Annotated in this window: 86 protein-coding genes and 2 pseudogenes (2 of these 88 running past the window's edge); 17 read left to right on the top strand and 71 right to left on the bottom strand. The window is 45.3% G+C overall.

From position 1 onward, the window contains the following. From ACETMN_RS32700 to ACETMN_RS32710, 3 genes are all read right to left on the bottom strand, one after another. A protein-coding gene (locus ACETMN_RS32700) for a rhamnogalacturonan lyase B N-terminal domain-containing protein (RefSeq protein WP_411735595.1) crosses the window boundary here: on the bottom strand, positions 1–235 show its start. Its footprint begins 1391 nt before the window's first position; 235 of the gene's 1626 nt are visible here — the first part of the coding sequence; the start codon lies at positions 233–235; the stop codon falls past the left edge of the window. 352 nt (positions 236–587) lie between these two features. After that, positions 588–1460 (bottom strand): AraC family transcriptional regulator, encoded by an 873-nt coding sequence (locus ACETMN_RS32705; protein WP_091012307.1) that lies wholly within the window; start codon positions 1458–1460, stop codon positions 588–590. 168 nt (positions 1461–1628) lie between these two features. Beyond that, positions 1629–3737 carry a TerD family protein gene (locus ACETMN_RS32710; protein WP_091012305.1) on the bottom strand — a complete coding sequence of 703 codons (2109 nt, stop codon included), beginning with the start codon at positions 3735–3737 and terminating at the stop codon, positions 1629–1631. Between the two features lie 401 nt (positions 3738–4138). Here ACETMN_RS32710 and ACETMN_RS32715 point away from each other — a divergent pair, with 401 nt between their 5' ends. Beyond that, positions 4139–5224, top strand: coding sequence for a hypothetical protein (locus ACETMN_RS32715; protein WP_411735596.1), 1086 nt, complete (start codon positions 4139–4141; stop codon positions 5222–5224). 83 nt (positions 5225–5307) lie between these two features. Here the strand turns inward: ACETMN_RS32715 and ACETMN_RS32720 are convergent, their stop codons facing one another. The 3 genes from ACETMN_RS32720 to ACETMN_RS32730 all read right to left on the bottom strand — a co-directional run bounded on the left by ACETMN_RS32720 (position 5308) and on the right by ACETMN_RS32730 (position 14931). Further along, a complete protein-coding gene (locus ACETMN_RS32720) occupies positions 5308–9468 on the bottom strand; it encodes an S-layer homology domain-containing protein (RefSeq protein ID WP_143786449.1) in 4161 nt (1386 codons plus the stop codon). 353 nt (positions 9469–9821) lie between these two features. Beyond that, entirely contained in the window at positions 9822–13616 is a 3795-nt protein-coding gene (locus ACETMN_RS32725) for an S-layer homology domain-containing protein (RefSeq protein WP_411735597.1), read from the bottom strand. Between the two features lie 178 nt (positions 13617–13794). Further along, positions 13795–14931, bottom strand: coding sequence for a response regulator (locus ACETMN_RS32730; RefSeq protein ID WP_411735598.1), 1137 nt, complete (start codon positions 14929–14931; stop codon positions 13795–13797). 177 nt (positions 14932–15108) lie between these two features. Here ACETMN_RS32730 and ACETMN_RS32735 point away from each other — a divergent pair, with 177 nt between their 5' ends. Beyond that, positions 15109–18198 carry an ATP-binding protein gene (locus ACETMN_RS32735; RefSeq protein WP_411735599.1) on the top strand — a complete coding sequence of 1030 codons (3090 nt, stop codon included), beginning with the start codon at positions 15109–15111 and terminating at the stop codon, positions 18196–18198. Between the two features lie 235 nt (positions 18199–18433). On the opposite strand, the gene ACETMN_RS32740 is transcribed toward ACETMN_RS32735, so the two are convergent. The 6 genes from ACETMN_RS32740 to nikA form a co-directional block, all read right to left on the bottom strand. Beyond that, positions 18434–19939 (bottom strand): malate:quinone oxidoreductase, encoded by a 1506-nt coding sequence (locus ACETMN_RS32740; protein WP_091012294.1) that lies wholly within the window; start codon positions 19937–19939, stop codon positions 18434–18436. Positions 19940–20349: 410 nt separating this feature from the next. Further along, positions 20350–21363 (bottom strand): ABC transporter ATP-binding protein, encoded by a 1014-nt coding sequence (locus ACETMN_RS32745; RefSeq protein ID WP_411735600.1) that lies wholly within the window; start codon positions 21361–21363, stop codon positions 20350–20352. Beyond that, positions 21360–22160 carry an ABC transporter ATP-binding protein gene (locus tag ACETMN_RS32750; RefSeq protein WP_411735601.1) on the bottom strand — a complete coding sequence of 267 codons (801 nt, stop codon included), beginning with the start codon at positions 22158–22160 and terminating at the stop codon, positions 21360–21362. The genes ACETMN_RS32745 and ACETMN_RS32750 overlap by 4 nt, the downstream gene beginning before the upstream one ends. Beyond that, the gene (nikC, locus tag ACETMN_RS32755; protein WP_411735602.1) at positions 22157–23011 is read right to left on the bottom strand and encodes a nickel transporter permease; all 855 of its coding nucleotides are present in this window, start codon (positions 23009–23011) and stop codon (positions 22157–22159) included. Before nikC ends, ACETMN_RS32750 begins: the two co-directional genes overlap by 4 nt. Beyond that, entirely contained in the window at positions 23008–23955 is a 948-nt protein-coding gene (gene nikB, locus ACETMN_RS32760) for a nickel ABC transporter permease (RefSeq protein ID WP_062836581.1), read from the bottom strand. Before nikB ends, nikC begins: the two co-directional genes overlap by 4 nt. Further along, positions 23955–25505, bottom strand: coding sequence for a nickel ABC transporter substrate-binding protein (nikA, locus tag ACETMN_RS32765; protein WP_411735603.1), 1551 nt, complete (start codon positions 25503–25505; stop codon positions 23955–23957). The genes nikB and nikA overlap by 1 nt, the downstream gene beginning before the upstream one ends. Positions 25506–25880: 375 nt before the next feature. Here nikA and ACETMN_RS32770 point away from each other — a divergent pair, with 375 nt between their 5' ends. Further along, positions 25881–26096 carry a hypothetical protein gene (locus tag ACETMN_RS32770; RefSeq protein ID WP_411735604.1) on the top strand — a complete coding sequence of 72 codons (216 nt, stop codon included), beginning with the start codon at positions 25881–25883 and terminating at the stop codon, positions 26094–26096. Continuing rightward, a complete protein-coding gene (locus tag ACETMN_RS32775) occupies positions 26090–26305 on the top strand; it encodes a hypothetical protein (RefSeq protein ID WP_411735605.1) in 216 nt (71 codons plus the stop codon). Before ACETMN_RS32770 ends, ACETMN_RS32775 begins: the two co-directional genes overlap by 7 nt. Positions 26306–26361: 56 nt before the next feature. Here the strand turns inward: ACETMN_RS32775 and ACETMN_RS32780 are convergent, their stop codons facing one another. The 4 genes from ACETMN_RS32780 to ACETMN_RS32795 form a co-directional block, all read right to left on the bottom strand. Next, the gene (locus ACETMN_RS32780) at positions 26362–26766 is read right to left on the bottom strand and encodes an Imm7 family immunity protein (RefSeq protein WP_411735606.1); all 405 of its coding nucleotides are present in this window, start codon (positions 26764–26766) and stop codon (positions 26362–26364) included. A gap of 62 nt (positions 26767–26828) precedes the next feature. Continuing rightward, positions 26829–27245, bottom strand: a complete 417-nt coding sequence (locus ACETMN_RS32785; RefSeq protein WP_411735607.1) for a hypothetical protein — start codon at positions 27243–27245, stop codon at positions 26829–26831. Between the two features lie 2 nt (positions 27246–27247). Beyond that, complete coding sequence (locus ACETMN_RS32790; RefSeq protein WP_411735608.1) at positions 27248–28450, bottom strand: WXG100 family type VII secretion target; 1203 nt, start codon at positions 28448–28450, stop codon at positions 27248–27250. A 186-nt stretch (positions 28451–28636) separates the two neighbouring features. Then, positions 28637–29440, bottom strand: coding sequence for a DNA-binding protein (locus tag ACETMN_RS32795; protein WP_411735609.1), 804 nt, complete (start codon positions 29438–29440; stop codon positions 28637–28639). Positions 29441–29594: 154 nt separating this feature from the next. Between ACETMN_RS32795 and ACETMN_RS32800 the strand changes: the two genes are divergently transcribed. Together ACETMN_RS32800 and ACETMN_RS32805 are read left to right on the top strand one after the other, a co-directional pair. Continuing rightward, entirely contained in the window at positions 29595–29942 is a 348-nt protein-coding gene (locus ACETMN_RS32800; RefSeq protein ID WP_411735610.1) for a helix-turn-helix domain-containing protein, read from the top strand. A 173-nt stretch (positions 29943–30115) separates the two neighbouring features. Continuing rightward, positions 30116–31273, top strand: a complete 1158-nt coding sequence (locus ACETMN_RS32805) for a hypothetical protein (protein ID WP_411735611.1) — start codon at positions 30116–30118, stop codon at positions 31271–31273. Positions 31274–31391: 118 nt separating this feature from the next. Here ACETMN_RS32805 and ACETMN_RS32810 read toward each other — a convergent pair whose 3' ends face one another. The 7 genes from ACETMN_RS32810 to ACETMN_RS32840 form a co-directional block, all read right to left on the bottom strand. Further along, complete coding sequence (locus tag ACETMN_RS32810) at positions 31392–32480, bottom strand: DUF262 domain-containing protein (protein ID WP_411735612.1); 1089 nt, start codon at positions 32478–32480, stop codon at positions 31392–31394. Next, positions 32477–33073 (bottom strand): hypothetical protein, encoded by a 597-nt coding sequence (locus tag ACETMN_RS32815; RefSeq protein WP_411735613.1) that lies wholly within the window; start codon positions 33071–33073, stop codon positions 32477–32479. The genes ACETMN_RS32810 and ACETMN_RS32815 overlap by 4 nt, the downstream gene beginning before the upstream one ends. A 61-nt stretch (positions 33074–33134) precedes the next feature. Further along, a complete protein-coding gene (locus tag ACETMN_RS32820; RefSeq protein ID WP_411735614.1) occupies positions 33135–34829 on the bottom strand; it encodes a diguanylate cyclase in 1695 nt (564 codons plus the stop codon). 401 nt (positions 34830–35230) lie between these two features. After that, positions 35231–36112 (bottom strand): AAC(3) family N-acetyltransferase, encoded by an 882-nt coding sequence (locus ACETMN_RS32825; protein WP_411735615.1) that lies wholly within the window; start codon positions 36110–36112, stop codon positions 35231–35233. Between the two features lie 166 nt (positions 36113–36278). After that, positions 36279–37703 carry an L-arabinose isomerase gene (araA, locus tag ACETMN_RS32830; RefSeq protein WP_411735616.1) on the bottom strand — a complete coding sequence of 475 codons (1425 nt, stop codon included), beginning with the start codon at positions 37701–37703 and terminating at the stop codon, positions 36279–36281. A 445-nt stretch (positions 37704–38148) separates the two neighbouring features. Further along, the gene (locus tag ACETMN_RS32835; protein ID WP_047840995.1) at positions 38149–38844 is read right to left on the bottom strand and encodes an L-ribulose-5-phosphate 4-epimerase; all 696 of its coding nucleotides are present in this window, start codon (positions 38842–38844) and stop codon (positions 38149–38151) included. Between the two features lie 175 nt (positions 38845–39019). Next, positions 39020–40645, bottom strand: a complete 1626-nt coding sequence (locus ACETMN_RS32840; protein ID WP_411735617.1) for a xylulokinase — start codon at positions 40643–40645, stop codon at positions 39020–39022. A 438-nt stretch (positions 40646–41083) separates the two neighbouring features. Between ACETMN_RS32840 and ACETMN_RS32845 the strand changes: the two genes are divergently transcribed. Continuing rightward, entirely contained in the window at positions 41084–42175 is a 1092-nt protein-coding gene (locus ACETMN_RS32845; RefSeq protein ID WP_411735618.1) for a GntR family transcriptional regulator, read from the top strand. Positions 42176–42349: 174 nt separating this feature from the next. On the opposite strand, the gene ACETMN_RS32850 is transcribed toward ACETMN_RS32845, so the two are convergent. The 5 genes from ACETMN_RS32850 to ACETMN_RS32870 all read right to left on the bottom strand — a co-directional run bounded on the left by ACETMN_RS32850 (position 42350) and on the right by ACETMN_RS32870 (position 48827). After that, the gene (locus ACETMN_RS32850; protein WP_411735619.1) at positions 42350–42919 is read right to left on the bottom strand and encodes a leucine-rich repeat domain-containing protein; all 570 of its coding nucleotides are present in this window, start codon (positions 42917–42919) and stop codon (positions 42350–42352) included. A gap of 295 nt (positions 42920–43214) precedes the next feature. After that, complete coding sequence (locus tag ACETMN_RS32855) at positions 43215–45068, bottom strand: hypothetical protein (protein ID WP_411735620.1); 1854 nt, start codon at positions 45066–45068, stop codon at positions 43215–43217. Positions 45069–45079: 11 nt separating this feature from the next. Continuing rightward, entirely contained in the window at positions 45080–47371 is a 2292-nt protein-coding gene (locus ACETMN_RS32860; RefSeq protein WP_179198383.1) for a glycosyltransferase family 2 protein, read from the bottom strand. Next, positions 47371–48465 carry a bifunctional glycosyltransferase family 2/GtrA family protein gene (locus ACETMN_RS32865; protein ID WP_091012257.1) on the bottom strand — a complete coding sequence of 365 codons (1095 nt, stop codon included), beginning with the start codon at positions 48463–48465 and terminating at the stop codon, positions 47371–47373. Before ACETMN_RS32865 ends, ACETMN_RS32860 begins: the two co-directional genes overlap by 1 nt. Positions 48466–48632: 167 nt before the next feature. Then, the gene (locus ACETMN_RS32870) at positions 48633–48827 is read right to left on the bottom strand and encodes a hypothetical protein (protein WP_091012255.1); all 195 of its coding nucleotides are present in this window, start codon (positions 48825–48827) and stop codon (positions 48633–48635) included. A 94-nt stretch (positions 48828–48921) separates the two neighbouring features. Between ACETMN_RS32870 and ACETMN_RS32875 the strand changes: the two genes are divergently transcribed. After that, entirely contained in the window at positions 48922–49644 is a 723-nt protein-coding gene (locus tag ACETMN_RS32875; protein WP_091012253.1) for a YheC/YheD family protein, read from the top strand. An 84-nt stretch (positions 49645–49728) separates the two neighbouring features. Here the strand turns inward: ACETMN_RS32875 and ACETMN_RS32880 are convergent, their stop codons facing one another. The 5 genes from ACETMN_RS32880 to srtB all read right to left on the bottom strand — a co-directional run bounded on the left by ACETMN_RS32880 (position 49729) and on the right by srtB (position 53926). After that, the gene (locus tag ACETMN_RS32880; protein WP_047841001.1) at positions 49729–50070 is read right to left on the bottom strand and encodes a hypothetical protein; all 342 of its coding nucleotides are present in this window, start codon (positions 50068–50070) and stop codon (positions 49729–49731) included. 241 nt (positions 50071–50311) lie between these two features. Further along, the gene (locus ACETMN_RS32885; protein WP_223200025.1) at positions 50312–50863 is read right to left on the bottom strand and encodes a DUF4303 domain-containing protein; all 552 of its coding nucleotides are present in this window, start codon (positions 50861–50863) and stop codon (positions 50312–50314) included. Between the two features lie 328 nt (positions 50864–51191). After that, positions 51192–51809 (bottom strand): hypothetical protein, encoded by a 618-nt coding sequence (locus tag ACETMN_RS32890; RefSeq protein WP_091012248.1) that lies wholly within the window; start codon positions 51807–51809, stop codon positions 51192–51194. 337 nt (positions 51810–52146) lie between these two features. Then, on the bottom strand, positions 52147–52692 hold the full coding sequence (locus tag ACETMN_RS32895; RefSeq protein WP_091012247.1) for a 50S ribosomal protein L25: 546 nt from the start codon (positions 52690–52692) through the stop codon (positions 52147–52149). 457 nt (positions 52693–53149) lie between these two features. Then, complete coding sequence (gene srtB, locus ACETMN_RS32900) at positions 53150–53926, bottom strand: class B sortase (protein WP_091012245.1); 777 nt, start codon at positions 53924–53926, stop codon at positions 53150–53152. A gap of 206 nt (positions 53927–54132) precedes the next feature. Here srtB and ACETMN_RS32905 point away from each other — a divergent pair, with 206 nt between their 5' ends. Then, entirely contained in the window at positions 54133–54573 is a 441-nt protein-coding gene (locus tag ACETMN_RS32905; RefSeq protein WP_411736454.1) for a hypothetical protein, read from the top strand. A 599-nt stretch (positions 54574–55172) separates the two neighbouring features. Here the strand turns inward: ACETMN_RS32905 and ACETMN_RS32910 are convergent. From ACETMN_RS32910 to ACETMN_RS32920, 3 genes and pseudogenes are all read right to left on the bottom strand, one after another. Then, positions 55173–60056: pseudogene (locus ACETMN_RS32910) on the bottom strand (carboxypeptidase regulatory-like domain-containing protein); the annotation flags it as partial. A gap of 314 nt (positions 60057–60370) precedes the next feature. After that, complete coding sequence (locus tag ACETMN_RS32915) at positions 60371–62494, bottom strand: 5'-nucleotidase C-terminal domain-containing protein (protein WP_091012241.1); 2124 nt, start codon at positions 62492–62494, stop codon at positions 60371–60373. Positions 62495–62763: 269 nt separating this feature from the next. Then, positions 62764–65454: an Ig-like domain-containing protein gene (locus ACETMN_RS32920; protein ID WP_091012240.1), complete on the bottom strand. Its 2691-nt coding sequence runs from the start codon at positions 65452–65454 to the stop codon at positions 62764–62766. A 501-nt stretch (positions 65455–65955) separates the two neighbouring features. On the opposite strand from ACETMN_RS32920, the gene ACETMN_RS32925 reads away from it, so the two are divergent. Beyond that, the gene (locus ACETMN_RS32925; protein ID WP_091012238.1) at positions 65956–66582 is read left to right on the top strand and encodes a hypothetical protein; all 627 of its coding nucleotides are present in this window, start codon (positions 65956–65958) and stop codon (positions 66580–66582) included. Between the two features lie 208 nt (positions 66583–66790). Here ACETMN_RS32925 and ACETMN_RS32930 read toward each other — a convergent pair whose 3' ends face one another. Continuing rightward, positions 66791–68155, bottom strand: a complete 1365-nt coding sequence (locus ACETMN_RS32930; protein ID WP_091012237.1) for an ABC transporter substrate-binding protein — start codon at positions 68153–68155, stop codon at positions 66791–66793. A gap of 205 nt (positions 68156–68360) precedes the next feature. On the opposite strand from ACETMN_RS32930, the pseudogene ACETMN_RS32935 reads away from it, so the two are divergent. The 4 genes and pseudogenes from ACETMN_RS32935 (at position 68361) to ACETMN_RS32950 (ending at position 72791) form a co-directional block, all read left to right on the top strand. Then, positions 68361–69073 (top strand): annotated as a pseudogene (locus ACETMN_RS32935) (response regulator transcription factor). After that, positions 69066–71021 carry an ATP-binding protein gene (locus ACETMN_RS32940; protein WP_411735621.1) on the top strand — a complete coding sequence of 652 codons (1956 nt, stop codon included), beginning with the start codon at positions 69066–69068 and terminating at the stop codon, positions 71019–71021. The pseudogene ACETMN_RS32935 and the gene ACETMN_RS32940 overlap by 8 nt, the downstream one beginning before the upstream one ends. A gap of 260 nt (positions 71022–71281) precedes the next feature. Beyond that, a complete protein-coding gene (locus tag ACETMN_RS32945; RefSeq protein WP_091012236.1) occupies positions 71282–72247 on the top strand; it encodes a YndJ family transporter in 966 nt (321 codons plus the stop codon). A 91-nt stretch (positions 72248–72338) separates the two neighbouring features. Continuing rightward, positions 72339–72791, top strand: coding sequence for a HEAT repeat domain-containing protein (locus ACETMN_RS32950; protein WP_091012234.1), 453 nt, complete (start codon positions 72339–72341; stop codon positions 72789–72791). A 253-nt stretch (positions 72792–73044) separates the two neighbouring features. On the opposite strand, the gene ACETMN_RS32955 is transcribed toward ACETMN_RS32950, so the two are convergent. Both ACETMN_RS32955 and ACETMN_RS32960 read right to left on the bottom strand, forming a co-directional pair. Next, positions 73045–74535 carry an aldehyde dehydrogenase family protein gene (locus ACETMN_RS32955; protein WP_091012232.1) on the bottom strand — a complete coding sequence of 497 codons (1491 nt, stop codon included), beginning with the start codon at positions 74533–74535 and terminating at the stop codon, positions 73045–73047. A gap of 28 nt (positions 74536–74563) precedes the next feature. Then, the gene (locus ACETMN_RS32960) at positions 74564–75649 is read right to left on the bottom strand and encodes a 5-methyltetrahydropteroyltriglutamate--homocysteine S-methyltransferase (protein ID WP_091012230.1); all 1086 of its coding nucleotides are present in this window, start codon (positions 75647–75649) and stop codon (positions 74564–74566) included. A 276-nt stretch (positions 75650–75925) separates the two neighbouring features. Here ACETMN_RS32960 and ACETMN_RS32965 point away from each other — a divergent pair, with 276 nt between their 5' ends. Further along, a complete protein-coding gene (locus tag ACETMN_RS32965; RefSeq protein WP_091012229.1) occupies positions 75926–77950 on the top strand; it encodes a right-handed parallel beta-helix repeat-containing protein in 2025 nt (674 codons plus the stop codon). 132 nt (positions 77951–78082) lie between these two features. On the opposite strand, the gene ACETMN_RS32970 is transcribed toward ACETMN_RS32965, so the two are convergent. From ACETMN_RS32970 to ACETMN_RS32980, 3 genes are all read right to left on the bottom strand, one after another. Then, complete coding sequence (locus ACETMN_RS32970) at positions 78083–79057, bottom strand: phosphotransferase enzyme family protein (RefSeq protein WP_091012228.1); 975 nt, start codon at positions 79055–79057, stop codon at positions 78083–78085. 323 nt (positions 79058–79380) lie between these two features. Then, complete coding sequence (locus tag ACETMN_RS32975) at positions 79381–79968, bottom strand: YdeI/OmpD-associated family protein (protein WP_256974885.1); 588 nt, start codon at positions 79966–79968, stop codon at positions 79381–79383. After that, positions 79944–80885, bottom strand: coding sequence for an alpha/beta fold hydrolase (locus ACETMN_RS32980; RefSeq protein WP_411735622.1), 942 nt, complete (start codon positions 80883–80885; stop codon positions 79944–79946). The genes ACETMN_RS32975 and ACETMN_RS32980 overlap by 25 nt, the downstream gene beginning before the upstream one ends. Positions 80886–80984: 99 nt before the next feature. Between ACETMN_RS32980 and ACETMN_RS32985 the strand changes: the two genes are divergently transcribed. Next, positions 80985–81896 (top strand): helix-turn-helix transcriptional regulator, encoded by a 912-nt coding sequence (locus tag ACETMN_RS32985; protein WP_091012225.1) that lies wholly within the window; start codon positions 80985–80987, stop codon positions 81894–81896. 44 nt (positions 81897–81940) lie between these two features. Here ACETMN_RS32985 and rlmH read toward each other — a convergent pair whose 3' ends face one another. From rlmH to ACETMN_RS33005, 4 genes are all read right to left on the bottom strand, one after another. Beyond that, positions 81941–82420, bottom strand: a complete 480-nt coding sequence (gene rlmH / locus ACETMN_RS32990; protein WP_091012223.1) for a 23S rRNA (pseudouridine(1915)-N(3))-methyltransferase RlmH — start codon at positions 82418–82420, stop codon at positions 81941–81943. A gap of 675 nt (positions 82421–83095) precedes the next feature. After that, the gene (locus ACETMN_RS32995; protein ID WP_017691462.1) at positions 83096–83263 is read right to left on the bottom strand and encodes a CxxH/CxxC protein; all 168 of its coding nucleotides are present in this window, start codon (positions 83261–83263) and stop codon (positions 83096–83098) included. Between the two features lie 335 nt (positions 83264–83598). Then, positions 83599–84123 carry a hypothetical protein gene (locus ACETMN_RS33000; RefSeq protein WP_256974880.1) on the bottom strand — a complete coding sequence of 175 codons (525 nt, stop codon included), beginning with the start codon at positions 84121–84123 and terminating at the stop codon, positions 83599–83601. Between the two features lie 297 nt (positions 84124–84420). Then, positions 84421–85698, bottom strand: a complete 1278-nt coding sequence (locus ACETMN_RS33005) for a S1C family serine protease (RefSeq protein WP_091012220.1) — start codon at positions 85696–85698, stop codon at positions 84421–84423. A gap of 717 nt (positions 85699–86415) precedes the next feature. Here ACETMN_RS33005 and ACETMN_RS33010 point away from each other — a divergent pair. Then, positions 86416–86628 (top strand): hypothetical protein, encoded by a 213-nt coding sequence (locus ACETMN_RS33010; RefSeq protein ID WP_036611899.1) that lies wholly within the window; start codon positions 86416–86418, stop codon positions 86626–86628. Here ACETMN_RS33010 and ACETMN_RS33015 read toward each other — a convergent pair. From ACETMN_RS33015 to ssb, 25 genes are all read right to left on the bottom strand, one after another. After that, positions 86597–87403, bottom strand: coding sequence for an MBL fold metallo-hydrolase (locus ACETMN_RS33015; protein ID WP_036671861.1), 807 nt, complete (start codon positions 87401–87403; stop codon positions 86597–86599). The two genes, ACETMN_RS33010 and ACETMN_RS33015, sit on opposite strands and share 32 nt — an antisense overlap. Positions 87404–87409: 6 nt before the next feature. Then, entirely contained in the window at positions 87410–88153 is a 744-nt protein-coding gene (gene yycI / locus ACETMN_RS33020) for a two-component system regulatory protein YycI (RefSeq protein WP_091013189.1), read from the bottom strand. Between the two features lie 235 nt (positions 88154–88388). Continuing rightward, positions 88389–89669 carry a YycH family regulatory protein gene (locus ACETMN_RS33025; RefSeq protein ID WP_091012218.1) on the bottom strand — a complete coding sequence of 427 codons (1281 nt, stop codon included), beginning with the start codon at positions 89667–89669 and terminating at the stop codon, positions 88389–88391. After that, positions 89653–91503, bottom strand: a complete 1851-nt coding sequence (gene walK, locus ACETMN_RS33030; RefSeq protein WP_091012216.1) for a cell wall metabolism sensor histidine kinase WalK — start codon at positions 91501–91503, stop codon at positions 89653–89655. The genes ACETMN_RS33025 and walK overlap by 17 nt, the downstream gene beginning before the upstream one ends. Next, the gene (yycF, locus tag ACETMN_RS33035; protein WP_074092884.1) at positions 91503–92225 is read right to left on the bottom strand and encodes a response regulator YycF; all 723 of its coding nucleotides are present in this window, start codon (positions 92223–92225) and stop codon (positions 91503–91505) included. Before yycF ends, walK begins: the two co-directional genes overlap by 1 nt. 246 nt (positions 92226–92471) lie before the next feature. Continuing rightward, a complete protein-coding gene (locus ACETMN_RS33040; protein WP_091012214.1) occupies positions 92472–94004 on the bottom strand; it encodes a peptidoglycan DD-metalloendopeptidase family protein in 1533 nt (510 codons plus the stop codon). A gap of 480 nt (positions 94005–94484) precedes the next feature. Next, positions 94485–95213 (bottom strand): hypothetical protein, encoded by a 729-nt coding sequence (locus ACETMN_RS33045; protein WP_091012212.1) that lies wholly within the window; start codon positions 95211–95213, stop codon positions 94485–94487. 221 nt (positions 95214–95434) lie between these two features. Beyond that, positions 95435–96721, bottom strand: coding sequence for an adenylosuccinate synthase (locus ACETMN_RS33050; RefSeq protein WP_091012210.1), 1287 nt, complete (start codon positions 96719–96721; stop codon positions 95435–95437). A gap of 445 nt (positions 96722–97166) precedes the next feature. Then, positions 97167–98528: a replicative DNA helicase gene (gene dnaB, locus ACETMN_RS33055; protein WP_036611922.1), complete on the bottom strand. Its 1362-nt coding sequence runs from the start codon at positions 98526–98528 to the stop codon at positions 97167–97169. A 1-nt stretch (position 98529) separates the two neighbouring features. Next, positions 98530–98973, bottom strand: coding sequence for a 50S ribosomal protein L9 (gene rplI, locus ACETMN_RS33060; RefSeq protein ID WP_036611925.1), 444 nt, complete (start codon positions 98971–98973; stop codon positions 98530–98532). Next, on the bottom strand, positions 98970–100961 hold the full coding sequence (locus tag ACETMN_RS33065; RefSeq protein WP_036611927.1) for a DHH family phosphoesterase: 1992 nt from the start codon (positions 100959–100961) through the stop codon (positions 98970–98972). Before ACETMN_RS33065 ends, rplI begins: the two co-directional genes overlap by 4 nt. Before the next feature lie 11 nt (positions 100962–100972). After that, on the bottom strand, positions 100973–101884 hold the full coding sequence (locus ACETMN_RS33070) for a DUF2232 domain-containing protein (protein ID WP_091013184.1): 912 nt from the start codon (positions 101882–101884) through the stop codon (positions 100973–100975). A gap of 5 nt (positions 101885–101889) precedes the next feature. Then, positions 101890–102192, bottom strand: coding sequence for a MazG-like family protein (locus ACETMN_RS33075; RefSeq protein ID WP_017691445.1), 303 nt, complete (start codon positions 102190–102192; stop codon positions 101890–101892). Between the two features lie 265 nt (positions 102193–102457). Next, positions 102458–102883 (bottom strand): CBS domain-containing protein, encoded by a 426-nt coding sequence (locus tag ACETMN_RS33080; RefSeq protein WP_017691444.1) that lies wholly within the window; start codon positions 102881–102883, stop codon positions 102458–102460. A 184-nt stretch (positions 102884–103067) separates the two neighbouring features. Further along, entirely contained in the window at positions 103068–104099 is a 1032-nt protein-coding gene (locus ACETMN_RS33085) for an LCP family protein (RefSeq protein WP_091012208.1), read from the bottom strand. Positions 104100–104571: 472 nt separating this feature from the next. Further along, a complete protein-coding gene (locus tag ACETMN_RS33090; RefSeq protein ID WP_091012207.1) occupies positions 104572–106161 on the bottom strand; it encodes an MFS transporter in 1590 nt (529 codons plus the stop codon). A 337-nt stretch (positions 106162–106498) separates the two neighbouring features. Further along, positions 106499–107389, bottom strand: coding sequence for a D-alanyl-D-alanine carboxypeptidase family protein (locus tag ACETMN_RS33095; protein ID WP_074092891.1), 891 nt, complete (start codon positions 107387–107389; stop codon positions 106499–106501). A 253-nt stretch (positions 107390–107642) separates the two neighbouring features. Beyond that, positions 107643–109469, bottom strand: coding sequence for an oligopeptide ABC transporter substrate-binding protein (locus ACETMN_RS33100; RefSeq protein WP_091012205.1), 1827 nt, complete (start codon positions 109467–109469; stop codon positions 107643–107645). Between the two features lie 19 nt (positions 109470–109488). Then, complete coding sequence (locus tag ACETMN_RS33105) at positions 109489–110394, bottom strand: ABC transporter permease (protein ID WP_091012204.1); 906 nt, start codon at positions 110392–110394, stop codon at positions 109489–109491. Positions 110395–110423: 29 nt separating this feature from the next. Next, entirely contained in the window at positions 110424–111386 is a 963-nt protein-coding gene (opp4B, locus tag ACETMN_RS33110) for an oligopeptide ABC transporter permease (RefSeq protein WP_036611942.1), read from the bottom strand. Between the two features lie 7 nt (positions 111387–111393). Beyond that, positions 111394–112326 (bottom strand): ABC transporter ATP-binding protein, encoded by a 933-nt coding sequence (locus ACETMN_RS33115; RefSeq protein ID WP_017691436.1) that lies wholly within the window; start codon positions 112324–112326, stop codon positions 111394–111396. Positions 112327–112340: 14 nt separating this feature from the next. Beyond that, positions 112341–113330 (bottom strand): ABC transporter ATP-binding protein, encoded by a 990-nt coding sequence (locus tag ACETMN_RS33120; protein WP_091013183.1) that lies wholly within the window; start codon positions 113328–113330, stop codon positions 112341–112343. Between the two features lie 729 nt (positions 113331–114059). Continuing rightward, positions 114060–114647, bottom strand: a complete 588-nt coding sequence (locus ACETMN_RS33125; protein WP_091012202.1) for a M15 family metallopeptidase — start codon at positions 114645–114647, stop codon at positions 114060–114062. A 227-nt stretch (positions 114648–114874) separates the two neighbouring features. Next, entirely contained in the window at positions 114875–115147 is a 273-nt protein-coding gene (rpsR, locus tag ACETMN_RS33130) for a 30S ribosomal protein S18 (protein ID WP_017691433.1), read from the bottom strand. Between the two features lie 56 nt (positions 115148–115203). Then, on the bottom strand, positions 115204–115343 hold the 3' portion of the coding sequence (ssb, locus tag ACETMN_RS33135; protein WP_017691432.1) for a single-stranded DNA-binding protein. It continues 346 nt past the right edge of the window; only the last 140 of its 486 coding nucleotides appear in the window; its start codon lies off the right edge, out of view — the gene reads right to left on this strand; it ends in the stop codon at positions 115204–115206.

The following is a 115343-nucleotide window of genomic DNA, read 5'->3' on the forward strand; positions in this document are numbered from 1 at the left end:
ACCCTCTGTTGCTGTTCAGCTCCGTACCGTTCATTTTGGCCGATATAATATCGCCATTGGTTTTATTCACCACATAGACTAATCCTGATCCGGTGTTTACTTCGATTCTTGTGCCGTTATCGGTCACATTTATGGTTGCCGCGTGTCCGGTAGATGCAGGGTATACAGCAGCTGTTGCAATCATGACGACAATTAAAAACAAACCAAGCGCCTTTCTCACTATACTTTTGGTCATGAGTAAATCCCTCCTTGGAACTCATTTAATAAAGCGCTTACATTACAATGTATAATAACTGACACTTCCGTCTCATATCTCTATGTCTGCTATGTGAGCCTGTCCATGATCAATGGAATGTTATGTCTACGTGCGTATAGAATAGAGTCATCACTTCATGTAAACCTGATCTCGCCACCCCCTTTTTTAAATCACTCTTCTACATAAAAGTATTCTTACAATTCCAATAAAATAATACCATTATATTACATATGTTCGCAATGAAAACGGCCCGTATATCTGATAGCAAATTCTGCATACAAAAAACGCAGCTTCAAAAAGCTGCGCCCGCAGTTATCAAACTAGAGACGTATCATCTCTTCCGAATAGGTATCCATATCTCACTTCTATATTGCTCTACAGTAACATTCTTGTGCTCATTCCATAGCATTTCCGGACCCTCACTCAGCTCATAGTCCGATGAAGGAAACCATTCCGCGTAGATCCGGCCCCACACCTCCTGAAGCGTACCAGGAAACGGACCCACGACAGTAAATACTGCCCACGTTGAAGCAGGAACCTCAAGCTGTGCCAAGCCCTCAGGTGCTTCTTTTGTCGTAGCTGCGCCAATGTAATGATCCAGTTCTCCCTGTTCTGCCATCCGCCTCTCACTGAAATGGGCCGAAGCACTGATTAAGCCCAGAGGCTGGACGTTCGATGCCCCCTTGATCGTATCAATCAATTCCGGTGTAAGACTCTGGTACATCGCAGCGATCTCCGGATTAACCCCGTTGAATACGATTGGCACCCTTTTACGAATACCCACGATTCGAAACGCCTCTTTATCTTCAATGCGGTAGTTCATTTCGCTTCCTCCTTGAATGGTCAGTTGAAATGTCATTCGTGGGAAGGCTTTAAGGGATGGACCATGGTTTCGTGCTTCGGAGGGCGTAGTGCCATGCATGCTTTGAAAAGCACGCGAGAAAGAATCCGGCGATGTATACCCGTATTTTAGTGCAATATCAATGATTTTGCTGTCACTGTGGCTTAACTCCATAGCTGCAAGTGTCAACCGGCGACGTCGAATATATTCCGAGAGCGTTACACCACTAAGAAAAGAGAACATGCGTGTAAAATGATATTCCGAGCAGCAGGCAATCCGGGAAATCTCCTTTATGTCCATGACATCCATCAGATGCTCCTCAATATAATTCAAGGCTTCATTTAACCGCCTCAGCGTATCCATATCATCCCTCCCACGTTAATTTAAGCTTAGCAAAGTCATTCTCTTTGCATCCGACATTACCTGCACCATTCTGTAGGCTCTTTGCATCTAAACAGAAAAAAAGAGCAGCATCAGCTGCTCTTTTCCAACCTTGATACTCACATAACGCCAGTATTTAAGTCAAACAGGTCAAACCAGATACTCCGCCATAATTTGCTCGATATCGTACGGTGTAACGCCTTGATCCACCGAATAGATTGTATCCGCCTGATCTATTGTATCCACCAGTTCTCCTCTAGCTTTGGCATGGAGCATGAACAAGTCATGCAGATCGGGTTTGCGTAAAGTCGTTAGTGCTTTACCCATCAGCACGATACCTTTCTGATTCCCCTCTACGTTATTGTGGTAGTCCGGATATCTGGTCAGTGCCAGGTCTGTCCAGATGACGGTGCGTTCGACCAGATCCATAATGACAGGGATCGCAATCTGCGTATCCGCTGTAATATCGATTTTGTTCGCTACGGTAGACGGTTCGAAAATCTCGCCAGACCCCGGCTTCTTCCTCATCATCCACCCTACAAAACATTCCGGCAGATCACAATACGGATGGCTGGTGAAGGAATGTAGTGTCGTCACCACATAACGTCCACCATAATTCACGATGGATGGAATATGCAGATCAATAAACTCACTTGCTCCGTTAGGTGCAGTCACGATATCTCCGCTATGGACAGCCTTATAGTTAGAGGATCGCAGATTCGTATAGGAAATATGCTCCACATAGTTCCAATCCTTATCATACATCACCGCAGACAAGTCAATGTCCACGCGCCCTGTAGACTTTCCATCCACGTTCCCCTCTTTCCACCAGTTGAAGAAACGAATGGTATCACCCTCTGCCATCGGCAAACGGCTTCCACGAACGATGGTATGCAGAGCCTTGCTCGCCGATCTCTGGGAAAAGGGTACCAGATAATCATGAAGCTGTGGATCGACATAAGTCTTCCCAAGCGTGGGAAGGGTTGCGAAGCGCTCTACTAGTGCCCGCTCGCACAATTGCACGACATCACGACACGTGGCTTCATCGATGTCTGGCAGCTCATTCGGAACAGCAAAAGCTTTGGCTACATTGCCTTTCGGGAAGAAGACACGCAGATCCTGCCGTTCATTACGCTGCGCAAAATGCTGTCTCACCTGTAATAACACCGGTGTGGATACCTGTGCAGTCACTTCACCAAAGGCCAGCAGGACATACGCTTCATCTTCGGTCATACGCAACATGTGATCCAGTCTTCTCGCGAATTCACCTGGACGCTGTGACAACAGATCGATCAGACTCCAGACATTCCGATATTGGAAGGCAAGCTCCACACTTCCGTTGAAGGTCGAATACGGTTTATTATTACGCAAAATATCAAAAGCCTCTTCGCATCGTGGATACCGAAGCTTATATTCCGAAGGATGCAGAATTTCGCCGAGACGAATCCAGCGATCTTTATAACGCAGCATATCCTCCGTGATGGAGCCACATTGCTCCAATAATCCGAGCAAAAGGCGTCTCTCACGGCGTTTGAATTTTCGGAAGGGAGAAGCCGCAGCGAGGCTGACATCACCATTCGACCAGGCAACAGCCAGACGCAGGACATCACTTGCCGTTTTGAAATACGAACCAATTCGGTCGATGTTCGCCTTTTCATGCTTCAACAGCGAGGCAACCACAAAGCCTACATTTTCTTTGAACGGAATCTCAGCGGGTAATAGCGCATCCACGTCTTCCGGGTCTGCGTGCTCCAATACCGTGTCGATATCCGCCTTGTCCGTTTCCGAGATGGAACCTTTTGCTTCAATGATCTGACGGATGAGCGTCTGGAATGCTTGTTTGTTTCCCAAACCAATGACTTTCAAGTACGTCTTCTCCAGCAAAGGCATTCTCTCCACAGATGGTTGATCCGGGTAGACCACAGTCAGGTTGGTCAGATAATGAATAATCGCATTGAGATATAACTCCGCCTCATCCGCTTGCATCACCTGCATCGGGAATCCTGCGTACATCGGTGTGTACTTCACATGTGCGCCGACCATAACTCTCAGATCAGCCACAAGTTGATGATATACTGCTTCAAACTGTTCCATGGACAGCTGCCTCATCGCCTGCATTAACTCACCCGAGAAGGTATATCCGAGTGCTTCAATATTTTTGAGGGCAGTCGCCAGATAAGTCTTCGGCAACTGTTGCTTCCCTTCATTAGGTTCAATGATAAGTTTGTTCGCTCTGCGCAAATAGATCGTATTGTTCATGATAAAAGAGTCCAGGAAAGCCACATCCCTATATAACATGAAAGGTTAGGGTTAGAAGGAAGGAATGTGATAGCCTGGACGCCTCCTCTCTGATAATGAAATCTTCAGGAGAGCTGCGACCCTATGATATCTCCAATGATTGTAGAAGGAAGGATCGCAATAGCCTGAAGGCCAGCCATTCGAAGTTTCTCACCCGAATCTCTGGTGAACCCATCATCTCAGATTCCACGATCTGCCAACAGGGCGAAAGTATTACGACACCCCATTGGAATTCTTTTTTATATCCACCAAAAGATATATGTGGTTTATGATCTTTACCAAATCCAGGGGGAGTGCTCAAAATTGTGTCGAATATAACGAAGAAGAACCCTAGAGAATGATGCAGAAACGAGGTTAGGACGATGGAACTTCAAAAATTATATTCTGATTGTATACGGCTCAAATTCAATTGTGGAGTTAAGCCTGAGCCTTCGTGCACAGATTATATGGAGTATGGCTTGTATGAGGATAATAGTGCCGAACTGTTTATGGTATCCCACCCAGATGAGACATTTACAAGTTGGATGTCGAGACTGCGTCCGAAAGATCCCTATTATGGATCAAGGCCAGACTGGAAGCCGACTCTCTCAGAACCATTTGAACAGCTCGATGTTTATGACGAAATGATTATGTATTATCTGTTATTTACCATCAACACCACGCTGTCGATCAACACGTATAACACCTACAGTGCCATGAATGAATTTATGAAAGGCTATAGCTTCTTCCAATTGTCTCAGCTAAGCGAAATTCCCCAATTCAGCGAGGAACAAAAGCATCTGTTACGTGACTTTTTCTTCTTTTTTTACCTCTATGCACACCCGGTTAATGAAGATACATTATATGCCTGCTCATTCAGCGAACAACACCTTGTACATACGAAGACCGACATTTCATTGGAGGATTATTTTTCGGCATACCATGATCACTACACCTTACTTCGAAATGAATACTGGGAACAAATCGTAATCACTGCTGAAGAGATCCAAGCCTGCAAACGCCTGACGCTGGAACTGCTATATACCATTGAAGGCCGATCTCCCAAGTTAAACATGCCTTCAGAGGAAGGTTTGGAACCAATCCTCATGTTAATCAACAACGTGAGTCAGATGTTACAGTTGTATACAGAGGAACCGGAGGCATTATTCCAGATCATGCGGGATTTCCTTATTCAAGCTGAAGGTCACTCCAGTACATACGCTAACCACTGTTTCAAGACACTGCTTCAGAACTATGCTTCATATATCCTGTTTTTCCGATTTGATGAGGTTCAATTGCTGGTAGATGCTTTCAGGCATACCCCGGCTTGGTGCGAAATAATTGTTAGTAAACTGTTCAACGACTCCATCTTCCTTGAAAAGATCATGAGACTACAGCAGGTCAATCTTGACGCTTATCCAGACGTCACTATGTTCTTTAATGAAGAGGCACGAAAGATGATTTTGTAGCAACGATCTGGCCCTACAAAAAAATGCCTAAAAAAGCCTTTGCCGACCCCCAATGTCAGCAAAGGCTTTTCGTTTTAAATTGTTTATTGATCAATCAAGTTGGTTACTTTCAACATTCTTGCAATCAATGCAGTGACCTCAGCACGGGTCATCGTAGTCTTCGGACTCAGAACCTCTGGTCCATTACCTTGGATGATTCCGGCTGCAATCAACTGGGCTACATCTTCTTTCGCCCAATTCGATACATCCGCTGCATCACTGTAACGTTCCAGTTCAGCGTTCATCTGATCCGGGCTAATTGCCGCTTCCGGTTCAATCAGACGATACGCACGAGCAACCATGGCAAATCCTTGCTCACGTGTGATCTCCTGATTACCGTAGAAGTTCCCATTATCGTAACCGCGAACGATACCGAATTCATTCGCAAGGGCTACCGCGGAGCGGAACCATGCGGAATCGTTAACGTCAGGGAATAGATTCTGTGGTGCATCCTGACGCATTAAGCCTAGTCCAAGCACAACAATTTCGGCAAACTCGGAACGAGTAACCTGACGGTTCGGTGAGAAGGTGTTATCTCCGTTACCTTGCAGATCTAATCTCGCAGCGATGTTGTTCACATCCGTTTTGCCCCAGTGGGATCTGGCATCTTCAAAATCCTGCGGATTCCAGATGACCGAGTAACTTCCGCTGCTGCGCAAGTCATTAATGAGTGCATAGTAACGACTATCGATCTTCGTGACAACCGTTGGTACATGGAAGATGCTACCGTCCGGGTTAATGATCACGCCTGTGGTAATCCGGTTCGGATTGATACCTTCTGGAAGTGCAATATACTTCGGTGCATAGCCGTTCAACTGGCCGGATCTAACTGTCTGTCCATCTTTCGTAAATGTCAGATCCAGATCAACCGGATTCACCAGAAGCTCATACCCTTCGGTTGCAGCCTTGTTTTTCGCGCTGCTGATCAAGGCATCCGAAGAACGTGCAATGTCGACATGTACAGCAATATCTTTCATTGCAACGTTGCCCAGTTGCTTGGACACACCGTTCAGGTCCATTTTGCCACCAGGTACCGGATAGATCGCCAACGGATTGCTAATGTTCAATTTGGAACCTTGATCTACTAATTGTTTCAGTGTTTCGAGGGTTAAACCATCCACCTTCATATCACCATCATTCGGCGAATGAATGGCGAACTGCTGACCTGTGCCTTGTGACATGGCAACATTCAACTTGGCTGGATCAACTTGAACCAATGTTTCTTTGTTGTCAGATGGTTTGGATGTAGCAAATGGTTGATGGCTACCATCCCGAGTTGTTTCCAAATTATCCTTCACGGGTGCCGTTGGTGTTGGTACTGGCGCAGGGGCAGGTGTGTTTCCACCGTTACCTCCCGTATTTCCACCGCCATTGTTCCCGCCGCCGTTGTTGCCTCCACCATTGTTACCATTGTCACTGGACGCTCTGGTGATAACCGTAGTGTACTCCGTCTGCAAACCATTCGTATCTGTAACTCTAATGACAATTGTGTTTGAACCTACCTTAAGTGCAAGATCATCACTACTACTGCCGCTCTCCACTTCCTTCCAGATTCCATCATGCAAAATCTCAATTTTGTCTGCAGAATCAGGAGCAGTTGGGTAAATACGTAGATTGTACACATCATTGGTTACCGTTGCTGCGTAGTTGAATTGGTTTGGATCAAATGCTTGGTTCAACGCAATATTTTTCCCAAATGAATCGGTCAGACTCAGCTGTGTCAGTGCTTCTTTTACAATAGTAAATGTTTTCGTTTTCGTAACGGAACGTCCTCCATCCACTGCTGTTACCTCAACGGTATAAGTGCCGGGTGCCAGATCTTCATCCAGATGATAGGACCAGTTTGGATCCCCAGCATTCCAGATCAAACTTCCTGCAACATCAACTACATTTCCATCCGCATCTTTCAACACTGCACTCAGCGTATCTGTATCCGTATGGACCGTACCCGAAACCGTTGGCTTCTTATCTGAAGTACTCCCTGCTGGTTCAGTAATCTTCAGCGCGCTCGCGAATGGGTCTTCCAAATCGAATTGGAAATCATGAACCAATGTCCCTTCTGCTCCCTCGCCTTTTAGATAGCCAGATGTTCCATTGTAAGCAACGTTAACCTTCTCATCACTTGATAATTTAACCGATTCGGGCAAGGTCAAAATCAATTTTGTAGGATCAGATCCGTCGATGACAGCTCCGACAACTTCTACGGTTTGCCCACCTACCGTAACTGTAAATGCACTACTTAGATCCACTTCAGAAACTACTTCGATACTTTTATCAAAATGAATGGATATCGTGCTTTCGCCCTCGATGAAGCTGCCGCTGTCCGCTTTGGGTTGATTCTTGATCAATCCATCGATTGCGTTATCCAATACACTTAACAGGTCATTTACCTGAGTCTGTGTTACCAAAGGATTGCTCAAAAGTGTCTGTGCCTCTTGGACTTTGGTTTGCAATTCATTCCATGAATCTGTCGTGTAATCACCATTCGATAAAGCTAAGGCTTCTTTCACTTTTTTCGCTAATGACATTGTATTGACTGCGTGAAGAGCCTGATCGAATTCATCAACCTTGAGTCCGGTTAACGCGTCTCTCAACGTGCCACTACCGTCATAGTTAATTGTAATTTCTTCTCCCGATTCAAGCTGAGCTTCCGTCAGAGGGATGGAAATCGTAGATCCATTAGCTATAAATTGACTAAGATTATCATACACGGTACCTCCAACTGTGACGGTGAAACCCTTCAAATCATCCGATTTCACGTCACGATTGAAGGTAAGATTTAGAATTCCATCGTCGTTTACTTGCGATGTTTGCAAATGGGCACCCTTAGGTTCCGGATATGCAGCTGCAAACGTGAAGTAAGAACCGTCCGCAAAGTTGGAACTGTTTAATGTAACCTTTCCATCCGTTACTGGATAAAAGGTATCATTATTGTCAAAAGAGTCATCTTGGCTAAGAATGATGTAGCTTGGTGTTACACCTTCAGCATCATCCACTTGAAGTGTGATATCTTGATCATTCCAGTTCGTTTTGTCCACCTGATATGAACGATCCATGATCTTTACACGAAAGCCATCTTTCACGATGGATGCACTTACATAAGATACGGTATCGTTCGCGCTCTTGTCTGCAAACATAAAGAAGGAGTTGTTATCCATCGTATTCTCATTGTCGGCATTATCTGAATGAATCGTATCTCCAAGAGCAATGGCTACATTTGAGCCGACTCCTTGCGACTTGGATTGTTTCTGGTCCTGGGCACCCAAGTCATCGCGTCCGATCCCGGTAATGCGATTCTTGTAATCTGCCTGGTTCGACGAATTCCAGAAAACCGTACCTTCTTCTCCGTTCCAATCACTGGCAACATAGTTGTCTGCCAGAGTGATTCCGTATTTTAACCCCAAGTAACTGTACACTTTAGTTCTTTCAACGTCCTGTAACTCGCGATTATATAATATCGTTTCCGATATTAGTCCATTAAACCTTCGATTATGCCCTGCTCCGAAGTAGTAACCCGTAGCACTCGTGGCACTATTAAAGTTCGCTGTTCCTGCAGTTGTTTTATCGATTAACTTCGTATTATTTAAATACATCCCAAAATAATTCTCAGTGCGAAGTACATTGAAAATATCTGCTTGCCCTAACTGATACGGGTTACCTGCATTATTTCGAATCAATTCGTCGTTCCCTGCATTGCCAAATGAAGATCTGATTACGCTTGTACTGTACGTGTCGGTACTTCCTTGGCCGCCAAAATGCCAAGGGAAACCGCTCGCAGCAGCTCCTTGAATGGAAAATGCCTCACGAGCGACATCCGTTGTATGGAAAGGCTCCCTGACATAGTATCCTTTGTTACCATCAATTAATATACCGCTGTTAAAGTTAATGGCACCTGTAACTAAGGTATTAGGATTTACGATACTCCACACATTATCATGTTCTACATTGGGGTCCAGATCTACCAGATCGGTCAAAGAAGTGATTTTACTGCCGTCAGCTGCCAGATTCATACTTTGCTCAACATCAATCCATGATATGAGTCCGTTGCTTACACCACCCGGATATCCCCCTGCGGTAATCGCGGTACTGTTGGATACAGGATTTTCAGTATCTGCATGAGCTTCTATGGCTGGAAACAAAATTGGTGTAGGCAATATACTCGCAACCATCACCAAAGAAAGCACCCTTGACCATACTCTTGTCATTTTGCTGTTGTGCAAATTCTTATTGTTCTTCAAACACTTGTCACACCTTTCGACTAATATCTAATTTTAGCTAAATCATTCTTCTCATAATCCCTTTCAGGATGCTGATTTACTAGATTGTGTTAATTTTGAAATACTTCATTGCTTATTCTACACTGAGCCTCTTACCAAACTCTTACCAAGCTATACGATAATGAATACAAACGATAGCAAGGAGGATATGAGGGTGGATAACCTTTTATCATATCCTCTAGCAGGAGACACATAGAGTTCAGCGGCTCCAACGTCAGTTCAAAAAAGAAAAAGCCTTTGCCGACCCCCAATGTCAGCAAAGGCTTTTCATTTTAAATTGTTTATTGATCAATCAAGTTGGTTACTTTCAACATTCTTGCAATCAATGCAGTGACCTCAGCACGGGTCATCGTAGTCTTCGGACTCAGAACCTCTGGTCCATTACCTTGGATGATTCCGGCTGCAATCAACTGGGCTACATCTTCTTTCGCCCAATTCGATACATCCGCTGCATCACTGTAACGTTCCAGTTCAGCGTTCATCTGATCCGGGCTAATTGCCGCTTCCGGTTCAATCAGACGATACGCACGAGCAACCATGGCAAATCCTTGCTCACGTGTGATCTCCTGATTACCGTAGAAGTTCCCATTATCGTAACCGCGAACGATACCGAATTCATTCGCAAGGGCTACCGCGGAGCGGAACCATGCGGAATCGTTAACGTCAGGGAATAGATTCTGTGGTGCATCCTGACGCATTAAGCCTAGTCCAAGCACAACAATTTCGGCAAACTCGGAACGAGTAACCTGACGGTTCGGTGAGAAGGTGTTATCTCCGTTACCTTGCAGATCTAATCTCGCAGCGATGTTGTTCACATCCGTTTTGCCCCAGTGGGATCTGGCATCTTCAAAATCCTGCGGATTCCAGATGACCGAGTAACTTCCGCTGCTGCGCAAGTCATTAATGAGTGCATAGTAACGACTATCGATCTTCGTGACAACCGTTGGTACATGGAAGATGCTACCGTCCGGGTTAATGATCACGCCTGTGGTAATCCGGTTCGGATCGATACCTTCTGGAAGTGCAATATACTTCGGTGCATAGCCGTTCAACTGGCCAGATCTAACTGTCTGTCCATCTTTCGTAAATGTCAGATCCAGATCAACCGGTGTGACAAGTAGCTCGTATCCTTGGGATGCGGCTCTTGTCTCGGCGCTGTCAATCAAAGCATCCGAGGAACGTGCGATATCAACATGGACATCAATATCATTCAACGCTGCATTACCAAGCTGTCTGGACACACCATTCACGTCCATTTTACCGCCAGGTACCGGATAGATTGCCAGCGGATTGCTAATGTTTAGTTTGGAACCTTGATCTACTAATTGTTTGAGTGCTTCCAGGGTTAAACCGTCCACCTTCATATCCCCATCATTCGGTGAATGAATGGCGAACTGCTGGCCTGTGCCTTGTGACATGGCAACATTCAGCTTGGCTGGATCAACTTGAACCAACGTTTCTTTGTTGTCAGATGATTTGGATGTAGCAAATGGTTGATGGCTACCATCCCGTGTTGTTTCCACATTATCCTTCACGGGTGTCGGCGTTGGTACTGGCACAGGTGTAGGTGCTGGTGTACTTCCACTGTTACCTCCTGTATTCCCGCCACCATTGTTGCCTCCACCATTGTTACCATTGTCACTGGATGCTCTAGACACGTTAATTTTATACTCCGTAACATGGCCAAGTGAATCCGTTACTCTAACAACGATCTTATTTCCACCAACTTGGAGCGGTAGATTCTCACTTACAGTACCACTTGAAACCTCGTTCCATTCTCCATCTCCGACAGCTATTTCAATCTTCGCAAGTGGATCAAGTGCCGTTGGCGTGAGCTGGAATTGATATACGCTATTTGGCACAGAGATGGTGTAGATATCTTTAGCCGGATCAAAGGCCGGAGACAAGCCTCCCACGGAAGGGACCAGTGTTTGCAAGGTAGATGTATCCGTACCAATTACTTTGGTAAGTCCCGTTCTTGCATCAGTCAGATCCTGAAGTGCCTTATCTACCTGCGCTTGAGTTGCTGTCAGATCATTAAGCACTCGATTTGCTTCATTCATCGCATTATCCAGTGCTGTCCAGCTTGCTGGTGTGTAGGCTGACTCTTCCAGGCTTTCACCTGTAATTTCAGTTACTTTCGCTTGCAAAGCTGATTTATCTACAACGGGTACAGATGTTGTAGGGATTAGGCCCGTTCTTGCTTCTGTCAGATCCTGAAGTGCCTTGTCTACCTGCGCTTGAGTTGCTGTCGGATCATTCAACACTCGCTCTGCTTCGTTCATCGCATTATCCAGTGCTGTCCAGCTCGCTGGTGTATACTCCTCTTCGTCCAGCTCGCCTGTTTCGATCTTATCTTTAATATCATCGAATTTGGCTTTCAACTTCGCCTTATCAATAGCAACAACATAATTTTTCGAATTCGACTCTTCTGAATCTGAATAGGCTGGATTGTTCGTCTTCGCTGTTACTGTCACTTTGTAGGTGCCAACTTCTAGCGACGGTACTAATTGCGACAGGTTAAGCGCCGTTCCGGTTACTTCCTCCGTCCGCTTCGTGCCGTCTCCCAGTTCAATCGTTACTTCATATTTATCTGCATGTGCAACTGCTTCCCATGTCAACTCATCGTCGGTCAGTGTGACGTCCGGTACCGTCAAAGGAGTAGCAGCAGTTGCAATGGTAAAGTACGAGTTCGGACCAAAACTTGAGGTACTCAGGGTTACTTGGCCGTTCTCAATCAAATGTAATGAGTTTGGATTACCAAATTGAGTATTATCGCTGATCACAACATACCGAGGCAACGCCGGGTTACCTCCCGTTTCGTCTACCTGAAGTGTAATCTGTGATTCAGTCCAGTTTGTTTTCTGTACCTTGTAGATACGCTCCATCCCAAGCAGTTTTTTCTCATCTTTCGTAATTGGTGTTTTGAATTCAGTACTTGCTCCATTGTCACCAAACGTAAAGAAAGAAGAATCCTTTGAGAATTCATTTTTATTTGCAGAATTGGTATCCTCGACACTGTTGCCCAATGCAATCGTCAACGTAGATCCCTGTTCCTGCGCCTTGGCTTGTTTCTGCATCAATCCACTCTGATCATCTCGACCGATGCTTGTAACGCGGTGGGTATAGACTGCGTTGGCAACTGAGTCCCAGATCGTATCATTATTTGAAATAATATATGAATTGGCTACTGTCTGATCAAGCGTATAGCCGTATTTGATCGCCAAATATGTGCTGACTTTTTGGCGTTCTGCGTCCGTCAGAGCATGGTCAAATACGATGATTTCTTCAATCGTACCCTCCCAATGCCCACTATTGGCCGCAGTTGCCGGAATTAGCTTACCAACTACGGCTCCGTCCGAGTTACCAGTATTCCATGCCTTAGCATTATCTTTTCCCCAACCACCCAGTTCCTGTACCTGCTTCATTTTACTGTACAATCTAGCTTTATTCGTTCCAGTGTCCCCACCTGTCCAAGTAACAAATAGCTCGGTCGGGAACGTCGTTCCCATAAACTTGTCGGGAGTGTATAAAGTCTGATTACTGTCACTGTTAAATGTCGTCAAGCCGCCCCTTGCGTCAACTTGAAGCATCCCCATACCCGTATAACCACCCGTTTGTACTCCCCATGAAATAATATAATTGAGGCCTCCAGTTTTATTGGTTCTACTAACGGTAATGATCGATCTGGGGCTCTTCCCTTGAGGAAGCTTACTTACATCCAGATTCATAAAACTACTCGTGCCGTTATATTCCAATACCGGATTGAAATTGATATTATGATTTTTATCATCCCAATAGGTCGGTTGGTTAGCTTCCGTACTTTGGGTTGCATTGTTTATTTTACTGCCTTGATCTTCCCAAGTACTCACCTTTTGGCCACTGGCAACTCCCATCCCCAGATCTGATCGTAGCCACAGTGCAGAGGCACCAATTCCACCTGGACCAACAGGAGTCTCGTTAGTCGCCTCCGCTTGAACCAAACTCATGGGCAACGTTCCAATCACCAGAATAAAGGAAAGAACCAGCATGGACATTCTTTGCCATGGTTTCTTCCGGATTTCTGCTGTGTACATAATTTCCTCCTACTTAATATGTTATTTTTGGACTGCTTACTGACTCAAAACATCATATCTACCCTCATCTTGCTTATTCTACACATGGCCTCTTACCAAACTCTTACCAAACCTTTCACTAGCAAATACGACAAAAAAAACAGCCTCGCAAACGAAGCTGCAAGGCTGTGTATTTCAATCAAATATTCGAATTTTTCCATTGTTGGTACCATAACTCAACTTCCAGGCCAGGACGTATACCTGCCTCTTGTTCTAACGTAGTGACCAACTGATTATATTGAGCGATCACAGGATCTTTATTACCTAATCGATCATAGGTCTTCATTAAGGCCAATCCGACTTCCTCCAATGATGGCTCGAATTGCTGTACCCGGTGATATAGCGTGAGTGCTTCCGTATTCTGTCCCAGCTCGATGTAATATTGTGCGAGTTCCATGGCGTGGTTACGCCAGAGTGCATGCAATCGCTGGCGCTCCAACTCAGCCCAGACATAATCGTCCTCTCCATAATATTTGCCTTCATATTGATCTGAGGTCTGCCGATGTTCAGCTATTGTAGACGAAGATAATAGAGGCAATCGGTTAAGACGGCTCTCCCATTCTTCCACGTCAATCCTGAATTCACCCGTCTCCAATAGATAACCAAACTGTTGATAACGAATGACCATCTTGTCCTCACCCATGAACTCGTTCATCATGCTGCGTAAGCGATGGATGCCACTGTGCAGATTGGATATACCTCTCCGCTCATCCAACTCTGGCCACAACAGTTCAAGTAGCTTATCCCGCTTAATCGGTTTGTTCCGATGGTGGAGCAAATAGGCAAATAACTCTCTAATCTTGGTTGTTCTGAACTTCATATGTTTTGGCATCTCATTTGGGTGCACTTGGACTTGGAGCATCCCCAGACACCGGATCAACATGGATGGCCCTTCTGCTATATTCAGACTTGCTGACACCGTTCGGCGTTGATACATCTTCATCGTTTTTTCCAAACGGTCACGCGTTACAGGCTTCATAATATAGTCCAGCACTTCAAGCCCATAGGCCGTCAGTGCATGTTCGTTATATGCGGTTGTGAAAATAACTTCTGTTCCAGGAGAAACCTCATGGATACGTTCGGTTGCCTCGATCCCGTTCATCCCCGGCATTTGAACGTCCATGAAGACGATTTCCGGCAGATGAAGTTTGATCTGATCTATGGCTTCCTGTGCCGTCAGAAAAGAGCCGATAACTTCGCAATCCTCTCTCTCTTGCAACAGTTTGTTCAACCTGCTCAGAGCGAGATATTCATCATCTACCAAAATCACTCTCATATGCACAACTCCTCTGGCTCACTGATCACCCTTTAATCTATAATTTTACCATAAATCCTGACGTGGGACCGCTATCATTTATATATAGAATCTATGTTCCGGTATTCAAAAAAATGTTCATCTTTGGAAGAGGACATGCAGGAATTTGAAATAAACTGTCGAAAACTAAAGTCTGCCATGAAACCTATAACCTATAAAAAGATACCCCGATATGTATTGCTGTCGATTCTATTCCTGACTATTTTGCTTGGCTTTCGCTGGATATGGTCCGAGACTTTCACTATACCCGCACATCCTGAACCCATTGAAGGCTTGTTAGACCTTCGAGGCTGGGACCTCGCCAACACTTCACCCATATCCCTGGATGGAGAATGGGAGTTTTATCCTCAGGCGTTAATCTCTACTCGTGACGCAAAAATTACGGATAACCCATCCTCATGGATTCAAGTTCCTGGTGACTGGCGTAATGCATTACCACAATCCTCATCATCGTTCGGATATGGGACGTACCGTCTTCGCATACTTTTAGATCCATCTGTGGAGGAAGTCTCTCTCTGGGCTCAGAAAATCCAGACATCATCGATCATCGAGATGAACGGGACCATTGTTGCCGAATTCGGCCAACCTGCCACTCATGCCGAAGCCTATCGACCAGAAAGGACTGCATTTACAACTTCCTATGTGCTTGACGGTTCTACCGAACTCAATCTTTTGGTGCAGACAGCCAATTTTGACGATCCTTATAGCGGAGGGATCACACGCTCTCTCTATTTTGGTTCTCCAGAAGCCATTGGAAGTGAACGAGGACTATCCATTGACTTGCAAAAGATTACATTCGCCATACTGATTTTGCACAGCCTATACGCTTTTGTCATGTTTCTGTTTATCCGAAAGGAACGAGCTCTGCTGACGTTCTCGATGCTAACACTGGTAGCTGCCCTAACGGTCGCCTCCGACCATGACAATCTGTTATTGAGTTGGATTCCACTCAACTTCACTTGGATCGTTAAGGCCAAAGCGTTGTCCTATCCGTTGTTCGCATTCTTTCTTTTACAGATGGCTAAGAGCTTCTCCCATAATCTACAATGGCGTAAACTGTTCCGTATGTATGCCAGCGTGCTTGGCGTTTACTGTTTATTTTTGCTCGTCGCACCAGTGACCCTAATCTATCATGTACTTGAGATTGGGCTTTCTGATTTCCTCTATCTGTTTGCTATCGGCTGGTCTGTGTACCTGTTCTTCCGAATGGCAGCAGAGAAACGAAGCGATGCAAGCTTTTTGCTCTTTGCGGCTACGAGCAGCCTATCAAGCGTGTTATGGGGAATTGTGAACTCACATAGCGAAATTACCAACGTGTATTATCCGATCGATGTGATTGCGGCCATGTTTGGCTTCTCCGCCTATTGGTTCAGAAAATACTTCCGCAATTCAAGTGAGATCGAGAAGTTGTACGAACAACTCAAAGAGGAGGATCGCCAGAAGGATCAGTTTCTTGTGAATACGGCTCATGAATTGCGTACACCGCTGCACGGGATCATCAATATCGCCGAGAGCATCGCGGTCCGTGAGCGTCGTAAATCAGGTGGGCAACAGGCAGAAGACATGAAGCTGTTAGTTACCATCGGCCGACGCATGTCCCAACTGGTTGATGACCTCCTTGATGTCATTCGTTTGAAGGAAAAACGTATTACGCTTCAGAAGAAACCTTTATCTCTTGCCTCTGTCATTCCAGGCGTGATCGGTATGTTCCGATTCATGGCGGAGGGCAAGCCCATCCATATGCAGGTGGATGTTCCAGAATCACTGCCGTTGATTCAGGCCGATGAGAGAAGACTTGTTCAGGTGCTCTACAACCTGTTGCATAATGCGCTCAAATTTACCGATGAGGGTACAATTACCGTGTCCGTTCGGGAACATGGAGAGTACGTCTTGATTCAAGTTTCAGATACAGGTGTTGGTATGAGTGAGGAGATACAACAGCGAATATTCGAGGCCTATGAACAGGGGACCCCAGAGGCTCGTTTAAGCGGAGGAATCGGCCTCGGTCTCAATATCAGCAAGCAGCTCACGGAACTCCATGGTGGCCAACTCACTGTGCAATCCGTACCTGGGCAAGGATCGACCTTCCAGATCTCGCTTCCACGGGAAGACACCGCATCGCTATCGGACCAGACTGAGCAGCAATGGGACGCTCACAGCTTCGATGAAATTGCGATTGCAGAGCCGCAACAGCAGACCGTCTCTCAAGATAAGACTGCCGCAAGAATTCTTGCCGTCGATGATGATCCTGTTAACCTGCGAGTACTGATCTCCATGCTTGCGAATGAACCTTACCATATTCAACCTGCAGCCTCGGCGCTTGAGGCACTTGAATTGTTGGATAAGGAGCCGTGGGACTTACTGATTGCCGATGTCATGATGCCCCATATATCCGGTTATGAATTGACCGAGAACGTACGCAAGCGTTATTCGGTATCCGAGCTTCCCATCCTGTTGCTGACGGCCCGTAACGAACCAGCGGATGTATACGCTGGATTCATGGCCGGTGCTACGGACTATGTCACCAAGCCCGTGGATGCCGTTGAATTAAGGCATCGCATCGGGTCTCTAATTGTACTGAAACAATCCATTGATGAGCGACTGCGCATGGAGGCTGCTTACTTACAAGCACAGATTCAGCCCCATTTTCTTTTTAATACGCTCAATTCAATCATGGTTCTTAGTGAGATGGACACAGAGCGAATGCAGAAACTGGGCGATGCTTTTATCGAGTACCTTCAGACCAGCTTTCATTTTGTTAATTCGGAGAAGATGGTTGAGGTCACTCATGAGTTGGATCTCTCCCGCGCCTATCTCTACATTGAGAAAGAACGATTCATGCATCGGTTGAACGTCATCTGGGATATTCCCGATGATCTCGATCTATCCCTGCCGCCACTCACCATTCAACCGCTCATTGAGAATGCTGTTCGACATGGTATTCTCAGCAAAGTTGAGGGTGGAACCGTGCATATCCGAATTATCAACCAAACAGCGTCCACCTTGATTGAGATCGAGGATGACGGTGTGGGGATGCAGCCCGAGCAGATCGAACGGGCACTGGCGTGGCCCAAGAAAGGTCCCGGCGGAACCGGAGGCATTGGATTAACCAATACACATCGCCGGTTGACCCAGATGTACGGACAAGGTTTGACCATCGTCAGCTCGCCGGGCCAAGGTACGAAAGTTTCCTTTGTCATCCCTTTGGACCGCAGCATAAAAGCCTGAGCGATAAGATCGTTCTATGACTCTATAACGGCATACTGTACGATCGGTATCTGAATGCTTTGTGTAAAAGTTCTAAGGGGAACGCGATGATAGCGGACATGTTCAAGTTCAATTCCAAGCTCAAGTTCAGATTCTGACATACCAAATAAACCAAAAGAGAGCTAAGCCGGGACGAAACCCGTGCTTAGCTCTCTTTTCTATGGCTTCATTATGATCTAACACGATAAGCTAAACGTTATCCGTGCAGGACTTGTTTTTCATCCGATAATCCCAGCGCCTTGGCTGTTGAAGAATGAACCTCTTTGAGGAGATCCAGATTCTCCACAAGGGATATGCCGTAGGAAGGAATCATTTCCTTGATCTTTGGCTCCCATGCCTCCATATGCTGCGGGAAGCACCGCTGAAGAATCTCAAGCATGACCTGAACCGCGGTGGATGCACCCGGTGATGCACCTAACAAAGCCGCAATCGTTCCATCTGCAGACGTGACCACTTCTGTACCGAATTGGAGCGTCCCCTTGCCACCTTGAACGGTATCCTTGATCACCTGCACACGCTGACCTGCCAGAACCATATCCCAATCCTCGCTCTTCGCACCCGGAACAAAATCACGCAATTCTGCCATACGTTGTTCTTTGGATAACATCAGTTGTTGGATCAGATATTTGGTCAAAGAAATTTCTTTGACACCTGCTGCAAGCATCGTAAGCAGATTATGCATCTTAACCGACGTGATTAAGTCAGCATTGGAACCCGTCTTCAGGAACTTCGGCGAGAACCCGGCAAACGGTCCGAATAACAGCGACTTCTTATTGTCGATAAACCGGGTATCCAGATGTGGAACGGACATAGGCGGAGCCCCTACCGAAGCCTTACCATATACCTTGGCATGATGCTGTTCCACGACTTTTTGATTTTTGCACACCATAAAGATGCCACTGACCGGGAATCCGCCGATGTGTTTACCTTCCGGAATGCCCGTCTTCTGGAGCAAATGCAGACTTCCGCCACCTGCGCCGATAAAGACGAATTTTGCCTTATGGCGTTCGACTGCACCGCTCTTCAGGTTTTTCACGGACAGTTCCCATTGTCCATCGCTGGTGCGTTTCATATTCTTCACGCTATGTTGGTAGTGGATGCCCACGTGTTGTTCCTTCAAATGTTTGATTAGCATACGCGTTAAAGCACCAAAGTTAACGTCCGTACCGGAGTCAATTTTGGTCGCTGCAACAGGTTCATTACTTGTACGATCTTTCATCATTAGCGGCATCCATTTCGCCAGCTCTTTCTTGTCATCCGAGAATTCCATGCCTGCGAACAACGGGTGATTCGACAAGGAGTCATAACGTCTTTTCAAAAACTGGACATTGCTCTCTCCATGTACATAACTCAAATGAGGAATCGGCATAATGAAGTCCCGCGGATTACGAATCAGACGGCTATTGACGAGATAGGACCAAAATTGCTTTGAGATCTGAAATTGTTCATTCACTTTAATCGCTTTGCTAATATCTACGGTTCCGTCTGGTCGTTCAACGGTATAGTTAAGTTCGCACAATGCAGCATGCCCGGTTCCGGCATTATTCCATTCGTTGGAGCTTTCCTCTCCTGCAGTGGCTAGCTTTTCGAAAACCTTAATATTCCAGTCTGGTGCCAATTCTTTTAGCAAAGTTCCCAAAGTTGCACTCATAATTCCGGCACCAATCAAGATAACATCTGTACTCGTTTGTCCCTGGCTCATGTCTACCGTCCTTATATCCTATATTTGCCAAAAGGATGTAAGCGTTATCGATTTGGCATTTGCAGCAAGCCCATTCTTGAACGGGATCGCACCTTCTCTGAATGATTATAACCTTGATCTAGTGTATCAATAATATAGAGCAATTTAAATATGCAATTTCAAGATATTTGCTATTCCATCAGTATACGCTAGTTTACATCGGAACGTTAGCCCGGTTATAGGCCTGAAAGATTTATTTGTTCAAAACAAAGAAAGGAGCCCGGTTTTAGGGGGACTTGGCACATGAAAAGTTGTATAGCCTTATTTAGTCGTGAAAATGGATGCACGAAGAGCCGCTCTCGAATGTTTCGCTAAGCGGCTCTTTATTGATTTGAAATGACTATCACAGCCAACGGCGTTTCGGGGAGTACTCAGAAAATCGAAATCAGTTCCTTTGTATACGGATGGCGTTCTTCAGCGAACAACGCATCTGCGCCAAAGCGATCAACAATCTGACCTTCCCGCATGACGATGATGCGCTGACTCATGCGATGTACCGCAGCCAGATCATGCGAGATGAACAGGTATGACAGACCAAGTGATATTCGCAGATCGGTGAGTAACTGCAGAACGGCACCTTGCGAGATCACATCCAGGCTGGCGGTCGGTTCATCCAGAACGACAACGTCCGGTTCAATGCCAATGGCACGCGCGATCGTGACCCGTTGACGCTGTCCACCACTTAGCTCGTGCGGATAACGTCCAGCTATATCGCTAGGAAGCTCGACCGCTTCAAGCAGCTTTTGCACGTAAGCATCCTTTGACGTGTAGGTAAAGTGGGACAGTTCTGCGTCCCGTCCAAGTTGTTCGTACGGATCGATTAGCGAGTCGGCAATCTTGAGCTTTGGATTCAGTGCAGCCATTGGGTTCTGAAATACAATCTGAATCTTTCGCCGATGAGGTCGCAACCGTCGGCCGCTCAGCCGCGCGATATCCTGTCCGCCCAGTGTAATTGAGCCTGTATCTGCATCTTCAATCCGCAACAGACAGCGGGCGAGCGTACTCTTGCCGCACCCGCTCTCGCCAACTAGGCCAAGGCACTCGCCGCGGTTCAGGGTAAAGGAGATATCATTCACAGCGGGTCGGTCTGCACCTGCATAGGTTCGGCTGAGATGTTCCACGCGAAGCACGGGATAATTCAGGATGCTGGGCGAGGAAGCAGTCTTTGCAATGGCGGTATCTATAACGGTATCTGTATGTGCATGATCTGTATCTGTAGCATTTATGACTGCCTGATCTGTATCTATAGCATCTATGACCACATTGTCTGTAACTGCATTGTCTATCTCTGTATGGTTTGCGCCTTTAGCACGGTCATGAACTCGCACATTGGATTCGTCAGACTGCACAAATCCTTGGCGTTCTTCATTTGAAGTCGTCTTCATTCTGTTCCCGCCTCCTTCAATCCCGACTTCAGTGAGCGGCTCAGAACGGGAGCAGCCTCGATCAGCTGACGCGTATATTCATGCTGGGGATGGTCAAGAATGCGATGCTTGCCGCCCGATTCGACGATCTGCCCTTCCTTCATAACAGCCAAACGACTGGCATAGCGACGTACATGGCGCCAGTCGTGCGTGATAAACAGAATCGCACAGCCCGTCTCCGCTTGTTTGCGTGCCAGCAGTTCCAATACGCGATGCCCGGATACACTGTCTAGCGCCGTTGTTGCCTCATCAGCAATCAGCAGACGAGGGGAGAGCATCAGCGATGTGGCAATAGAAGCCCGCTGAAGCTGTCCACCGCTCAACTGGAACGGATAGCGACGCAGCAATTCAGCGCCAAGGCCAACCGATTCCAATGCTTCCTCCGCCCGTTTCTTACGGATGGCAGAAGACTTCTCCCCATGAACCTTCTGGTATTCATCAAAGTGTCCACCAATGCTGCGAAATGGCGTAAACGCTCCCTGATAGTCTTGAAAAATATATGAGATGCGGCTTCCCCGCAGGGCTCGCATCTCCTTAGGCTTCCGTTCGAGCAGGTTGCTGCCCTCGAACATGACTCGCCCCGATGCATGCAGGTTGGGCGGCAGCAGACGACCAATGGCTTGCGAGAGCAAGCTTTTGCCACTACCGCTCTGTCCAACGAGTGCCATGAATTCACCTTCGCGAACAGCCAGAGAGACTCGATCTACAATGGTGCGATCCCGGCTGGAGATGCTCAGTTCCTCCATGGAGAGAATCATGGCTGCACCTCCTTCTTCACATCAAAGCGGTCTCGCAGATAGTCGCCCAGCATGTTGGCGAGCAGGACTACCGAGACAATAGCGAGACCAGGATAGATCATCAGCTCTGGCCGAGATTGGAAGTAAGGCCGTGAGTCATTCAGCATCGCACCCCACTCAGGTGTTGGCGGCTGTGCGCCAAGGCCGATGTAGGATAATGATGAGATGAGCAGGATAATTTTGCCCAGATCGAGACTGGCCAGCACGAGCACATGGCCTGCGATATGTGGAAGCAGATGTTTTCTCATGATACGACCGTCCGAAAGTCCATTGGTGCGGGCGATGCGAATGTAATCCTTTTGGGACTCCGATAAAACCGTACTTCGAACGAGACGCGCATAACTAACCCACTTCACGATCACGATCGCCAACACCAGATTGCCGATTCCCGCCCCCAGCAGGCCACTGAGCACAATCGCCACGATGGTATCGGGAAAGGCAAGAAAGGCATCCGCGATCCGCATGAACAGCTTATCGACCCAGCCGCGTTTGTATCCTGCGATCAAGCCAAACGGAATGCCAATCAGCAGGGCAGCACCGAGTGCCAGCAAGCTATAACCCAGCGTTTGGCCGCCGCCAAGCAGCAGACGTGTCATAACATCGCGTCCCAGATGGTCAGTACCGAACGGATGGAGAGCACTTGCACCCTGCAATCTTCCACGCAGATCGGTTAAGGTGTGGTCATGTTTTAAGTATAAAAAGGCATATAAGGAGGCCACGATGACCAGCAGTGCAAACAGCAGACCAATGATCGCCTGCCAGCTATGTTTTTTAGATTTTGTAGGTGGAATGGGCAGGGGTATGGTTTTCATCGGTGGGCCTCCTTTTCCTTGAGTTTCATTTCAGGATTCAAATAACGATAAGATAGGTCAACCGCCGTATTCACGAGGAATACCACGATGGCCATGATCAGGATGTAACCCTGAATCAGTGGATAATCACGCTGGCGGATGGCGTCAACGACGAGCTTGCCGATCCCCGGATAAGCGAACAACACTTCAATCACGACAACTCCACCAATCAGGCTGCCAAGACTGACGCCAAATACCGTAATCACAGGAGGCAGACTGTGCCGAAACGCGTGAAGCATGAAGATCCGGCCTTCGGATAACCCTCTTGCCCGGGCGGACCGAACGAACTCCTGACTAAGAGAATCTAGTAGGCTGGAACGCAAAAGACGCACATAAACGCTGGAGATGGCAAGTCCCAGCGTCAGAGATGGCAGAATAAGCGAGGTGAATCCATCCCGCCCCATAGTCGGCAGATTGCCAAAGCGTACGCCGAACATGTCGATCAGGATCAGACCCAGCCAGAAGCTTGGCACCGCCGCACCCACAATGGACAACATCCGGCTGCCCCGGTCAATCCAACTGCCGCGATGGAGCGCTGACAGCGAGCCGAGCGGGATCGCTATCACGAGCATAACCAGCAGAGCGCCTATCGTCAGCTCAGCCGTGGCTGGCAGTGCACGCATCAGGGTCTGCATGACGGGCTGACCTGTCGAATACGATACGCCGAAGTCGAGTCGAACGAAATCGAGCAACCAGTTGCCAAATTGGACAGGAAGCGAATCGTTGAAGCCCATCTCCTCGCGTACAGCTTCGACCTGCTCCTGACTAACAGACAGTTCGTCCACGTTCAGGATCGTCAGTACCGGGTCACCGGGAGCCAGACGAATGAACAGGAAACTCACAAACATAATGAACAACAGAAAGATAAATACCTCAAGGAACTTCCGAAGCAAAATGCGAAACATTACATCACATCCAGCTTATTGGTAATCATGTAATATTCACTGCGAGTGGTAACCCAGTTCTTGATCTTCTTGCCGTTATAGGCAACGATTGTACCCGGATGCAGCACGAAGGAATTCAGCACGTTGTCATGCACGTAATTGGCTGCCTTTTCGGCAAGCACTGCGCGCTTCTCCGGTGCAACTGTGAGATTCAATTCGTCGATGATTTTGGTTAGTTCCGGATCTTCCGATCCACTGAAGTTAAGGGCACCCTTCGGATGGTACGTTGCATTCAGATAATAACCAGCATCCCCACGAGGAGCGGTCAAATTACTGTAAGTCGCAATATCCCAGTCGCGGTTGGAAGCCATATAATCTTCCGGCGTGTCGATCTGGCGAATCTGGACGTTAATACCGATCTTCTTCGCATCAGATTGGAACACCTGGGCGATCAATGGCAGATCAGCACGAGCTGAATACGTTAACAACGTCAATTCCAGCGGCTTGCCATCTTTCGTCATCACGCCATTTTGCAGCTCGTATCCAGCTTCCTTAAGATAGTTCACTGCGGCATCAGGCCCGGATTGCTTAGCAGTCTCTGCATAAGTCGGCGCGAATGGTAGCGATGGCAGGAACGGTCCGATGGCTGCTTCCCCGTATCCGAGCAGGATCGTGTCCACGATACCCTGACGGTCGATCAACGCATCCACCGCACGACGGACATTGAGGTCCTTCATACTCTCCCGCTGCATATTCGTCGTCATCTGATGCACGCGGAACGTCGATGTAGACTCCACCTTCATGCCGTCTATCGCTTTGAGCGATTCGAGACTCTCGACCTCCGGACGGTATACGATATCTACCTGCCCAGATTTGAGCGCTAGTGTGCGAGCGTTGGCATCTTCATTGAATGAGAACGTGATGGAATCCAGAGGCGATGCTCCGTCCCAATATTCATCATAGCGATCCAGATCCAGCTTGCTGCCTGGGGTAAAAGAGGTCAGCTTGAACGGGCCCGTGCCAATGGGCTTGTTCACAACGTCCGGCTCACTCACGTCGATAATCGCCGTGTTGGGATTCACCAGTTCCGAAGCGAACTCCGGGAACGGCTGAGTTGTGGTGATCTCCAGCTTGTCACCCTCGGCTTCAATCGTATCAATCTTCAGAGCGTTCTGGATGGCTACATTCTCTTCCAGTGCCCGCTCAAGGGATGCCTTAACGGATTCGCCCGTCATCGGCTTACCATTCTGGAAGGTCACATCGTCTCGCAGGTCGATTGTCCAATGCTGACCATCTTCGCTCTCCCAGCTCTCGGCAAGCCATGGAGCAACCGTCAGGTTCTCTTCATCGAGACGAACCAGCGTTTCCGTAATGCCCGCACGCAGCGGCACATAGCTTGAATCAACATGTGGATCTAGCGAGCTGGTGGAGAAGTTATATAGGAAGTGAACATTTTTATTATCGGTGGATGGCTGCGCAGCGGGACTGGACTCAGATGATCCGCAGGCGCTCAACAGTCCAGCGCTCAAGGCCAAGGAGACCAGCGCTAACAGTGGCGTCTTTTTATTCAAGGTAATGCCCCTCTCTCTTAATCGTAATTATTATTATTTAAACACAATGAGTATTATCTTATCGTAATGATTACGTTTTGACAAGAGTTATATTGGTGGTGTAACGAGAAAAAATCCGACTCTCGGATGAGAGCGGATTCTTCATGTTTTTTGTTACATATGAGGGCTTGATTAGTTGGCATTTCCTTTACGATCCGGGATTGTTTACAGGTAGAACCATGCAAGATTACTCGAAGAGTTATAGCCCTGTTTCGTAGTCTTCCAGAAAATGTGACCAGTAACCTTTGATTTTTCTTTTAGAAGTTAAACCAGATGAAGTTTATGCGGAACATTTCAAACACCAATTGCGTTTGAGGACTAGAGGGGGGGAGTATGATGAGAAGATATTCACTTATCGCCTTAATGTTTGCTACAGTTATGGTCCTGATTCTTAGCGGCTGCCAAAGTTCTATTGAGCCCAATCAAGTCAGAGTAAGTAAAATACCGAAGGAGCTACACACCTTCTCTCCTGGCGATATTACACAGGTTGATTCTATTGAAATGATGAGTGGTGGTGATGGTACTAAAAAACAACTACAGATCAAGTGCTGATTCAGGAATGGATTGAAAAGGTACGCGATTTAGAAATTGTAATTGATCCAGATCAAGAAGGTGCTACAGGGGTATTGTTCCATGTCACAATGTTTGAGCAGGGAAAAGAAGTGCTGTACATGACACCTACCGATATGAATCATCAGCGAATGCAGCCGCAGTTGGAATTGGCTGACCGAATGTCGGAACTTTATGATGCCATAGAATAAGAGTGTTATCATAGCCTGTATTCAAAGTGACTACATGCTGAAAAGTTCGATATGAATTATCCATCGTAATCATCTTCTAGTTTAGGTATGAATGGGGAGAGAAAGGGATCATTATTCTCCATTACTTTACCTCGGATTAAAGTGTAGACCTTAAACTGATTGAAGGATTCCGTATCATCACTATCTCTTACATAAAGAATTCCATAGGAACCCGGAGCTATTTCACCTACCTTTTTCAACACTTCGGCGGGATCATATTTTGATACAGGTTTGTGATTATCTAGGCCCGCTATCCATAGTTGAAAGTCACCATTAACTGCTCTCAAGTCCAAAACACCTGTAGGCCAATTTAGCTCCTCTACATATTCCCGCAGATGTTGAATAACTAAACCATATTGATACTCATCTTCTTCAAACGACGCACACTCTCTAATGGTTGCCCAGCCATGATATTCGTACATAATCTCTTCACAACCCCTCATCCGTATCTATGTGGGCTAGTTGACTATAAAGGTCATTATTTTTAATTTGTTCTTTCAATAATCGCTTTAAAGGGAGCATGTCCTGTTTCAACATTTCTCAGCAAAGTAGGCTTTCTAAACCTTAGACTACACTGTAATTTAAAGATCGCTGTTGCTTCATCTAGACCTATAAAGATTACATTAATCCATATAGGCACCATTGGCTCTAGACCGCAAAGAACATTCACCGTATTGATTAACGGTAACTGCTTTCCTCCTATATTATCCTCACTCAAAATATTCAATCGCATCATATCATCTGCACTATTCAATGGCTTATCCTTTTCCCTCACAGGCTCGATAATGAATCTATATTCACTAGATGTTAACCCAATTTCATTTGAGATTTCTTGAATTGTCTTTAATAAATTTTCTTTGAATATTTCTTTATTCATCTGTTTTATCTGTTCCAAAGTCATTCCTACTTCCCTGAAATTTTCGTACTTGAGACTTTAACAAGTTCATTGGTATTAACATATCCTGAAGGAGTTGTATCTATAGAGAATATTTCTAACCATGCATTTTTGGTTCTTACCCCAGCCTGTTCCAGAATTTGTGGAAATGCTCTTGTTTGTTCAACTGAGGGAGTGTAATGTCCAGATAAGTTAGTGATTCTTCTAACCTGTCCATCCGCATTTATCTTTAGCTTCCCTGCTGCTTGAACAGACTCACCATTTGCTAGGAAAGAATGACCTCTTCCTATATGAAGTTTGTTTTTCATGTCTATAACAAAATCCATCTCATTAAGTCCATTTACATCTTTCAGTCTTCCGCTCTCTATACTAAAGGTGAACTCTTTCCCAGCTTGAGCATCATCAGGAAACCTATTATTGATTTTTTGTGATGATACTATATTTCCCGGGCTCTTACTACCTGTACTTGCAGCCTCAATATTCTGCTTAATCTTCGCCACAGCAGGATTAGAAGCAGGCAATCGGTAAGGCCCTTTACTGCCCGGCATACTCCCGCGAACCATCTGAATCGCCATGAATATCTGACTAAACTTCAGAGAGGTCACCATCATCTGAGCATACTTATCGGATACAGGCTCTCCTGTCGTAGGATGAATCCCCATCTCAAACGCCTTGATCTGTAACGCAAAAATATCTTCCCCAGGCGGTTCAACGTTTACAGCTTGCATGCGATTAAAATCCAGATTTCCCTGATCCCTCTGATAAGCCTGAAGAGCAGCCTGATCCGCAACACCATTCTCGTTGACAGGCATCCATACCAATTTACCGAACATATTGATTTGCGCCATCCGATAGCCCTTGTCACCCGAACCTGAATCACCTGATGATTTGGTCATCATAGCTGCGGCACCGACCGCTCCAATTGCACTACCCAGACTTACCTTCTGAGCATCTGCATCTTGGAAACGCGTGGCGATATCCTTCAATTCCTTCGATGTATTCACCATACTCTCCAGCGCTTTATCCAGTATAGGTCGTGACTGCTCGAACTCATAGTAAAATCGCTCCTGCGTCGCGCCCATCCACATCATCTGAACGAACATGATCTGTCTCGTCAGATCACTTCGTATACTCTCCAACTGTTGTCTGGCCTGATCCACCTGATTCGATACGTGATGTAGTTGTTCAGGGGTAACTTTGATTGTACTCATAACGTTTCTCCGCTCATTCGAAATAGGATTATCCTATGTTAGCAGAAGTGTAATATGTAAACTATCCGGCTAACATCCTGATTTCACCCTGGTAAAAACACAAGCTGTGCTACTCATCAGTGCTATGGTCCTATATGCATATACCCACTTCAAGGCATATCCTACCAGTTTCAGTAAATACCTTTCCTACTTCATTTCCTCCAACATCACTCGATACCGTCCAATCTGCTCCGCTGTCGCCTCTTCCCGCAATGATTCCAACAATGCCGTGCACCTTATAAAATACCGATCCACCCCAAGCTTATCCGCTAAACGAATCGCCTTCAAAATGAACTCCACGGCCTTCTGTGGCCTTCCCATCCACTGTTCATACAAAGCCCGCTGATAACAGTAATGGTACATATCATCGTTGTTTGAAGAATCTATTTTCCTACCATCGCCCTGCATCTGATCCTCGAACACCTGTAAAACCCGATCAATCTGCCATCTATGCCGCACTGCTGCCTCCGTAATCACCTTCAGACCTGCCAACCATTCCTCCGGATGCTCAAGCAAAAAGTTTACAAACTCTTCCAGAAGCTCCACCTGCCCGGCTTCAATCTCAAGAGCATACCGATTCACCTGTGCCTTATGCTTGAATTCCTGCACCACCTGCATACCTACCTCATCCAGATCCTCCATCCACCCCAGTTCTGCATATTGATCGATACATGCCCGCGCCTGATCTACCTGTCCCATCTTCTGGTGAGCCATACCCCGCATTAGGTGACTGAACCCGTAATAGTAGACCAAGGGCCGCTCGATGTGTATGTGTGGTGCAGGCACTCCCTTTGACTGATACTCCTGCCGCTCTTCATGGATCGACTGCACACATAGATATAACATGTCCGCCCTCTCCATCACCTTGTTCCAATTTTCAAAAGCCACAGCCATATCCAACATTTCAACAATGATGTCCGGTTTGAGTGATTTTAGGATAGCAGTTCGCAAAAGAAGATCCTCCTTTGATAGAATATTACTCCTGTGAAGTGATGATACCCTTTTATTATACTACTTAAAATGCGTAAATTGTACCATTATTGCTATATATTTTAACCTGACTTTTATGACCCATCTTATCTAAGCTTAATATGAGGTGATTCATATGTCAGGGTTACGCCAATTAATAGGCACACGAATTAGAGCAATGCGAAACACTAAAGGGCTTACGCAACAAAAGCTGGCTGATATTGCTGGTTTAGATTATAGATATATCGGAGCATTAGAAAGAGGCGAAAGAAACTTTTCCATAGATACGTTGGAGAAGGTTCTACTCGCCTTAGATATTTCTATGAGTGAATTAATGTATTTAGATAAAACTATTGAAGGTGAAGAAAATACAATTGTACGGATAAGAGCCATTGATGAATTCATTGTTGCTACAGGAAACCTAAACAAAAAGCAGATAGAAACAATTCTAGAAATTAACGAAAGAATCTTTAAGCTACTCTAATTTCAAAAACAACAGTCCAATTTCATAGCAGCAATCCTATCTAAGGTTTCATAATCTAAGCATCCATTCTATCTACAACAAAAGGGACTAGTGAGGTAGGTTTGTTCTTCATCCTGGGTCACCATTTTTTGAAAATCACAATCGTGATATACTATCTATGAGGTGATCGTATTATGTCGAATGATTTGGTTAATAAACAATCTATTCATGCAAAATTACAACATCTTTCTATTGATGAATTAAATGATCTTATATACAGATACTACAACGGGGATAAAACAGCAGAGTTAATTATCGAATATAGTGTAAATGTAAGCCCTTCTGGTCTATATAAGTTGTTTCCTCCAATTGTTGAAGATACTAGATGTCTCTACTGTGAAAATTCACTACTAATTCGCCCAAGACAGTCAAGGTCTTCATACTATAAAAATAGTATACCAACCTGCCCTGCTTGCGGACATCAAGATTCCAAAAATTGCTCCTGCTCTTCTTGCTTCACATTAAGAAAAGAAACAGAATACAAAAATAAAAAAATTCAACAGGAAAAGATATTCTCTACATATCAATTGAACAAATTAACTAAAGTGAAATTTGAAGATCTAAATCTTCGTGATAAATTATATTTGGCTACTTTACTAAGAGCTGGGTTAGATGAGAGTTTGGGATATATAGAACCCGTAAATAAATATCTCCAAATACTCACACCTAGTAATTCAATGACCGAAGAATTAGTTAAATCATTATTTCATAAGAGAATAATAGCTGTTCATCCTTCTTCTTCAGCGAATGCCTTCAAGGATGAAATTGAGGACTTTCCAAATACATTCTACACCTACAAAGTTTTGTATCATGTGAATGTAGATGAACCCGTAGATAGAATGCTTAATCCAGATAGGAGCTCTTTTTTAGAAGATGTAGACTTTTGTTATTCTCTTTGGCAAGAAATTGCTCTTGAAGAATGTAAACAGTATTTAACCTATAGCCTTGAAAAGGTCGGGTTTGAATTTTCAATTGGAGAAAAAACTGTAGCTTTGTTAAAAGACTTGTTGTTGAACTTTTCCACATCTCAGATTTATGCAATTATATACAGAAGTATCGCTAACGCTACAAAGTATTATCAAGAATCAAAAATCCCTAAAAAACAAGCTGCTAATTCTGTAATCACTAATTGTCAAAGGATGGGGGAGAGGGCTCTAGCTGAAAATTGGATTATCACAAAATATAAAAGAAATTACGATTTACCCGCAACTTTTATCAGTGAAATATTTTTCAATAGAATACTTGGTATTGGTAATCGAGGGTTTGATGAACCTCCCTCATTGAATTTTTGAATCAATGTTCATTAACTCAAAAATAAAATACCTATGTATATTTAATAATCCAAATTCGAAATATAGCACACGAATTTGGATTATCAACTTTCTAAGAGTAGGCTGTAATTATACAAAACTAAAAATTATCACCATTTATAATTTTCATCATATACTCATTTCTTAACAATCTTTCTTGCTTATTATTGACTCCCTCTTTAGCCGCTAATGCATAATCTGCTGGTATATTTTGTTCAAATGACTCAAGTCTCTCTTTCAATTCTTCAACTGATATATCTAAATTTTCTATTTTCTCATATAAGCTAGTTATAAGAGTAAATGCATTAGCCTTATTATACCAGTATGACTTAGTATCAAGATCCATCGACATTATTAGCTTTGCTACATTGTTTAACTTGATCATGACTGAATCTTTATCAGGATATTCTTCTGAATATCGGATAAGTGCATCCTTACTTATATTTCTTGCAAAAATACCCATTTTTATTGTGCCCAGAATATTTAATGCCAACATTAACGGAACTTGTCTGGATTTTTCGTATCCAGTAAATATAGGGGAGTCTATTAATAAACTCTTTATTTCTTCAATATTTTGATTTTTTGACCATTCCAGGAATTGTATTGGAAAGTTTGGCTTGTAAATTGTTGTAGGATCAGATTCATCATTATCATCATCTTCTTCCACTTCTCGTACAATGTCTCCGATAAGAAGCTTAGCAATCAGCATGATTTCAGTCGGACCGTATTCCGATGACATCTTCTCTATGTTGGATAATGAATAGTAAGTTCTATTCAATCTTTTAAATATTTCTAATACTTGAGGATCATCATGTCTTATGTCTAATTCAATCACTGCCATTTCATATTTCAGAAATGCCTCTTTCTCTTCGTTTGAAAGTGTAGCCCATTTTTTTCCATCAACTTCCAGATTCCCTTCTATAAATCCTATTATACTGTTAAGTCGTTGCTGTCCATCAACAATAAAAGATGTTGTTACCATGGCCACCACATCTAGGTCACCTTTCGCAACAAAAATCTCTGGAAAAGGGAGTCCCATCATTATTGTTTTAATAAAGTCGATTCTGTGTATTTCTCGCCAAACAAAGTTTCTTTGAAAATATGGCGATAGAATAATTCGATTCGATTTAATTTCATTAACTATATCCAATAACTGTCTTGTACGCACACTATATTTGACATTCATCATAAACTTATTCCTCCTAATTTCTCCATGTACTTTTTTAGAGCTTCTATTTGTTTAAATTCAAAAAAATATTGAGTTGCGTAAATACCAGCATTTATATTTTTAAATAAACCATGATGTTGATTTGATAATTTATTAAAAAAGTTCCACCATTCTTGTTTTTCATTACATTGAGGCATTAAGTCAGGTCTAAATATACCCTTAGATAAGTAATCTCTGAACTGTTCAGTTACAGGTCTTCTACTACGAGGATCTATTTTGAAAACACTTTGATCACTATATCCTTTTGTAACAATGTAACTCAACTCCATGTAACTCATAAATAATTCTGGGCTTATGATAGCAATATCAAGATCTGATTTACCCTCTACAAATTCAGTCGATTTAAAGTAACTTGTTCCTGTCTTTGCCGAGCCAACAACATGAACTGCGCTAAAAGGAACTTTAAAAAAATTACTTATCTCATTGAATATGTGAAACCCAATCTCTTCTCTTCCTTCAAATGCTTTTGTAGGGTAACAAATATATAACTTCCTTACTATTTCTTCCTTTGATACTTCAGTATTCCAGTCTCGTTTTAGAGTTTCTGTGTGCATTTATAACACCTCTACTTTATTATACTAAGGATTCACAGGAAATACATTTTATAAAATTACTTCAAACAACTCCCCGCTCAAACTCCGCAAACTCCACTCTGTTCCGCCCATTCTGCTTCGCCTGATACAAGGCCTTATCCACCGCAGCAAACAGCTGGGTCAAATATCCCTCCGGATTGTCTGGCACATGCTCCACTTCAAAGTCCTCAAAGGACAGAATCCCAATACTAATCGTAATCGACACCTGCATAATCTCGTGATCCACCATGATGCGGTTGGACTCCACAGCTGTTCTCACGCGCTCCGCGATCTGGTTCGCCAAATCATGCTCCGTGTGCGGAAGGTAGATCATGAACTCTTCCCCGCCATAGCGCGTCAGAATATCGGTACTGCGAATCGATTGTTTGACCGCCTCCGCCGTGCGGACGAGCACTTCATCCCCGATGACATGTCCGTAGCGATCATTGATCGCTTTGAAGTAGTCAATATCGAGCAACAGGAGTGAAAATGGTGTTTTGTATTGAATATTGGTAATCACCTCATGATTCAGGTGTTGGGTCAGATATCGACGGTTGTAACAGTTGGTTAAACTGTCTGTCAGTGCGAGTTCCTCCAGTTTGCGATTGGCCTCAGATAACTCCTGACGGATCAGGTCCAGCGCCTGGTTTCGCTCCTGAAGCGTTACGTTCTGGCGATTCATCTCTTTCACATAGAAACGCTCCTGTGAGACATCCTGGAACGTAAGGATATGACCAATCGGTACAAGAGCCGAATCCACAATCGGAGAAGATTGCAGGATATAGTGCCGAATGTTGTTGTCCCGCTCCACGATCACTTCAATGTGAGATAGGGTATTTTCTTTTTTCTTATAATGATTCACGAACTCCCGACAGCTGCCCACGACTTGAACAGACTCCAGAAAGGCTTCCATATCAAAAGAATCCCCCACATGCAGATCCATAAAGGATCGCGAGGCTTTGTTCGCTTCAACAATGACTTCATTCTCATCCAGTACCAGGATGCCATATGGAATCGTATTGATCACGTCCTCATGCGCGATGGAGACCAGATCGAACACATTGTATCTTTTGATCACATAGACGAAGAACAGGTCCGACAGAAAGATCCCCAGCGATGTCATGCCAGGAATGATCGGCAACCAGCGGGCTAGAACGACATTCAGAATCGCATCGATTGTTGCAAAAACAGCCAACACCAAGATACCCCATAGGGTGATCCGTACCTGTTTTTTGATCATGGCAGACGTCTGCGATGAATACACCGCCCGGAACAGAACGACGAGGGAAGCCAAGAAATAGCTCACCAGAATAACCATCACAACCCAGAACCAAGGGCCGTAAGCCCGCTCGATGTACCCGCCCTCCAGGGGAATGACGAACTCGTTCCATGGATTTGCGACTACACCTATAGCCCCGATCACCGCAGGGACAAATAGCAGGAAGGTTCCTTTTGCACTCAACCGCTCCGCGTAACCGGTAATAAAGATCGTCAGTAGAAGCCACCCGCTCCCAAGCAGAGAGACCGCAACGAAAGACAACATGACATAGAACAACTGCAGACCAGAATCATCCGTGAGTGTACTGGCAAATTGACAGAAAGGCCAGAGCATCATCAACCCGTGAAACAAAAAGTACACCTTATGTAAGTTCGTAATTCTAACCGTAGCAAACACATATACACCTACACCGAACAATAGGACGAATAAAAAGAGATCATACCATACTAATGGGTTCACGAATCTTCTCCTTCTTAGATGCTACAATGACAACGTGATTGCTCATAATTCTATGGGATACCTATATAAAACTTCAATAAACACCTATACAATACCGCTACGTCAAACATTGGTTAATTTAACCATATCTTATCACACCACCATAAGGGTGAGTAGCCCATACACTGGAAGTCTGACCAACCTCTGATCGAAATCCTGATCTATTTTGCGTTTTTGTGAAGGAATCTGACTGTTCCACAAAAAAAACCGCCCATATCCAACGGAGCGGCCAGCCAGCAATTGGTTTGATTCAAATAACCCATATCATTCGCGGAGTTTATCTCTCCGGCAGTAGTACTTAACCTTCTGATCGGGGACATCTACTCTTCCCGTACTTTGGCTATGATTTGCTCATGACCAAGTCAACGTTCGCCTTCAACGACCTGCTTCTCAGCGATCAACAGCTCCAATTGTTGCTTATAACGTGTCTCGTTTCTGAGATATGCTTCATGACTCATCCCGACCAGATCAGATTCATATTTAGGGGAATAAAAGGGTTCGTTGTCTGAGAATAAGTCTGGGTTATCCTTCAGCAACTCCGTGATTACCTCTGACGTCTTAGCCGCATCGCACACTCTAACAACGGCATCACCGAGCTGTCCTTTACGCATTGCACCTTCGCGAACCAATACCTCGTCTACTTTCCAGAAATGCTCCGACCACGGCAACCCACTATGTCTGCGGGACGGTACTGAAATCTGGCTTCCATCCGGTAAAACCGAATAAAGCATCTCATGCTCGTCCGTCATTCTGCCTGGAATGTCCACCCACTCTTCGACGCCATGGATAAATGTGTTCCGCTTCAAGTCAACGCCTACTAACAAGATCGTCGCTTTCCGATCCAGCAGTTTCCCCCATACTGAACCTCTCGCACACGGTGTATCAAAGAGATGATCGTCCTTCGTAAATGCCTCTGCATCCCTCCCGAGTGCCGCTACCGAGTGTGTAGGATGCCACGAACGAACCACGCCCGGACGTTTACGGAAAAGCTCAGGTAGAATACCCACGCAGCATACAGAATTTTCCACGTGAAACATTGGGTTATCCGCATTAATGGTAGACCACGTATGAGTGGGAAGCACCAACAATCCGTCTTTCATATAATCGCTGCAGGCATCAAGCACCGTATTTGCTCCACCTTCAACCTCGCCCAAACTCTTCATTGAAGAGTGCATAAGCAACGTACCTTGGCGATCCAAACCGAGCTGCTCCAGTTGCTGCATCAAGCTTTCTTTTGTGTACATATCCTTTCCTTACCTCCTACATTTCTTATCTCTTTTCGATGGAAAAGCAAATTCTTGCTCAGCTTCACATCATGCTTCTCAGCATAACAAACAAAGGGCCGAGGGTTAACCCCCGGCCACAGAGAAAAAAATTGGTTGAGTTCAGGCAGTAGCTGCCAATCCACTTTTACTTAATAATAACGTACTCCAGATTCACCAGCTTCGCATATGTCACGATCTGATCTGTCGTCAGGTTCAAGGATACAACCGTATGGTGACCGCCACCATTTTCGATCCATGCTCTAACGCCATCCTGGAAGTTCGGCTTCACGCTCCACAATACACGTGCTACCGGCAGGTTAGGTGCTGGAACGGTAGGCTCGAATGCAGATACTTCATTGATCAGCAATTTGTAATGTGTACCGAAGTCTGCCATGGAAACCACGACACCTTCGCCTGCCTTGCCATCGAATACAAGACGCGCCGGATCTTCACGATCGCCAATGCCCAGTGGGGACACGATGATTCTTGGTTTTGTGCTAGCCAGTGTAGGATCTACTTCAAGCATATGGGATTGCAGGATCGCTTCCTGTCCAGCAGCCATCTCGTAGGTATAATCTTCCATGAAGCCCGTGTTCTCGTTATGGGCCATGATTTTCAGCAAACGATCCAGTGCAGCTGTTTTCCAGTCACCCTCACCGGCAAATCCGTACCCTTGCGCCATCAGGCGTTGCACTGCCAGGCCCGGAAGCTGTTTCATGCCATGCAGATCTTCGAAGTTTGTCGTGAAGGCACTGTACCCACCATCGTCCAGGAAACGTTTGATCGCAATCTCATAGCTTGCTTGCACACGTACGCTGGCTTCCCAAGCTTCCTTGCTGTTCGTGCCATAATCGAATTCGTACAGGTCTTTATACTGAGCAATCAGATCATCGATTTCCTGCTCTGTTACGGCGTTCACGTATTGCACGAGGTCGCCAATGCCGAAGTAATCAACCGTCCATCCGAATTGGATCTGCGCTTCCACTTTATCCCCTTCGGTCACGCCAACGTTGCGCATGTTATCTCCGAAGCGAGCAACTTTGAGGTTGAAACCTTCGTTAAAGGCAACCGCTACGTCCATCCAGTCTGCAACCTGTTGCTGCACTTCCGGGCGCTCCCAGTAGCCAACAACGATTTTATTTTGTTTTTTCAAACGAGCATTAATGAAGCCATATTCGCGGTCACCATGTGCCGCTTGGTTCAGGTTCATGAAGTCCATATCGATGGTTGCCCACGGAATGCTTTCGTTGAATTGAGTCGCCAAGTGCAGCAAAGGTTTTTGCAGCAATTTTGTACCACGGATCCACATTTTCGCCGGGGAGAATGTATGCATCCATGTGATGACACCTGCTACTTCGTCGCGATAATTGACTTCTTTCATGATGCTCGTGATTTTATCTGCGGTTACCGCCAGATCCTGCAATACGAGCGGGTATGGCAGAACACCGCTGGCATTAAGGGCATCCGTGATTTTCTGTGCGTTAGCTTTTACTTCACCCAGTGCTTCTTCACCGTACAAGTGCTGTGAACCGACCACAAACCAGAACTCTTTTGCTGCTGTTGCTGACATATAATCATCCTCATTTCATTATTTTATAGTTGGACAAATGGGTTTACACTAGTCACTCCGATTGCAGTACCATCTTCTGATCGCTGGTTATCCCCGGATTTCTTTGATCAATTTTAATAAGGATGATATCCGGTTATAAAGGCGAGCGCTTCGCTTCTTCAGATTGGTTCTGCACTCTCCGTTATCGTGTAAAAAGTATGGTTAAACAAATGGGTTACACTGGACCACTGCGAAGCCAGAATAATCTTCCGATCACTGTTATCCCCAGATTTTTTTGATTCCCTTTTCTAAAGGGAAAATCCGGGGATAAAGGTGAACGCTCCGCTTCTCCAGCTTTCTTCTGTCTTCTCCGTTATCGTGTAAAAGTTTTATACAACTTCGTTGGCAGTAGTAGCACAAGACCTTTTCGATTGGATTAGTGTCATCCGATCGATACGCAAACTAATCACTTTTGTCCGTAATACGCGTCTTTTCCGTGTTTACGCAGATAGTGTTTATCCAGGATGCCTTGTGGTAGTTCTTTTGCGAAGTTATTTAACTGCCGCGCGTACAGGTTCATTTTGCATACTTCCTCCAGCACGACACTGTTCACCACTGCTGACTTGGCATCTTTCCCCCATGTAAATGGTGCGTGACCATGAAGCAGTACTGCCGGAACCGCCATCACATCAATTCCACGCTGTTCAAACGTTTCAATAATGACACGTCCTGTCTCCGCTTCGTATCCACGATCCACCTCGTCCTGGTTCAGGAAACGTGCACAAGGCACCGCCCCATAGAACGTATCCGCATGTGTGGTTCCCATTACAGGAACATCCAGTCCGGCTTGCGCCCAGATGGTTGCCCACGTGGAGTGTGTATGCACAATGCCACCAATCTCCGAGTAATGCTTATATAGTACGGCATGTGTTGCGGTGTCCGAGGAAGGTCTCATCTCACCCTCCACCACGTTACCGTCCAGATCAACCACAACCATATCGCTTGCTTTCATCACATCGTAGCTTACGCCACTTGGTTTAATGACGAACAGACCGCTTTCCCGATCGATTGCGCTGACGTTACCCCAAGTGAATTTTACAAGTCCATGCTTGGGCAGTTCCAGATTCGCCTGGAATACCTCTTCTTTCAGTTGTTCTAACATGTTATTCCCTCCCGTTCTCTAATAGTGCGTGTTCAAAAAGTCGGTTTTCAGTACCGAGAAGATGGGATGAAGCTAGAAATGGAGTAGCGGAGCGTAGATAGAGCTACGTGAGCAACGGACATTTCGGCTGAATTCTATATTCGATGTTGATGATGCCACTAGGCATCCTTCGTAATCAAAAGCGGTCTTTTTGAACGTTCTCTACCAGATGGTTTACAGCTGCATGCTCAATCGCAAGTCCACTCCGGTAGCGTTCGATAAATGCTTCAAATCCCTTCACATCCGATGCATCTGGCGCCACTTCGACTCCCTCAACATCGTTGAAGACTTTCTGCTCCAGGAACACATCCAGGCTCTCCTCTTGATCCTTGTTGATCATGTACGAAGCCAGAAGCGCCATGCCCCATGCGCCACCTTCACCAGCGGTAGACATTACCGACACCGGTACGTTCATTGCAGCAGCTACAATTCGTTGTCCGACGACAGGGGTCTTGAACAGACCACCGTGAGCCAAAATGCTATCAATGGCTACATTCTCTTCCTCCGTCAAAATGTCCATACCCAGCTTGAGTGCACCGAATGCACTGAACAGATGTGTCCGCATGAAGTTCGCCAGATTGAAGTTGCTTTCCGGGGAGCGGACGAACAATGGACGGCCTTTTTCAAGGCCTGTAATGTTCTCGCCGGAGTAGTAACCGTAGCTAAGCAAGCCACCACCATCAGGGTCTGCCTCCAAAGCCTTGTTAAACAGCACGCTGAACAACTTGCCGTTATCCACTTCATATCCCATCGCTTGAGAAAACTCACGGAACAGTCCCACCCAGGCGTTGATATCACTGGAACAGTTGTTGGCATGCACCATCCCTACTGGGCTACCATCCGGTGTGGTGACCATATCGATCTCCGGATACACTTTGGATAGTTCCTTCTCCAGTACGATCATGGCAAATACCGAGGTGCCGACCGAGATGTTCCCCGTGCGTTTCTTCACGCTATTCGTTGCCACCATACCCGTTCCGGCATCGCCCTCTGGCGGGCAGAGCGGAATGCCTGCTTGCAGATCTTGCGAAGGGTCAAGCAACTTGGCCCCCTCTTCTGTCAATGCACCTGCGTTCTCACCAGCGAGATATACCTTCGGAAGCAGGTCCTCGACCTTCCACGGATAACCTTTGCCTGCGATCCGTTCATCGAACTGTTGGATCATGGATGGGTGGTAATTATGTGTAGCCTCGTCAATTGGGAAAATGCCTGAAGCATCGCCGATGCCAATCGCCTTATTGCCTGTCAGTAACCAGTGGATATATCCTGCCAAAGTAGTCAGATGATCGATCTGAGGTACGTGTACCTCTTCGTTTAAGATGGCTTGGTACAAGTGGGCAATGCTCCAGCGTTCAGGAATATTGAATTGCAGAAGTTCCGTCAGCTCCCTAGCAGCTGCTCCCGTCGTCGCGTTACGCCAGGTGCGGAAAGGCACCAGCAGTTCGCCAGCGCTATCCAATGCCACATATCCGTGCATCATGGCCGAAAATCCGATCGAACCCACCGTTCGCAGCGTAATTCCGTATTTTTGTTCCACATCTTGCTTCATCTCACGATAAGCCGTTTGCAGACCTGTGATGATATCCTCCTGGTTGTACGTCCAATATCCGTCTTTCAGAAGGTTCTCCCATTCATAACTGCCTGACGCGATGGTCTCAAAACGCTCGTCAATCAACACCGCCTTAATCCGCGTTGATCCAAATTCAATTCCGAGCGAAGTAGCGCCATTAGTGATGGCTTCTTTCAAGTCCAATTGACTCATAATCACGTGTATCCCCTCTCCGGTTGTCATTCCACATCCCTAAGGATGCATATATAAGGTGAAGCTTCTACTTATGCAGTAACTACTCATGAATTTTGTATAAGAGGTTGTTCAAAAATCTGTGTTTTCAAAGAATGCGCTTTCCTTTTCTGACAGCCTTAGTATATTTTTTGTACGTACATTTGTCAATCATATATAATAGTTATACTTACAAAGGACACATATTGTACTCTAATTGAGCATTCAAAGGTCATATACGGCTATAAAATGGCTATGCTGTAAGGTACACCTCTCTGCTAAAAGGTAGGATATGTACGGTTTATTTCGAAAAATGTGCTGTTTTATATGCATTCAAACTGAATCATGCTAAAATATGTACGTACAACTATTGAACAACAAGGTTGATATAGATGAGTAACGATGAAAGAAGTGGACTACGTGAAGCCAAAATACCAGATCATCATTGATGATATAAAGAGTCATATCCTCTCGGGGGCATATAGCATAGGCGAACAGATTCCAACCGAGTTGGCATTACAGGAAAGCTACAATGTAAGTCGCCAGACGGTGCGAAAGGCTATTTTGGAGTTATCAAACGAAGGATTTTTACGAAGCGAAAAGGGTTCAGGAACTTATGTTAGCAATCAGTATCGATCCCGATCAGGCGGCAATACGTCAAAAAAAACCATTGGCGTGATTACAACATACATCTCGGATTACATCTTTCCTTCCATTATCCGCGGTATTGAGAGTCGTCTGAATGAGGACAACTACTCGTTACTGCTCGCCAGCACCAATAACGATGTGGCACAGGAGAAAAAAGCACTCGAAATGATGCTCTCCTACGGTGTGGATGGCCTGATTGTGGAACCGACCAAAAGTAATCTGTATAATCCCAATATTGCATACTACCTGTCATTCAAGGAGCAGGATGTACCGTTTACGATGATTAATGCCTTTTATGAAGAGCTGGAGGTTCCTTTCTTCTGTCTGGATGACGTGCAATCCAGTTATCTCGCCACACGTGAATTGATCGCCAAAGGCCATACCCAGATCGGCATTATTGCGAAAATGGATGATTTGCAGGGTAAGTACAGGATGAAAGGGTACATCAAAGCACTTGGTGAAGCGAAGTTACGGTTCCATCCTGATCAAGTGCTTTCCTTTGATACCGCATCGAAACCGGAGTTATCCTCTAATGTAGCAGCGTATCTGGACGAAAACAGAGATTCGCTGACCGCACTCGTTTGTTACAACGATGAAGTAGGTCTTGAAGTCGTGCACGCCTGTAGGCAACTGGGTATCTCGATCCCGGATGAGTTATCCATCATTGGACAGGACAATTCATACATCGCCAAGAACGCCAACATCCGGCTCACCACACTAACTCATCCGCAAGAGCAGATGGGCCGTGATGCTGCCGATTGGGTAATCAAGAATCTGCAAGGCAAAAAGGATCTGCCAACGAACACCTACTATCAGCCGGTGCTGGTTGAGGGGGAGACGGTGAAGGAGATCGAAGTGGAGTAATATTGGTGCGGAAACGGAAAAGCGAGAAAGTTGTTACCGAGCGTTCCTGTCCAACACACTTAAAGAAGGCCGTCAGAATCATCTGCGGCCTTCTTTGTTCTTGTTCCATATAATGAGGGATTAACCTTTTCCGATATAAATAATTTAATCTGCTTTAGCCGAAACAGACACCACTTACTGCGCCTGATCCGCTTCTTCGCTTACCAAGCTTACAACGACGCCTTTTTTCTTCAGGTTCTCTACTACCTGCTCAGCACGATCATTCAAAGGATTGTTCGCCAGATATACCTCTGTCAGATGTGGGATGGTTTCGAGCACTGCAATATCCTTAATGAGGTTATCTTCTACATATAGATACCCCAAGGTCGGATGATTTTTTAAAGGTGTCAGATCCTGAATTGTATTATCATTCATAATGAGCCATTCCAGCTTTAACTTCTGAAGAGGACTTAGATCAGTCACCTGATTCCCACTGGCGAGCAGACTGGTCAGCTTACGCATATTTTTTAATGGAGCCAAGCTTTTGATTTTGTTATCATCCATAACCAGATTTTGCAGATTAGCCAGACCTGATAATGGCGAGATATCTGTAATCTGATTGCCCTCAACCGCTAAGAACGTCAATTTCTTTAACTTGTTGAGTGGTTTAATATTTTTTATATTTTGGCCAGGCAAGAATAAATCCGTCATATTAACGGCATGTTCAAGACCTTGCAAGTTGGAAATCTTACTTTTCGTTTCCATAGCATATATGGATTTTAGTTTTTTTAAATCGCCGGCCTTTATTTCCTTCTTAGCAGGCAGCTTCAAATCTGCTCGAATAACTTTGGCCAGGACTGGGTCCTTAATAAGCGACGACGCAGCCATTACACTCGTTGTTGGTAATAGAACTAACACCAAACATATAACAATCAAATTTTTGATGAATGGATTACGCATACAGAGTCTCCCTACATTTTATACTGGCAATACACCGTTATCTGGAATGAAATGCATGGATATTGCCTTTATCACGGGCAGGATTCCAACACCTGGGATCTCAAGTACGTGTAAGAACGATCTGATCCCCGGAACGGGTGATTTTGTAGATACCTTCCTGCATGTCGATGCCATAATGTTTTTTCAGCAACCACTTGGCATTGAAATCCGTCTCGACGACCACCAGATAATCGTAGCCGCTCAGAAGGTTGTCCATATTATCCTCATAGAACAACACGATCCCGTCCACATGTGGAGCATATAAGAAATACTTCCCTACATATTGCATGTAATAGTTCGTGACCTGCTGGTCCCTGTCTGAGGCGTAGAAGAGATATCTATTATTATCCTCCTGCCCACCTGGGTACCACCGATCACCGGTAACCGCATGAATCTTGTAAGGGAGCGTTGTATCGTAGGTCTTGGCAATCGAGACGATCCCGTTGTATTCCGATAAAAGGATGGTCGCCGCAACCGCCATACAGCCGATAATCCCTTTTTGATAATGACCCTTCGTCTTGACCGTCTTAAAGGCTTGATAATCAGGCACTTCACCGATCCGGTAGTGGAATGAACGCTCCAGATCAATCGCAGCGCACAACACCAATCCACCGGCAAACAGCACCACGATACTTGATGCATAACGCTCAAATCCTGCCAGGACAATGGCCTCGTCGAGAGGCATGGAGAAGAGATATAACGCCAGGATACCTGCATAGTACAGTAACACTACAACGTCCAGCGCAATTAATGCTTTCCATAAGTTCCACTTCTTCTTGAGTACAACAACGGCAAATATCGAAGCACCGATCGCGACAAGCTGGAAAAGTACAATGCCGAGCACAGGCCTGGACGTGATATCCATGCTTGATTTCAGGAAGAGCATCAGAATCTCCCATTTCTGTTCCCCCGTCTTGCCCGCTTTGATCACCGAGGCTGTGCCCTCGAACTTGTTATCAATCCCTTGGAATACCGTCGCCATTCGCCAGCTCCAGCCGAAATACGGAAGTAATGAACCACCAATGGCACCCAGCACAGCCAGTCCGACTTTCCAGTTCGAACGCTGCCCATTTCTCAACCATGTATACACCAGGAAGATTAGGCCGATCGCGGCGAAAATAATCCCTGTGCTTTTGATAATGGTTAGCAATCCGGCAAGCGGAAGAACAACAATACATGCCTTTTTGATCTCATGACGATATTGGTAAATAACCGCCAGGATCGCGAGCGCGTAGATCGGAAGCAAGAAATCCACGAGTAAATTGGTAATCCGAATCGTAAGATTGAAAAAAGAAAGCGTCGATAAACCGAGTCCGAGAAAAGCGTACAAAAGAAAGCGTTTCTTCTCCGAAACGATGCCGAACATGGCATAAAAACAGGAAAAGATCAGCAGACCTTGTGCCAAAAGCATCACGGACTGGGAATGCCCCATGAAGCGACAGACATAATAAATAAATGACGAAGTCCCAAGCGGATAGTTTTTAAAATCAATCAGGTTGGAGTCTGGCGTCGGAAAGGCATTTGTACTCAACATCTGCTTCAAAACGATAGCCCAGTGCGAGAAATTATCGTAGTGTGTCAGTTCATTTTGGAACAGAATCAGCAAAAAGATGAACGTTCCGCCCAGAAAAGAAAACTGAAATAACGAGAACAATACATTTGGCTTGGTCCCTTGTAGGACAGCTCGAACCAGCGTACCTCTAACAAACACCAAACCTAGTATCAACACAATGATACTTCCTATAAAGAGCTGACCTGCCAAGCCAGCGAAATATACGATGCAGGCAATCGAGGAAAACACAAATACAGGGATAAACTCCCACCGTAGTGCAAGTGTCTTCCGAACAAACTGCATATAACCAACAAAGGAGATTATCAATAAAACTCCCATCACAAAATGAAGCACAATGAGCATCTTGGTCTCTCCTAACCCTCTCTGGTGGAACGATCGGAATGTGGCTGAATCAAATCAGTCAGCAATTGGTCGATCAGGCCCTTCTCTACAATATCATCGATATTCTCCACCGAGAGAAGTACTTCGCGCTCACGGGCTGTCGTTTTTCCCGTATGTTGCAGAATGACTTCAATATTACTCTTCGTATAAAAAGTAACCACCGCTCCCGAAGCAATATCCCCATGGAAACCCGTCGCGGAAAAGAAACGATAATTGAAGCTTCGCAGTGTACAGCTAGAATCATTGGTGAAATGAACTGGAAGCTGAAGGGAAAGCCGCGGCATTTTTCGCTGATCCGATCTGGGTTGAACAATACGTTTTTTCACATTACGTAACATATCGTCATAAGCCGTATCCCACAGATTCATCTGCTCTGGCAAGGAGTGTTTACGGTCGTAGATGATTTGCATATATTGGCGGTTATCATGCTCATCGACTGGCTGAACCGTTGCGGAGTAACGCCAGCCCTCTCCATCCTGTTTCACATAAACGATGACTGCATCGAGGTTGGCCTCATATCGCTCGGTTTTGACGACCAGAGAGATGATCTTCTGCTCAGCCAAATAAATGGGATAAGGGACATAGAAGGCAATCCCTTGTTCAGATACATCCACCGTTTTGGCCTGATACCGCAGATTGTTGGCTTGATCGTGGATCATGACATCTTCCTGCGCCCGAATCCGTTCTGTCTCCCGATACGCACGACGGCCAATCATGAAGAACAGGGCGTAACATAGCGCGATCATGTTATGAACCAGCCAGAAAATAATGATACTGCTGAAGAACAGCGCGATCCCGTACTTGCCGTTGACATACCGAATCACGGCCGCAATGGAAAGCAACAGCAGGAAAATATGCGGAAGTGCATATAACAGAGCAGACATCCATTGTCGACCGTTCGCTCTGCTTTTGTTGGTAACTTTGAACTTTTTCTCACGAATGCCCACCGTCTCCAGGAGAACCGGCCAGATCAGATAAGGCATAAATATCGTATCGATAACCTGACTCCATCGCTGATTCCGAATATTGCTGGACAGATATCGCATGGATAGACTATAGAAGAAATAGGATGGAAGCCAGAATATTAAGATTTGCCAGAAGGTTGTATTTACAATCTGGAAGTCGAATAACGCAAACAAAATAGGCGCCAAAATGAATATCAAGCGGTTAAAGAAGGACCACCAGTATAAGAAACTGCTCAAGTAGGTTACTCTCGTCCAGAAAGGAAGCTTCCCCGATATAGGTGCACGCGTATTCTGCAGGCTCTGAATGATACCCCTTGCCCAGCGAATCCGTTGCTTAATCATGCTCTTAACTGTGGTTGTCGTCTGCCCGGCAGCTTGAACTTCCTGAGTAGCATAGGTAATATAACCTTCCTGCTGCAAGCGGATGCTTGTCTCAAAGTCCTCGGTGATCGTATTAAGCGGAAAACCTCCGATGTCTTCCATGCCCTGCCGGGAAATGATCGTATTACTTCCTGTATAGGCTACCGCATTGGAGGCATTACGCAGGATGTTCACTTCTCTGGAGAAGAAATCCTGTTCATTCGGAATACCTTGCTCTGCATACAGGTTAAACTGGAATAGATCCGGATTGTAGAAGCTTTGCGGGGTCTGTACCAGACCAAGCTTGAACTTAGGGTCCATCTCGTCCTCTCGGCGAGGACGCCATACCTCATTCTCCTTAATAAACGTGGAGAGCATGAAATAGGGTACCGTTTTCATCAAAAAGGTGTGCTGTGGAATCATATCCGCATCAAACGTTGCAATGAGCGGCGAAGAGCTTTTGCTCAGTGCATTGTTCAGATTACCAGACTTGGCATCCTTGTTTCCGGGGAACCCCAGATATCCCACGCCAAACTGTCTGGCAAGCTCCTCCACCTCTGGTCTCGCTCCATCGTCACAGAGATAGATATGAACCTTCTGCTTGTCCGGGTAATCCATGAACGTACAGGCATTAACCGTTTTATATAACAGATCAACAGGCTCATTATGCGTAGCAATAAATACATCCACATCCGGATAATATTCCGGTGGCACAATTGGAAAGTCGAGCTGTGTACGTTCTTTTTGCATCTTTTGAAAGAATAATTCAAAGGTTGTCAGTACGGTGACCGTTTCAGCGACAATCAACAGCATACCAAAAATGACGTTCAGAACGCCTTCACCCCATGGCAACGTAAAGAACGTACGCCATACCAAATAAATCGACATCAGGATCATCGTGATGACAAAAAAGATATTCTGCCTTTTTTCGTTTTGCACTACAACTGCTTCCTCCTTGCTGCAAATACCCATCTTCGCTGCAATTGGAAACTGAGCAGGAACAGCAAGGCATCACAGACGAATTTCGCCAATTTCTCATCTACGAAGAGAACGGTATGGAATATATATACACCGGTACTGGAAAGCAAAATCACTACTCCACATAACGTTAGATAGCGCCATAAACTTCCCTGGCTATCCTCCTTGCGGAATACAAAATGTCTGTTCAGTACATAGTTGACTACAATGGAAATAACTCTCGCAATCACGGTTGCAAGCAGAATTCTTAAATAGTGCTGCTCACCCAACACGGGCCGCAACGCGTCTATTAAAAACCAGGCAATGCCCAAATCCACAACAGAACTAGCCACCGATGATGAGATGAACCGCAGGAAATTGGAGAACAACACCCCCATGACCCGAGCACTATCCTGGATCGCTTTAAAATGAGTGCCCGCATTGCCATTCTCATAGATGACTTGGATTGGCATGGTATGAATCGGTATCCCAGACTGAATGCACGAGATAAGCATCTGCAGCTCATATTCAAATCGAGTGCCGCGAACATCCTGCATAAACGCAAGTAACCCTGGACCGAAGGCACGAAGCCCAGTCTGGGTATCTGACAGTTTTTTACCATAGAGCATGGCAAAAATAAAGGAGGTCATCCGATTGCCTAACAGGGACTTTGGGGGGATATTCCCCTCGCTGAAGTTCCTTACCCCGAGCACCAACGAATCCGGATGAAGCCTTGTTTCTTGGGCTATGCGGTATACATCCTCAGCTGCGTGTTGTCCGTCTGAATCTGCGGTTACGACGAAAGAAGATGCGTCGAATTGCTTCCCAATATACTCAAATCCGGTCTTGAGTGCAGCACCTTTGCCCTGATTTTCCGCATGTGTCAGCAGAGCACAACCGTTCTCACGAAGCTCCTCGAAAATCGACTGGTAGGCCTCACCAGATCCGTCGTCCACAATAACAATATTAGTAAATCCATACTCTCGCAATTGCCGTACATAGGCTGGAAGTCTCTCATCCGGTTCAAGCGATGGAATGAGGATGATCGTTTCGCCGTTTTGTCTATCTATAATCATCCCGATAAGCCTCAATTCGACATATTTTCACAAATTCTTTTTTGAATATTGTGAGTATAACATCGAAAAGGCATACAGTAAACGAATAACTTGTATATATATTGGTAAAAAAGTTGCACCCTTTTATAAGCTAGTTTATAGGCGGAAAATACTAGTTGAGGGTTGGTCTAGCACCACTCGAACAATTGCACATTTGGCTCTCGTTTCAGCACATGTACAAGCATAGCATGCAGTTGTCCACGGTGGTGATAGAAGTGCGCCTGCGTATCCAGAAGCCACTCGAAGCGTGAATGAACGCCTCCCCAGAATACAGTCTTTTCTCGTAATAGTTCATCTTCTGTCTCCATCGACCAATTGGACATGCTTCGACTTACAAATCTAGACGGATGGCCACTTATGCGGATCACGAATTTGAATTAGAATGACCGTAGACGATTGAAAAAGGCTGTGATTCCAATGTTATTCGATAGAGACAAATGGTTGCAGTATGGCATTCTGCGCGATGAGCCTTCTCTCGCTGAACGATTGCCAGAAACACAGTTGCTTGAGAAGGAAACGCTAACGAAGATGTTTCTTCAATATCCCAGCGTTGTACTGAAGCCTCGCAATGGGAGTTACGGAAGGGATATCCTGTTCATTAGACGAGACGGCGCAAATGCTTATCGTATTCAAAATGAAAATAACACGGTCACCATGAGAGACAACGAGCAGTTACTCGAATGGCTCGAACAAACAAACAAAACTGATGAATATATTGTCCAAAAGCGTCTGCAGCTTGCTCAAATTAAACACAGGCCGTTCGACATTCGGATCATGGTTCAGCGCAAAAAAAGCCCCTCGTCCACTTGGAACGTGACAGGTTCCTATGCTAAAGTTGCAGCACAAGGATATCAAGTCACCAATGTGAATAACCGCCCCATTCCAGTGCTTAAGGCACTGAAATTAGCTCGAATTGGGGATCGGCGCTTGCTTGTTAGAGCGGAACAAGTTGCACGATTAGCCGCTAATCGATTGGGAGAGCATTACCCCATGCTTAGACAAGTCGGGTTCGATATAGCCGTCGACAAGAAACGGCGAATTTGGATCATCGAAGGAAATTATCAACCGGATTTGCGCCCTTTCCGACGTATGAAAGACTCCTCGATGTACCGCAGAATATTATGGTACAAGAAACATTAAAACGAAAAAAGGCGACCTGCCTGCTAGCCCGGGCAAGTCGTCTCTTCATATTTCGTACCTAATCTCAATACTAACCCTCTTCGGTTATTTCCGGCATTTTCTAATCGCACTTGTAACACGTGTCACTCGGAACTGATTTACCCCTACCTGTATAATGGCGAACTGGCTGTACGACGTACCTGAAGAGGTATATGGCTCGGCTTCAATATTTCCACTCGGTGTTCTAACCGTCGCGGTGATTCTAGTTACCAGGCACACACCACGGTCGGAAGATCTCCAAGTCTCGTCACGCTGAACACTATATCTATCGTTGCTACAAAAGATGGATGCATACTCCACTACCCCACTTGCATTAAACGAAGTAGAGTTATAGATCTGAACAGGGTCATAACCACCTCTAGGTGCTCCAGGTCTTCTATTTCCCATTCTCAAAACCTCCTTTTTTATTGATAGTCTATTAAATGCAATTGAATGGTTTTGGTAAGGTATAAATGTGGACAAGGTAGAAAAAGTGTGTTTGTACAGTGGTCGCAAACACGAAAAAAGCCACCCTTTACTGTACAAAGGTGGTTCGCGAATTATAGAACACTGCCACTATCATCTTATTGGCCAATTGAGTCGAAATGGTACATCATAGACGGTCAAAACTCCCCACATGCAGATACTTCTATTCTGCCGCCTCCACCAACCATGCTTGCATAGCCGGAGATTCCGCCCGATTTAAACGTAAGGCGATTTCAGTATTGATCTCATCTGGCGGCATGACTTCAACAAGGACACATACGGACTCTCGCGTTTGATTTAAGGCAAATATGCCTTCATCATCGAGCATTTTCATCGCCAGCTCCATGGCGTTCAGCCTCACATCCAATTCACGATTCCAATCATCATTCTCCAGTTCCGCAATGAAAGGACGCTCGTTATATCGTTGTTTGACACCGTCAAAGTGATCATCCCCAAAACAACAATAGGGCGAATCCGCATACGACCATTTGATGAGATCCGCAATCGTGGATACCGGCGTATCACTTTCCTCTGCTTGCCTAGCCGATTCCAACGCCAAAGCTTCCCACGACCAAGCGGAGATGCTTGGGGCATGTCCCTCGCCAGTAGTGTACAACGTACAATAATAGTAACGTTCACCATTTTCAAAAAGGGTGCAAAATGACGTTCTGGCGGCAGCGGCGATCTCTATGGCCAGTGTCTCTATTTCTTGCATCGGCTTCACAATTAGAGTTCCCCTTTCCATTCGTTGTTCATTTGCCCCTTCGATATGAATTGGCTATTTGGACTAGATACCAGACACCTGCACCCACAAGGGCAGCAAACACCAAATTAATGCAGCCGAACACGATGAGTGACTTTGCTTGGCCTGGACCCATCCGGAAAGCGGTAACAAGCTGGAAGACAGCAGGTAGCAAAAATGCCAACCAGGAGACGGTTATAAGCTTTTCTGTCCTGAAGCTCCACCATACTGCTGAACATGAGGCAACTAGCAGTACCCAGGTACAGATAAGCTTTAGGGCGAACATCATTCCGTCCCCCTCCTATTTGCCATGAACCACAAGTCCATATTTACCGAATATCCACGATTGGCTCAAGCCGTGGACTGCATCATGGCTTATACGAACAGAGGGCTTTTGCTCCTTCATCGCATCTGCATCAAGGGCTGAGAAGCGAAGGGGTTTAGTTATTTTTTTGATAGAGTCTCTTATTTCATCGAAAAACGCATAAGTTGCCGGTTTATGTTCCCGGATATCCTCATATATATAGTACTTTCCTTTTTCATCTTCCAAATTAACTCGGAATCCTTTCGGAAATGAAAGTAAGATACACGGCAGTTCATCCTCTGCCCATTGTTCATGATATGGAAAAGAAACCCCTTCATTTCTCACAAAAAATCCTGAACTTTCTTGATCCGATGCAATAGAAATAGAGTAAACAAAGAAGGGATGGATGTCATCTCTCTTTTCTCCTGCCACAAAATACTGATAGAACGTCTGATACTCCTCGTACACCTGATTATAATCATGCTCTGTTCGGGCAGCATTGGTACGATAGAATTGCGCTTGCCGATGCTCCAAAAGCTGCAAAAGGCTTTTAAACTCTTCAGGAGTGATGAAGAATCTCAGTTTATAGAATCCGCTATGCTTTAATTTGTCCATTTCTTTTCGCTCACCGCCCTGTTTAGAAATGTTATGCCAATGACCTTAGCGGTTCAGGTTCAACTATATATGTATCTTATTTCCATTATAGTGATTACCTTTCTTGAGTCTACCTACTTTACACCTGAATTTTGCGAGTGAACTTTGAAAGGGTAACGAAATATCAGGATCATTTGCGCCTGTACGCGAGCAAAAGACATACGTGACGTGAATTCCAGACTACCCACCTTGTGAGGATGGAAGCACGCGACACCTCGTAATCAACACAAATTAGCCGTACGGATTATCACCCGTACGGCTAATTTTGAATTTATTCAGCTTTGAAAATTTGGAATTGTTAAGGTTTAACTACAGAGAGTAGAGACTCATTCCCCTCAGAGATCACCGTCACATCTGGTGCAAACGTAGCATCACTTACATGTAGCGTTTCTCCAACTTCCATAGCACTAATGTCAAATTCAATCGACGTTGGCAAGTGTCTCGGCAATGCCTCCACTTCAATAGAAGATAATTGAACTTGCACGACTCCGCCTTGCTTTGTGCCAATCGGTGTGCCATTGAACTTGACAGGAATTTTTGTCCGCATGATCTCATTGGTCTGCACCTGTTGAAAATCCACATGAATCAAATTTCGTGTAACCGAATCCCGTTGAAGGTCTTCCAATAATACGGTCAATGAGCCTTTATCTTCAAACTGCAATTCAATAAAACCAGACGCTCCATGCTTCAACCATTTTTGAAATTCTATTGTTGGAATATGAATCATCTCATTCTCCGTATTTTTGCCAAACACAATACCTGGCAAGCGCCCGGATTTACGTAGATCCTTAAGTCGAGAAGAATTTAATGGAATGCGGGTCTCCGCCTGAAAACTAGTAGTCATGCTATGTTCGCTCCTCTTTATTAAATGATATTTTCACATTTTTCATACTCATCCAACCATCCCCTGTTGGGGCTAAAGAGAGAAACATAGCATCACCACCTCCATATACGATCCAATTGATTTTAAAATACATTTAATGTAAGCACCCATAATATACATGAAGGCACTCTACTCCGAAGAGTAGAATGCCTATGGGATGCTTCAACCCTATCATAGAAACATCGATTTGTCGATTTAACCCGCCATATCCCATTTTGACGACTGGAACAGGCCTTCATGTCCTCATCTCAAATGTATACATCCTCGATACTCGTTGGATTCGTCAGAATTTATCGACCTGCGTAATTCCTCAAGCCACATGTCCATGAGCACCTTATTTCGGGGACAATAAAAATCGCGTCCTCTAAGGAGAGAACGCGAAATAAAGCAGATTGATTTTGTGTTTCAGCATCGTCAATTAACGCTTTCGGGCCACCACCGCTAGCCTACCGTTTTCGGTCGAATACTCGCATGTGGACAGTACAATAAGCTTGTCACCATACTGTGCTGTTACGCCTGTGTCATAAAGAGAGAGTTGTTTGATATTCTGAACATATGAATCGAACTCGGCGGGCGTATTTACATTCTCAATCTGGTAGTATTTAAACACGTCGTCCGATTTGCGATAAACTTTTGACAGAATAACGGCAACAATCTCATACTCTTCCTTTTCGTAAAGCGTGCTGAACTGGAACGTCGCATGCTCTTGATAAAAGCTTTCACCCTTGTACTTCATTAAATCTTTAAACATCCAACCACTTTTCATGTGGTGACCATGAATCAGCAAAATGTCTGAATTGTTGGTCGTACTAGACTCGTCCAAAAAAGGAAGGCCGCCTTGATTTTCATTTTTATCAAAATCATGATTGAGATAGTACTCCGAATCCTGTGGGCTCTGCATGACTGGGTACTCAATTCGGGTACCATCAATCTTCAGCCAGCCGACGATGTCTGAGTTCCTCTCGTAAAGATCTCGAAATTCGGGAAGCATAACCGGCTCATTGCCTTTATTGAACAAGGTGGTGGGGATTGCATCCCCTCCACCTTGTTCTGATCCTTCTTTCCAAACCTTTGTTAACTCTTCGATTTTCTGCTTCTCTGCATAGTCTCGCAAGAAAGTCCTCGCAAGACTAACAAGTGAAAATACCAACACAAGCAAGGAAACAGCGATAAGAATTTTTTTAGTTTTGCTCATTTTCTTACCGCCTTCCCTTCCATTACTGGATGTGCTTTTTTTTCTTGTGCCCGAGCAGACAGAACCCGATCGTCATTAAGGACATTAGCGACAAAACCATATACAAGAATGGCGATACGCTGTTATCTCCAGTTTTCGGAGCATCGTCCAACGCGTTGCTATCGTTCTTAAGCTGATCGTTACCATTGTCCGGATCTGGCGTTACGATGCCTGGTTCAGGCGTTACCGTGCCTGGTTCAGGCGTTACCGTGCCTGGTTCAGGCGTTACCGTGCCTGGTTCAGGCGTTACCGTGCCTGGATCTGGCGTTACGGTGCCTGGATCTGGCGTTACCGTGCCCGGATCTGGCGTTACGGTGCCCGGATCTGGCATTACGGTGCCTGGATCTGGCGTTACGGTGCCCGGATCTGGCGTTACGGTGCCCGGATCTGGCGTTACGGTGCCTGGATCTGGCGTTACGGTGCCTGGATCTGGCGTTACGGTGCCTGGACCAGGCGTTACGGTGCCGCCTCCGTTGTTACCATTGCCGCCAGTGCCACCACCAGAACGAATTGGCTTCATTGGCACATCGTACCTGACAATGTCAAAATCGACTGAAATCGTACCACTTGTATGCGTTTCGTATCCGTCCTTCGTTACGATCAGATAGTAATCCGCTTCAGGAAACACCATGTACGCATAGAAGCCATTTGCATCACTATTCTGCTCCGGGCTCTCGTTGTCGTACGGCGGGAAATTTGGAACCTTTGGAAGCGTTACTTTCGTGCCCGGAGTGCGGCCGTTATCTCTATTCCGCTGCGTATCCGCATAATACAGTGTAACTTTGGCTCCATCAATTTTCTTGCCAGTGACGGCATCTCCTGTCGTTTCATCATAGACCGTACCGTAAGGGTCGACTAACTCCTCTGAAATATTCAGCTCTCCGTTAGCTTCAACGTCAAGTTGCGCTACTTTGAGGAGCAATTCCTCGCCTGTCTCAGCTTGATAGCGAACTTCCATTGTGTACTTCTGCTCGCTTAGCCCTTCCACAGAGAAAGTTCCATTCGAAGCCATAGGAAATGCTTTAGGTTGGCCGTTTTCCTTAACATAAATGCCATCCTTGTCTTTCAAATAGATATGCATCTGACTAGTCAACAAATCGTTGAATAGCACTGTTGTTCCATCCAGTTGTTTGAACAGAATGATCCCCACGGCCGTAATGTCCGCTGGAACAGTCTCGTCCGTTACACTGCTGTTCACATTTGCTTTTTGCGTAAACTCAACAGGTACATCCTTACCGCCTACCCGATACATCTTCGTATATCTGATCGTATAATCGGTATCCGCTACGGCTGGAATTGAATATTCACCCTTCTCATTCGTCTTCGTCTGAATCTCTTCGCCTGTCTTCAGATCGGTTACCGTAATCGGTGCATTCGGAATGACTTCTCCTGTGTTATTGTTACGCAGCACGCCTTCCAGATACGGTCGGGTATTGGCAAAATGTGCTTCAGACAACTTTTTCTCTGGAATAGTGCCAATGTGAATGAGACTCTCTGGATCAGTCACATAGCCATCTTGCGTATAATCATCTTGGGTCACTTTGTACTGAAGATTGGTTGGAAGCCCTTGGACAATGAGCGTCTGGCCATCTGTAAGCTCAAAGCTCTGACCGCTCTTGATCATGCCCTTGCTGCCGTCTGACTTCTCATAGACGTAGGATTCGTCCGATCCCTCGCCAGTGAAGGCAACCGTGTACTTAAACAGCTTCTTCTTGTCTTCATCTTTGCCTTTAACTGTGTTGCTGATTAATAGGCCGCCCTTCAAGACTCGCACGTTCGTGAATGGGGTATCTTCATCAATGCCTTTCATGACTCCGGTATAATACCGTTCCTCAGGAGTAGTCATGTATTCATCGGTTGTGTAATCTTGTTGGGTAACGGTGTATTTCAGATTCTTAGGCAGGCCCAAAATATCCAGTGTCTCTCCATCCTTGAGGCGGAAAGTACCGCCGGACTTGATCGTACCTGTGCTGCCGTCTGTCTTCAAGTAAGAGTAGCTTGCCTCTTTGCCTGTATCCTCAAAGTTGACGGTGTACTCGAACTCCTTCGTTTTATCACCACCGTTGCCCATGACCGTATTGCTGATGGTCAGCTTGTTAACGGTCCGTTCATTGATGAAGTCCGCCTTGTGATCACCTTTATTCACGATTGAGCCAGACAGCTCTCTCGTACCCGGTATCGTCGTATAACCGTCAACGGTTGTATAATCAGCCTCGGTTACGGTATAGACCAGATCCGCAGGCAAGGCTGGGAACGTCACAGATTCCCCGTGCTTGAGGACAATCTTGTCTCCGCTCTTGATCGTGTCAAACGTATCATCCGACTTCTTATAGGTATACTCTCTGTCCTTACCTTCGCCTGTGATGGTCACGGTGTACTCGAACCCTTTGTCCGGATCACTGCCGTTACCTTCCACCTTATTGGTAATGGTCAGCTTGCCTTGGGCCGGTGTAGGCACGATCAGCGGATTATCAGAGGTTAATTTCACCCCGTCTACCCAGATGGGCTTCCCTGGCGTATTCCCTACATATACTTGGTATACTCTTGTAGTTGGCAGCCAAGTATTGGTGTCAATATAAGTTTCTTTCAGCTCATAATACCCTGGATCAGGGAATAGCAGATTAAGTTTCCCTCCGCTATCGGTTTTTCCTTTGGTGATTATAGTTCCGCCGTCTTTCTTATAGAGTGTAAACTCTACGTCTTTTAGCGGATTGCCATTGGGATCTACCTTTTTCAGAGGCAATAGGGCATTGGAACTTGAACTGCCCGCCACGTCCGAACTGTCCAGCGTGCTTTCACTTCTGGCACTGACAGATTTCAGATTGTCATCGCCCTCCAGTTTTACCTCGTTGCCCATTGTGTCTCCAGCTTTCGCTGTAGATGGATCAACTTCTGTTTGGTAAACAAACTGGTAAAGTTGATTAGGGTCGTCCATTTTAAATGTTAGAACCGTAGTGCCACCTGCGCCTGGTACAGCTTCTACTTGAACTTCAGCATTCGGGTCGCTGAGGTCCAGTGCTGCGCCCTCTCGTTCCAGAGTGCCGCTTGCGGTCAATTTGGCAGGATAGACTGCCATACTAGGTGAAGTCAGCACAAGATTTCCGTTTTCTTCATAACGCAAATTCATGCCTGCACCCAGGGTATCCTGCAAATAAACACCCTGCTTCATGTTAAATGGCGGGGTATAGTTCACCGTCCATTCCAGCACTCCTGGAACTGGCTTAGTTACCGACTTTCCAAGGGACTGAATTGGTACAATAACTTTGCGCTGTTCGGTGACAACCTTCTCCACTCCACCCCATGTCATATAAAGGTCGGCTTTGTTATACAGCACCTGTTTGTCTGTACCGTTGATGGTGTATTCCTCTAAATACTTCTGCAGAGCATCATTGGAAGGTCTTGCCTTCACCAGAATGATATAAGGACTTTCCAGCTTGGAGAAGGTGAAAGTACCCTCGTTTCCAATGTGTGAGAAATGGACTACATGAGAACTAGTACCTGGTTCAATTAGAGTTCTAGCATCGTTTCTAACACCATATTCTGTTCCTCCGCCATTGTCCGAAAATCCTTTCCAAAGCTCGAAATCCTTAGTTTCAGAGAAAGGAACGAATTCCCAGCCTTCGGGAAGTGTATCCACTAGCTTAATATTACTAATGACTCGATTACCGCCATCCTTAGCCATTTCTTCTGTGTTATATCCAGGCATATTTACCGCTAAACGGAATGTGACCGTTTTGGTTGTCCTGTCATAGGCAGAAATCGTCCATGCTTCATTGTTATCATTTCTAATGTAACTGCTAACGTTATTCGGCGTCACATTTTCAAATGTACCATCTACTTTTAATGGCCTCGAAGCAAAGAGCATATCCTTGTTCAACATACGCAGGTGCAAGTTGGCGCTGTTATTTGCTTGTTTTACGCTTTCGCCATCAATGAGCAAAGCCCGATTCGAGCTTATTTTCCCTGCGTTAATATCCTGTCTGAAGAGAATGTTTGGGTTGGTCTCAAGTGCACGGAAGCTGAAGGATGCAGCTTCTTCGGTGTATCCGGTCACCTTGATCAAATCGGCCACTACTTTACCGTCTACGGTTAAGGGAATAGCTTTCATCGTCAAACCGGTTGCATTCGACTTCAAAGTTCCCGCTTTGTACTGCTTCCAAAGCTGCGCAGAAGTGATATTTGCTTTAATTTTCGCAATTGTCTCCGCACTCACCTCGCTGGTTTCATCTACAGCGTTGTCCAAGACGTTTAAGTCACCGCCATGCACAAGGACATCGTATATTGCCGCGTTAGGTAAGGCGTACTGTGGTGTTAGATTAACGGTCCACGTGATACTACCCAAGTTATAATCCTCGGTTGATACTGCGCCTGTTTTTGTAAACGTGTGTGCGCCAATGCTGACGATTGCCTCATCCGTCACGGCAATAGGTCTTTTACCCGTCATTACATCGTTGTTCTGTATCCCCCCTGGTGTATCCAAATTCCAGTTGGCACGAGGGTCAATTTGGAAGCTGGAACCACTTATCGCCTTGCTTTTAATCAACAATTCGACTTTTCCGTTAATATCCCCGAAGGAATAAACGCCGTTCGAATCTGGTGTAATTGGCGTCTCTTCAGATACAGTGCCATCTACCCATGTCTGCCATGCAGCTGATTCAAATTCCAGCCCAGCCGGTAATACATTTGTGATAGTAAAGTCTTTTAATCCTTTTTTGTTATATTGGTTAACCGCGATCTTCCATGTAATGGTTTCATTCGCATGATCATACGAAGCACTGGCTTGAATCCAGTCGGGAGCAAAGGCAATCTCCAAACCTGACTGCACCAATATATTATTGTCTTTTCTCAGTTCCACTTTGCCATTCATATCCCGGTGGCTGCGACCGAGATTGGCTGGCGGATTCCGATACTCGTAATAATAAGCTTCCTTTGAAATCCATGTTTTATATTCAACCTTTGGATCTAGACCTGTTCCCTGTGGAAAAATGTAAGTCAGCGATCCGTCTGGACCAACGACTGGGGTTACATTTTGGTCATTTACTTTAAATGAATCCTCCATATAGGTGCCGCGGACATTTCCAGAGCTGGTATTATACGTTGAGGGATTCGTATAAAAGGTCTTTCCGTCTAGTGGCAATTTGATTGTTTTATCAAACTGATCAAACGCAGATACGGTTGACTGCCAGGTAACAGCTCCCTCAACAAATTGTGCTGGTTGAATTCCGCGATAGCTATACTGATCCCATCTGATCATTCCAGGCGAGCTTAAAGTAATGTTATACTCTGCTGTAACATCTGGGTTCTCTAGCTGATATGCACCACCAAAGATGTTGATCGGCTTTTTATCCCCATACGCCAATCCCGTTATATCTGCATTGGCAGTAGATTCAAAGCTGAAGGCAATGCCTCGTCCAACACCATTGAAAAAATAATCATCACCGTTAAATACAATCTTGATGCTATTTGGAGTAAAATGGGCGGTACCCAGCTGTTTTGTACCTGATTCCGTCTGTGCATTCAAGGTTTTAGTAGCTGTTGGCAGCATCACTTCCTTGAAGTAATCTTCTTTTTTCAGCTCGATCCAGTCACCCTTTTGGATGTATTTCTCAGGATCTGCATTAGTTGGATTTGGGTCATCACCATTCACTGGTACCTTGAGCCCTTCCGATTTGAGCGTAAAGGGCTGTCTACCCTGAATAATACCGTTTGGATTAATAACAGCATTCCCCTGTGTCACTTCCAGCGGGAAGGTTGAATTAGATTCCATAAATACCGCTGTTTTGTCCGTTGGGACTGCCGCCATCGCTACGAAATTGCTCGGTGCATCGTACATTGCCTCAGGTACCGAAAGTGGTTCGTCGGCACTCGGTGAGTCAGATTCAATGACGGCTTCCATTCCGGAATCGGTTGGCACACTCTCCGCATATGCGGCGGTGGAGTATATCACTGTCTGCAAGACGAGCAACATTGCCAGAAATAAAGACAATAACGGTTTACCTATATTGCGTTTTTGTTTCAAACGAAAATCTCCTCCACTTCTAAAATTTTTGCAGCAACCAGAAACTTTTTCCCTTTCCTTTGGCCATTCCATCCTTACAACAGAAACTGATAAAATTCATCAAGTTCATATGGCTTGCCTTACCATTTTACTTTAGAGCCCTTACCAAATTCTGAACACTAAGCGGTAACCAGAGCATAGAGCCAATTCTGACATGGATTTCTCCATAGAATCGTGGATTTTAAGCATAAAAAAACATCCTAAATTGGAATATGGCATTCTCCTGGATAAACCCTTTTCACCAATTAAAGAACTACTTGATGAGAGGATTTATCCGTAGAGGAATGCTCATTCTCCCGATAGGATGTGTTTCTCTGTTTTAATATAAAGTTTGAATAAGTTCTACATTATGAAGCTTTTGCTGCAACAGCTTTTTCAATCAATGCTTTTGCATCGTTAGTAGTCAGACCTTGTTTAGGTTGAAGTGATTTTTTATCTGTTCCAGCAAAAATACCTTTGTCAATCAGTTTTGCCATAGGTTTAATTGCATAAGCAGACACGGATTTACCATCTTCAAAACTAGCAATAATCGTAGCAGCATCTTTATCAGTCGCTTGATCTTTTACCAATTTAGCAAGAATGGTAGCAGCTTCTTCACGCGTGATATCCCGATCAGGATAGAAGTTTCCACCATAACCTTGAATGAATCCAGCATGCGTAGCTTCAGCAATCGCATCTGCATATGCAGCATTAGCGGCAACATCCTTGAATGCAGGTGCTGTAGCTACTTCGTTAAGTTTCAACATGTCGACCAGAGCACTTACAAATTCAGCACGAGAAATGACTTCTGTTGTTACGGGTGTTTCTGTTGGCTCGGTAGATGCAGCCAGGTTTGTGATACGTCCTTCATTTTTTACTACGATGCTACCGCCTTTATACGTGTCTACGATGTATTGGTAGAATACATCCAGATCGATAGGACCTGCCAGAGATGATTTAGCATCCAGCAGCACTTTATAGTTATCTCCACCTGCAGCCATAAAGTTGTTAACTACAGCCGTATATGTTTTTGCAGGATCAATCGTTGTTCCATCTTCCAGACTGAGACCAGTAACGCGTTCTGCGACCGGCTTATTGAAATCTGCAGTGTATTTTAAACCAGAGATTTGGAGTGTTTTGGTATTAGGTGTACCGTCAGCATTGGTACCCCATTGTTGCTGCAACAAGGTTTTAACCTGTTCGCCAGTCAGCTCCAGTTTTACTAGAGTATTACCAAACGGTTGGATTTTGGCAAGATCAGCAAAGGTTACATCGCCTTGTGGCAGATCCGCACGAATACCACCTGGATTCATAAATGCAAAGTCAGCAGCACTTGCCTTATCCCCAAAGTCTGCTTTACGCATTGCATCTGCAATCAGGTTGCCTAGAGGCGCTTCATTATTGTAGGCATCTGTACGCAAAACAGAACCATCTGTTGTACCCACTGGCTTCGTCAGTTCAGGGTGCTTGTCCAATGATTTCTTGATAATTGCCAATGTTTCAGAGTCTTCTTTTACACCCTCTTGGAAAGTCGTTGTAACAGTCGCTGATTTTTCGGTTACATCCCCGGTAGCAGGGTCAATCATCAGCTTGATATCTTCAAACGCCGTACCATAGGAATAAGCCTGAACGATCAGCTTTCCGTTCACTTCACCGTTAGCCAAAGCATGATTATCACCTGCAACGATCACGTCAACAGGGGAATCTGCTGGTAAAGCTTTTGCCAGATCAGCCGCTTCTCCAGTCGTTACGCCTTCTTTGGTGGTTGCTGGATCATGTGCCAACACGATGATCGTTTCTACACCTTTATCTTGTAATTCTTTTGCATATTTATTAACGGCTTCAACTTCTTCTTCTGGACTTAAGAAACGTACGCCAGCTGTCCCCGATGGAGATACTTTAGCAGGTGTGGATTTCGTCACTAGTCCGATGAATCCAATTTTGACTCCGCCTACTTCTTTGATTACATAAGGCTTGATCAGTGTTTTTCCGGTAGCGGTTTCAATGACGTTTGCATTAACGTAATCAAATTTTGCACCGGCATGCGTTACCTTACCTTCTTTTGGATCAAGGCCACCAAAGATCTGTGCCTTCAAAGCAGCAACACCTTGGTCGAATTCATGATTCCCTAAGGACCCTACATCAAAGCCCATCATATTCATCCATTCCATGGTAGGCTCGTCACGATCCAAAGATGAGGCTGGAGCAGATGCACCAACAGAGTCCCCATTATGGAAGAGTAGGGAGTGTTCATATTTGGCTTGAGCTTCTTTGAGATAGGTTGCTAGAATTGGAGCCGTTCCTGCTTTCTTATCACCCACGATTGATGTGGTATCTAACTGACCGTGGAAATCATTGATTCCAATCAAGTGTACTTCTACATCGTTACCTGCGGCAGAGACAGAACCCGCTGCGCCCAATAGTTGCGTGAGTAATAGTGCGGCAGTAGCTACACGCAGTGTGCTTTTGCCCAAAACTTTTTTCCAAAACATGAATGAAAAAACCCCTCTCCAATTATCGATCCTGAGATATTTTACCATAGTTCAATTCAGAAAAGTCATAGAAAATATCAAATGGTTGTAAAAATATTTGGGAGATTGATAGAGAATAGGTATGTTTACTAATGACTAAACTTAAAGACACCCCGCAGGGTGCCTTTATTACCTTCATATAACGGCTCATAAACTAGCTCAACACGTTCAACAACAAGAGTATCTTTCATCCAAGTTTACTTTCAACTCTATAGAGATTGAGATATTGCTCAGTTAACTACGATTCCTTTATGCTCTAACATGTTCATTAATAGAACGACGGCCTCTGCTCTGGTGGTTGGTGATTTAGGTATAAAATTGTTGTTTCCCATTCCTTCTACAAGACCAAGTTCCTTCAGAGTTTCCACAGAGGTTTTCGCCCAAACAGGAATCGATTTGTCATCTGCAAAAGACGTTGTAGCATTGTCTATATTAGATGCCTTGAGTGCATTCGCAACCATCACTACCATCTCGGCACGTGTGATATTGGCGTTCGGCCGGAACGTGTCGTCTGGATAACCGCTAAGAATGCCTTCTTGCACGGCTTGCGAGACTGCCATTTTGGCCCAAGTTCCGATCTCGGTTTTATCTGAGAATACCAATTCCACTTCTGCTTTTTGTGAATTCAACGCACCCATCAGCATGACTGAGAACTCAGCACGTGTAACGTTCTTCCCCGGATTGAACGTTCCATCGGGATATCCGGTGATTATACCGCTGCGTAACGCTTGTTGAATTCTTGCTTCAGCCCAATGTCCCGAGATGTCGCTAAAGCCCAATTCCGTCTTCGGTTCAACTGGACTATTCAAGATGGGCTTTCCACTAGTTTGATCAACAACAAGGACAGCATACTTCGTGAAGTGATTGACCTCGACTGTGATTTGATTCCCTTGAATAATACCGCCATCCACTTTCTCCCATGCCTTGTTCACTTCATCATAATAAAAAACAGCTGCCGAATGATGACGCTCAAGACCTGTTGAATCAAATGTAAATGTCAGTTTTACCGGTACGAGGAAGTTCTCCGTAAAATTCTTCAGAAGTTCAAATACCGGGCTGGCCAGAATTTCTTTATGTGTTAGCAAAGGTTCCGTATTGGAAACTTTATCAATGGATAATGTCAGCTCGCGAGATGATGCCCCTGCTGGAATTGAGATTTCAATGTCTTTGCCCAGGCTGACCAACCCTGACTTACCAATTGGCACGGTTATTTTACCCGTTGTTGATTTGATTGTATTGTCTATCGGGGCCATTGGTGCAGAAGGACTGCTCGGACTTATTGTTTGTACCGGCTGTACAGTAAAAACAGAGTACGGATTGGACTCCGTAATCCCCTGACCTGCGTTACCTGCACCATTAAACACTCCCGTATTTTGAAGGGTGATGACATTGACCGATTTGCTCACATTCGCTTGCGGGGTTAACGTTGCTGTCCACGTCACTCCCCCATCGGTTGAACGGACAGTAGTCAGTGTACCGCTTGCAATCGTCAGATCTGCGTTATCAAAACCTGACACGGCCTCAGAGAATATGATTGTTACCAAGGATGTTTTGCCAAGAGTAAGTGTTCCATCAGCTACAACAATCGTTGCCGTTGGTCGGGAGGTATAGACCGCGTAATTATTTGAAGCAGTCGTTCCCGTGCCTGTGTTGCCTGCAAAATCGCTAATACCCGAATTATCAAGCGTGATGACATTGGTTCCATCATCAATTCCTACAGTTGGTATCAATGTCGCAGTCCATGTAATCCCCTCATCAGATGTATGCACAGCACTCAGCGTGCCGTTTGCAACAGTCAGGTCCTCATTGGTAAAGCCTGTAATTGCTTCCGAAAACGTAAAGGTGACCTCTGATGTCTTGCCGGCAGTCAGGTTCATATCGGCGACGTTAATCGTTGCTGTCGGTCTGACCGTATCAATGGCGAAGTTATTGGAATCCGTTGTACCTATACCTGTTATGCCGCTTTGATTCACTACACCCGTATTATGGAGTGTAATCTTGTTCGTTCCCACAGTGATGCCGGCAGTAGGGGTAAATTTTGCTGTATACATAATATTGTCGTTCGTAGCCAGATTGTTAATGGTTCCATTCGTCACCACAAGGTCGGCAAGCGTAAAACCGGTCACTGCTTCAGAGAAGGTGAAGGTCACATCAGACGTCTTGCCAATATTCAACGTTGTATTGGCTACGACAATCGTTGCCGTTGGCTGGGCGGTATAGATCTCATAGTTATTCGAAGGCGTTTTCCCCGTGCCCATATTGCCCGCAAGATCACTAATGCCCGTATTATCAAGCGTGATAATATTGGTTGCATCGGTGATACCAAAAGCTGGCGTTAATGTCGCGGTCCATGTTATACCTCCATTGGAGGAACTAAGGCCACTCACCGTACCATTCTCAACTATTAGGTCGTCAACGCTAAAGCCGGTAACTGCTTCGGAAAATGTGATGGTGATCAGTGATGTCTCCCCAGCGGTAAGGACCGTATCGGCTACAACAATGGTTGCTGTCGGTCTTAATGTATCAATAGTATAATTACTCGAAGTGGACGTGCCCACACCTACAATACCGCCTAGATTCATCACACCTTCGTTGTTCAGGGTTATGACGTTGGTTGCATCTGTAATATCTGGTTTAGGTGTGAGAGTTGCGGTCCACGTATAACCTCCATCCGAAGAGACCGGTGCAGTCAGTGTGCCGCTTTCCGGAACAGTTAAGTCTCCATTGTCCAACCCTTGTACCGGTTCCGAGAACGTAAAGAATACCTTTGCGGTGGTGCCAATTCCCAGCAGCGCATATTCCATCGAAATTGTTGATGTTGGAGCCGCAGCATACACCTTATCTGATGCTTTGAGGCACAACAATCCTGCCATTAGGGATACCACCAGAACAATAATTCCAATCTTCTTCCTTAAATACATATGCTCCTCCTCTTAACGCTCTCTGGGCTCCTCAATAAAATCAATTCCCTTTTAAATACTTCAAATTTATTCTAAACCAATTCGACACATACGTTCGAATTCCTATACCCGCAAATAAAAATAAATCATTTCCCAAGCAGAAACTACGAACCGTAAGTCGAGATCGAAACTAGTAGCATTATTCATTGATGTCTTCCTCTATTGAACAGATAGAGTTTCGTAGAAAATAATGTATTTTATCTTTTTAGTTGCTATAATGGAATAAAAAGTAATATATCCATTTACATATAGTGCATTGAAGCAACTAATTTTGTCTATTAAAGGAGGTGAACCGGAGAGCATTGTATATCTGATTTCCCTTTAATTATCATTGGGGGATGTGTTGATTGCTCTTTCACCACTCCTGACCGAACACTGCGTCGCCATATGGCATTATCTGTGAGTGTTTATTGTATTAGGTATGAAGCCTCAACCATTCTAAGGAATATAGGAGTGTGTCCAATGAATCATTTATTTTTCCCCAAATCTTTTCGAGTTTTTTTGGCTTGCTTGTTGATTCTTGCATTTGCCGTACCAGCGACTGCTTCTGCTGGCTATCTTGGAGATAAGCTCACGATCGGCCAAAGTATGGCTAAGGGAGACTATCTCACTTCGCAAGATGGCAGATTTTCAGCCATATGGCAGAATGACGGGAATTTTGTCATCTATCAGAATGGTTCTTCTCTTTGGAGTAGCGGTACCAGTAACAGTGGGGCTCTTTCGTTCAAGTTTGAACCACAATACGGGAAACCCGTCATGTATAAATATGGAATGAAATATCAAGATGTGTACCAATATGGCTATCGCTATGGTTTCAACCCGGCTACAGGTAAATTCGAATATTACACCGGTTGGGGATGGGATAAAGTTTTGATGATTGATACTTCTGTACAGGTAGCTGCTTGGTCTCCCAATACCACCTCATGGATTCCAGGTCATCACGGGAGCAGCTTACCAGCTAACACAACGGGTGACACACTAGTCATGCAAAGTGATGGCAATTTAGTACTGTATAACACAACGCTGACCAATAGCAATTATCCGAACAGTTGGATTCCTGTCTGGGCTTCGAATACGGGCGGGCGCTAAAAGAGAAGAGAACTGGAACGGAATGAACTAAAGTACGATGGAGAGCTGCGTGATACGCGGCTCTTTTTTTGTTTTCCGAGGAAGTTGATAGACCCATCACTTAACAAAAAGAGGCCACCCAGTAAAAACGGCTGACCTCTATACATAACGTCGTATGAACTATCCCGATCTCTATATTTCGGGGAATTATAAAAGGCTAGAGATTCTATTACTTTGCCGCCTGAGCCTTTTTCAATTTATCAGCAACGGCTTGAGTGTTGGATTGGATAGCAGCAGTTGCTTTGTCCAATGTTTTCTTCCCGTTTGCTACCTGTGTCAATTCTTTCAATACAATTGACCGAAATCTCAATTCAAAATTTGGTGACTTGTTCATGAGAACATAACTTGTTATCGATGAATCCAGATTAGGTTTTAATTTGTAGAATGCATCCAACTTGTAACCGGAGTACTCTTTAATCATGCGAGATAGAGGAGCACCGATACTATTATTCGAGTTCTTGGGTTTATAGTATTCATTAGCGTATTCTTCTCCATTGAAATATTTGATGAAATCCCAAGCGGCATCAACATGAGATGCGCCTGCTGGAATCGCGAATATCTCATGAATATATACGTTGCCTGTTGATTTTCGGTCCTTAGCCGCAGGGCCGGCAGCAATACCAAGTGTGAAAGGTTTGTAATTCTTCACACTATTTTTTGCTGCTTGCAGGGACTGCAACTGACTAATAGAGGCTACTTTCATAGCAGATCGTCCCATAATGAACGAATTACTTTCCAAGTAACTTTTGCCGGACAGACTGATCAGCTCGTCAAGTACTCCGGACTTCGTTGCCTCACTCGATAGACGATAAGCATTTTTCCATGCAGTTGTATTTGCAGTAGCCTTTAGGGTGTTTGGATCCAAGTACGTTAATCCTTCTGTTCTGGCGATATCCATTACCAAATTACTGGATCCAAAGGAGCTTAGGCCCCAAATTCGGGAGTTCTTATCTCCCTTGGTTGGGAATTTCTTAGCAAGATTCAATATCTCTTCCCATGTCATCCCATCCGTTGGTGTTTTAACATTGTACTTTTTAAATAAATCAGCATTATACAGAAGAGCGTACGAATCCGCTTTTGGGCTTAACCCATAAAGTTTGCCACCGCCTTGTTCCTTCAATTCATCAAGCAAGCCGGGGTATAACGTTGTCGTGTCATACGTATCTCGTTTAATTAAAGGTTCTAAATCGACCAGTTTTTTATCTTTAGACATTTGTTGGTATTGGTAAGGGGGTAGCATCACAAGATCCGGTGAATACTTTTGGATGGCCCCGTTGTAATCCCTAATCGCTTCCATACCTCCAGGTGTAACTACTTCAATATTTACATTCGGGTACTTCTGACTAAACAGATCTCCATATGTCATTTTGAAATCATCTTCATTCCAGTACAATACTTTTAAAGTACGTGTCGAATCTGCCTCGTTGTCCGAATTTGCAAAAACTTGCTTGCCTGTGCTGAAAACGGTTGAAATACCGATTAACATAACACTTAGACTAACGAGCATGGCCTTCTGTAATACCTTATGCTTCAAAAATAAAACCTCCACTCATGTATTGTTCAAACGATTATTCGCTTGTGTTGTACTCAGTATAGAAGTGAAAGCTTATCATCTCACTACCGAACTTCTTATCATTTCCTTAAATCATCCTGACGTTATTCAATGCATAAGAAATATCGCTTATAATTATCGTGCTACTCTTCAATTTAAGGAAGATGCAGGAATCAAGGGAGGATCTATGGCGGAAAGCACAATTCTAATGGTGGATGATGAAGCGGAAATTATCCAATTAATGAGTATTTATTTCAATAACGAAGGTTACAAGCTTCTGCAAGCAGCAAATGGGATGGAGGCGTTGAAGATTCTGCAGACCAAGCAGGTTGATCTAATTGTACTGGTCTAATGATGCCCAAGATGGATGGTTTGCAGGCGTGTATGAAAATACGAGAGACGAATCCAATTCCCATCATTATGCTGTCCGCTAAAAGCCAAGATATCGATAAAATATCAGGCCTCAGCATCGGCGCAGATGACTACGTAACCAAACCATTCAACCCGCTCGAGCTGATCGCACGGATCAAGTCGCAGCTTCGAAGAATGAACCAGTTCAACTCCGTTTTGGGCAATGCGAACGAAATACATATCGAAAACGTAGTGATTAATAATGCATCCCACACGGTAACGGTCGATCAACAGGAAATCAAATTGACTCCCCGCGAGTTCGCGCTCCTTCATATGCTGGCTGTCAATAGAGGGATGGTGCTGAGTATGGATCGCATCTACGAAGAAGTCTGGAACGAGCCTTTTATGGAGTCGAAGAATAGCGTCATGGTTCATATCCGTAAGCTCCGTGAGAAGATAGAATCCAATCCACGTGAACCGCGGATCATTAAAACCGTGTGGGGGATTGGATACAAAATCGAAAGCGATTTAAAAGCAAGGGGTGAGTAGGATCCAACCACAGTGGCTGTATACGATTCGGTGGAGATTAATGCTGATCATGGTTGCAAGCCTGGTTTTAACAGGCGCAGCTATTTTTTTGGCGTATGTCATGGCGGGAGCGCTGCAAAAAATTGAATATGTGGCTGTCCCGATTAATTGGCTCATTGAGTATGCCGGGTCCGTTCGCGTGATGATCATAACCGGTATCGTTCTATTCCCCATTACTTTCTTCCTTGCCAGCCTCCGTTTGATTCGGGATTTACATGAAATTAACACCGGATTGCAGGAAATATCGGCAGGGCGGTTCGGGCAAGTTGTAAGGGTTAAGGGTAAGGATGAGTTAAGCGTCATCGCGGAGAGTATGAATCAATTGAGCAGCGAATGGGATCATTATCTTGCGGAAATCACACGCGGTCTGGGGGAGATTGCGAGCGGGCAGTTTGACCATCAAATCCCGGAAATTGCCGATCATCAACTGGGAGAGGTAGCACTCAGCATCAACCGTATGAGTATGCAGTTGAAGCACTCAATTGCAGAGGAACGCAAGGCGGAAAAGACCAAAAATGATCTGATCACCGGTGTATCTCATGACCTGCGAACTCCACTGACCTCGATTCTCGGTTTTCTCGAAGTCATTGAGAACGATCGTTATCAGGATGAGGTGGAGATGCGTTATTACGTCAACATTGCATATGAGAAATCTTTGGCGCTTCAGCGATTGATCGACGAATTATTCGAATATACACGGGTCAACAACGGCATGCCTCTGGAACTCAGCGAGCTTAATATGACCGGGTTAATTGGCCAGCTTGCCGAAGAATTCGTACCGATTACCGAGAGTGCAGGCATGGAAATTAGGCTGAACGTCCAAGAGGGAGACTTCAAAATTCAAGCGGACGGGGCATTGTTGGTACGGGCTTACGAGAATATACTCGCCAATGCCATCCAGTACGGACGGACGGGCAAATATATCGATATTGATATTGCACAAGATGGAGATATGCTAGTTGTGCGAATCCAAAACTATGGAGTCCCCATTCCCGAGCGGGATTTACCCTTTATTTTCGATCGTTTCTACCGCGTAGACAGCTCCAGGTCGAAGCAGACCGGAGGTACAGGTCTCGGTCTCGCCATAACAAAAAGTATTGTCGAGGTGCACGGAGGAGGCATCACTGCGCACAGCAGCAAAAAGGCAACCTGGTTTGAAACACGGTTATCGAGGTTCGGACCTAATCAGACGCAAGTGGCTGTTGCGGAAGAAGTTCAAAACGAAATCAATCGGTTGCCGACCGTGCTTCCGGAACAAAACCTTTTACCAAAACAAAGAATATTTCCTTGGCTTCGACACCTGTCTCTCTCCAGGATAGCTGCTGTACCCATGATCTTGCTGCTCGTCTGTGCAGTGGTACTATTCAGTATGAAGAATTCATTTACCTCTAATCTCGTGGTGAAGTTACCTTCCGTCTTCTCTGAAAATGAAGATTCAACGTTGACGTCAACAAGCGGAAATAACGAGATGGCTTTAATAACAGGCAAGACAGACAAAGGCTATACACTTCTCATTCATGATTACCTTTTCGACGGTCAGAGCCTGAGTATCCAATACTCAATGAAGCATTCTAACCAGATATCGGAGTTGCAGTGGGTGAAAAAAAAATCGGTCAAGCCAACTTTTACTTTGGATGCTTCAACGATAAAGGCGGTTCCCGGCATCGCCACGGATTCAGGTGTAGTTTTGGCCAAAAACGGAACTATCCGATTTCACTTTACTGGGAGCTCGCCACCTCCAGACCAGTTCCTGTTGAGGATCAACGTAAACCAGTTAATCCTATCCGATGGCCCGGGTCAGCAGGATCTGCTCTCCGGAGACTGGAGCTTCGAAATTCCTGTGAAGAAAAATTATGAACGAAAAGCTAATGGTCAAAGCGCACCCTTACAGGATTCAACTGATTTTTGAAATTAATATTACATTTCAGTACCACTGAATTACAATAAGAGTATCGCCGGACAGACCTAGTAAAGGAAATCAGTATCGGTATGTTTAACCCTACAATATTAAGCCAGGAAGAAATTATATTCTTATTCATTCGATACCACAGCTCCTTTTCCTTTACTAAAGCACTGTTCATAATAATCCAGCTTTCGTCTTCTTGGGAAAATCATAGTACTGAACGGCAGACAGATCTTACGATAAACGTAGGTTAGAAAGGAAACCCCATGAATAGTTCCTTAAAGCAACTCATGAAATCACCCGCATTTCCCGGTGGAATCATAACCATTCTGATATTTTATCTGGATTACTTTCAATTCGAACTTGTTGAAAAATTTCTACTGTTTGCGGCTTTCGTCATTGTGCCTCTTGTGATTTCGCTTTTGAACCATGACGAAAAGAATACACATCAACGAGTGATTTATGCTGCTATGAAATGGCTTCAATTTCCCGCTGCGCTTTTTACTCTAGCTTCGGTAATGAGTAATAAGATGTGGGGGTTAGAAAGTACGGCAATCCCAGGAACTCTATCCCTTGGGTGGCTACTGTTCACCCTACTGCTTGGCATCTATGGCTTGGCCACGATTGTGAGCTCTAAAGGAAGAGCAGCAGAAGTAGCGATTGGCGCGGGGCTCGTTTATTTTTTTATCGGGGGCATATGGTTTACCTTATATCAATATCAAATAAACCTTTTTCAGGCTAATCCTGCAACGCACGCGTTAAGCTCGGTTCACTTTCATTTCTCATCTGCTATTGTTCCCATTTTTATTGGTGCACTGGGACGCATCATGACGAAAAAAAGCTGGTATCCCTGGGTCGTTGCCATCGATATCATCGGACCAATCTTGATTGCTATTGGTATGATTTTCTCCAAACCGATTGAATACGTCGGTGTTACTTTGTTCGCCTGTAATATTGTGGTTTACACCGCTTATCTCCTTGCTTACTTAAGAAAAAACACTTTGGATATTAAGGCGGCCTTCTTCTTAGGCCTTTCTTGCCTAGCCTTTTACACGGTTGTTGTCATTTCCATCTTCTATCCGTTACTGAAAAATATGTACTCCTTAACCATACTCGACTTCATTCCCATTTACGGATCTCTGCATGCGTTTGGCTTTGTCTTATGTGGACTAATTGGTTGGGTGTTTATGGTGGACTTCATTAAGGAAAAAGCTAACCAATCGGCTTCATAGGAGTAGTTTAGTCAGGTTCGTGCTATAATAGTGATCACATAAATAACATTCATCATTCTGCCGAGATGGCGATGATTAAGGAGATTGAATTTTGACGAACAACCATGATATTGGAGCAGTTAACGAACTACCGGAGAACTTTGAAGAGCTCAAACGAGCGGCTAATCGGACGTCAAGCTGGAGAGACAGACTGAATGCGGTGAACGAATTGGGGAACTGGAATACAGAACCTACCATTAAGTTGCTGCAGCATGTTTTGAAAAATGATCAAGTGTTTCAAGTGCGCGAAGCCGCATATCTCAAGCTGAACCAGTTGGATGAAGATGTACAAATGCCTGCCAAAAACAAAGGTGAGCTGTTTAAAGGGACTAACAAAATTTTGCTGCGGATCAAAAAAAGCCTTCCTGAAGGTCACACATTTGAGGAATTTAAGGAAAAACTGCAAAAGACACGTCTGGATCTCTATGATACTTACGAGGGCGACAAAGATGCTGAGTTCGACTCCTGGCTCCATGGAATTTGGGAGACACTAGGTAGAAGATAGCCGCCGTTCACCGTGTAATAGCTGAATACAAAGCCACTCCAGAAAAATGGAGTGGCTTCTTTATTTCTTCTGTGTCATCTCCATCAGATATGGTTTTTTTCTCTGAAAAAAGTCACCACTGACAAACTGATCTGACAAAAAAACGCCCTGTCTACTGATTCTTAAAAATCAGTAAACAAAGCGCAAAGTTAGAGCATACATTCAATTTCACATACACATTCCCTGTATGATGAGAAGTTGTGTGCTATACCATTTATTCTGGTATATAAGGAAGATCCAGTGTCTTCGGAACGTTGATGACATGTTTTTCTGTATACGTGCGGATCCCTTCTGCGCCGTATTCACGGCCAATTCCCGATTGCTTGAAGCCACCGAAAGGGAACCGAACGTCGAGCCCCTGCACAGCAGCGGTATTGATCATGGTCGTTCCAGCTTCGAGTTGACGTGCGACGGAGATAGCATCCTCTTCTTTCCCCCACACAGAACTCGTCAATCCATATATGCTTTCATTGTGTAGATGAATAACCTGCTCTTCATCGTCAAATGGCAGAATCGGAACCGTAGGGCCAAACTGTTCCTCTACGACAATCGGATCATGAACATCGCAATCCAAAACAAGCGTAGGTTGTAGGTAGTAACCTTGGTCAAACAGCTTCTGATCCAGAATTTGCCCGAGAGGGATGACCTTAGCCCCGCGCTTTTGCGCATCTTCAACCAAACCAAGCACAACATTTTTCTGCTTCAGGTTATTAACCGGACCTACCGTCGTATTTGAATCGAATGGATCACCAATTCGAATCCAGCGATTCGCCGCCTCTATATATTTTTCCACAAACTCATCATAAATAGAACGGTGTACATACACACGTTTGGCGATCATACAGATCTGTCCTGTTGTTAAGAAATTAGAAATGACAATCCGTCGCATGGCTCGCTCATCATGAACATCAAAACTTTCCAAGAAGATCGCCGCATCATTGCCACCAAGCTCAAGCGTCATATCCTTAATCGTTTCCGAAGCTGCTTTGATAATATGCTTAGCGGTTGCGGTTCCACCTGTGAAGGCGATCTTCGTAACATGAGGATTGGTAGTCAGTTCAACGCCCACATCCGCATCACCATGAACGACATTGATTACACCAGCCGGGAACTCACTCGCAATAATCTCGGCCACTTTCGCTGCAGCCAGTGGCGCAAATGGACTAGGTTTAAGTACAATCGTGTTGCCCGCAAGTAAGGCAGGAGCAATCTTAATCGTAGATAAGGCAATGGGGTAGTTCCATGGACTAATCGCTGCAACCACACCCATTGGATCATAGGAAAGAATGGTTTTACCATTCTCATGCGTTTTGATCTCTTCCTGTAGAGCCGATGTAACTTCATTACAAGCAAACTCCATCCACATTAGCGAAACATAAATTTCGCCGTGTGCATCATAAAGGGGCTTGCCATGCTCTCTAGACAGCAAATGTACAATTTCATTCTCAGCTGCTCTAATCTTCTCGATCGCCTTGCGCATCATAATAATGCGTTCGTCAATCGAGGTCTGCTTCCATGTTTTAAAAGCCCCTGCCGCCGCTTCAATCGCTTCAACGGCTTGTTCTTTCGTAGTGACAGGGAAATAGCCTACGATCTCAGTTGGGTTGGCCGGATTCTCTTTTGCTACCTGCGAAAGGGATTTTACATTCTGACCATTAATGAACGCTTCAACTATAATTGTCTCTTGGTCTGCTTGAATTGTCATTTTACATCCCCTCCGTTATTTAAATGGATTAATTCCAAACTTCTTCTGCAATTTCCTTAACGTAACGAAGTTTACGCCATTGTTGTTCTTCCGTTAAAATATTGCCTTCTTCTGTAGACGAAAAACCACATTGCGGGCTCAAACATAGTTGCTCAAGTGGTACATAGGTTGCCGCCTCTGCAATCCGAGCTTTAATTTGTTCTTTATCCTCTAACTCGCCTGTTTTTGATGTGAGTAAACCAAGCACGATTTTCAAATCTGTTCGATTCACATATTGTAATGGCTCGAAGCCACCTGAGCGCTCATCATCAAATTCCAAGAATAATCCATCTACGTTTAAGCCTCCAAAGATAACTTCAGAAGCGTACTCGTAACCACCGGTTGAGAAATAGTTTGATTTATAGTTACCTCGACAAATATGCATCGTCACAACTAAATCTGCCGGTTTATGAGCCAAAGTTTCGTTAATCATTCGCTGCATCGTTTTCAACTCTTCTGCCGGTTCCAGACCTTTAGCACGTAGCTTATCGTGACCAGCTTCTGAGAATAGGTCTGCCCAAGCGGTATCATCTAATTGCAGGTATCTACATCCTGCATCATAGAAGGCTTGAATGGCTTTTTGATACGCCGCAATTGTATCCTGAAGGAATTGTTCTCGGTCCGTATAGACATTGGCGCCATTTTCCAATCGATATAGAAGCATGTTTGGACTTGGAATGGTCTGTTTCGCCACTGCGTCACCTGCATGCTTTTTCAAAAACTCAAAATCCTTAACAAAGGGATGACTCGAGAAATCAACTTTACCAACAACACGAATCCCGCCCTTGCGAGTTTGCATATTATGGAATTTTGGTCCGTCTATTTGCTCATACAACTCTACGCCATCCAACCCACCCAGAAAATCAAAATGCCACCAGCTTCTGCGGAATTCACCATCCGTAACGGCCAATACGCCATTTTCCTTTTGCTTTTCAATAATTCGAATAATCACTTTATCTTCTATAGCTCTTAATTCTTCATATGTGATGTTGCCTGATTTATATTGTTCACGTGCCTGACTTAAGTTTGCAGGGCGTAGAAAGCTACCTACATGATCATTACGAAATGGTATCATAACTATTTCTCCTTCTAACTTTTTGGTTCACTGAGTATAGCATGATTGAAAAGATAGTATGTTATATGAAAAATGCATGACTGGTCATAGCTTTTAACAATAGCTAAAAGACTTTAATAAGCAAAAAAAACACAACCTCATAGGGTAGTAGATGTGGTTTACCTTATATTAAAATCAATTTGGCCTAGCATCTGATTTCCTATCTCTCCCATTACATTTATTTTCTAGTATAATAACGGGATACAACAAACATTTTAAAATAGAAGGAGAGTTGTTATGGAATATCATGTATCCAACCATGGGAATGATCAAGGAAAAGGAACAGCGGATCAACCCCTTCGTACCATATCACGCGCTGCGGCTCATGCCATGGCTGGTGATACAGTTATTGTTCATGCGGGAGTATACAGAGAGTGGGTTAACCCGGCTAATGGAGGAACAGCGGAGCATAGAATCGTATATCGATCCGCAGGAGACGGGGAAGTAGTGATTACAGGAGCTGAGCGGATTACCAACTGGAAGTCTGAAGGAAACCATGTCTGGAGCACAGAAGTGCTCAATTCCCTCTTTTCCGTTCGTAATCCCTATGAGGTAGAGCTCAGTGGAGACTGGTTGTTTGACGGGCCCTTCCCAATTCATCTCGGCGATGTCTATTTGGATGGCAAATCATTGTATGAATGCGATAGTATTGAAAGCGTTAACAAACCTGAGGTTTGGTCCGAAGCCAAGTATCCCAAGGATTCATTGTTAAAATGGTATGCCGAGGTTGGTTCTACGACAACCAAAATCTGGGCCAACTTTGGTGGAAAAGACCCTCGTAAGGAAAATGTAGAAATTAATGTACGTCCTTATTGCTTCTGGCCTGAGAAACCGGGAATTAACTACATCACCGTAAGCGGTTTCACACTTCGCCAAGCTTCTCCTCAATGGGCACCACCTACAGACTACCAGGAAGGTTTGATTGGGCCTCACTGGAGCAAGGGCTGGATTATTGAAAACAATATCATCAGTGAATCCAAATGTGTTGGTATTAGTCTGGGTACCGAAATCGGTACAGGTCACAGCAAGTCTTTGGAGAAGCATAGTAAAGGCGGTACTCAACGTGAGCAGGAGGTTATTTTACGAGCATTACGCTCCGGTTGGCATAAAGATCGCGTCGGCAGTCACATCGTTCGGGGTAATGTAATTCATGATTGTGAACAGGCAGGTATTGTGGGCCATATGGGAGCAGCCTTCAGCCGCATATATCAGAACCGTATTTATAATATTCATCATAAACGACTCAGACACGGAGCCGAAGTTGCGGGAATTAAGCTTCATGCTTCCCTGGATACTCAGATTAGTGAAAATATAATGTATAGCTGTTACCGAGCGCTTTGGCTGGACTGGCAGGCACAGGGGACTCGCATCAGCCGCAATGTATTTTTTGACAATCTTTCGGAAGACCTTTTCGTTGAGGTGTGCCATGGTCCGTATATGGTCGATCACAACCTATTTCTCTCTCCGATGAACTTCAGAAATATGGCTCAGGGCGGAGCATTTGCTCATAATTTGTTTGCAGGCCGATTTGTCGTTCGTTCCGAAATTACTCGTATTACGCCATATCATTTCCCTCACGAGACGGCCATGGCCGGATACTCCAATATCACTGGAGGCGATGACAGGTACTACAATAATATCTTCTTGGGTGACAATGATCCTAATAAAGAGCCTGTGCCTATTACCTTCTTTGAGCATCTACCCCTTAAATCAAGGGATGAAGTTGGAGAGGACGGGAAGACGGCTATGGACGGAGTTCCTGACAATTCTATTTGTTATCTGCATACTGTGGGACTTGGCGGCTATGATCAACATCCTGATATGAAAGATAAGAAATGGTGGGAATACACCAAAGAGGAGCTTATGGAGCTTGGCGATGCCGCAAAGGATTTCTTTATAGGCAATGCCGTTCTTCCGGTAGCTATGGGTGGAAATCTATATCTTAACCATTCGGTTCCAAGTACTCATGAATCCGATGCGGAGATATATACTCAGAAGGGTATAAACGTTGAGATTGATCCTGCGCTAGGTAAGGTGCACATTCAGATCCATGAGCCCGAATTGCTTCGGGGAGCCTCTGCCCTGTTGATTACCACGGACCTGCTCGGAAAGACGTATCACGCCAATATGAGGTATGAGGAGCCGGACAGCAGTCCATATCATTTCAACTCCGATTTCTTCGGAACAAAGAGACCCGATGCAGATGTCACACCCGGTCCGTTTGAGTTAACTGAAAAGGGTAATCTTGATTTCCAAATTTAAGTTTATTATTGGGGGTCCAGTCATTTTAGGTGATTGGATCTTTTTTGTGTGTAAAGCCTCTATTCCGCTAATCGGCATGAAGCCATATTTTCATCAAAAGCCTTTCGCCCTAATTGTGGCAGAGTTCACCCGTTAACTCAAAAAGTCCATATCAATATAAGGAGTGTTATTTAATAAATTTTCATAGTAGAAGCGTCGGGCTTGCTCATACCATTCAGTCCAATCAGGAGCGTTAAAGTCTCTGCTTCTATAGAGCGCAGCTAAAACTCTAGCTTGCCTTAAATTTATAAATAGTGGAACTTTGTTTAACTGGCTTTGGCTTACAGTGTATTCCTTGCAATAGCCATTTAAGAAGTTGAAATAGTACCGTTTTGCAATCTCCTTTCTCACATCTCCAGACACAACCCAAGGGATTGGGATTTCATAAAATAATGGTGTAGCAATATCAGAAACAAACCAGCTATATTCCACCTCATCATAGTCAATAATAAAGGCTTTATCCCCATCATTAAGATAATTGCCAGGGCTGATATCCCCATGAATAAGACCATATGTATTTTTTTCCTTGGACAGGGCACTAATTTCATTAATTAAACGATCATAGTTACTGTGTAATTCTAACGGACAATACTTCTTAAAAGATTCTAATGGAGTATTACCACTCCATTCATGGCGTGAATTTTGGGACGAGTAATTAAGCGATATCTTATGTATTTTCCCGACCATTTGTCCAATGTTTTCATAAAACGTATTGCTCTCCTCGGCGATTACTGCATTTCTGCCTGGTGCTTTCTCAAAAGCTGTCACGATAAAGGACCCGTCAATGATATGAATAAGATCCCCTGATAAAGATTGAATAGGCCTTGCTACTTTCATTCCGCGATCAGCCAGAAACATGATGAAATCTAGTTCCGCTCTTGTTAATAATTCATTTCGATGGGTGACATGCGTAATTCTTAAAATGACTTCTCTATTTCCAACAACGCCGGAATAAACGAAATTTTGAAACCCATTTAATTCGATAATGGAGTTCTGAAGTATTCCAAAACATTGTGCGGACTCTTTCAATATATCTTTTGTGAATAGTAGTTTAATCTTTTTATCCATATAATTTCTCCCCCTTTACTTCTATGGTAACAAGAGGAGCCAAATGAGAAAATGCAGAATTTAATTAGAATCAAATTTTACACAAAAAGTCACATCGGAAAGCTCGATGTGACTTACAAATGAATCTAATGACTCTATTCAGCATCATTCTGCTCTTCCAGCCATCTCAAAATCGCTTAGTTTGTTTCTTCCGGCTTTTCTTGCTGGATCCAATGACCGCAATCCAGATTGACCACTTCCGCATTAGGCACGAACTTTGTCAGGTTTTTAGACCCTTATGAATGTATCCCGGTCACCATAGATCATGAGGGTCGGCTGTATCATCAAAATGAAGGGGGTTGCGATTTGAGCTGTTTCATCCCTTCTTCAGATGAAGCGATCAATATTCCAAGCCTTCTTAAGCGTGTTTCTTCTTTCTTGGCGCTCATTACCCACCAGATAGAATCTCTTTTATAGGATGGTGATAAATTAGTGAAGAATAGCCAGGCTGTTTGATTTGCCTTGATTTGTTCTTCATATTCTTTGGCAAGTTCCACGTTTCTTTGTTCAGAGGAATAGCCTTGTGCATCGGTTCTGTTGTTAAAGACGTGGATTCCTTCTGGTCTCATCTTTCCAAGCTGTATTAGTCCTTTTACCTTCTTTACGTTCACAGCACTCCATACACTATTTACTTTGCGCGGAGTAAAGCGAATCTTATAGCTTTGTTTATCAATGGTTTTTCGTATACCGTCAATCCACCCAAAACAAAGAGCGGCATCTACTGATGCAGACCAAGTAAGGCTTGCACGCCCTGTACTTATCGCAAAATAGCCCACCCAAATTTCACTAGCTTCAGCATGATGTTCTTCTAACCAATCATTAAACTCTTCTTGGTTGTTGAAAAACACTACATCTCCCATTGTTCCAGCCATTTTATAATCGCTTGGTTTGTTTCTTCCGGCTTTTCTTCCTGGATCCAATGACCGCAATCCAGATTGACCACTTCCACATTGGGCACGAACTTTGTCAGGTTTTCAGACTTCGCAACCACATCCCGGTCGCCGTAGATCATGAGGGTCGGCTGCTGGATGATTGGGTTCACTTTCGCCAATAAGCGCCAGTTGCGGTCAAGGTTCCTGTACCAATTTATGCTGCCCGTGAACCCTGATGTTTCAAAAGCGGAGACGTAAACGGCCAGCTCGCTTTCGCTCAATATGGGCTCACCGAGCGGTGTTTCTGCTCTGGCGAGATTGATCAACGCCATACCTGGCTCAGGTGCTCTGAGAGGCTCGTTCTTCCGGTACAGGTTGCGAAGGAACCTGTATGTATTGTCTTCGAATACGGCGTCCGCGACGCCTGGCTGTCGATTGAAGTGGACGAAATAGAAATCTCCGCCAAGTATTTCTTCCATGAACTCGATCCAGGGTTTTTCTCCGCGCTCTTGATAAGGCAAGCTCAGATTTATCACTTTATTGACGCGGTTTGGATGCAACAAGGTCAGTCCCCAAACGACGAATGCACCCCAGTTATGACCGACAAAGGTAGCATCCTCGTATCCATAGTGATCGAGAAGCGCGATGAGATCACCCGACAAGTGTTCAATGTCATAGTCTGTTACTTCGGTTGGACGGGATGAGTTGCCGTAACCCCTCTGGTTGGGAACGATGACATGGTAGCCTGCTGCGGCAAGTGCGTCCATCTGATGGCGCCAAGAATAGGCATGCTCTGGCCAGCCGTGGCAGAGTACAATAGGTTTTCCAGCGTTTTCTCGGCCTGCTTCAAACACTTCGAGTTCCACACTGTTGACTGAAATAAGGCTGGGCTTGGGAAAATCGGTTGGATTAAACATTGAATTAAAACCTCCTTCTTGTGATACATGTAGTATAATGGATAAAAGGTGACACCTTAGTGTCACCTTTATAAAATCATGTAAAAAAAGAGGGCAATTATGAATAAAGTGGAGAGACTCATTTCGATTATCATGATATTGCTGAGGAAAGAGATTGTTTCTACAACGGAATTCTCACAACTATTCAATGTCTCCAAAAGAACGATCCTTCGCGATATGGAAACATTGAGCTTATCGAACATCCCAATCTACTCTGTCAATGGCGTCAAAGGCGGCTACGGCATAATGGACGAATACAAGGTCGATAAACGCCTTTTAAGCAGCACCGATTTACAGAATATATTGGCTGCGCTCGGCGGATTGGAACAACTCCTCCTTACTGAAGAAGTGGAAAGAACGATAAAAAAAATAGAGGCAATGGTTAGTCCATTGTCTCTGAATCGTTCCATTCAACTGTCGTTTTATGTTTGGGAAGGTCGGTCCGAGATTCTTGAAACCTTAAAGATATGTCAAGAATCCATTTCTAAAAAAAGGCTGGTTTCGTTTGATTATACAGATAAAGACGGGGCTGTAACGAATAGAATGGTCGAGCCCTATGAGCTGCATTTCAACGAATCGAGTTGGTACTTGAAAGGATTCTGTTTACATCGACAGGGATATCGAACATTCAAGTTATCGCGGATCGATCATATTACGATGGATGAACGTACGTTTCATCCTAGAGACGATTGGTCAGAGCAAGGTCGCGTTGCAAGTTATCTACCGCAATTCGTCACGATTAAGGCATGGATATCGCCTAGCATAAAAGATCAAATCATCGAAAGGTATGGTCGAAGAAGTATTGAAGACCATAATGGTGGATCTTTATTAGCAACTATTTATGTCCCACAAAATCATATGGGATTTCAATTGTTAGCAAGCTTCGGCACTCATCTAAAAATTGTAGAGCCCAAGTCCTATGTTGAAGACTTTCGAAATTATTTATATCAAATGATGGAGAACTATTCCTGATATATTTAGCATTAAAGCTTCAACCTTCAACTCAACTTTTCGCCCTACTTGTGGTACGGTTCCCCCCGATTGATCTTCACCGCGCGATAAATCTGCTCCACCAATACCAGCCGCATAAGCTGATGCGGCAGGGTCATGCGCCCGAAGCTCAAGCGCTGCTTTGCGCGGCGCAACACCTCATCGGAGAGCCCGTGGCTTCCTCCGATGACAAACACGACATGGCTCGTCCCATACGTGCCGAGCTTGTCGATCTCCAATGCCAGCTCCTCAGAACTCCAGAGCTGGCCATCCAATGCGAGCGCAACAACATGCGCCTCGCTCTTCACATGCGCGAGGATACGTTCGCCCTCGCGCTCTTTTACCGCCCGAACCTCAGCTTCGCTCAGGGTATCGGGCGCCTTTTCGTCTGCGACCTCGATCATCTGAAACTTGATGTACGGGGCGAGCCGCTTGGTATATTCCTGAATGCCCAGCGTCAAATATTTTTCCTTCAATTTGCCTACGCCAATAATCTGAATAAACATAACAATCCATTCCTCCTAAATTGTCTTACGAGATATTCTATAAGTAAGATGCTTCATCGCATCGTTCGTTCCAACTGTATTATACCTATACTACACATTTCTCCAAATTCTAACGAACCCCACACACCTTATTCAGCCCCATTTCGGCTACTTTAAAATCTAACGAATCTGAAACACGCTATCTCAGTCAAAAAAAGTGTTTCCCACCTCTTTCGAGGCCATTTCAGCAATATAACGTGTCTACGATTCGTTAGATTTCAACCAGGCGGTATTTGCCCCGAATAAGGCTTCTCCAGTTCGTTAAAGCAACTTGGTCGGTCCACACCAACGTCCCTACCCACATCGCTGTCACCCAAATTCACTTTCCCCATGCCCCAGCGGCTTCCATTTTTATACCTACAACTTGCAAATTTACTACAACCTAGTTCAATCCCAACTCGGGACTCGGCACCTACCTACCTTAAGCTTCTTCTACTCTCGCCTACTCCCACGTTAACCCCTACTACCCTTGCCAAGCTCCACACAGCCTACCAACTACACTAATACCCCCACAAACACAAAAAGAGCGCTCATCACGCTCTCTTTGGCTTCTTGCTGTGATGTTCATACCGGATGGAAAGTCAGCCCGAAGTGCCACATTAAGCACGCCTCCAGCCGTCTAAGTCCTACAGTACGCTAAACGACGAGGAATTCCGCGTGCTGTTCGCACTCGGCGCATTTCGCAGGCGGGTCCCAATCGGCAAATTCCGTCTCCTTCAGATCAACGATATCTGGAGCGTCCTCATACTCATCGACAAACATGTCGATGGCAATGTCCACGTGTTCTTTGCATACAACGTACATCCGTTAAGCATCCTTTCTGTAACCAGCTATGTTCCCGATTCACAACCGCGTATCCCATTACAGGATAGCCACTTCTCAGTTCTATCACACCTGCCACCGAAAAGAAACCCCCAGCCCTAATTTATCGTGCCCAACCTCCACCAAACCCCTCCGTACGCCGTAAAAGAACACAAAAAGCATCCTTCCCGATACCTCCACGGTACCGAAAAGAATGCTCTTGTGACAGTAACAATCCAATTCACATAGCAAATGAATCTTGCTCCTGTGCCTGAATTACGAAAACAGAGTTACTTGTCCCCTGTTCCATTCCATGAATTGTCTCTATTCCACGCTCTTTAATTCAATCCCGACTGTGCCTTCGTCAACAGCTTCCCGCCTTGAAAAGCAATAACCGCATTAGCACCATTGCCAGCTGTGCCTTTATAGTTGTAAACCACCATATTCTCCGCTTCACTCAGCGCTTCACCTTCGCCGCCAAGGATCTCGATGACATCTCCCACCGACATGCCAACCTCAAGCTTCTCATACTGGGCAAACGTAATCAGCACCCCATCGCCTTTCCCGGCCGATCCGTTGTTTCCCGATGTTACAGGCGTTTGACCACCAGCCTGACCTACCGCAATCACATTTGTACTTAGCTCATTTAACTTGGCCTCAAGCTCTGCGATCTTTTGTTCCTGCTCACTGCTCTTGGCTCCCTGTTCCACCAGTTTCTTCTCTAAGCCAGCAATCTTCTCTTGCAGAGCACCTGTATCTACAGATGCTCCTGTCGTAGCTACCTCAGATCCACAGGCAGACAGCATAAACAGGGACAGCGCCAAGCTCGTTCCCCCAAGCATCTTTTTCTTCAAATGTTTCATCAAAAATACCCCTTCCATTCGGAAATAAAATTAGATCGACAAACAGATGTTATTGCATCAGCGACCGTCTCCAACATATTGACAACAGTTTACCACAGCCCTAGTCTTATGTATCTGCTCCTTTGGCTCCGGGTCTAACTGATCATGAGAACATAAAAATGGTTAATCTACTCATTTACTGTCGAATGCATACGTCCATCCATAATAACTAAAAAAGAGTGGTCAGTAGATCTGATCACTCTTCTAGCATTGCCCTATTTCAATCCACGCAACAGTAAAGGTTTCGTTGAACTTCCCTTACTCCGGTTTATCCGTCAGCTTCACTGATACTTTCTCCGCTTTGCCATCCCGGTAGAAGGTCACTTCAATCGTATCCCCAATCTTCTTCTCATCGTACAGATATTTCCGCAGATCCAGCGTGGAGGTAATTTTTTGCCCGTCAAATTCCGTAATGACATCATTCAGCTTCATACCCGCATCAGATGCCGGACCGGATGCTTCCAGTACAACCACACCGCTGTCCACATGAGATGGCAGCTTCAGATCCTTACGCTGCTCGTCATCCAGTGGTGCATAAGGGTTGCTCAGATCAACTGTGTACACGCCCAGGTATGGACGAGATACTTTGCCGTTCAGTAGCAGGGAATCTACCGTTTTCATCACTTCGTTCATCGGAATGGCAAAGCCGAGACCTTCAACGCCCGTATCCGAGATCTTCATCGTGTTAATGCCAACCACTTTGCCGTTTAGATCAACCAAAGCACCGCCGCTATTGCCTTCATTAATCGCCGCATCCGTCTGGATCACGTTTTGCTCCCAGTCGTACACGCCGTCCTGATTAATCGATACAGGCAGAATACGATCCGTGTAACTGACAATTCCGGATGTCAGCGTACCGCCAAGACCGAGCGGGTTCCCGATCGCCAGCACCGTTTGACCGCGCTGAAGTTTGCTGGAATCACCAATCTCCGCGACTGCACCCAGCCCTTTATCTTCTGCGGATAGTACCGCAATGTCACTTACCCGGTCTTTACCAACCAGCTTCGCTTTATGTGTCTCCCCATCTACGGTCACAATCTCCAGATCACTCGCACCCTCCACGACGTGGTGGTTGGTCATAATGTAGGCCTTGCCATCTTCCTTCTTGAAAATGACCCCTGAGCCCAGCGCCGAATCTTCCATCGATAGACTGCTACCCGTTTTATGGTTCACAATGCTCACCACGGAAGGACGAACGTGGGCTGCTGCCTGGATAATCCGATCGTATGGATCAGCTGCCTGTGTTGCCTGTGCACTGCCTCCACCACCGTTGCCTGTAGCATTCGCCAGCGGTAACGATGTGGGCTGTGTGATGAAGCTAAACAGCATGACGGTCACGATGGAGCTGATCACCGAGCTAATCACAGCTACCTTCACTGTGGAACTGATTCCCGTACGCGATCTGCGCGGATTGCTCCAGCGGTCACGTCCACGTGCTCTGCCCCCAGGGCGGATGATCTGAAGTTTGCCTTTCTGTTCAGGTTCGGCGCGTCTTGATACTTTGGTTGAATAAAAATCGTCTCCAAACAATCCCATCGTGATCCTCTCCCCTTCGTTGTCACGCATCAAGACCCTGACTGCCGCCTAAGTTGTCGCATGGATCAACGATGGAGTTCTCACATACACCACTCCGCCAACAGACGAACCTTCCGATCGCAGTTACTCACAAATTTTTTTGCTCCCCTCTTCCAAGGTAAAAATTTGTTCCTAAAGGCGAACACTTTGTTTCTTCAGGTTTCTTCTGTCGTCTTCGTTACGTGAAGACTCCAACGGTTTCCCATGCTTTTTTGCAATTTTATAAAATGGTCTTGCATATCGCCGCATCCCGGCATCAAATCAAGATACAGCGTCTATGTACAACAGAACGGACACGCCATTCTGTCAGTGACTCTATCAATCATGCTCTCGCATTCTATGACATGCCATTTCACACGCAAAACAGCCAAAATCACAATGCTCCTCATATACTAAACACGTCAAATCACAAAAAGTTGCATATTTACGAAAATTAAAGCAAATTTCCGCTATAACGCGCTTAACAATAAAGGTCCATAGTATCTATCACCACAAAATCCGGTCCGCTAAGCGCCATTTTGGTTAAATTTGAAGAACTTTTTCACCCCTGCATCGTCACAGGTTCAGCATACACGTCTCATCACTGAAATGTTAGCGGCAAAAAGAGGAATGTTTTCCATCAAGCCTGACTACAATAATAGTAAAAGACAATTCGAAGCTTCATAGAGGAGGATATATATGGATCGCACACGTACACTCACAGCCATGGATGAAGTTCATATGGCGGCCAAGCTGGCCGATCTCAAGGAAGAACACTATCGCAATACCCTTGCACTCAGTACCATCATTGAACTGCTTATTGATAAAGGCATCCTGACCCGCGAGGAAGTTGAGCGCAAAGCCGCCGAACTGGACAGCTTTATGGCTCACCCACCCTATCCCATGGCGTAGGACGGTCGTAATACGTATCACAGAGTTTGAACTCATGATCCCGGTAAAAACATCCACGGCTCTCCATCGCGTCGCGCACCGACATTTTCGCCAAGTCCATCATATTATGATCTCGGCTAAGATGTGCCAGATACGTGCGCTTGATGCGTCCGTTCATCAGTTCACTAAGCGCTGCTCCTGCTGCTTCGTTCGACAAATGCCCAATATCGCTCAAAATCCGGCGCTTGGTGTTCCACGGATAACGCCCCATACGCAGCAATTCGACATCATGATTCGCTTCCAGCACCAGTACGTCAGAATCAGAGATGGCATCGCGAACCTTGTCGCTCATGTACCCAAGATCTGTTGCAACAGAAAGCTTCTCCGTACCATCATCGAACGTATACCCTACCGGCTCAGCTGCATCATGCGATATCCCGAAGGATTCCACGCGCAGTGACCCAAAATCATGCTTTTCACCCGTCTCAAATACCCTCCGGTTTTCCTCTGGAATCGCCCCAACCGACTTCTCCAGTGCCGCCCACGTATTCAGATTCGCGTAGATTGGTAAATTATATTTCCGAGACATCGCGCCTAGTCCTTTAATGTGATCGGAATGTTCATGTGTAACCAGAATCCCGTCCAATTCTGCCCCAGAAATCTCCCTTTCCTGAAACAGTGCATCCAATCGCTTCGCACTAAGACCCGCGTCAATCATGAGAGAGGTCCCCCCATGCTGTATGACTGTGGCATTACCTGTCGAACCGCTGGATAACACGGTAAAATATATCCCCATAACGCATTACTCCCCTGGTTTGTCTGTCTTGGGACTGAATACATCCCCACTGATGCCCTGCACGTACAACACTTCGCCACTTTCCAGCACGAACCGCCATGCCGGCATCGCTACCTGTATATCTGAATTGAACAACTGGCCGTAATAGCCCAGCTGAATATCTTTGACAATTGCATCATTTGGCAAAAAGTTCTCGATCAGCGTTCCCAGCGCCTTCGACGCCGGAAGCACCTGCTGATCGCTCTCCTCTGCGGTTGTAATCCGCACTGGAGTTTGACGGTAACCTGTTATTTTCTGGTCGCTGTAGAACAGCTCCAGACTCACATTGAAGAGCGGCCATTTGCCATCCACCAGTGGGTGAAGCACAAAAGCCCCATCCTCGGCCATCAGCTGATCCAGCCGGTATGCCCCGATCTGTGGAATCTCACGCTCTAATGCATCTTCCAGCTCGCTCTGAGAAAAGATCAATTTGCTATCTACAGGCTGTTCCAGTTCCATATCCACACCAGCCTTGTCCTCTTCAATGAACTCATAGGACAACTTCGGCAGCTTCGGCGTTTCATTCGGAATCGGAGCCAGCACCTGGATGCCCTTCTCTTCCATCGCCTGCTGTGTATTATCTGCCAGTGAGGTGAAGTCCAGATTGGCTCCGGCCGTCTCTCGTGCATCCATCCAGATCTGGTAACCCAGCACCAGATTGAGCAGCAGAAAGGCATAGATCAACACATTTTTCGCCCGTCCCCAATCCAAAACATTCACCTCCGTCCATTTGATAAAAGCAACTAATATCACACTGGCCCACTCCGCGGTCAGAACAACCTTCCGATCGCTGTTATCCCCAGATTTCTTGATTCCCTTTTCCTAAGGGAGAAATCCGGCAATAAAGGCGACCGCTTCGCTTCTCCAGCTTTTTTCTGCCCTCTCCGTTATCGTGTGACCTTACACCTCGCTCGGATATCGAATGACTCCATTACCCTACAACCCATCAAGAAACGGTGGTTTCCTCCCCGTTTCCAAAACGGATCACCCATACCGGGATCAGCTTTAATCCGTCCTCAATCGAAGAAGGACGATAAGCCGGGTATACGTCCACAACCTGACGATTCTCACCTGCTACCTTTTTAATAAGAGCCTTCAGCTTGTCTCCGCCAGGCAACTTGACCGATTTCTTCTTCTCTGCACCTTCGTTCAGGTATTCCAGCGATCGTTCATAGCTGGATACCGTCTCCTGCTGCATCTCCATGCTGATCGTTCCAAAGCGGAACTGCATGGAATCCATAATCGGATAACTGCCGTAATACTGCTGGAATTCAAGCCGCGTCTTGCTTTCCGCGGTCCCCAGCATCATCCGCGAACGGCCTTTCCAGCCCCCGTGCTGATTCACAAAATCAACCGCAGACAACGCATCCTTCGCGGGATCAATCTGTCCTGCTGGCGGTGCCGCCGGATCGGTGTAACTGATCCAGCGCTGTTCCTGTTTTACCTGCAGACTACGTTTACTATCCGTGTAGATCTCCGATCCATCTTTTTCCCGGATATTCCGGGTCATGCTTGGATCGAAGAACAGACTGCGCTGCATCTGCTCAACCGTGAACTGGCCTGTTGGCACATCCGCCTCAATCGTCTCCAACGCTTCCGCCGGGATATAATACCCGCCCTCCATCAACGTGTATGGCGTCCAGTTCGTACCGAAGTCAACATGCTGCTGTACGTCTTGTACTGTCAGGTCCGCCTGCGTTGCTTCGTATACCACGTCTCCCTTGGCGCTGAAGAACAGCGCATGGGCCTTCGTTTCATTTTTGGACGTATAGATCGAGATTCGGTTAATGGTCTCCCCTTGGAATAAGGAATCCGTCCCGAGCCTCATTACCCGCTGCAATAACGCTACGGGAATACCTTCTTTGAACGATAGTTCAAACCCAGGGTTCTCCTTGCGAATCTGATCCCAGTTCACCGATTGCACACTCCGGCGCTGAAAATCATCGAACGCTCGCCCCTGTAGCCGTGAATAGATCAACTGATAGAACGTATTGCCAGGGTAAAACACCGTATGTTTATCCTGACCCAGATGAATAATCATCTGATCGGGGAAGATCAATTCTTCAATATTGCGTTCCTGACCCATATTTTCGGTCTTCACATAATTCGTCTCTGACGTCACAATGGAATCCCCGCCTCCGGGCAAACGGTAGATCAGAAAATAACTCTGAACCAGACTGGCTACAACAAGGGCAGCAAGCACCAAGGATTTAATCCGTTCCTTCACGGTGCTCACCCCCTTTCTCACGCATCGGCAGTGTGAACGTTACTGTCGTTCCCACATCTACTTCAGATTGCAGAGAAATGCTACCATCATGTGCCTTCACAATTTCCCGGGCAATGGACAGTCCTAGCCCTGTGCCTCCCATACTGCGGGAACGAGCCTTGTCCACCCGATAAAACCGCTCAAAAATGCGATCCAGATCACGCTGTGGGATACCCATTCCGGTATCCGATACCGAGATGGCAAGTGTGTATTCATCACTGCGTCTAGCCGCAATCGTAATGGTGCCGCCTTCCAATGTATATTTCAGCGCGTTGGACACGACATTATCGAGCACCTGATCAATCTGGTCACGATCCAGTGGAACAGCCGGAATATCATTCTCCACAGATAGTACAGGCTGAATATCCTTCTGATGCATCTGGAATGAGAAGCGATCCGTCACTTCCTCCAACATTTCCAGAATGTCAGTTGGCTGTTTCCGCAGCAAAGCCTCTTTGGAATCCAGCCGCGATAAATGTAGCAGATCCGTAACCAGTCGTATCATTCGCTCCGTCTCGTTCTGTATAACACCAACGAAACGACCGGCAAGCTGCGGATCTTCCAGTGCACCGTCATCCAGTGCTTCCGCGTAACTCTTGATCGTAGTCAGTGGGGTACGCAGTTCATGGGATACATTAGCCACGAATTCACGTCGGGATGCCTCAAGCTCTTCCTGCTCGGTAACATCCTGAAGTACGGCAATCGTTCCCGTGATCCCCCGTTCACGCCGATGAACTGGTGTGAACGTCATCCGAATAACCACGGGCTCTTCTTGTCCAGCGGGTGCAATCTGCAGCAAAGTTGAACCTGTGAAACCACTCGCGAGGGCTTCCGCATCCTCCGGATCAATGCCGAGTAATATGGCGAAGTGTCTTCCTTCAATATCCGCAGGATGCATACCCAGAATGCTGCTGGCACGACGGTTTACGAGAATGACTTTACCGTACTCATCCGTAGCCACCACACCATCACTCATATTGGTCAGAATGGAAGTCAACTTCTCCTTCTCCTCTTCATTCAGTGAAAGTGCATCCCGAAGCCTGCTGGTCATATAGTTAAAAGCCCGACTGAGTTGACCGATCTCATCCGTGCCAAATACAGGTGTCTGCTGATCAAAGTTACCTTCTGCGACCGCTGTCGCTCTCCGAGTCACTTCTTTAATCGGCTGCGTGATCGTATGAGATAGGATCACGCCAAGCACCGCCGTTAACACCAAGGCAATCAGAATGCCGGAGATGAATATTTTGTTGATTCCCTCCATCGTGGAATACAGCTCGTTCATGGATGCCGCGATGTAGACCGCGCCAATGATCTTGCCGCCGGACAGCACCGGCTTGGCGACGACTTTTTTGCGAACATTATCCTCGTCCACGATATATTCCTCATTGTCCCGAATGCCTTGCAGTGCACGGCTGACAACGGTCTGGGTGTTTTTGCGCCCCACATAGTCTGAATGTGAACTTAGCGAGGTCGTCAGTACCTTTCCGCTGGCATCCAGCACCTGAATCTCGGCACCGTTAATGTTGAACAGGTTGTTCACCAGCACACGCAGATTTTCCGTTTTGTCCTCGCCAGCCTCTGCTTCTCCGCCCGCCATCGTCTCCCCCACGAGAACCGACAGCATTTCCGCACGCGCCTGCAGATCTTCCGTAAAGTTGCTCGTCAGTGAGTTCTTCATTGCGCTCACAAAATAAACGCCGATTAATTGCATCGCAATCAGAATCAGCAGTACATAGATAATGATCAATTTCGCCTGAATCGTTCGGAAGAACGAGAATCGCGCGAATCGGCCCATTATATCCCCACGCTTTTGGCACTGCGCACGAGATAACCGAGCCCGCGGCGTGTCAGAATCGTTTCCGGTTTGCTTGGATTCTCCTCAATCTTCTCACGCAGACGACGGATCGTGACATCCACAGTACGTACATCGCCGAAATATTCATATCCCCATACCGCTTGCAGCAGATGTTCCCGTGTCATAACCTTGCCGGAGTGCTTCGCCATATAATAGAGAAGTTCGTACTCACGATGGGTCAGATCAAGCGGTTCCCCGCCTTTGTAAGCCGTGTACATGTCCATATCAAACGCCAGATCGAATAGCCGCATGACCTGCTTTTCCTCATCTTCCGGCGCTTCAGCCGTAATCGCAAGCTTTTGCCGTCTACGCATCTGTGCCTTCACCCGTGCAAGCAACTCACGCGTACTGAACGGCTTGGTCACGTAATCATCCGCACCCAATTCCAACCCGAGTACCTTGTCGATCTCGCCATCCTTGGCGGTAAGCATAATGATCGGCATCTCCAGATGAGCGCGCACCTCACGACATACATCCATACCATCCTTGCCCGGGAGCATCAGATCCAGCAGCATCAGATCCGGTTTCTCGGATAACGCCAGTTCAACCGCACGAATGCCATCAAATGCACAGATGACCTCGTACCCCTCTTTTTCCAAATTAAACTTCAGAATGTCTGCGATGGGCTGTTCATCGTCCACCACCAAAATCTTCCCCTGCATCGGCTAAGTTCACCCCTATATCCTGCTTAATCCGCATTAGCGTCTATATCTATCTTCTATGTTCAGCTTGTACCAAAGCCTCGTTGATTGATTTCTCTAGCTTGTCGTTTATACTCTCTAGTTTAACATACCTGAAGCACCGTCACATCCCGATCAGAGGCTTGAAAGGTCTTTCATTTGAAAATTTTTTACAGCAGCAAAAAACAAGGCCGGCATCGTAGCCAACCTTGCTTTCCTTAAGCTCTATTAGTTCAGATACGTTAACGGATTTTCTACCGTTCCATTCTTAATAATCTCAAAATGCAGATGTGTTCCGGTCGAACGACCCGTGTTACCCATAACGCCGATACTCTCGCCTTTTTCAACCACTTGTCCAACCTTAACGCCAATGCTGTTCAGATGTCCATACAATGTTTCGTATCCGTTACGGTGGTTAATAATGATGACATTACCATAACCACTTTTCTGTCCTGCAAAAGTAATTACACCCTCATCAGACGCTTTCACATCGCGGTTACCTACCAGATCGACACCTTTGTGTTGGCGACCCCAACGTTGGCCAAAGCTGCTGCTCATCGTTGCATTGGATACCGGCCAAGCAAATTCACCTGTGCCCTCACCAACAACTTTTGTTCCGCTAAGGACCACTTCAGTTACAGCTGCTTTAATCACTTCCTGACCAAGCCACTCTTCCTGAACAACTTCACCATTTTCTTTGGTTATACGGTACTGCATGCTTTTCAATCCACTTTGTCCAGGGCGCACAACTTTTGTGATACCCGCTTTCAACTCAGCACTTTTGCGTACTTCCACTTGCGGTTTAATCTCAATCTGTTCAACAACCTGCTCAACTGATTTAACGGTTACCGCTGGTTTCGGAACGGTCAAGGTCAGTTCGTCACCGATTTGAAGCGATGTTTCCTTGATGCCCGGGTTATGCTGGCGAATCTCGCTTTGTGTAATTTCATACTTGGCAGCGATTGAAGAGATCGTATCTCCTTCACGAACCACATAAGTTACAGGCGCGTCTTTACCAACGGTTAATGCTTTAACCGCCTCGGACGCATCCCATATTTTGTTTGGATCAGCCTTCACCACATCCGTCGCTACATCTTCCTTGATGACTACCGACTTCAGGGTTGTACTTGGTCCCTCGTTTTTCTTCGAGGAATTAGCCGATACCGACTTCGTCTTAAGCGAACTTCGCACAGCCGATGCCGATATGTATTTGCTCTGCACTTGTTCCAGGATTGCATCCGCTGTTGCCTGATCTTTCACAATACCAATGACTTCACCGTCTACCTTGAGCTCCACACCTTTGGCGTAGGCTGTCAGCATGTCACCCAGTTTGTCCAGCGTCTCGTCACTGTTCACTTCGGGTTTGTACGCTCTTGCCGTTTCGGTTGTGATGCCATCCGTGTTCAGCACCATTTCTGCATCCGGATATTTATTTTGATATTCCTCAGTTTTGTTTGTAAATAGTTGTTGTAATTGTGCTTCATCTGCAATGGTACCAATCTCGCTACCTTTAACCATTACTTTATAATACGGCACGGTGTTTGCAGTAACATATTGTTTGCCTGCGAACCCGAGCGATGCTGCGATGAATACACCACATGCTGCTGTAATGATCCATTTGCGCGAGGCCAGAACGCGCTTCTTATTCACACTGAAAGTGGACATGCTCATGTTGTTTTTGTCTTCGGCCGTCCGGTGTTCCCCGGATTGTTCGTGTACCCGGTCTTTGCCCGGTTGGCGTATGCCTCTGAAACCTTTCATGATTCTCTCCTTTTCAGCACTTCTCAGTTCGCATTTCTGTCAAGACATCACCCATCATGTCTGTCCCATGCTCGTTGATAATTGTATTGGGTGTCCGCAAAATCAGGACTTTAACTGCGCTCGTAAAAGTGTCAAAATTTTAACCTTTTATCACACCCGTATACTTTAACACAGGTTTTACACTCATTTCAACTCTACACGTCACACCGCAAAGCCACGCCCCGCTTGCTTTCCCTGTATTATCCATAAGATCGTACTGCTAATCCATCACCCATTATGCCTCAACATCCGCTGTACTATGTACTTTTACTCACAATTTAAGACTAGGTTCTAAGACCCAGTGAAATATGCTTTATTTTTCATAAAAATACAAATAAAATCCCTCACCAGATCAACTCTGATAAGGGATAAGGTAAACGGGATCATGATCTATTCGATCATCTCCAATAGTCCATGAGCATGCCTGCTATAACTTCCAATTTATTCTGTTTGTAGTACTTCCATCAGGTTGTCGTACTCTTCACTGGTCAGGTACTTCGAGATCACCTGTTCAATCTCACGTAATTCCTGTTCCGTTAGGCCACCTTCCATGGCACCTGAGATCTGCTGCATTTCTTTCTGTGGCAGCTTGTTCATGAGCAGGCTGAAAATTTTTTCTTTCTCCTCTGCTGGCAGCTTGTCCTTCGCTCCTGTAATGTCATCCGGTGATACAACAATGGCATCATTGCCTGAAGCTGAACCACTACCTTGTTCTGTTCCTGAGTCATTACCCGTGCCCGTATCCGTCCCATTGCCTGCACTTGTGCCTGAGTTTGATCCTGCGGTCGTATCTGTACCTGAACCTTCCCCTGTGCCCTCGTTTGAGCCGCTCCCTTGGGACGCATTATTGCCCGCATCTACGCCAGATTGACCGCTCTCTGTCCCATTCCCCATAACTGAAACAGCATCTTCCGGAACCTGCTCTTCGTCCGCTCCTGTCGGCTGATCTGTCGTCCCATTTCCTGATTTGTTCCCCTCGCTGGTTTTACCGCCCAAGGCACCTTGGAACATGGCGGTTAACCCCATGGGTTGACCTTCCCACTGAATATTGAAACTCGCGAGTAGCGACTTCGCATATGACTGTACAATTAATCCGGTCGTGAGCAGTGTCAGTGAACTGACCAGCAACACGGTTAGCACGATTTTGACAAACCACACAAGCAACTTCATTCCGTTCTCTCCCTCCGATTATCCCACCCGTCTAACATGCGCATGTCGGGGTCTGTGACTCTACTGTTAACCAGTATTGACGGAAATCTCGGGATTATATCCGAAAAACATACAAAAAAATTCCAGTCATCGCTATAAAAGCAACAACTGGAGGCTCTACTGCCCGAATCGGCAAAGTATTCTATTTTATAATTCAAGAAACAATCTCTCTATTTCTTCGATTACTCGTAGATTGGAAGAACTTGATTTGTTTGCTCACGGTTACGACCAACGGAGAAGATGGCAATTGGAATGCCTGTCAGTTCGGAAACACGTTTTACATAATTCTGTGTGTTCACTGGCAGGTCTTCAAGTTTCTTAGCACCAGTGATATCTTCGCTCCAGCCTGGCATCTCTTCGTATACCGCTTCACATTCTGCCAGCATTTTGAGGCTTGCCGGATAGTGTGTGATGACTTCGCCGCGGAATTTGTATCCTGTGCAGATTTTTACGGTCTCCAGACCTGTCATTACGTCCAGAGAGTTCAGGGACAGACCTGTGATTCCACTGACACGCCGCGCGTGGCGAACAACAACACTATCAAACCAACCTACACGACGTGGACGTCCAGTTACCGTACCGTACTCATGTCCAGTCTCACGGATTTGGTCACCGATTGCATCATGCAATTCCGTAGGGAATGGGCCATCTCCTACACGGGTTGTGTAAGCTTTCGCTACCCCAATGACTTGCTGAATACGAGCCGGGCCTACGCCAGAACCGATACATACGCCACCTGCGGACGGATTGGATGATGTAACAAATGGATAAGTTCCTTGATCAAGGTCCAACATAACGCCTTGTGCGCCTTCAAACAATACTTTTTTGTCCTCATCAATATATTCGTTCAGAACAACGGATGTATCACGTACGTAAGGACGAAGAATTTCGGCATATCCGAGGTAATCTTGCAGAATCTCCTCAACATCAACAGGCTGGCCGCCGTAGACTTGCTCGATGACACGGTTCTTTTCTTTGACCAGATGACGCAGTTTCAGTTCGAAATCTTCAGCATCCATCAGGTCAACCATCCGAATACCAATACGAGCTGATTTGTCCATGTAACATGGGCCAATTCCTTTGCCAGTCGTACCAATTTTGTTCGGACCTTTGCTCTCTTCTTCCAGTGCATCCAATACCATGTGATATGGCAGGATGATATGTGCACGCTCACTGATGGACAGGTTCTTCGTTGTGAAATCATTGTCATGAATATAGTTAATTTCTTCGATGAGTGCCTTCGGGTTGATAACCATTCCGTTACCAATAACACACGCTTTATCCGTGTAGAAAATCCCTGATGGAATCATCGTCAGTTTATATTTTTTGTTATCAATCAGAATTGTATGACCCGCATTGTTACCACCTTGGTAACGAGCCACCACATCAGCGCTCTCCGCCAAATAATCCGTGATTTTACCTTTTCCTTCGTCTCCCCATTGCGTTCCCACTACAACTACCGTTGACATAGTTAACATTCCTCCGTGGGTGCCTTGCGCACCTTTGTATTGGTCTGTCCGTCCTCTATCCCGGCAGGCATGTTACGCAATAAACCGACTGAGAAGCGTGCTAACGGACAGTAAAAATGTCCTTCCGTTACATTCAAGGGAAGGTTTGTGCTGCTTTAACGCAGCAGTATTAGTGTACCAGTACCCTTTTTCAAAGTCAAATCAAATGGCGAACAATTAGATATAGTACAACCCTAATGTTCGGAATTTACCCATTATTTCAACACAAAAAACCGGAGACTTCAGTCCAAGCTTGCTTGACTGCTATCACCGGTTCAAGGATACCCATTTCAATGTCAATCTATATCTGGTATTTATAACACATGTTTGAGTTCAGTTGCTCTAATGGTTGATCTTCGGGACAGACGATTTTGGCTTCTTGATCGAAGCCGTCAGCACCTGCCCATTACATCGCGAAGGCGTCATTGTGTGCCCTCTCGTAATTGACGAATTTATTAAAGTTTTTCAGGAAGACCAGTTCTACCGTACCTACCGGACCGTTACGCTGTTTAGCGATAATGATCTCGATAATATTTTTCTTCTCGGTCTCCTGGTTATAGTAGTCATCCCGGTACAGGAACGCTACGATGTCGGCATCTTGCTCGATCGAACCCGATTCCCGCAAGTCACTCATCATCGGACGTTTGTCCTGACGTTGCTCTACACCCCGGCTCAGCTGGGACAAGGCAATAACCGGAACTTCCAGTTCCCGGCCAATCTGTTTCAGTGTACGTGAGATCTCGGATACCTCTTGTTGACGGTTCTCCCCTGCTTTACCACGTCCACTAATCAGTTGAAGATAGTCGATCAGGATCATGCCAAGGCCTTTCTCTTTCTTCAGACGACGGCATTTGGCACGAATATCCGCTACGGTAATCCCTGGCGTATCATCTATGAAGATGTTGGCTTCTGACAAAGCTGCAATACCCATCGTCAGCTTCTGCCAATCTTCATCGCCCTTGAAGTCACCCATACGCATCACGCTGGCATCCAGATTGGCTTCCGCACAGATCATACGTTGCACCAGCTGGGCGGCTGACATCTCCAGACTGAAGATGGCTACCGTCTCCTGTGCCCGAATGGCCACGTTCTGAGCGATATTCAGGGCAAAGGCCGTCTTACCTACGGAAGGACGGGCCGCTACAATGATTAAGTCACTGCGCTGGAATCCGGCAGTCATTTTGTCCAAATCGATGAACCCGGACGGAATACCTGTCGTTGTACCCTTATTCTGATGAAGTGTTTCCACACGATCGAATACTTCCATCAGTACGTCCTGAATGGCTATAAAACCACTACTGGAGCGACGGTTGGAGATCTCCAGAATGCGACGTTCAGCTTCTCCAAGCATCGCTGCAACATCTTCGCCACCTGTATATCCTTCGCTCACGATCTGTGTTGCCGTACGAATCAGGCGACGCAGCATCGATTTCTCTTCGATAATCTGAGCATAATAGTCTACGTTTGCGGCTGTAGGTACACCATGGGCTAGCTTAGCCAGATAACTGACGCCCCCGATGTCCTCCAACTCACCTTTATCCTTCAGAAGCGAAGTCAGTGTCACAAGGTCAATCGGTTGATTTCCCTCACCAAGCTGGATCATCGCTTCAAAGATTAATTGATGGGGTTTATCATAGAAATCCTCGGTTTGCACCCGTTCCATCGCTGTAATCAGGGCCTCGCCCTGCAACAGGATTGCACCCAGCACGGCCTGTTCGGCTTCCAGGTTCTGCGGGGGAATCCGGTCGAATAACATTTCTCCGCCCATCTTACTCTTCCGTTACCTGTACCTTCAAGGTTGCCTTCACTTCAGGGTGAACCTTGACAGTTACTTGTGTTACGCCGAGTGTACGAATAGGCTCGTCCAGCTCAATTTTACGTTTGTCTACTTTCAGACCTTTTTTAGACAAAGCTTCTGCGATCTGTTTGCTGGTAATGGCGCCGAACAGACGACCGCCTTCGCCGGACTTCGCTTTCAGTTCAGTCACTTCTGCTTCCAGCTTTTTCGCAAGTGCTTCCGCTTCCGCTTTCTCTTCCTGTTTGAGTCTTTCTTCAGCCGCCTTCTGGTTGTCCAGTGTCTTCATGTTGCCGTCTGTTGCCAGACGTGCGATTCCCCGTGGCAATAGGAAGTTCTGTGCGTAACCCTCAGATACTTCTTTCACTTGCCCTTTCTTGCCTTGACCCTTCATATCTTTTATAAAAATGACTTTCATTCGAACAGCCCCTCTTCCTTTTCGATTTCAGCCAGTACGTTCGTCAGCCGTTTTTCTGCCTCTCCAAGCGTTCCTTCAAGCTGTACGGCAGCATTCGTCAAATGCCCGCCACCGCCCAGTCGTTCCATGACAACCTGAACATTCATGCGCCCCAGCGATCTCGCGCTGATGCCAATCAGTCCATCCGGACGCTCACTAATCACAAATGAAGCGACCACGTCAGTCATGTTCAGCAATGTGTCCGCCACTTGGGCGATCATCATCTGTGAAATCTTGCTGCCAGGGTCTGTGACCGCCAGCGCAATGTTTCCATATACCATTTTAGCATGCTTTATGATTTCTGCCTTAGCAATATATTCTGACAGATCCTCTTTCATCAACCGCTGGATCATAATGGTGTCTGCACCGCTACGGCGCAAGAAGCCTGCCGCTTCAAACGTTCTGGACCCCGTGTGCAGTGCAAAATGCTTCGTATCTACCGTAATCCCGGCAAGTAGAGCCGTAGCTTCCAGCGGAGTGAATTGTACCTTGTCATGAATGTATTGCAAGAGTTCGGTTACCAGTTCGGCAGCAGAAGACGCATAAGGTTCCAGATAGATCAACACTGCGTCATTGATGAACTCTTCACCCCTGCGATGGTGATCCACAACTACGACACGGGTAGCAGACTGTACCAGTTTCGGTTCCATGGTCATGGAGGCCTTATGCGTATCCACCACCACCAGCAACGTGTGCTCGGTCATCATCTGGGTTGCCTGTTCCGGTGATACAAATGCCTTGGACAACTTCTCGTCCTTGTTTACTTGCTCCATCATGCGTTCAATCGATGGATTAATTCCATCCAGAACAATCCGTGCTTCCACATTGTACAGACTGGCCGCTTTCCACACTCCGATGGATGCGCCGATCGCGTCCATATCCGGAATTTTGTGCCCCATGATGAGCACCCGATCGCTCTCCTGCATCAGATCACGCAGCGCGTGCGCAATAACGCGGGCTCTAACCCGTGTCCGTTTCTCCACTGCGTTAGACTTACCGCCGTAGAAGGACAGGCGTTGTCCCGACTTCACAGCAGCCTGATCACCACCACGTCCAAGTGCCATGTCCAGACTGGACTGTGCCAGTTCTCCCATCTCGCTGATGCTATCCGATCCAAACGCCAGTCCGACACTGAGTGTCATTGGCACTTTGAGGTCAGCAGTCATCTCCCGAACCTCATCCAAAATGACAAATCGGCTCTGCTCCAGTTCCTGCAAAGACTTATGATTCAGCATCAACAGATAACGGTCAGAAGACAAACGGCGCAGGTACACTTCGTACCGCTTGGCCCATGACGTAATTTCGCTAGTCACACGGGCAATCAGCGCTGTACGCTGCTGATCGTCCATACCTTGGGCAGCCTCATCCAGATTATCCAGAACGAGAATCCCCAAGGCAAGGCGTTCATTTTCATATTTATCACGAAGAATGGCTAACTCCGTAATCTCGTATACATATACATACCGCTCCTGCGGGTTATGAATAACTCCATAATGCCGATCATCCAACTGGAATTCGTCATGGAACTCCTTGGATGAGTGTTCCTTCGTCCCATCCTTCTTCTCTTTAGGCTGAGGAAGTTTGGGAAACAAATTAAGTAGCGGATTACCCACCATTGTCTTCTCCTGGAACATCTCCGCCACAAAGCGGTTATGCCACTCTACCGTACGATCTTCGCTGTACAGCACAATTCCGAATGGAAGCATGCTGACCGCTTCCCCCTCCATCCGTTTAATCCGAATAGATAGGCCATTAATGTAGTCGTTAAGCTCACGGCGGAACGCGAGCTCCGCCTTAATCATGACGATTCCCAGCGCCGAAGCCAGTATCAGACTAATCAAACCAAGCGTCCAGTTATAAATGGTAACGAACATAACGAGCAATAGCAGCAGTATGAACGCCCATACGGTATAGTAGCCGTGCCAGCGTTTCTTCAGAAATTTAGGCATGACTCATCACCCTATCGTTTTGATTTCGATATTGCCTCACGAAGCGGGAACGCCAGATCGATAATTCCGATAATCCGAAGCGGACCAATGAAGAAGACCGCAGCCGCCAGGAAATATGGTATAACCGGATTCCATTTCTTTGTATGTGAGAGAAAGAAGAAGAAACCGATCGCTTGAATCATGAAGCCCAGATTAATTAACGGGGACAGGTTCATGGCAATCATGGTCCAGTATGTTCCATCACTTTGTCTGGAGATCACTTCGATCAACAATGCGAGGAAATAATACCAGATCAACGCACGCGGCATACGCCATTCTCTCGCTGGTGGAAGTTTCGATACCACCACACCCATCACGTTCAGAATCGGACGAGCAATGGCGTGCGTAATAAAGGCCATTACCATCGACGTGACAACGAGAGCAAACGGAATCATAAGCTGCGTTTGCTTGGCGACATCCTCGGTCATCTCAGGTGTCCATGCAAAACCGTTAATCATCTGATTCGATGTATTGGTTAACGGTTCAATGGTCAATTTGACCACATCTTCAATATAACTGGACAGGTCGAATTGGAAAATGACACTGCCGACCAAGAGCAACAACAAGTATTCTGCCAACATCATGCCACTTCCCGCCATCAGCGCGAACAGGGCTGATTTGCGTGTTTTATACGCGTGACCCATAACGATCGCAGGCAGGGTAAAGACGAGCAATAGTAACAGATAGATGGGGTGGAATACGACCAAAATAACGGCTACGGGCACGAGATGCCATATAAATGATTTTAAAGATAATGAAGCATACAAAATAACTCCCGGAATCATCATAAAAAATATGGCAAGTACCGATAAAGGAGTTAACAGCGAAAGTAGCAAGAGCAGATAGACTGCGCTCCAAACAGCTGATTTAAAGCTAAATTTCAACAAATTCACCTCTTACGCATATGATCTTCTAGCGCGGAAATATCTTGGTACCAGTCTTCAAGCTGGTGACCTTCCTGTTTATGCTTTTTCAACTTCTCAACTAGCAGTGCATCCAGATCCTTGAAAGGAATACCGAGCCTGCGGCCCAATATGTAACTACTCATAATCAAACTGGCAAGACTGTCCCCGATTCGAGTTGTACTGCCTTCCCATAACGCCTTGAATAATCGGGATACCTGATCAAGCACTTCGGTTTTCAGCCATTCAATCACTTTAGCGCGTTTGGCTACATCCAGTTCTTTAGGCATATTGGCGAAAGTCACTCTCCCCCGAAAAAGCTTTATTCTCGATTATAGCATAAAAAGAGGGCCCGCAAAATTACCCCAAAAAACGGAGAAGTTCTCCGAAACTGATGTCAGGTACTTATGCGGAGTCCTCCGTACATCCTATCGACCTATATATTTGTAAAAAACTTCGAATGCGCCCTTGGTTCAGGACTTCTTAAGTTTAACATGATACCGGACGGCTGTGATTATCCATCATGACACAATAATATTTAAATTCGGTACAGCCTTACTTAGCCTTGATCGATTCTTTGGCTACAATGCCCTCGCAGTACTCAATTATCTGACTCCGTCTGACAATACCAATGAACCGATCCATATCATCGACCACAGGAACAAAGTTCTGAACTTTAGCCAGATTAATCAGGTCCTCCATGTTGGCATTAATGGATACGGGTTTAATATCCAAGCGAAGTGGAACGTCCTTGAGCAAGAACTTTGAAGCGTTTTCAAATGAAATTTTTCCCTCGGCATTCTTCATATACCACAGTAAGTCGCCTTCGGTAACCGTACCAATATATTTGCCCTCTTTATTCAAAATGGGTACCGCCGTAAAACGATGATATTCCATCCGTTCCAACGTTTGCCGCAGCGTAGAATCCGACGTCACGCACGTAACCTCTTGTTTGGGTAGCAAAAAAAATGCGATGTTCATACCCTTGTGTATCCTCCTTGTGAATTTCTTCGTTCAACTTATCTCGCTCAACTTATATTATACGGATCAGAACGCAGGATGTTCCAAAAGGATAATAGTTCTCAATACAAAGAAAAAAAACAGCAGCCCGCGAATAAACGTACTGCTGATTGTGGTCTACAACACATCATTGGTATGGAATTGGTTATTCAATCTTTTGCCGGTCAGGGATCATTACTTCACCGGCTGGGGTCGATTGATCCATCCAGTTGTTAATCAGCTCTTTGGCATATTGGACATCTTTCTCGTCAGCCTGACCATAATAGATACCGTCTTTTTTCATTCCCTCACCCAGGATGGTGAAGCTTGAAATCTGCGGTTTCTCCTGAGTAAGCACTTGTTTGGCCAGATCAATAATGAAAGATGCTCGCATATCCGTCTGGAAACTGTCTCCCATGATCTGAATCAATTCCGGAATTTTGGCGATTTGATTCAAATTCAGCATCTCATTCGCCATCGCGTTCAGGAAAATCTGCTGCCGCTTGGTACGATTAAAATCGCTATCCTCACGGTATCTTACATAATACAGTGCTTCCTGCCCGTCATAGATCGGCTTACCACCTTCAATCGTGAATTGCACATGATCCGGATTCTTGTTCACAATGTCCTCATCAATTGGCAGTTTTACACCACCAAGTGCATCAACCACTTTTTTGATTCCGTCGAAGTTGATCGTTGCATAATAACCCACATCAGCATCAAGAAATTTCTCCACGGTATTGATGGACATATTCTCCCCACCAAAAGCATAGGCATGCGCCAGCTTATCATAATCATCTTCGCCGTCCTTGTTGGCATCCCGTCCTACAATCTGCACATACGTATCACGTGGAATGGATACCAGAAGCACACGGGATTCCTTGGGACGTACTACAGCATAGATGACGGTATCGGAACGTCCACGCGTTTTCTCATAAGCGCGTTTGTCCGAACCGAGCAGTAATACGGAGAAAGGTTCCTTACGGTATACCGTTGGATCAGGCGTGTTGTTGCCTTCTTGCGGTACATAAGAACGGGATAACTGATCTTCTACCGAACCGGCGAGAAACAGATCAAATGCTGCTACAGCCAGCTGCTGACGGAACAAATAACCTCCGATTAACAAAACAACAAGTGAAACGAGCGTTATATATAGGCCTTTTCTTCTTTTCTTCTTATCTTTAGTTCTGCTTTTCATCCATTGATTCCTTCTTCACTATCAAAATGATACTGCCTGATATATAAGTTTCATCTAATATTTACACTAAAAACGGAGAGGTCAGAAAAAACCTGAAGAAGCGTAGCTAAAAGCTTTCTGAAAGAAAGCTGCATCGAAAGCATACGCTTCGCCTTTATCACCGGATTTTTACCTTTGGAATAAAGAAATCAAAAAATCTGGGGATAACAGCGATCGGAAGGTTATTCTGAACTCGCAGTGATGAAGTGTAACGATTCGTTCAACTTATATAATACCAATTAAACGTCTGGGATGCCTTGTGACTCGGTGTTCACTGAAGTTTTCTCTCTCTGGAATCAAGACACCGCTTACGCTCGTTCTATTGTAATCATTGCAGGAGCAAGAAAAGTTACAATCCGGTTAAATTGAAAAGAACAGCGACTCCTTTTTAGCTACAAAAGGTACACTGTTCTCTTCATTTTCACATGCGATCCTATCCGTTCGTGGGTACACTTTCCACATGATGACTCTTCTCTTTTTGACGCAGACGTCCCGTTATAAGCGCAGCTACCAGCGTAAGCACACTGAATACCACCGCAGACCAGAAAAGGCCATTGTAACCCTGCCCTGTCGTTTGATGCACTGCCTGGAGCAACACATCGCGGATACCTTCATCAGGAATCTGGGACAGGCCCTCTGTCAGACTGGAGACATCACTCCCTGATGCCCCTCCCGAGGCATATTGTTGTAGCATCTCGGGCGGCACCTGAATTCCTTTGTCAGCGAATCCTGCCTGAATGTTGGGCCCCAGATTAATGAAAGAACGTGCCAGGAATCCGGCAAAAATGGTAGGTGCAATAGCCATCGCCATCTGGCGAAATAACGAGCTGGTCGCTACCGCGATGCCTTTGTTGTTCTCCCCCGCCTGTTCTGTGACAAGTACGTTAACTGGCGCACCAAGCATCATACCGAAGCCAATACCTACGAGCGTACTCGCGATGACAAATTGCCAGATATGCTCCACCCATAGCGGGAACAGCAGGAATCCAATGGCAGATAGCAGTCCGGCAACCGATAACGTCCAGATTGGACCTTTGCGGTCAACGAGGTATCCACCTCCACCTGCCCCGATGCCGGATGCCAGCGCAAGCGGAGTAAACCAGTACCCGGAAGCCGTATTGGATACGCCGAGATATTGTTCAACAAATCCGGGAATAAAGATCACCGAGGCCAGAATGGCTCCCGAGAAAAAGGCAATCAACAGCGTCCAGCGAAAGGACGCAATGCCCAGAAGCTGTGTCGATACAACAGGTTCACGTTCAGATCCTTCCAGCCTTTTTTCCATAAAGTAAAAGAGCACCAGAAGGATTACACCTGCCAAGAAAAAGCCATAGAACATCGGAGATCCCAGGCTTTGAAGCATGTTCACACCGTCCAGATTGCTGAAGCTATACATTAAACTGAGTACACCCAACGTTAGGACAGCAATGCCGCTCCAGTCCACTGCTGCACGATTAAGCTCCTGCTCTTCCTGAATAAATCGAATACCTGCTATGAACAGCAGAATGGCGATAGGTACATTGATCAGGAATAACCAATGCCAGTTGCCCGTAAGGTCCAGTATAAAAGCACCGACATTGGGTCCCAATATAGCGGCAACACCATTCATCCCTCCAAGCAGACCCAGAGCTGTACCCTGACGCTCCGCCGGGAACTTGCTTAATACGTATGAGCTGGCAATGATAAAAATCCCACCACCGCCCAAAGCTTGAATGACACGAGCAATCAGGAAAAAGGTGAATGATGTGCTCAGCGCAACGAGCAGGGACCCGATCCCAAACAACGCCACTTCAATCAAAAATAGCTTCTTGCGACCATAACGGTCCGACAGTTTGCCCGCAATAGGTACACTCACCGCAAGCCCAAGCGTGTAAAGCGTAATCGTCCATGCTCCCCATGTTGGCGACACACCAAATGATGCATTTAAGGTGGTCAGTGAAGAGGTGATGATCCCGTTATCCAGCGCAGCCATAAATACCCCTATGGCAAACAGGACTAGCGGCCATTTCATTTGTTTTTGCATCACATGTTACCTCCCGATCAGATCGTAAATTCAGTATCGTACAGTTGGTTTGGTACATATATATTAAACCGAGTTGAATAATAATGACTCACTGGTCATTTTAAAACAAAAGAAAACCATATGTCAATTTAATAATATGGTTATATGGATCAATTTACCCCCGATTCGATAAAATAGAGCTACCACATGTTCAGTCGAACCTGCGGACAGCCCTCATATCTTATCAAACGTACTAACGCTTGCGTAATGCTTCAATAATCTGGTCTGACTCAGTTTATTTGACAGGTGGATCATTGGCGTCCTGAAGGTCTCTTTGATGATGCCTATGTACGCCCTCTCATTTTGAGCCCGAAAACCCATAGTTGAATAACTTCCGAGTCTCCACAAAACGCCCTTCACGAGTATCTGTTCCAAATACAACTGATATCAGTCTTTTGCCATCACGTTCAGCTGTCCCCACAAAATGATATCCGGAATCCTCATCATACCCGGTCTTTAATCCGTCATTCCCATCGTAAGCATACGGCCCACCAATGGAGGACAACATCCAGTTCGTGTTGCTCATGTACATCCCTTTTTGATGCATTGATACTTGCATTTGACTGGAAATTCTTAAAATCTCGGGATGGTTATTCAGCAGATATCGCGCAAGCTTGCATGCATCTATAGCCGTCATTAAGGTCTGTCCTTGTATATCCATCGGACGGTTAGGACCAAGCAGCTTTTCACTGAGGCCCGTTGAATTCGTGAATTGTGTATCCTCAGACAGTCCAATCTGAGTTGCTTTCTGATTCATCTGTTGCACGAACTTCTGCTCTGTACCACTGATATGTTCAGCAAGAGCAACCGCTGCATCATTGGCTGAATAGACAGCTACGATCTCGAACAACTCCTGAACGGTGAACTGCTCTCCCTGTTTCAGGGTCAGTTGACTGCCCCCCACGGAGCTGGCATACAGACTCACATTAACAAGATCATTCCAGCCTATATCACCATTAATCACGGCCTCCATCACTAACAGTTCTGTCATCAACTTACTGACGCCTGCCGGAGCAATCTCTTCGGAGCCGTTAAAATCCATTAAGATCTGTTCAGAGTTCATATCCATTAATACCGCAGATTCAGCTTTAATCCCCGGTTTGCCTACTAGCATGTCCGGTTTCACACCCAAATATATAATAAGCAAGAGAGCCAGCAGCATACCTGCCCGTTTCCACCATTTTTTCATAAGATGATCACCTCTTACCTATATAGACGAAGTAAAGAGGCATTTTGTCTGCACTTTTTTGAAAAAAAGTTAAATTTTTTTTATTTTTTGGTTACAAAAAAAACATGAACTCGATACACCCATGCCAGAGTGTACAGAATCCATGTTTTTAAAGACACTTTTTATTCATTTTCCCAGGAGAATTCTTCATCATAATCTAGCAACCGACTTCTTAAAGGACCCCAATCCTTACAGTTGCTACTGGAAGAAAGGATTACTCAGCTACAACTGCTTTGTCTGCATTCACTTGCAAGTCGCTCAAGTAAACACCTGTTCCATCACCAATCGCATAGTTCATTACACGTTTGTTAACTGGTGCTACAACTGCGCGATACAGTGTAGGGAATACAGGAACTTCATCTACCATGTATTGCTGCCATTGATTGTAGATCTCTTTACGCTTGTCTACATCGAATGCTTCAGCAGAGATACCTTGTGCCAGCAATTTGTCATTCTCTTCGCTGGAGAATCTGGAGAAGTTGTAGAGTGCATCGCGGCCATACAGACCCGATGGATCTACGTCAATACCAACGCCCCATGCTGCTTGATACACATCAATGTTTGGATCATCTTTACCTGTGTTACCTACACGGTCATAGAAGCTGTTGAACTCAACCATTTCCAGGTTTACTTTCAAACCAATAGCTGCCCATGATTGAACATAATAACGAGCCAATGGTTCAGCTGTGTCTCCACCAGTCATGGATACAAAGTTGATTTCGAGCGGTGTTCCATCTGGATTCGTTCGGAATTCACCATCCAGTTTGTAACCAGCTTCGTCGAGCAATGCTTTCGCTGCTTCTGGATCATATGCTACACCCGGATTGTTGGAATCATGGAATTCTGGGTGTGATGGTGGAATCAGGGTTGTTGCATTCCAACGCAGGCCATTATAGAAACGTTTACCAACCTGATCGTTATCTACAGCCATCCACATCGCTTTACGCAAGTTTTTGTCGCCCATTTTTGCTTCAGCATTGCTTTTAACTTTTCCGTTCTCTTCATCCCACGTACCCAGTTTGAAACCGATGTACGTATAAGCACGATCGATGGCGCCAAGGAATTCTACGTTGGACAGGTTTGCATTTTCTTTATATTGATCTGTCGGGAATGCATCCACGAGGTCTACCCCGCCAGATTTCAGTTCTTGAACAACCGTTGTCGGGTTGATAACTTTCAGAGTCACTTTGTCCAGTTTCGGAGCCCCGCGCCAGTAGTCTTCGTTTTTAACATAAGTTACAGACTCACCCGGAGTGATGACATCCACTTTAAATGGACCAAAACCAATTGGTTTTTCACGTACTTCTTTAGAAGAAGACATTTTTGCTACATCCATATCTCCGAAGATATGTTTAGCCAATGGATACGTCCATACGCCACCTGTCAGCAGGGACGGAGTAGATTCTTTATACGTAATGCTGATTTGTTTGTCGCCCAGCACTTTAATACCAGAGATTGTTTTTGCTTTTCCAGCATGATACTCGTCCATACCTACTACACTAGTGAAGTTGGAGTCGTAACGTGGACCATCATACGCTTTGTTACCGATTACTTCATAAGCAAATTGCAGATCTTCAGCCGTTACCGGCTTGCCATCATGCCAGTTCACATTGTCACGAATGGTCAGTGTGAACGTTTTTCCATCTTCAGATGTCTCATACGTTGCTGCACCATCGTTGGTATATACATAGTCTTTATCCCAAGTCAGCAAGCCTTCATCGAACCATTGAAGAACTTGTACATCCGGGTTACCGGAATAGAAATTGTAGTTCAATGTACCTTCAAAAGCAGTATCCGACACAAGTCCAAATGTAATCGATCCACCTTCGATCGCAGTACCCTCATTTGTTTTGACATTGTTGAAGTCATCAATGGAGTAAACGCCCTCTTCATTAGCAGGTTTTTCCTCCGTTTTTCCCTCTTCTGTGTTGGAAGCTGGAGCTGGAGTAGCCGCTTCCTTCTCAGAGCACGCTGCGAGCACCAATACAAAGACCAACATCATCGTGAAAAATAGTCCCCGTGAAAATAATCCCTTTTTCATGAACCTTTCCTCCCTTTTTTTAACCTCTTCTTTGTCTTGCATCAGTCGCACGCTTTAGGGCTTGACCGACATTATTTATACTCAACATCAATACCAGGATCAGCACCGATGCGGGTAGCCATATCCACCATCTGGATTCCAGGGTTTGCGGATTACGTGCATAACTTACGAGTGTTCCAAGACTAGGCGTACTTTCGGGAAAACCAAATCCCAGGAAAGACAGCCCGGATTCGAGGCCAATGTTGGCAGCGAGATTCAATGTCATCGTTACGATGATAATGGAACTCAGATTCGGAAGAACCTGTGAGAGCATAATCTTCAGATGAGAAGAGCCCAATGTTTTTGAAGCTTTTACATAATCCAGTTCCCGTTCCTGTAATGCTTTGGAACGAATCAATCTGGCAATACCCATCCAGAGAAATGCCGTCATGATTAGAGAAAACGAGATGATATTGTATTTCGGAACTGCCGTAACAAACGCGATAACAATCATCAACATCGGAAGGATCATGAAGAAGTCAACAACACGCATAAACAGGTTGTCTATCATTCCACCGAAATAACCGGATAAAAGGCCAATTAAGATACCTATGAAACCAGTCATTAACGTTACGATAATTCCAATGGTCAGGGAGTTACGTGTACCGATGACCAGTTGGCCAAATACATCACGACCTCCATAGTCCGTTCCAAGCCAATATTGAGCGGATGGTGGTTCATATAAGGCAAACAGATCCACGCGTACGATATCATCCTGATTCAGAATGAGAGACGTGCCATATACCAGCAACATGATCAAGCCCAAGAAAATGAGCGAGATTAGTGCCACCTTATCTCTGACAAGTTCCCTCCATAAAATACTCAAGCTGGAGGGGCTTTTATCAACCTTTTGTGAAGTTACAACTACTTCGTTGGCCTTGCTCATCTTGTTTTCACCCCGAAATCTTCAAGTTCTTACTTGATCCGTATACGTGGATCTACAATTCCTAGAATTATGTCAGACAGCAAAGCCCCGAGAATGGAAGCTACGCCGTATAACAATACAAGTGCAGTTACAACGCTGAAGTCACGCAATGAGATGGAACTCAGGAACAACTGTCCCATACCTGGATAACTGAATATACTTTCGATAAATACCGTACCACCGATAAGCCCCGTAATCTCATATCCGAAGAATGCGGCGATAGGTAATAGCGAGTTTCTCAAAATATGTCTGTTATAGATCCGGGATTCTGAAGCGCCTTTGGCTCTCGCAGTAATAACGAATTCCTTATGTTTGATATCAATGATTTCACTACGCAAATATTGAACGGTAGATACCGTTGTAATCAGTGCCATGGATAATGCCGGCAACAATAGATGATAGAACTTACTCATCACGTAGCTGAATGTGCCCGGTGTAAGTCCTGGCGCAACGCTTCCCCCCGTCGGGAACCAGCCGAAGTGGAATCCGAAGATCCATACCATCACCAGTGCGAAGATGAACAATGGTGCGGCAAAGCCCAGGTAGGTGTATCCCGTGATCAACCGATCAGACCAGGTATCGTTGTAACGACCACTGATGATACCCAGTGGAATAGCGATCAGGTAAGTCAGTACAAGCGTCGCCAGTGCGAGCCAGAATGTATTTGCTACACGCTGACCGATCAGGTCCGTAACCGGCATTTTGAAACGGAAGGATTGTCCAAAATCACCTTGGATGGCGTTTTTGATCCAGTCCCAATATTGCACGTACCAAGGATTATTCAATCCCAGTCTCTCTCGCTGGGCTTCCAATGCTTTTGGATCAACGCTTGGATCAAGCAATCCGGTTAACGCATCGCCCGGCATGGCCTTAGCCATCAGAAAGACCAAAAGACTAAGTAAAAATATCTGAGGGATCATTATGATAATTCTGCGTACTATCGTTTTCCACATATGGCCTTCAACCTTTCTGAGGTAGAGCTACTCGGTGAGTATCGGAAATGGATTTGAGCGAGTATGCAAGCCCTTCCTCATCAAAGAAATTTCGGTATGAATGTTCATACTCGGATTTGACCTGTTGACGGAAGGCTACCATTTCCTCTCGTTTGGTTGGGTCCATATCCGGAATGGCTGCAATAAGACGTTTGGTATAGATGTGTTGCGGATTCTCGAAAATATCATTTGTTGTGCCCTGTTCCACATATCGACCTTTATACATAATTCCTATCTCGTCACACATATGGCGGATGATGCCCAGATCGTGACTGATGAACAGATACGTCAAATTTAATTCTTTTTGAATCTCCTGCATGAAATTAAGTACCTGAGCCTGGACCGAGACATCGAGTGCAGATACAGGTTCATCCGCGATAATTAGCTTCGGCTTCAGTGCAATAGCCCGTGCAATGCCGATCCGTTGACGCTGCCCCCCTGAGAATTCATGCGGATATTTGTAGATTGATTCCGGACTCAGGCCAACCTTCTCAAGTAATTCTCTTACTTGTCTTTTCTCCTCGGTAGCTGTCAGACGCTCATAGTTACGAAACGGCTCAGCGATAATATCGATAACCCGCTTCTTAGGATTCAGTGATGAATATGGGTCTTGAAAAATCATTTGTACATCCCGCTGGAGCTGCCTGTTCTTACGTCGCTCCGTAGCCAAGTTTTTCCCGTTAAATAGAATCTTTCCGTCAGTGACATGGTTTAGCCCAATAATGGCTCTGCCTGTTGTTGTTTTACCTGAACCTGATTCGCCAACCAGACCATAGGTCTGTCCTTCTTCAATGGAGAAGCTAACATCATCAACAGCCTTTACACTGCCAATCTCCCGTTTTAGCAATCCACCGCGAATCGGAAAGTGTATCTTGAGCCCTTCTACTTCGAGTAATGCCATTATGTTATTCCTCCTCAGCTTTGGTCAGGGAAATGAAAGTGCTGGTAACAGGTACACCGTACAAAGTGACCTGGTGCAATTTCGTGCATCTGTGGGTTCTCTTCATGAGCCGATTCACTGATCCATGGAATTCGGGCTTTGAATCTGCACCCTTTGCGAGGAAGATTTTTGAGTGATGGTACGATGCCTTGGATGACATGCAATTTGGATCTTTCTTCAGACAGTGTGGGAATAGAGTTCAAGAGTGAGCGGGTATATGGATGCTTCGCATTGTTCATCAATGTGAAGATATCTGCGATTTCAACAATTTCGCCTGCATACATAACTGCAACGCGATCAGCCATCTCAGCTACGACACCCAAGTCATGTGTAATCAGAATAATGCCTGCGTTAATTTCATTCTTCAGATCACGGATCAGCTCCAGAATCTGTAGTTGAATCGTAACGTCAAGCGCTGTCGTTGGTTCATCAGCTATGAGTAATTCCGGTTTGTTCGCAATCGCAATGGCAATAACAATTCTCTGTCTCATGCCACCAGATAATTCGTGGGGATACTGCTTGTATATTTGTTCGGGACGTGGAATCCCTACTTGATTCAATAAGTGAATGACCTTTTCTCTCTTCTCTCTGGAAGACAGCTTGGACTGATGAAGTGTGAGAATCTCTTCAATCTGTTCACCAATAATCATTAGAGGATTTAGTGCGGACAATGGGTCCTGAAAAATCATGCCCATTTCTTTGCCGCGTAGCTTGTTTAATTTGCTTGGGGAGATGTTGGCAATATCTTGTCCTTTATAGAGGATCTGGCCTTCGATCTTTGCTTTGTTATGCAAACCCATAAGAGAGAATGCAAAAGCACTTTTACCTGACCCGGATTCACCTACAATCGCCAACACTTCATTTTTCTTCACCGTAAGGTTAACGTGATCCACTGCTGCATAATAGTCATCTTCAATTCTGAATGATGTTGTTAGATTTCTGACTTCCAATAGCTCTGTATTCAAATCAATCACCCTAACCCCATAATTTCCGTAGATTGTATTCGTGTGTAGAGGAATGCATCTACTGTATATTTCCAAGTTCTTGAAGATAACGAACAATAGCTTATACAAAATACCAAATTGTTAGGAGAAACAAGTTTCAGAGACTTATATTTAGACCATTGGTCAATTAATGTTGATAATTCCTAGTGGAATTATACAGCAAAATAATTAATGTAATCATACGTGTAATTTTAGCTAACGTCAATGCTTATTTTGAGATTTTTGGTATAAATGTTTTTTATACTACAGATTTGGATATTAGTAATACTATAAAGGCATATAGTAGGGATTTTGAGAGGTGTTATCTTGTTTTTAGCTGTGAGGTGTACATAAGTAATTAGTGAAAATAACATGTACATAACATAGTAGTTACATCTAGTGTATGTGTATTTTTAAATTCAAGTAGACATTCTTAATTGTGCGTGAGGTAAATGTTATATATATGAGTAGTGATTATATCTCGATCTATAGCTGAATTTTATTGAATCGGAGCCGTTATGCTTACAATTAAAATAGTATGTGCGATCAGAGTAAAAAATCTAGTTAATCTAGTATAGTTTTATTTATTTGCTAATGTAAAGACCAAATTGTCATCTTTTATCATTTATTTTACAAAAGAAAGAAAAAAGCCCTGCAAAATGCAGAGCTTATCTAATATTTATTCACTTAATTGTATATATAACGCCTTTACTAAGAATCAGGAGGTCTTTTACCACGTTTTAACTCATTAATACTCAAGCCAAAATCCATCTGCAAGTGAGGATAGTCCGGAAAGTTTGCCCAGTCTCCACCCCAAGTGAAACCTAACTCTTTGGCGAGAGCCACAACTTCCATCCAGTCTGCCTTGCCATTGCCGTTATCATCCCGTTCCATATCCCACACCACATCACCCTCAGGCGTCCTCAATGCAAAATCAATTGCTAATCCGTAGTTATGATAAGACTCACCACCACGTGCATTAGTAACGATATTTCCTGCATTTGAGCGTCCTTGGTTGAATAGTGCATCTTGCTCCTCGGAACTTCGGTAGCCGTGGGTGATCACAATCTCTATTCCACGTCTGGCTGCCTTACGTACCAATAACTTCTCATTCTCTGCTACCACAGGATGTAAGCCGATGATTGGCACAGCTTCTTGGATTGTTGTCCCGGGCCACATGTTATCTATATCGCCTTTTTGCTGTAACCACACATATATAATGGAAAGTAAAAGAGTAGCTATAATCCAATTTTTCAGACTCTTTTTTCTCTGTTTGCCTTTACGTTTTGATGTATTCATATCCACTCCTGGTGTTTATTCTGAAACAAACAGCTATTCCTGCTGCATGAACCTTTTCAGTAGATTAGACTCTATTATAATTCATTTGAGCCTTGAATGCTTCTATCGCCACAGTATTGAATTTTTCCATTTGTTAGATTGGATCGTTATTTCTAATACTTCTATTGATATATACAAAAAAGCAGCCGGCTATAAGCCGACTGCTTCGTATGCAAGCTGAGTAAAGACTACTCAGTTGTGTATGGCAATAATGCGATTTGACGGGAGCGTTTGATTGCAATCGTCAGCATGCGTTGGTATTTAGCGCTAGTACCTGTTACACGGCGTGGCAAAATTTTTCCACGTTCGCTGATAAATTTACGAAGCAAGTCCGTATCTTTATAATCGATGTGAGTAATTTTGTTAGCTGTGAAGAAGCACACTTTACGACGTTTATTACGGCCGCCACGACGTGCCGGTCTTTTATCGTTGTCTCCGCCTTCTCTTTGCTTGAAGCCCATGCTTTTCAGTCCTTTCCTATCATGTAACCCATATCTCCTAAGAGTATCAGCTCATGTTAAAATGGCAAATCATCATCCGATATATCAATCGGTTTTCCGTCATCGGAAAAAGGATCCTGATTGTTGCTACGCGAATTATTGTTATTGTTCGCGCGTCCGCCGCCTCCATAAGAAGGCTCTTCACGCATTGGTTGCC

It is taken from the genome of Paenibacillus sp. M2, assembly GCF_046713495.1.
Lineage (GTDB): Bacteria > Bacillota > Bacilli > Paenibacillales > Paenibacillaceae > Paenibacillus > Paenibacillus amylolyticus_B.

Bases quoted from the DNA above. Each gene is read 5' to 3' on its own strand.
- ACETMN_RS32705 (WP_091012307.1), bottom strand. From the start codon at position 1,460: ATGGATACGCTGAGGCGGTTAAATGAAGCCTTGAATTATATTGAGGAG.
- ACETMN_RS32710 (WP_091012305.1), bottom strand. From the start codon at position 3,737: ATGAACAATACGATCTATTTGCGCAGAGCGAACAAACTTATCATTGAA.
- ACETMN_RS32715 (WP_411735596.1), top strand. From the start codon at position 4,139: ATGGAACTTCAAAAATTATATTCTGATTGTATACGGCTCAAATTCAAT.
- ACETMN_RS32720 (WP_143786449.1), bottom strand. From the start codon at position 9,468: ATGACAAGAGTATGGTCAAGGGTGCTTTCTTTGGTGATGGTTGCGAGT.
- ACETMN_RS32725 (WP_411735597.1), bottom strand. From the start codon at position 13,616: ATGTACACAGCAGAAATCCGGAAGAAACCATGGCAAAGAATGTCCATG.
- ACETMN_RS32730 (WP_411735598.1), bottom strand. From the start codon at position 14,931: ATGAGAGTGATTTTGGTAGATGATGAATATCTCGCTCTGAGCAGGTTG.
- ACETMN_RS32735 (WP_411735599.1), top strand. From the start codon at position 15,109: ATGAAACCTATAACCTATAAAAAGATACCCCGATATGTATTGCTGTCG.
- ACETMN_RS32740 (WP_091012294.1), bottom strand. From the start codon at position 19,939: ATGAGCCAGGGACAAACGAGTACAGATGTTATCTTGATTGGTGCCGGA.
- ACETMN_RS32745 (WP_411735600.1), bottom strand. From the start codon at position 21,363: ATGAAGACGACTTCAAATGAAGAACGCCAAGGATTTGTGCAGTCTGAC.
- ACETMN_RS32750 (WP_411735601.1), bottom strand. From the start codon at position 22,160: ATGATTCTCTCCATGGAGGAACTGAGCATCTCCAGCCGGGATCGCACC.
- nikC (WP_411735602.1), bottom strand. From the start codon at position 23,011: ATGAAAACCATACCCCTGCCCATTCCACCTACAAAATCTAAAAAACAT.
- nikB (WP_062836581.1), bottom strand. From the start codon at position 23,955: ATGTTTCGCATTTTGCTTCGGAAGTTCCTTGAGGTATTTATCTTTCTG.
- ACETMN_RS32770 (WP_411735604.1), top strand. From the start codon at position 25,881: ATGAGAAGATATTCACTTATCGCCTTAATGTTTGCTACAGTTATGGTC.
- ACETMN_RS32780 (WP_411735606.1), bottom strand. From the start codon at position 26,766: ATGTACGAATATCATGGCTGGGCAACCATTAGAGAGTGTGCGTCGTTT.
- ACETMN_RS32785 (WP_411735607.1), bottom strand. From the start codon at position 27,245: ATGACTTTGGAACAGATAAAACAGATGAATAAAGAAATATTCAAAGAA.
- ACETMN_RS32790 (WP_411735608.1), bottom strand. From the start codon at position 28,450: ATGAGTACAATCAAAGTTACCCCTGAACAACTACATCACGTATCGAAT.
- ACETMN_RS32800 (WP_411735610.1), top strand. From the start codon at position 29,595: ATGTCAGGGTTACGCCAATTAATAGGCACACGAATTAGAGCAATGCGA.
- ACETMN_RS32805 (WP_411735611.1), top strand. From the start codon at position 30,116: ATGTCGAATGATTTGGTTAATAAACAATCTATTCATGCAAAATTACAA.
- ACETMN_RS32810 (WP_411735612.1), bottom strand. From the start codon at position 32,480: ATGATGAATGTCAAATATAGTGTGCGTACAAGACAGTTATTGGATATA.
- ACETMN_RS32815 (WP_411735613.1), bottom strand. From the start codon at position 33,073: ATGCACACAGAAACTCTAAAACGAGACTGGAATACTGAAGTATCAAAG.
- ACETMN_RS32825 (WP_411735615.1), bottom strand. From the start codon at position 36,112: ATGTACACAAAAGAAAGCTTGATGCAGCAACTGGAGCAGCTCGGTTTG.
- araA (WP_411735616.1), bottom strand. From the start codon at position 37,703: ATGTCAGCAACAGCAGCAAAAGAGTTCTGGTTTGTGGTCGGTTCACAG.
- ACETMN_RS32835 (WP_047840995.1), bottom strand. From the start codon at position 38,844: ATGTTAGAACAACTGAAAGAAGAGGTATTCCAGGCGAATCTGGAACTG.
- ACETMN_RS32840 (WP_411735617.1), bottom strand. From the start codon at position 40,645: ATGAGTCAATTGGACTTGAAAGAAGCCATCACTAATGGCGCTACTTCG.
- ACETMN_RS32850 (WP_411735619.1), bottom strand. From the start codon at position 42,919: ATGGAAACGAAAAGTAAGATTTCCAACTTGCAAGGTCTTGAACATGCC.
- ACETMN_RS32855 (WP_411735620.1), bottom strand. From the start codon at position 45,068: ATGCTCATTGTGCTTCATTTTGTGATGGGAGTTTTATTGATAATCTCC.
- ACETMN_RS32865 (WP_091012257.1), bottom strand. From the start codon at position 48,465: ATGATTATAGATAGACAAAACGGCGAAACGATCATCCTCATTCCATCG.
- ACETMN_RS32870 (WP_091012255.1), bottom strand. From the start codon at position 48,827: ATGTCCAATTGGTCGATGGAGACAGAAGATGAACTATTACGAGAAAAG.
- ACETMN_RS32875 (WP_091012253.1), top strand. From the start codon at position 48,922: ATGTTATTCGATAGAGACAAATGGTTGCAGTATGGCATTCTGCGCGAT.
- ACETMN_RS32880 (WP_047841001.1), bottom strand. From the start codon at position 50,070: ATGGGAAATAGAAGACCTGGAGCACCTAGAGGTGGTTATGACCCTGTT.
- ACETMN_RS32885 (WP_223200025.1), bottom strand. From the start codon at position 50,863: ATGCAAGAAATAGAGACACTGGCCATAGAGATCGCCGCTGCCGCCAGA.
- ACETMN_RS32890 (WP_091012248.1), bottom strand. From the start codon at position 51,809: ATGGACAAATTAAAGCATAGCGGATTCTATAAACTGAGATTCTTCATC.
- ACETMN_RS32895 (WP_091012247.1), bottom strand. From the start codon at position 52,692: ATGACTACTAGTTTTCAGGCGGAGACCCGCATTCCATTAAATTCTTCT.
- srtB (WP_091012245.1), bottom strand. From the start codon at position 53,926: ATGAGCAAAACTAAAAAAATTCTTATCGCTGTTTCCTTGCTTGTGTTG.
- ACETMN_RS32905 (WP_411736454.1), top strand. From the start codon at position 54,133: ATGCCTGGTTCAGGCGTTACCGTGCCTGGTTCAGGCGTTACCGTGCCT.
- ACETMN_RS32915 (WP_091012241.1), bottom strand. From the start codon at position 62,494: ATGTTTTGGAAAAAAGTTTTGGGCAAAAGCACACTGCGTGTAGCTACT.
- ACETMN_RS32920 (WP_091012240.1), bottom strand. From the start codon at position 65,454: ATGTATTTAAGGAAGAAGATTGGAATTATTGTTCTGGTGGTATCCCTA.
- ACETMN_RS32925 (WP_091012238.1), top strand. From the start codon at position 65,956: ATGAATCATTTATTTTTCCCCAAATCTTTTCGAGTTTTTTTGGCTTGC.
- ACETMN_RS32945 (WP_091012236.1), top strand. From the start codon at position 71,282: ATGAATAGTTCCTTAAAGCAACTCATGAAATCACCCGCATTTCCCGGT.
- ACETMN_RS32955 (WP_091012232.1), bottom strand. From the start codon at position 74,535: ATGACAATTCAAGCAGACCAAGAGACAATTATAGTTGAAGCGTTCATT.
- ACETMN_RS32960 (WP_091012230.1), bottom strand. From the start codon at position 75,649: ATGATACCATTTCGTAATGATCATGTAGGTAGCTTTCTACGCCCTGCA.
- ACETMN_RS32965 (WP_091012229.1), top strand. From the start codon at position 75,926: ATGGAATATCATGTATCCAACCATGGGAATGATCAAGGAAAAGGAACA.
- ACETMN_RS32970 (WP_091012228.1), bottom strand. From the start codon at position 79,057: ATGGATAAAAAGATTAAACTACTATTCACAAAAGATATATTGAAAGAG.
- ACETMN_RS32975 (WP_256974885.1), bottom strand. From the start codon at position 79,968: ATGGCTGGAACAATGGGAGATGTAGTGTTTTTCAACAACCAAGAAGAG.
- ACETMN_RS32980 (WP_411735622.1), bottom strand. From the start codon at position 80,885: ATGTTTAATCCAACCGATTTTCCCAAGCCCAGCCTTATTTCAGTCAAC.
- ACETMN_RS32985 (WP_091012225.1), top strand. From the start codon at position 80,985: ATGAATAAAGTGGAGAGACTCATTTCGATTATCATGATATTGCTGAGG.
- rlmH (WP_091012223.1), bottom strand. From the start codon at position 82,420: ATGTTTATTCAGATTATTGGCGTAGGCAAATTGAAGGAAAAATATTTG.
- ACETMN_RS32995 (WP_017691462.1), bottom strand. From the start codon at position 83,263: ATGTACGTTGTATGCAAAGAACACGTGGACATTGCCATCGACATGTTT.
- ACETMN_RS33000 (WP_256974880.1), bottom strand. From the start codon at position 84,123: ATGAAACATTTGAAGAAAAAGATGCTTGGGGGAACGAGCTTGGCGCTG.
- ACETMN_RS33005 (WP_091012220.1), bottom strand. From the start codon at position 85,698: ATGGGATTGTTTGGAGACGATTTTTATTCAACCAAAGTATCAAGACGC.
- ACETMN_RS33010 (WP_036611899.1), top strand. From the start codon at position 86,416: ATGGATCGCACACGTACACTCACAGCCATGGATGAAGTTCATATGGCG.
- ACETMN_RS33015 (WP_036671861.1), bottom strand. From the start codon at position 87,403: ATGGGGATATATTTTACCGTGTTATCCAGCGGTTCGACAGGTAATGCC.
- walK (WP_091012216.1), bottom strand. From the start codon at position 91,503: ATGGGCCGATTCGCGCGATTCTCGTTCTTCCGAACGATTCAGGCGAAA.
- yycF (WP_074092884.1), bottom strand. From the start codon at position 92,225: ATGCAGGGGAAGATTTTGGTGGTGGACGATGAACAGCCCATCGCAGAC.
- ACETMN_RS33040 (WP_091012214.1), bottom strand. From the start codon at position 94,004: ATGAAAGGTTTCAGAGGCATACGCCAACCGGGCAAAGACCGGGTACAC.
- ACETMN_RS33045 (WP_091012212.1), bottom strand. From the start codon at position 95,213: ATGAAGTTGCTTGTGTGGTTTGTCAAAATCGTGCTAACCGTGTTGCTG.
- ACETMN_RS33050 (WP_091012210.1), bottom strand. From the start codon at position 96,721: ATGTCAACGGTAGTTGTAGTGGGAACGCAATGGGGAGACGAAGGAAAA.
- dnaB (WP_036611922.1), bottom strand. From the start codon at position 98,528: ATGGGCGGAGAAATGTTATTCGACCGGATTCCCCCGCAGAACCTGGAA.
- rplI (WP_036611925.1), bottom strand. From the start codon at position 98,973: ATGAAAGTCATTTTTATAAAAGATATGAAGGGTCAAGGCAAGAAAGGG.
- ACETMN_RS33065 (WP_036611927.1), bottom strand. From the start codon at position 100,961: ATGCCTAAATTTCTGAAGAAACGCTGGCACGGCTACTATACCGTATGG.
- ACETMN_RS33075 (WP_017691445.1), bottom strand. From the start codon at position 102,192: ATGCCTAAAGAACTGGATGTAGCCAAACGCGCTAAAGTGATTGAATGG.
- ACETMN_RS33080 (WP_017691444.1), bottom strand. From the start codon at position 102,883: ATGAACATCGCATTTTTTTTGCTACCCAAACAAGAGGTTACGTGCGTG.
- ACETMN_RS33085 (WP_091012208.1), bottom strand. From the start codon at position 104,099: ATGAAAAGCAGAACTAAAGATAAGAAGAAAAGAAGAAAAGGCCTATAT.
- ACETMN_RS33090 (WP_091012207.1), bottom strand. From the start codon at position 106,161: ATGCAAAAACAAATGAAATGGCCGCTAGTCCTGTTTGCCATAGGGGTA.
- ACETMN_RS33095 (WP_074092891.1), bottom strand. From the start codon at position 107,389: ATGAAAAAATGGTGGAAACGGGCAGGTATGCTGCTGGCTCTCTTGCTT.
- ACETMN_RS33100 (WP_091012205.1), bottom strand. From the start codon at position 109,469: ATGAAAAAGGGATTATTTTCACGGGGACTATTTTTCACGATGATGTTG.
- ACETMN_RS33105 (WP_091012204.1), bottom strand. From the start codon at position 110,394: ATGAGCAAGGCCAACGAAGTAGTTGTAACTTCACAAAAGGTTGATAAA.
- opp4B (WP_036611942.1), bottom strand. From the start codon at position 111,386: ATGTGGAAAACGATAGTACGCAGAATTATCATAATGATCCCTCAGATA.
- ACETMN_RS33115 (WP_017691436.1), bottom strand. From the start codon at position 112,326: ATGGCATTACTCGAAGTAGAAGGGCTCAAGATACACTTTCCGATTCGC.
- ACETMN_RS33125 (WP_091012202.1), bottom strand. From the start codon at position 114,647: ATGAATACATCAAAACGTAAAGGCAAACAGAGAAAAAAGAGTCTGAAA.
- rpsR (WP_017691433.1), bottom strand. From the start codon at position 115,147: ATGGGCTTCAAGCAAAGAGAAGGCGGAGACAACGATAAAAGACCGGCA.